Raw genomic sequence first — 114,472 nt, forward strand, 5'->3', positions numbered from 1 at the left:
CCGGCGCTGCAATGACCCCGCCGCGCGCCCGCCGGCTCGCCGCTGATCGAGCCGCCCTGCCCGCTCCCGCCCGGCCGCGCGCCCGAGGGTTCTGCACGCGAGCTCCCCTCCCCCATGCGCCCGACCGAGCCGACGAGCCGTCCCCGCAGCCCGACGCCACCGCATCCTCACGACACCGTCGATGACAGGAAGGTTCCCTTCCTCGCACCCGTGACAGAAAGGTTCCCTTCCTCGCACCCGTGACAGAAAGGTTCCCTTGCTCGCGCGGTTGGTCCGGTGGTTCGGGTGATGACGGGGATGGGCGGCCTACGCTGGGGACATGGCTTCCTACGGTGAACTGTTCCCGGGGCGCAAGCTTCGGCACGAGGGCGATCAGGGCACACCTGGGCGTGAGCACGATCCGGGCGGTCCGCTCGACCTCGATCGCGGCGTGGTGTTCCTCGCGCCCCCGGCCGAGCAGGAACCGGCCGAACCGGCCGAGCACGAGACCGACGAGGACTGAGCCGCACCTCCCCGGGCGGCCGTGCTCACCTCGCACCGCCGCGGACCGGCGGAGCGCCGTCTCCCCCGGGGCCTGTGGTGGATGTCAGGGGTATCTCGTTGAATGTGCGCATGCGGAGATGGGTGCTGCACATGGACATGGACGCGTTCTTCGCGTCCGTCGAGCAGCTCACCCGCCCCACCGTCTCCGACCGAGCCGTCCTGGTGGGCGGCTTGGGTCCGCGCGGCACCGTCGCCGGCGCCAGCTACCAGGCCCGCGCTTACGGCGCCCGCTCGGCGATGCCGATGGCCGAGGCCCGCCGCCGCTGCCCGGTGGCGGTGGTGCTGCCTCCCCGCGGTGGCGTCTACCAGGCGGTCAGCCGCAGGGTCTTCGAGATCGTCCGCGAGATCTCCGACGTGGTCGGTCAGGTCTCGATCGACGAGGCCTTCCTGGAACCGGTCGAGCTGATCGGCGGCTCGACCGACGACGTGGAGCGGTTCGCGGCGCGGCTGCGGGAACGGGTCCGCACCGAGGTCGGGGTACCGGCGTCGGTGGGAGCGGGGTCCGGGAAGCAGATCGCGAAGATCGCCTCCGGGCTCGCGAAGCCGGACGGCGCGCTCGTGGTACCGCCCGATCAGGAGCTTGAGCTGCTCACGGGGCTGCCGGTGCGCAAGTTGTGGGGCGTCGGGCCCGTCACCGAGTCGAAGCTGCACCGCATCGGCGTCTACAGCATCGGGGAGCTCGCGGCCTTGCATCCCGGCGACGTCACGTCGCTGCTCGGGCAGGCGCACGGCGCGGAGCTGCACCGGTTGGCGCACGGCATCGACGACCACCCCGTCGCGGAACGCGCCGAGGCCAAGCAGGTCAGCGCGGAGACCACGTTCGACGTGGACATCACCGAGCCGGTGCGGCTGTCCACCGAAGTGGGCGGCATGGCCGAGCACGCGCACCGCAGGCTCGTCTCGTCCGGCCGGGCCGCACGCACCGTGACGGTGAAGGTCCGCGACGCGGACTTCACGACGATCAGCCGCGCGGAGACCTTCGCCACGGCCACCTCGGACCTGGGGTCGCTCGGCGCGGCGGCCCGGCGGCTGATCTCGGTCGCGGTGCCGCCGGGAACGCCGATCCGGCTGGTCGGGGTCTCCTACTCGGGGCTCGCGACCTCCGAGCAGGAGGCGTTGTTCGACAGTCCCGCGCACGAATCCGAGTCCGAGCCCGTTCCGGACGGCGAGTCGACACCGGAACCGGCTCCGCGGCTCGGGCACCGGCCGTGGCGCGCCGGGGACGACGTGTTCCACCCGGAGAACGGGCACGGCTGGGTGCAGGGCGCCGGGCTCGGCCGGGTAACGGTGCGCTTCGAGACCGCGGCGACCGGCCGTGGTCGCGCGCGCACCTTCCAGGACGATGATCCGGCGCTCAAGCCCGCGGAGCCGCTGAACAGCCTCGGCTGGTGACGATCAGAGCTTGGTGGAGTCCGGCATGCTCACCGGCGGCAGGTGCCTGCGGTAGTGACCGACCCACTTGCGCGGGGCGACGGTCTGCACGGCGCGTTCCACCGCTCGCGGCAGCCGCGTGAACGGCGGCAGGTGGAAGCGGTAGCGCACCGACGACGTGCCCGGCAGCGATGGCTGCTCCTCGACCCGCCAGCGGTCCAGCTCCGGGTGGCGACCGCCGAAACCGGGGTCGGCCGGGTAGAACTCCAGCGCGACGCGGCGCTCCGGGTGGACCGGCCGCTTCTGCTCGATCCACGGCAGGCTGCCGATGCCGATGGCGGAGATCTCGTTCCAGGACACCCCGTACACCTCGCCGAGGGTGCGTGCGTAGAAGCCGCTGCGGTCCAGCAGGAAACCGCGGCTGTTGAGCATGCCCCGCGAGGACAGCACGAATCCGAGGAAGATGATGCCGAGCACCAGCTGCCAGATCCACACGCCGGCGCTGCTGCCGTTGTTGGCCAGCGTCGCGGCGCACAGCACGGTGCCGAAGCCGCTGAGCCCGCCGCCGATCAGCAGCATCCGGAAGCTGCCCGCGGACACGTCCACGTCCTGCGCTTCCGGGCCGAGCCCGATCGGTGCCGCCGGCTCCGCCGGCCGGTCGTGCTTGTCGTAGACCCGGGTGCCGGGCCCGCCGCGTTCCGCCCCGAACCGCGCGGTGGCGTCGCTCTTACCGGTGACGCGGCCGGGCACGGTGGCCCATTCCCGTTCCGACCGATCCGCACGTTGCCATCCACCTGGAAGCCACTTCATACCCACCAGGGTAGCGGCGGGCACGCACAGTGATCACGGTCGGTCGTGGAAAACCAGGGCGGCATCAGGGTGATTTCCGGGTACCCCGACGCCGCCCCGATTCACCGGGTTGTGCAGGTCAGCTCTGCGGCACGCGCAGGATCAGCGCGTCGCCCTGACCGCCGCCGCCGCAGAGCGCGGCCACGCCGGTGCCGCCGCCGCGACGCCGCAGCTCCAGGGCCAGGTGCAGCGCGAGCCGCGCACCGGACATGCCGAGCGGGTGGCCGAGCGCGATGGCTCCGCCGTTGACGTTGACGATCTCGTCGGAGAGCCCCAGTGCCCTGCTGGACACGATGCCGACCGCGGCGAACGCTTCGTTGATCTCCACGAGGTCGAGTTCGGCGGCGTCCACCTGCTCCTTCGCGCAGGCCGCCTTGATCGCGTTCGACGGCTGCTCGTGCAGGCTCGCGTCCGGTCCGGACACGACGCCGTGCGCGCCGATCTCGGCCAGCCAGGTCAGACCGAGCTCCTCGGCCTTGGCCTTGCTCATCACCACGACCGCGGCGGCACCGTCGGAGATCTGCGACGCGGAGCCCGGCGTGATCGTGCCGTCGGGGGCGAACGCCGGGCGCAGCTTGCCGAGGCCTTCGGCCGTCGTGTCCGGCCGGACGCCCTCGTCGGTGTCGACGGTGATCGGGTCGCCCTTGCGCTGCGGCACCGTCACCGGGGCGATCTCCTCGGCGAACACGCCGCGCGCCGCCGCGGCACCGGCGCGCTGGTGCGACCGGGCGGCGAACTCATCCTGCTCCTGCCTGGTCAGCCCGTGCCTGCCGTTGTGCTTCTCCGTCGAAGCGCCCATCGCGATCTCATCGAAAGCGCAGGTCAAGCCGTCGAGGGCCATGTGGTCGACCAGCTGCGCGTCGCCGAACTTGACACCCTCGCGGGAGCTCGCCAGCAGGTGCGGGGCCTGCGTCATCGACTCCTGGCCGCCCGCGACGACCACGTCGAACTCGCCGGCGCGGATGAGCTGGTCGGCGAGCGCGATCGCGTCGAGGCCGGACAGGCACACCTTGTTGATCGTCAACGCCGGGACGTCCATCGGGATGCCCGCGTTGACGGCCGCCTGCCGGGCGGGGATCTGCCCCGCTCCGGCGGTCAGCACCTGGCCCATGATCGTGTACTGCACCTGCTCGGGGGCGACTCCGCCTCGCTCCAGCGCGGCCTTGATGGCCACGCCGCCGAGCTGCGCGCCCGAGAAGTCCTTCAACGAGCCCAGCAGGCGCCCCATCGGAGTGCGTGCCCCCGAAACGATCACAGAAGTGCTCACAGTCGCCTCCCGGCCATCCTCATCGACTACCGCTGCGCGCCGTCCGAGCGGCGCCGCGCACCGCCTTCATGATGCGCCCACCCGGCTCGACCGGACCACACCCATCGTGGCACGCAGTGCCATCTGCGCACCTTCGCATAAGTCCGCCCTCGGCCGGAAGGGAACGTTCCCGACACCACCCCCACGCCGCCCCCGGACCGCGAGCAAGGGAACCTTCCTGTCACCGGTGACAGGAAGGTTCCCTTGCTCGCAGCGGTTCAGCAGTCGCCGCGGGTGGCCGTGGTGTCGCAGAGGCCGGAGTCGGCTGCCCAGTGCAGCGCGGTGCGCGCGTCGACGCCAAGCTCCCGGGACGCGGACACGTCGGTTCCCGCGCCGGAGTCGGCATCGAGCCAGTAGCGGACCTCGTAGTCGGTGCCGCCGCTGGTGTAGGTGAAGACGTAGAACGGGTCGGGCACCGGCGCGGGCCCGAAGTCCGGCGATGTCCAGGCGTCCTCGCCTTCGACGGCGTCGGGGTCGACGTAGAGGCAGTCGTAGGAAGCGCCCTCGTAGGTGCACTGGCGCGGTTGCGCGCCGCCGTACCGGGACACGGTGGAATCCTTGGTGACCCCTTCTTCGGTGAGCCGCTGGTAGACGTCCTCGCAGGCTCCTTCGTCGCAGGCGTGCCAGGCCTTCCACGCCGTGGCGCGCGCGGACGAGCTGGACGCACCGGAGCCCACCGAGTCGCAGTACTTCCCCACCAGGTACGGCGCGACCTTCGACGCGGCGGCGGCCGAGTCGATGGCGGTGGCCGCCGTCTCGTCCGCGCCGAGACCGGCGGAGTCGAGCTGCCAGATCCCGATCCCGGGGTTGAAGAACAGCCCGTCGCCGCGCTGCTCGGGGTCGGCCAGCGCGGTCTGGTCGTCGTAGCGGGACAGGGTCATGGGCGACGGCGCTTCGCCGGATCCTGCGACTTCGGGCCAGGTCGTCGCCAAGGTCAGGTAGGTGGCGGCGTCCGCGCTCACCGAGCAGTCGGCGCTTCCCGCGGCGTCCGCCGCAGCGGTTCGCACGGATTCGTAGGATTCGGCCCCGAACTTCAGCGGGGTCGCGGCGACGCGGGCTCGTTCGTGCTTGAGCCGGATCTCATCGGGGTCGGGGCCACCGCCACCGGAGACGATCCCGCCGCCGCCGGCCGCAACGGCGAACGAGGGCGCGCCCACGGTGATGATCGCGGCGACCGCCGCGATCAGGAGCGGCCGAGGTCTCAGCCGGTTTGGTTTCTTCGCAACCATCACTCGCCTTTCGACGTGAACCGGCAACATGTTCACGCCGATCACTGCAACCCCGACTCCGCTGATCAGCCCAATCCCAGCAGCGCACAACCCCTTTTTCTTGCCACATTTCGCACACTTCCACCGGGTTCACGGCGCGTTAGGCTGCCCGCCATGCACAGCGAACTGAGCGGACTGGTCACCGCCATCGATCACGTCGGCATCGCGGTGGCCGACCTCGACGCCGCGATCGAGTTCCAGCGCTCGACCTTCGGCCTCGAAGTCACCCACAGCGAGATCAACGAGGAACAAGGGGTCCACGAGGCGATGCTGCGGGCACCGGGCGACGCCGCGGGGGCCACCCAGATCCAGTTGCTCGCTCCGCTGCGGCCGGATTCCGCCATCGCGAAGTTCCTCGAACGCAACAACCCCGGCCTGCAGCAACTCGCGTTCCGGGTGACCGACGTCGAGGCCGCCAGCGCGGCACTGCGTGCCAAAGGACTGCGGTTGCTCTACGACTCCCCGCGTCGCGGCACCGCCGACAGCCGCATCAACTTCGTGCATCCGAAGGACGCGGGCGGCGTGCTCGTGGAGCTCGTCGAACCCGCGGCCTGAACGGCCCGTCAGCCGAGATCGGCGCCTCCGGCGGTGCGCACCCGAGCGCCGCGCGGGACGTGCGGTTGCAGCGCGCGGGCGATGAAGTCGATCTCGCGGTCGGCCGCGGCGTCGCGGTCGACCCGCCCGGTCACCGCGTGCCGGTGGTCGACCGCCCTGGCCAGCAGGACCGCGGCCGTGTCCAGCTCGCCGTCGTCGGCCCGCTCCGGCAGGGCGCGCACCACGACCTGGCGGACCTGCTCCACCGCGCCCCGGAACCGCTCCCGCAGCGCCCGCCGCACCGCGCTGTGCGTATCGGCCTCCCGCCACAGCAGGTGGTTGAGCGCCGGCGCGGACGCGCACTCGCGGTCCAGCTCGTCGACCAGCCTGCCGAGGCTGCCCGCCAAGTCCCCGGCGATCACGACCCGGTCGGCGTCGACCTGCTCGGCGGGCAACCGCTCCACGAGCGCGACCAGCAGGTCGGGTTTCCGGCGGAAGTAGTAGTGGATCAGCCCCTTGGGCACCTGAGCCCGCTCCGCGATCCGCGAGGTGGGGGTCGCGGCGAATCCCGACTCGGCGAACAACTCCCCCGCCGCCGAGAGGATCCGATCCCGCGCCGAAGCCGGACTCCCGCCGAGCGGCCCCGCCCCGGTGCCACCGGGCAGCCGAGCGCCGTGGCCCGCGCCGGTGTCCCCGGCTGAGGGGGTCGTTCGCCTACTCGATGTTCCTTCCATCGGCACGCCTCTCCTCGGGCGAACAGCGCCGCGCCGACTTTCCGACGCCGAATGCGAGGAAGGGAACCTTCCTGTCACGGACCCGGGCGGCCCGGCCTAGTGCTGCCCGGCGGCCATGCCCCTGCCGTGCGCCACGTTCGCCTCGGGCAGCGCGGCGGCACCGACGACGACGGCCAGCACCCCCACCACCCAGGACGTCCACGCCGCCCCGGTCAGCGCCGTGTAGCCGAGCACCCAAGGGGCGAGGAACAGCAGCACGCCCAGCAGCATGTGGGCGTACTCACTGGTCATCGACCCGGGCATGGCGAGCGACCACACCGCGGCGAGCACCAGCAGCGCACCGAGGACGACCATCGCCGAGATCGCGCCGCCGCTGGTCCGCGTCCACATCGTCGCGAGGATCACGTACACCCCGAGCACCAGCGCGGCCCAGTCCTGCCACCGGGTCCACGGCTTGATCTTCGACGGTTCGTTCGCCATGGTGGCCATGTCGATCACCTCCAGCGCTGCCGACGACTTCACCGTTCGCCCTGGCTGGCCGGCCGGTCAAGGGACTTTCGCCCCGATACGGGGCGCCGCGCCACCGACCAGGTGGTCCACGTCGGCGAATTCTCCCGTCATCCCGCCCACACCTCCCACAACGCTGTTGCCTTCCAGGTAGCGTTGCACCATGGGCCTCGCCGACGACCGTGATCTTCTCCCGCTGGGATCGGGCTTCGACCTCGTTCGCAAGAACGGATACGACCGCGCCCAGGTCGACGAGCATCTCGAACGGGTCGACGCAGATCTGCGCATCATCACCTCCGACCGCGACGCGGCCGTTTCGCAGGCACGCGACCTGTCGAAGCAGCTCGAATCGTCCCGCTCGGAGATCGAGAACCTGCGCGGGCAGGTGGAACGGCTGTCGAAGCCGCCGACGACGCTGGAAGGGCTCAGCGAGCGGTTGCAGCGGATGCTGCGGCTGGCGCAGGACGAGGCCAACGACATCCGCTCGCGCGCGGAGAAGGACGCCGCCGAGACGCGCTCCCGCTCCGAAGCGGAGGCCGGCGCGCTGCGGACCCGCTACGAGAAGCTCATCGCCGAGGTCGACACCCGCCGCTCCGAAATGGAGCAGGAGCACCGTTCGGTGCTCGACAAGGCCAAGGCCGAGGCCGAGCGGATCACCAGCGAGGCCGAGGAGAACCGCAAGCGCGCCGATGACGAGTCCGAGGCCCGCCGCGTGCAGGTCGAAGAGGACTTCGAGATCGCGATGGCCGCGCGGCGGACCGAGTCGATGAAGACCCTCACCGAGCAGGAGACCACCAGCAAGGCCGACGCCCAGCGCCGCGTCCGCGAAGCCACCGAGGAAGCCAACCGCAGGCTGCGGGAGGGCACCAACGAGGCGCACCGGCGGGTCCGCGAAGCCACCGACGAGGCCACCAGGCTCACCACCGAGTCCACCCAGGCCGCCGAGAAGCTGGAGCGGGAGAGCACCGAAGCCGCGCAGCGCCTCGAACGGGAGAGCACGGAGGCCGCGCAGCGCCGCGAGCAGGAGAGCACCGCGGCGGCCCAGCAGCGGGAGAAGGACAGCGTCGAAGCCGCGCAGAAGCGCGAGCGCGAAAGCACCCAGGAAGCCGAGCGGCTGGTCAGCGAGGCCACCGAGCGTTCCGAGCGGATGATCCGGGAGACGACGGACGAGGCGACCCGGCTCGTCGAGGAAGGCACCCGGGAAAGCGAGCGCCTCGTCCGGGAGGCTCGCCTCGACGCGGAGAAGCGGCTGGGCGCCACCACCGAGGAGTGCCAGCGCAGGCTCACCAAGGCCGATCAGCAGGTGCATTCGCTGACCGAGCTGCGCGACACCGTCGCCGGCAAGCTGCGGGACGCCGCCGAGCTGCTCGGGCAGACGACTCCGCTGCTGTCCCGGCTCGCGCAGGAGGACGACGAGGAAGCCGCGCTGCGGGAAGCCGCCGCCGAGGCACGCGAGCAGGCGCGCAAGTCCGCCGAGACCGCGGTCGCCGAGGAGCGGCCGCCGCAGCCGCGGGAGCAGCGCACGGAGTCGCCCGCCGCGGGTGACGGTCCGACGGAGAAGATCCAGCGCAAGAACCTGCCCGGCAACGCCCCCGCGCAGCAGCAGAACCCGCACGATCCGCCGACCCGGCGGATCCAGCTGCCCATCCCCGGCACCGAGCAGCAGCGTCCCGGCAACCAAGGCGGAGCTCCCCAGGCCGAACCGGCCGAGCAGGGTTCCCGCCCGCGCCGCTGACCCGGAGCGCGACCACACCCTGCGCGGACCCGTTCCGCCACCGCACGCATCGACACGGATCCCATCCGGTCAGGGGCACAGCCCCTGACCGGATTTTTCGTGCGCCCGCACACCTCGCATCCCCGCACCGCTCCGCGGCCTGATGCGAGGAAGGGAACCTTTCTGTCACATGTGGCAGAAAGGTTCCCTTCCTCGCAGCCATCACGGCGTGCGGGGAGAGGGAGGCGTCGACGGGGCCCGGCATTCGGGCAGCCGGTGGTGGGAGTGCAGGTCCTCGCGACCTGGACCGGAGGGGTGACCGGGGGTCAGAGCTCGGGGGCGGCTCGGTGGGCGGTGGCGAACCGGGGGCGCCCCGCCAGATCGGCGTGGTCCTCGACGTCGGCGAGCACGCGCCGCGCCTTGAGCAGCGCGGGCACGGAGCCGCCGTGGGTGTCGTCGTGCTCGATGGCCAGGCCGCCGCCCGGCCGGAGCAGTCGAGCCGCGCACCCGACGACCTGCCGGACCACGTCGAGCCCGTCGCGCCCGCCGAAAACCGCGCCGTGCGGGTCGTGATCGCGCACCTCGGGCGGAACCGGTGTTCCCTCCGGCACGTACGGCGGATTGCACAGCACCAGGTCGACGAGGCCCTCCAGTTCCATCAGCAGCGTCTGGTCGAACACGTCGCCCGCGTAGAGCCGCACCGGGGTGTCCCCGGCCGCCGCCTGCTGGTCGATGTTGTGCCGAGCCCAGGCCAGCGCCTGCGAGTCGACTTCCACGGCGTGCACCTGCGCGTCGGGGCGGGCGTGGGCCGTGGCCAGCGCGAGCGCCCCCGTTCCCGTGCACAGGTCGACCACGACGGGGCGGTCGACGCCTTCGAGCGTCGCGAGCCCCCACGCCAGCAGCAGTTCGGTCTCCGGTCGGGGGACGAACACACCGGGTCCGACGCTGAGCGTCACGTTGCCGAGGTGCGCGGTTCCCACCAGGTGCTGCAGGGGAATCCGGTCCGCGCGTCGCCGGACCAGCGCCTGCAGCGCCTCCACCACCGGCGGGTCGACCAGCGGCACCATCATCAATTTCGTCCGCTCCACGCCGAGCAGGTGCGCGGCCAGCAGTTCGGCGTCGGTGCGGGGGCTCGCCACGCCTGCCGCGGACAACACGCGTTCCGCTTCGAGGATGGCCAGGCGCAGTGGCTGTCGAGTCACGGGGCAAGCTTAGAGCGCGTGATCCGCCGCCTCGTTCAGGCGACACCCCGCACGGTTGGGAACCTTCCTGTCACGACGGACACACCGGTCGGCTCGGACTTCACGAGCTGGAGGCGAGCCGCTCTTCCCGATCAGCGGCGACCAGCGCACCGAGCACTCCGTCGAGTTCGCCGTCGAGCACGTGGTCCAGGTTGTAGGCCTTGTAGTTCACCCGGTGATCGGAGATGCGGTTCTCCGCGAAGTTGTAGGTGCGGACGCGTTCGGACCGGTCCACGGTGCGCACCTGGCTGCGCCGCGTCTCGGCCGCCTCCTTCTGCGCTTCCTCTTCGGCGAGCGCCTGCAACCGGGCGCGCAGCACCTGGATGGCGCGCAGCTTGTTCTGCAACTGCGACTTCTCGTTCTGGCAGGACACGACGGTGCCCGTGGGCAGGTGCGTGATGCGCACGGCGGAGTCGGTGGTGTTGACGCTCTGCCCGCCGGGACCTGAGGACCGGTACACGTCGATGCGGAGGTCTTTCTCGTCGACTTCGACTTCGACCTCTTCGGTCTCCGGGTACACCAGCACCCCGGCCGCCGAGGTGTGCACCCGGCCTTGGGACTCGGTCACCGGCACCCGCTGCACGCGGTGCACGCCGCCTTCGAACTTCAGCTTCGCCCAGACGCCGTCGGGTCCGGTGTCGCCGGCCTTGGTCTTCACGGCGACCGTCACGTCCTTGTAGCCGCCCAGGTCGGATTCGGTGGCGTCGAGCACGTCGGCCCGCCAGCCCTGCCGCTCCGCGTAGCGCAGGTACATCCGCAGCAGATCGCCCGCGAACAGCGCCGATTCCTCGCCGCCCTCACCGGATTTGACCTCGAGCACGACATCGGAGGAGTCGTGCGGGTCCCGCGGCAGCAGCAGTTCGGTGAGCTTCGTCTCCAGCGCGGGCAGCGCCTCGGCGAGCGAGTCGGCTTCGGCGGCGAACCCGTCGTCCTCGGCGGCCAGCTCTCGGGCCGTGGCCAGGTCGGAGCGGGTCTGCTCCCATTCGGCGGCCGCTTTGGCCAGCGGGGTCAGTTCCGCGTAGCGGCGTCCGAGCTTGCGCGCGGTGGCCTGGTCGGCGTGCACGTCCGGTTCGGCCAGTCGCCGCTCCAGTTCCGCGTGCTCGGCGAGCAACTCTTCGAGCTTCGACGTTTCCACGGGAACCCTCTTCACTCCTGGACCGGCAACGGGACCGGCTGAACGCCAACGGTGCGGGCCGACCCCGGCCGGGGTTCGACGCGAAAACGGCGCCCGCCCCGCGCAGTGCGCGAGAGCGGGCGCCGTCGGCTCAGCTACTTCTTGGCGCCGTCCTTCTGACGACGGCCGTAGCGGGCCTCGAAACGAGCCACCCGGCCACCGGTGTCCAGAATCTTCTGCTTGCCCGTGTAGAACGGGTGGCAGTTCGAGCAGACCTCGACCGTGATGCTGCCGGCCTTGGTGGTGCTCCGGGTGGTGAAGCTGTTCCCGCAGCCGCAGTTCACCTGGGTGGTGACGTACTCGGGGTGAATGTCCGCCTTCAAAGCGTGTCCTCCTGTTCGGGGCCGCCGGGTCCTCGTCGACCGTCATCGCGAGGTGAACCGGAGCCGACTCGACCTGTCATTCTGCCAGACCGAATGGGTTGACCTGGAACGCAGGCGGGCCGAACGTTATTCCTCGTGGCGGCGCCGCACGACCGCCCGGCGCGGCAGGACGACCGTCCGCCGAGTGGCCGCCGTCGACCAGTGCGAGCGGAGCAGCGCGCGATCATCCTTTACCCGTGCTGCTCTGCCCTGTCCTGCGCAACCTCACCGTCCGGTTGTGGATCGCGCTGCCGCCGTTGTTCCTCGGTGCCGCCACCGGGGTCGCGGCATTGCTGGCCTGGCCGTTCGACGACGGCGCGCCGGGCTTCGAACTGTCGGTCCCGGTGCTGCTCGGGTTCGCCGCGGGCCTCGCGCTGCTCACCGGCGGCCGGGTGCGCTGGTCGAACGGGTGGCAGCGCTTCGGCCTCCGCTTCGGATACCCGGTGACGATGTTCGGGGGCGCGCTCACCATCGACCGGATCCAGGTACCGCTGGTGCCGATGCTCGCGCTTGGCGGTACGGCGCTCGCACTGCTGGCGATCTTCCTCATGCGCAACGCCACGACCGATCCGCACTGCGGCTGACGGATGCGAGCAAGGGAACCTTTCTGTCACGGGTGACAGGAAGGTTCCCTTGCTCGCGGCACCGCGCGCGGAGTCCACGTGCATCGTGCGGGGGGGGGGGCGGGCCGGGATCAGTCCGCGGGCAGCGGCGGGACGCGGCGGTCGGCCAGCATGCCGCGCATGAGTTCGCTCTCGCTGTTCTGCGAACCGAGCATGTTCGCGGCGAGCCCGCGCACCGGTGCGAGCCCGGCGTGCTCGGCGCCGTAGCGGGCCATCGGCGCCCCGCCTTCGTGGTGGCGCAGCATGAGCTGCAAGAAGTACGTGTCGAACGCGGGCCCGTTGAGCGAGCGCAGCCGATCCAGCTCGGCGGTGTCGGCCATGCCGGGCATGGTGGCTCCGCCGACCATGGCGTGGTGATCCGCGCCGTGCTGGTGCCCGCCGCCCTGCATCCACTGCATCGGCGCCCCGGTGGCGTTCACCGGCTCGCCCCACAGGTTCAGCCAGCCCTGCATGCGCCCGATCTGGTCGCGCTGGTTCGTCTCGATGTCGAACGCCAGCTGGCGCACCGCCACGTCCGCCCCGTGCTCGCGGGCGAGCGTGGCCATGGTGACGGCCTGCTGGTGGTGCGTGGACATGTCCTGCGCGAACCCGATGTCGACGCCGCTGGCCGCGGGCTCGGAGTCCTTCGCCGGGGTGGCCAGCAGCAGGCCGAGCGCGCCGCCGAGCAGCAGCAGCGCCACGGCGGCGCCGACGGCGACGGCGATGCGCGCGGGCAGCGGCGAACCCGCCGCCGCCCGGTCGTCACCGCTCACTGTCCGCCCATCTCGCCGGGCGCGGACTGGGTGCCTTCTCCGCTCATGGGGATGGCGTCCGCGGGCGGCGGCGTCGGGTCGAACGGCGGCGGGTTCTGGGTGTCGAACGCACCGGGGTAGGCCTGGCAGGAGCCGCCGACCTCGGGGTAGACGTTGTTCGGGTTCTGCTTGAGCGCCGCGATGAACTGGTCGATGCGCGGGTCGTCGGGGCTGTCGAGCTTGACCTGGTGGCCCCAGGACTGCACCGAGATCGGGCTGTCGAGCTCGGGGTACGGCGACATCATCGTGTAGGGCTTGTTCTCGACCCGCTGGCTGAGCTTCGCCCTGCCCGCCTCGTCGACCTTCGCCGGGTCGTAGGCGATCCACACGGCGCCGTGCTCCAGGGAGTGCACCATGTTCTCGGTCCGCACCGCCTGCGGGTAGACGACACCGGTGCAGTCGGCCCAGATGCCGTCGTGCGGGCCGCCGAAGGGCGGGGTCTTGTCGTAGGCGACGCGCTGGGTGCTGGTGACGTGCTGCTGGCCCGCGTAGTCGGCGGTCTCGACGCCCGGGATGTTCTTCGACGGGTCCGGGTTCTGCGGGGTGGGCTTGAACGGCGCCGCGGCGGCCTCGGCCTTCGCCTGCGCCTCCCGCGACTCGGCCTGGTCGGCGTAGCGCACGTAGGCGTACCCGAACACGACGACGGCGACGAGGAGGACGACCCCGACCCCGGACAACGTCATCCACGGGATCGAGCGCTGCTGCACCACGGAACCGCGTGCTTTGCGCATCGCTTTGTTCTTCTTACCGCTCGCCATGCTGTTCGGACCTCGTCTCGCCATCGGTCGCCAGGTGACCCGGCTCGCCAGTCTAGAGATCCCGCGGCCACCGGTGGGCGTACGTCGAACACGTCGTGCGTCACGCTCTCACATCCGGGTCACCGTGCGATTACCCGCAGTGCAGCGCACTCGACTGCTGCTCGCACCCGTTCGCTGAACAGCGACGACACATCCTTAGACTTTGTCGGGTGACTCCTGCCGCGCTCGCTGATCTCGTCCGCAACACCGCCGTCGACGTGCTGTCCGCACGCGAACTGGATGTGTCCGTGCTGCCTGAGACGGTCACCGTGGAGCGCCCTCGCAACCCGGAGCACGGCGACTACGCGACGAACGTGGCCATGCAGGTCGCGAAGAAGGCGGGCGTGCCGCCGCGCGATCTGGCGACGTGGCTGGCAGAGGCGCTGACCGGGCAGGACGGCATCACCGAGGTGACGGTTGCCGGTCCGGGGTTCCTCAACCTCCGGCTCGCCACCGACGCGCAGGCGGGCATCGTGCGCGACGTGGTGTCCGCGGGTGCGGAGTTCGGTCGCGGTGACCGATACCAGGGGCTCCGGGTGAACCTGGAGTTCGTGTCGGCGAACCCCACCGGCCCGATCCACCTGGGCGGCACCCGCTGGGCCGCGGTCGGCGACGCGCTGGGCCGCGCGCTGTCCGCGCAGGGCGCCGAGGTGGTCCGCGAGTACTACTTCAACGACGCGGGCGCGCAGATCGACCGCTTCGTGCTGTCGCTGCTCGCCGCGGCGAAGGGCGAGCCCGCGCCGGAGGACGGCTACGGCGGCGACTACATCGCCGACATCGCCCGGCAGGTGCTGGAAGCCGAGCCGGGTGCGCTGGAGCAGCCGGAGGCCGAGCGGCACGAGACCTTCCGCCGGGTCGGCGTGGGCCTGATGTTCGACGAGATCAAGCGCAGCCTGCACGAGTTCGGCACCGACTTCGACGTGTTCTTCCACGAGGACTCGCTGCACTCGTCCGGTGCCGTGAGCGAGTCGGTGGAGCAGCTCAAGGCCTCCGGGCACCTGTACTTCGCCGACGGCGCCTGGTGGCTGCGCTCCACCGAGTTCGGCGACGACAAGGACCGCGTCGTGATCAAGAGCGACGGCGCCACGGCCTACATCGCCGGTGACGTCGCCTACCTGCGGGACAAGCGGGGCCGCGGCTTCGACCTGTGCCTGTACATGCTGGGCGCCGACCACCACGGCTACGTGAGCAGGCTCAAGGCCGCCGCCGCCGCGTTCGACGACGACCCGGACGCCGTCGAGGTGCTCATCGGGCAGATGGTGAACCTGGTGCGCGAGGGCAAACCGGTCCGGATGAGCAAGCGCGCCGGCACCGTGGTGACCTTGGAGGACCTGGTCGAGGCGGTCGGCGTGGACGCCGCCCGCTACTCGCTGACCCGGTCCTCGGTGGACTCCGCGGTGGACATCGACCTGGACCTGATCAGCAAGCGCAGCAACGAGAACCCGGTCTTCTACGTGCAGTACGCGCACGCTCGGCTGGCGTCGTTGCAGCGCAACGCCGAGTCCCTGGGCATCGACCGGGGACCGGTCGAGGAAGCGGACCTGTCGCTGCTCGCCCACGAACGCGAGGGCGACCTGATCCGCACCCTGGGCGAGTACCCGCGAGTGGTGCTCTCGGCCGCCGAATTGCGGGAACCGCACCGCATCGCGCGGTACCTGGAGGAAGTGGCCAGCGCCTACCACAAGTTCTACGACGCGTGCCGCGTGTTGCAGCCGGGCGACGACCAGGCGAATCCGCTGACGGTCGCGCGGCTGCAGTTGTGCGAGGCGACCCGCCAGGTGCTGGCCAACGGCCTGGGCCTGCTCGGGGTCACCGCGCCCGACCAGATGTGATCCACAACGTCCACGCCCGGCTTCGGGCGGCTGCGCCGGGGGGCCGGGTACGGCTCCCCCGGTTCGGCACGATTTCGCAGAGGAGCCGCGATCATGCGCGCCCACCCCGCCGGACCTCGGCACGCCGAGGTCCTGTTGCCGGGCAGCACCGCCGGGCCGGTCCCGGCTGACGAGGCCGAGCTCGATGAGTTGCACGCGGCGGTGTGGCCACGTGGCGCGCACCGCGACGCCGACGGTGCGGTCAGCTTCGCCGGAACCGACGTGCGCGAGCTCGCCCGCGAGTACGGCACCCCGCTGTTCGTCCTGGACGAAGCCGACTTCCGCGCCCGGTGCGCGGAGTACGCGACGGCGTTCGGCGACCCGACCTCGGTGCACTACGCGTCGAAGGCGTTCCTGTGCACCGAAGTGGCCCGCTGGGTCGCCGAGGAGGGCCTGAGCCTCGACGTGTGCAGCGGCGGTGAGCTGCGCGTCGCGCTGCGCGCCGAGTTCCCGCCGGAGCGCATCACGTTCCACGGCAACAACAAGTCCGTCGCCGAACTGGCCACCGCGGTCGACGCCGGTGTCGGTTCGATCGTGCTGGACTCGTTCCACGAGATCGCTCGCCTCGACCACCTCGCCCGCGAACGCGGCGTGACGCAGCCGGTGATGATCCGGGTGACCGTAGGGGTCGAGGCCCACACGCACGAGTTCATCGCGACCGCGCACGAGGACCAGAAGTTCGGCTTCTCGCTGGCGTCCGGGCAGGCCGCCGAAGCCGCCCGCCGCGTGATCAAGGCGGAGGCGCTCGACCTGGTGGGCCTGCACAGCCACATCGGGTCGCAGATCTTCGACGACGACGGTTTCGGGCTGTCCGCGCACCGCGTGGTGGCGCTGCTGGCCGACCTGCGCGCCGAGCACGGCGCGGCGGCGCTGGAGAAGCTGACGACGGTCGACCTCGGCGGCGGTCTCGGCATCGCCTACACCGCGGACGACGATCCGCTGCCGGTCGACGAGCTGGCCACCCGGCTGCACGACGTGGTCCGCAAGGAATGCGACCTCGCCGGTTTCGAACCGCCGAAGGTCGCCGTCGAACCGGGTCGCGCCATCGCCGGCCCGGGCACGGTGACCGTCTACGAAGTGGGCACGATCAAGGACGTCGAGCTCGACGGCGGTGTGTCGCGGCGCTACGTCAGCGTCGACGGCGGCATGAGCGACAACATCCGCACCTCGCTCTACGACGCGGTGTACGACTGCAGGCTCGTCTCCCGATCCGCTGAAGCGGACCCGGTGCTGTCCCGCATCGTGGGCAAGCATTGTGAGTCCGGTGACGTTGTGGTGCGAGACTGCTGGTTGCCGGAGGACATTGCTCCGGGCGACCTGCTGGCCGTCGCCGCGACCGGTGCCTACTGCTATGTCATGGCGAGCAACTACAACCGTCTGCCCAAACCGCCGGTGGTAGCCGTGCGGGACGGGCGGACGCGACTGCTGCTGCGCAGGGAGACCGAGGACGACCTGCTCCGGCTGGAGGTGTGAGTGATCGAGGACCGTGAGCCGATCCGCGTCGCGCTGCTGGGCTGCGGCACGGTCGGCACCGAGGTACTGCGCCTGCTTCAGGGCCGCCCCGAGGAGTTCGCGGCGCGGACCGGGGCTCCCGTGCAGGTCACCGGGGTCGCCGTGCGGCGCCCCCACAAGCATCCGAACGTTCCCGAGCACCTGCTCACCACGGACGCCGCGGCACTGGTCGACGGCGACGTGGACGTGGTCGTGGAGCTCATCGGCGGCATCGAGCCCGCCCGGTCGCTGCTGCTGCGCGCGCTGCGCGGCGGCAAGTCCGTGGTGACGGGCAACAAAGCGCTGCTGGCCGAGCACGGCTCCGAGCTGTACTCGGCGGCCGACGAGGCCGGAGTGGACATCTACTTCGAGGCCGCCGTCGCCGGTGCCATCCCGCTGCTGCGCCCGCTGCGCGAATCGCTCGCCGGGGACCGCATCAACCGGGTGATGGGCATCGTCAACGGCACGACGAACTACATCCTGTCCGCGATGGACTCGACCGGCGCCGGCTACTCGGAGACGCTCGACGAGGCCGGTCGGCTCGGTTACGCGGAAGCGGACCCGACCGCCGACGTGGACGGGTTCGACGCGGCGGCGAAGGCCACCATCCTGGCCGCGCTCGCGTTCCACACCCGGGTCGCGGCCACCGACGTCTACCGCGAGGGCATTTCGGCGGTGCGCCCCGGCGACATCGCGGCGGCGAAGTCACTGGACCGCACGGTGAAGCTGCTCGCGATCTGCGAGCGCGTCGTCGCCGAGGACGGCACCGAGTCGGTCTCGGCGCGGGTGCACCCCGCGATGATCCCCCGCGACCACCCGCTGGCCAGCGTGGGCGGCGCGTTCAACGCGGTGTTCGTGGAGGCCGAAGCCGCCGGGAGCCTGATGTTCTACGGCCAGGGCGCGGGCGGCGCGCCGAGCGCGAGCGCCGTGCTGGGCGACCTGGTGGCGGTCGCGCGGAACCTGGTCGTGGCGGGCAAGGGCCCCCGCGAATCCGCGCACGCGAAGCTGCCGGTGCAACCGATGGGGGCCACCCCGACCCGCTACCACATCAGCCTCGATGTGGACGACAAACCGGGCGTGCTCTCCCAAGTGGCGGCCACGTTCAACGACAACGATGTGAGCATTTCGGTGGTGCGCCAGGCGGGCCGCGGCGAAGAGGCCAGCCTGGTCGTGGTCACCCACACCGCGACGGACGCCGCGCTCAAGTCCACCGTGGACAAGATCGCGCAGCTGGCGTCGGTGCGGGAGGTCGTCAGCGTGATGCGCGTGGAAGGTGAATCGTCGTGACTTCGAACATCCAGAGCGCGCCCACCGGGGCGAGGGCGGGCTGGCCCGGCCTCATCGAGGCGTACCGGGACCGCGTGGAGATCCCCGAGGGCGCCCGCGTGGTGACCCTGCAGGAGGGCAACACGCCGCTGGTCGCCGCGCACCACCTCTCCGAGCTCACCGGGTGCGAGGTGTACCTGAAGGTCGAGGGCGCGAACCCGACCGGCTCGTTCAAGGACCGCGGCATGACGGTGGCCATGACGCACGCGCTCGCCGCGGGCAGCAAGGCCGTCATCTGCGCCTCCACCGGCAACACCTCCGCCTCCGCGGCGGCCTACGCCTCGCGCGCCGGGCTCACCTCGGCCGTGCTGGTGCCGCAGGGCAAGATCGCGATGGGCAAGCTGGCGCAGGCCGTCGCGCACGGCGCGAAGATCCTGCAGGTGCAGGGCAATTTCGACGACTGCCTGGAGCTGGCCCGCAAGACCTCCGCCGAACACCCGGTGACCTTGGTCAACTCGGTGAACCCGGTGCGGCTGGAAGGCCAGAAGACCGCGGCCTTCGAGATCTGCGACGTGCTCGGCTCCGCGCCGGACGTGCACTGCCTGCCGGTGGGCAACGCGGGCAACATCACCGCCTACTGGAAGGGCTACGCGGAGTACTCCGCGGACGACGTCATCGCGGCCACTCCGCGCATGTTCGGCTTCCAGGCGGCCGGTGCCGCGCCGCTCGTGCACGGCGCGCCCGTGACGAACCCGGAGACGATCGCCACCGCGATCCGGGTCGGCAGCCCCGCGTCCTGGCAGCACGCGGAGGCCGCGAAGAGCGCCTCGAACGGGTTGTTCTCCGCGGTCACCGACGAGGAGATCCTGCACGCCTACCGGCTGCTGTCGTCCCGGGAGGGCGTGTTCGTCGAACCCGCGTCCGCCTCCAGCGTGGCCGGTCTGCTGGCCACCGCCGAGGACGGGCGGCTGCCGCGCGGGTCGAAGGTCGTCTGCACGGTGACCGGGCACGGGCTCAAGGACCCCGACACGGCCCTGTCCGGCATGGTCGAGGTCGAGCCGCTGCCGGTGGACCCGCGTGCCGTGGCCACCGCGCTGGAACTGGTGTGAGCCTGCGAGCGGGCGGCGGAGTGCGGGTCGTGGTGCCCGCCTCCACCGCCAACCTCGGTTCCGGTTTCGACGCGCTCGGCATGGCGCTCGCGCTGTACGACACGGTGCACGTCGCGGTCACCGACGGCCCGGCGGGCAGCGCGCAGGTGGTGGCCGAGGGCGAAGGCGCGGGTTCCGTGCCCACCGACCACGAGCACCTCATCGTGCGCATCCTGCACCGCACGTGGGCGGAGCTCGGCGTCCCGGCCCCGGCCGTCCGGTTGCGCTGCCACAACACCATTCCGCACTCGCGCGGCCTGGGCTCCTCCGCGGCGGCCATCGTCGCGGGCATCGCCGCGGCCCACGAGCTCGCCGGTTTCCCGCTGCGGGAGAACAAGAACCTCGAACAGGCGCTGCACCTGGCGGCCGAGTGCGAGGGCCACGGCGACAACGTCGCGGCGAGCCTGCTGGGCGGCGTGGTCATCGCCTGGCGCGACACCGACCGGTTCCGGGCCGCGTCCCTGCCCGCGCACCCCGGCCTGCACCCGATCGCGCTCGTCACCGCCTCCGAGTCCACCACGCACACCACTCGCGGCCTGCTGCCCGAGCAGGTCCCGCACGCCGACGCGGCGTTCGCCGCGGGCCGCGCCGCCCTCGCCGTGCACGCCCTGACCAGCGATCCTTCGCTGCTGCTGGCCGCCACGGCGGACCGGCTGCACCAGGACTACCGGGAATCGGCCTGGCCGGGAACGGTCGAGCTGGTGCGGCGGCTGCGCGCGGCCGGCGTGCCCGCGGCGGTCTCCGGTGCCGGGCCGACGGTGCTCGCGCTACCCGCGGGCGGCGAGCTCCCCGACACCGTCGACATCACCGGATTCACCGCGCTGCGCCTTCCGGTGGATCGGCATGGCGTTCAGGTGATATCGGAGCCCACTTCGCCGGAATGACCGCCCGGCCCGACCATTCCCGCCGGTGTGGTGGTACAAAGGACATGTCGGCAGAACGTCAGTGCTGTTCGGCAGGTGTTTCGACTCGGTGAGTGCTGTGGCGCGGCCGGTGTTTGAAGACACTGTGATCAAATGAGAGCATGCCGCGCTGCTGGAGGTTGTTGCACCTCGGTGGTGGGGCGTCTACCCTCAAGGTCAATCAGTCACCGCGCGCAGGGCGCCGGTGCCGTAACCGGGGCATCGTTCTCCGGGGCACATCTCTCGCTAGTGAATTGGGCTCCGCTCCACGTGGGTGAAGATCAGGATCGGCGAGTATCCGGTCGCGGTGACAGAGGCAGGAGTTGTCAACTCAATGGGGTTCGCGCGGGGCTTCCGACCTGTGAGTCCCGGCCGACGCAGCGTGGGGGCCTGACCGTGACGGTCACGTTCCTGGAGCGATCGACGCCGGTTCGGCGCACCCCGGTGCCTGTCGTCCCGATTCTGCGCAGCGGTATATCGGGCCGGACCGGAAATCACAGCGCTCCCCATGAACGACAACACCTGAGTGAGGCGGCAGCAAGGCGTGCATCGGCGAGTGTGGATCGGAGTGGATGCGTCGCACGTGCACCGTGGTTCTGACACGCAGAAGCGTGAAAACCGCACCGCGTAACGGCATTCGGACGAGCACATGACCCGGGTACCTCCCACCGCCCGGTGCTGCTGGTTCCGCCTGGTCGCCGACGTCGATCGAGCCGCGCGTGCGTGTTGAACTCGACCGGCATCAGGCTGGTAGCACAAAAAGGCCGTCCGTTGACAAGAGCGGGCGGGCAATCCGCTGGGTCGCGTAGGAGGCGCGGTCCGGTCAGGAAGGACATTCGTGAGCAACACCGAACTGTTGAGCAGCGAGACGACCAACGGCGTCTCCCAGGCTGGCCAGCAGGAGTCTGAGCAGCCGGCCGCGGGCGCCGAGACCAATGGCGCCCCGCGTCGCCGCGGAGGACTGTCCGGCATGGTTCTCGCCGAGCTGCGACAACTTGCCGGGGAACTGGGGATCGACACCAGCGGTCTGCGCAAAGGCGACCTGATCGCGGCCATCAAGGAACGGCAAGGCGGCGCGCCGGCCCGTTCCCGCCCGGCCAAGCAGCCCGCGCAGGAAAGCGATGCGGCGCAGGAAAGCGCGCCGAGCCGCGGCAAGGCCCACCAGCCCTCGCTCGACGAGTCCGATTCCGCGCCCCAGCAGCAGGAGGCGGCCGCGACCCCGGATTCCGGCACGAACGGCTCCGCGCCGACCCGCGGACGTTCCCGTCGGCAGCAAGGCGCCGAGCAGGGCGGCGAGGACGAAGGACGCCGCGGCGGCAATCGGCGCCGTCGCTCCAACAACCGCGGCGGCAACCAGGACCAGGACGGCGAGCGCGGCCAGGACCGGGGCGACCGGCAGGACAACCGGGGAGACCGGCAGGACCGGGGCGACCGGCAGGACCGCAACGACCGCGGCGGCCAGGACAACCGGGAGCGCCAGGACAACCGGGGCGGCCAAGACCGCAACGACCGGCAGAACTCCCGGCAGCAGCAGGACAAGCAGGACAACCGCCCGCAGGACGACTCCGATGAGGACGGCGGCCGCAGGCGCGGACGCCGGTTCCGGGACCGCCGGCGCAACCGGGGCCGCGCCGAAGGCGGCGGCAACGAGCCGGAGGTGCGCGAGGACGACGTCCTGCTGCCCGTCGCCGGCATCCTCGACGTGCTGGAGAACTACGCGTTCGTCCGCACGTCCGGCTACCTCGCCGGGCCGAACGACGTGTACGTCTCGCTGTCGCTGGTCCGCAAGTACGGCCTGCGCCGCGGCGACGCGATCAAGGGCGTCATCCGCCAGCCCCGCGACAACGAGCAGCAGCGGCAGAAGTTCAACCCGCTGGTCCGCGTCGACGCCATCAACGGCCTCGAGCCGGACGCCGCGAAGGGGCGGTCGGAGTTCCACAAGATGACTCCGCTGTACCCGAACGAGCGGCTGCGGCTGGAGACCGAACCGCAGAACCTCACCGGGCGGATCATCGACCTCGTCATGCCCGTCGGCAAGGGTCAGCGCGCGCTGATCGTCTCGCCGCCGAAGGCCGGTAAGACGATGGTGCTGCAGGCGATCGCCAACGCGATCACCACGAACAACCCGGAATGCCACCTCATGGTGGTGCTCGCCGACGAGCGCCCCGAAGAGGTCACCGACATGCAGCGCTCGGTCAAGGGCGAGGTCATCGCCTCCACCTTCGACCGTCCGCCGTCGGACCACACCACGGTGGCCGAGCTGTCCATCGAGCGGGCCAAGCGCCTCGTCGAGATGGGACACGACGTGGTCGTGCTGCTCGACTCGATCACCCGCCTCGGCCGCGCCTACAACCTGGCGGCCCCGGCGTCCGGCCGGATCCTCTCCGGTGGTGTCGACTCGACGGCGCTGTACCCGCCGAAGCGCTTCCTCGGCGCTGCTCGCAACATCGAGAACGGTGGCTCGCTGACCATCTTCGCCACGGCGCTGGTGGAAACCGGGTCCACGATGGACACGGTGATCTTCGAGGAGTTCAAGGGCACCGGCAACGCCGAGCTCAAGCTGGACCGCAAGCTCGCCGACAAGCGGTTGTTCCCCGCCGTCGACGTCGACGCCTCCAGCACCCGCAAGGACGAGATCCTGCTCTCGCCCGACGAGCTCGCCGTGACCCACAAGCTGCGCCGGGTGCTCGCCGCGCTCGACGCCCAGCAGTCGCTGGAACTCCTGCAGGACCGGTTGCGCAAGTCGCGCACCAACATCGAGTTCCTGATGCAGGTCGCCAAGAACACCCCCGGCGGCAAGGACGACGACTGACCGTCGCCCACCCGCCGAAAACCGGCCCGCACCCCACAGGTGCGGGCCGGTTTTTTCGCGCCCCGGTGCGAGCAAGGGAACCTTTCTGTCACCGGTGCGAGCAAGGGAACCTTTCTGTCACCAGGTCAGCCCCTGGCATCGGCGGGCGCACTCGGCGGGCTCGACCTGCAAGGTGGCGTGCTCGATGCGGTAGCGCTCGGCCAGCAACCGCTGCGCGGACACGAGCACGTCGCCGTGGTCGGCTTCGGCCGGAGTGGTGAGGTGCGCCGACGCGACTTCCATGCCGGAGGTCAACGTCCACACGTGCAGGTCGTGCACTTCGTTCACGGCGGGCAGTGCGGCGAGGTCATCGCGCATGGCGTGCACGTCGACGCCTTCCGGCGCCTGCTGCACCAGGATCCGCAGGGCCTGCCGCGCCAGCTTCCAGGTGCGGGGCAGCACGAACAGGCCCACGGCGACGGCGACGATCGGGTCGACCAGGTACCACCCGAAGGCCCAGGCGAGCGCTCCCCCGATCAGCACACCGACCGATCCGATGGTGTCGGCCAGCACCTCCAGGTACGCACCGCGCAGGTTGAGGCTCTCCTCCGCGCCTTCCCGCAGCAGCAGGAACGCCACCACGTTCGCCGCGAGCCCGGCCGCGGCGGTGAGCATCATCGGCAACCCGGCCACTTCGGGCGGCTGCTGGAAGCGGCCGATGGCTTCGATCAGGATGTACCCGGCGACGCCGAACAACAGCACGGCGTTGGCGAGCGCGGCGAGCACTTCGATGCGGTACCAGCCGAAAGTCCGCTTGGCCGAAGCGGGACGGCCCGCCGCGGTGATCGCGGCGAGCGCCATCCCGACGCCGAGGACGTCGGTGAGCATGTGCCCCGCGTCCGACAGCAGCGCCAGCGATGAGGTGAGGTACCCGACGGTCGCTTCGAGGACGAAGAACGCCAGCAGCACGCCGAACGCCATCGCCAGGCGCCGCGAGTAGCGCCCGGAGGCGCTGGCTGGTCCTGCTGCCGTCCCGTGGCCGTGGCCATGCCCCATCACGAGCCTCCCATCCGCACGACACCATGATATATAGCGAGATGCGCATGAATGCAACCATGCATCCACTTGCTGGACGCGCCGATCACCGCGCGAACCGTCACCCCCTTCCGGTGCGCACCTGCGCGTGCGCTAGGCTGAATCACGTCAACAACAGAAAGCCCTCGTAGCTCAGCGGATAGAGCACTGCCCTCCGGAGGCAGGTGTCGCAGGTTCGAGTCCTGCCGAGGGCACCCAGGTCACAGCGTTATAGAGCCTCTGCAAAATCACTCGCGGGGCACATTCGGGGCACTCACCGCCGCATCCATTCGATCAGCCACGTCGTTGAGCCGATCGGGAAACAGGTGCCCGTAAAGATCTAGCGTCATCGTCGCGGTCTTGTGCCCCAGCATCTGCTGCACCAGCTTCACATCCGCGCCCGAGGCGATCGCCAGCGACGCCGCAGTGTGCCGAAGCTCGTGTGGATGGAACCCGGCCGGTCCCACGTCCCGGACCGCAGGATCGAAGACGTTCCGCCGGAAGTTCCGCACGCGGAGCACGCCGCCTTGCGGAGCCATGAACACCAAGGCGTCATCCGCCCGCCCCTCGATCCGAGGCCGCAGCTCCTCGACGAGGAATCGAGGCAGCGGAACCGAGCGCCGCTCATGCGTCTTGGGTGAGCCCCACACGAGCGCCCCGTTGACCTCCGTCACCGACTCGGCCACGAGGAAGCGTCGGCGGACTAGGTCCACGCGCCCGACCTTCAGGCCCGCCAGCTCACCCCATCGCAAGCCGGTGTAGGCCAAGAACCGGATGACCACGCCATAGGAACCGCACCGTTCCGCCAGCTTCGCGACCTCGGCATGATCAAGGTAGCGGTGATCCGGCAGGCTCGGCCGAGGCAATCGAATCCCCTCGGCGGGATTTCGCGCGAGGCGTCCGTCTCGCACGGCCCACGCGAGCACCTGCGAAAACACGCGGTGCACCTTCACCACCGACGCGGGCGACCACTCCCCCGCCAGCCCGGACACCCAGGCTTGAACATCAGCGTGTTTCACTGCCGAGAGCCGCACCCGGCCCCACTTCAAGACGATGTGCCGGTTGATCGCGATCTCGTACCGGGCGAACGTGGAGCGCGCGAGGTGCCCCTGAGCTTGGAGCCAGCGGGCCGCCCACTCCCCCACGGTGATCTTCCCCGCATCCGGCGAGACGTAGGTACCGGACATCATGCCGTGCTCAACCGTTGTCGCGTACTGCTCGGCGTCGGCCTTGCGCTGGAAGGACTTCTTGCGCTGGGTGCCGTCCGCCTCGCGCCAGCGAAGTAGCCAGCGGGCGCCCACCCCGTACCGGTCGGTCCGCTGCTGCTTGCCATCCGGACCTTTGCGGTGCCAGCGATCATCGATGTCGGCCATCAGATGACCCCCTCGGGTTGTGCGTCGAACCAGGCTTCGACGTCTTCCGGCCGGTAGCGAACGTGTTTGCCGACGCGCTTTCCAGTGGGGCCGGTGCCTCGGGTGCGCCACTGGTAGACGGTGCCCACGGGCACACCGAAGAACTCGGCCACGTCGTTGGGTCCCCACAGCTTTTGCATGATCAGTCCTTTCGTTCGGTGGAGTGCCGGTGTTTGCGGGTGTCGCGTCGTCGTTGGGCGATGCCTTCGGCGATGTCGCGTTCCTCTGGGGTGCGGTGCCCGACGCTGGTCATGTCCCAGTGGTTGACCACCGTCACCGACTCTTCGGTGACGCCGAGTTCGTCGAGGGCGGCTTCGAGTCGGAAGCGCTGCCGGTCGCCACGGATTTGCTTGAATGTCGTGGAGAACGCCTTGGACTTGCTGAGGAAGTGGCCGCGGAAGGCGAGCATGTGGCACCAGCGCCGCAGGTTGAGGTGATCCAGCTCCTCTAGGACGCCGAGGGTCCAGGTGGTGCGCATGAGCTGCTTGTAGTGCTCGTTGATCCGGAGCTGTTCGATGTGGGCGTCGGAGCGGATCGGCCGGTCCGCCGCCTCGGATTTCCCGGTGCCCTTGGTCGCGTACTTGGCCACGTAGGACGAGAGGCGGTCGTCGGTGATCTCGCCGTCGCCGTCCTCGAAGTCCGGGGCGTTCGCTGGCTTGATGGTGCGGACGTCGATCTGACGGCCCCAGGCCAGTTCGCGCGCCTGGCCGTCGACCTCCGGTGTGGTGATCTTGACCTGTGCGTGCGCGGCGTGAATGGCGTCGGCGAGCAGTTCGGGCGTAGCCCACGCCGGGGCCTTGTCTGAAGCGCCGCCGGGTCCGTCGAGGCGGATCACGGCGTGGAAGTGGATGGCGCCGCGTCGCTGGTATTCGGCGACTTTCGCGTAGGACAGCCGGGCGTGGTCGGCGAAGTCCCGGACCCGGATTCCGGCGGCTTTGGCGAGGTGGCGGCGTAGGGCGATGACGAATCGGTGCCAGAGCTGTCCGGCGTGTGCGTTGAACAGGACGTGCCCGGTGTAGTCGTACCGAGTCGGGAACCGGGGCTGTCCGTCGTCACGGACCGGACCGAACGAGGGGGCCGTGAGGGTGAGGAAGACCCTCGGCCGTTCGGTCACGTGCTCGGGGACGCCCTTGGTTCCGCCGGACAGGCCCGCGCGGAGGAGGTGGTAGGCGTCGGCGGCGTAGCGGTCGGAGCAGGCGGCACAGACCGATTCGCGGCGGTTTCCGCAGGGCACCATGACGTGTCCGCCCTTGTGTGCGAGGACCTGGCTGGTGGTGTTGTCGGTGACGGTCCAGGCGCCGGTCATGCGGACGGGGTGGGTGCATCCGCCGGTGGCTTCGACCTGTTCACGCCAGCGGCCGTAGTCGTTGCTGTGGAGTCGTCGTTGGTAGCGGTCCACGACCGCCCGGTCAGTACGCACCATCGGGGGTGGTCCTTTCGAACATGACGAAGGCGGAGCACCACCGGTCGCAATCGGTGGTAGTGCTCCGCCTTCGAGGGGTTGTGCTTATTCAGTTGTGCCGACGGTTTCCGGCCGTCGCGGCCGGTTTATGCGGTGATCAAGTCGGCGTGGATGGCTGTTGCCATCGCGTCCGGGACCTTCACCACCTGTTGCACGTCTGCCGGGGCGAACCTGCGGCCTTCTTCTGCGGCCTGGTCGCGGGCACGCTTGAGCGCGTCGATGACGTGCGTCGGAAGACGCGGACCGCGTTTCATGGGCTCGGCCGGAATCGCCGGAGGCGTCGGCGTGGGTGCTTCGGTCGTGGCCGGAGTCGGGGCCGGCTGCGGGACGACTTCCCTGGTTTCCGCAGGTGAGTCATGCTCTGCTGCGTCGGCGTAGCCCTGCATCACGACTTGCCGTGACCGTGCCTGAATCACCGGGATCACTTCGGCGAGCCCGTAGACGACCACGGGAATGATCAGGTGCACCGCCAGCGAGCCGAGCTGGAACCGGGCCGGGTCGAGTTGCGGGATCACGTTCATGAACAGCGTCGTGCTCAGCAAGACGCGCTTGATCCGTGTCCACCAGTGGTGACCAGGCTCGACACCGTGGGACAAGATGACGGCTTCGAAGTTGAGCAGCAGGATCAGCAGCCCGGCGAACATCGGTTCCACCGTCCAGGCCGCCCACCACACCGGATCACCCGTGCCTGCGTCCCCGGCGAGGAAAGCTTGAACCCCGGTGGTGGTGAACGAGAGCCCGAGGGCGAGGAAGAACCAGAGCCCGGCCACGGTGCGCCGCCGGGTGCGTTCCATCGCCACGGCGATCAAGTCCGGATCGAGGGACAGGGGGCGGAGTCGTTTGGACTCGGCGATGCGTGCCCCCAGCCGCTCCACCCGCCGAGTCCGCCCCGACCCGCGATCAGCGTTCTTGCGGAACGGCCACATCACGCGCCCCTTTCCTATTCTTCGGTTGTGGTGGTGATCAGGGACTTCACGCCCTGCACGATCAGTGCGAGCACGAGCAGCACCAGGAGCCCGGCCGCCGGACCGGCCAGCACCCACACCAGCGCCACCGCCCCGAGCGCGAGCAGGCCGGACAGGACGAGGACGCCTAACGAGGCCAGCGTCAGATGAACTTGGAACATGGCGAATCTCCTTTGACAGAAGGGGAAACTGCACTTCGAACTCAGGCGGCGTCGTGGTCTTCGTCGTCGCCGTCGAAGGTGTCGATGTGTTCGATGTCGGCTTCGGTGATCTCCGCGATCGCGGTGCGCCGGGGCGCCGGGCGGCGCTCGGTGCGGCGCAGAGGCGTGACCGTGCAGTAGGCGACGAGTGCGGCGATGTCGTCGTCGCTGGTGAACGCGGCCCTCACGCGGAGGGGTTCGCGGCGGCCGTCGTGTTTGACGTAGCCGACGCCCGGCATGATCTCCGGAATCTGATCCGCCAGTGCCCCGCGGTCGCGGACACCTTCGCCCAAGGTCATGTCGACGTAGGAGGCTTCGTCGAGGCGTAGGGCGATCTTGGTGGGGAACAGGCCCCGCATCGGCACGTTGTCCTTATGCGGCTCCTGCACCGCCCCCACAACCCGGCCCAACACGGCCCGGTACTGGGTCAGTGCTTTACCCAGCAGGGGTTCGAATTCGCGGGCAATGTCGCGGGAGCAGTACTGCGTCATCGCGGCCAACTCGTCGACGATCAGCACATCCATCGGCGTCTCAGCCGAGGCCGTCGCGGTCCGGATTCCCCTGCGGCCGAGGTCTTCCTTCCGTGCGTCCAAGGTCTCGACGTACTCGCGCATGAGTTCCAGGCCGGTGACGTCGCTGTCGGCGAACCGGTGGAACATCTCCCGGCCCGCGCCGAACTCCATGCCGCCCTTGGGGTCGATCACCCACAACCGCACCGACCCCGCCCGGATCAACGGCGCGAGCTGCCGGATCAAGCCCCACAACCACGAGCCCTTCCCCGAACCGGTGGCCCCGGCCAACAGGATGTGCAGGCCGCCCAGGAGGTCGAGGGCGAAGTCTCGGCCGTACTCGGTCCGCCCGATCACCAGGCGGCCCAGATCCACCGACTCCACCGACTCCGGCAGCGCAGGCAGCGGGATGGGCATCTCGTCGAACGGTTCGCGGCGCTGGAAATCCAGGCTGATCACACCCGGCTTCAGCGTCCGCACCGTCGCCCGCCGAGCCCGATAGGCGTTGGCGAGGCGTTCCAGGACGGCTTCGAAGTCGCCGGGTTCCTGGGTCTTGACCATGCGGATGCGCACGTGGTCCCAGCACCACGACGACGACACCCGCAACACCTTCGGCGCCCACGACCGCCCCCGGTGATCAGTCACCACCAGGCCCGCCCGGTAGGCGAGGTCGAACCACTGACGCTGGTAGACCGCCCACCGTCTCCACCACGCCCGCAACAACCGGCCCGCGAACCGATCGAACGTCGGACGGTCCAGCAAGCACCACGAGGCACCGGCCACCACAGCGACACCGGCAGCACTGAGCACCACCAGGTAACCCAGCCACACCACCGACGCACCCAAAACGACCGTGCTCGTCATCGAGCGCGGATGCCGCGCCACCCACTTCCCTGCTGCCCGTGCTGGAGTCGTTCCTACTGCTGCCCGTGTGTCCGTCATGTTTTCTCCCCGGAAAAGAAAATGGGGTGCCGGACTCGGTGAGGAGCCCGGCACCCCGATGCCGATGTGTTCTGGTTTTTAGCTGCGTCGTTCGGCCATCTCCAGCTGTGCGATCACCTCACCCACAGCCGTTTTCACCGCGCGCAATTCGGAAGCGACTTCCTTCGGTGTCCCGAATTTGCGCAGGACTCGGTTCATCGCGGCCATCGAGGAATCGATCCGCCGCACCGTCCCGTACACGCTCTCGCCCCGTGTCATCACTTGTATCCCTTCGCCACCACGGCCCCGCCGTGCTCGGCCAGCGCGTCCCGCAACCTGCTCAACGCCACCTGCGCCTGTTGCGCCTGGTCCTCGATATCGGCGAACCGGCGTGCGTCGACGATGTCGTCTTCCAGGAACGCCACCCGGCCCAAGTCCTGGTCCAGCTCATCCACGAACCGCGCCAACACCTCCAGACGTGTCACCGCCGCCGACGCCGGACCCACCCGCTTCAACGCCTGCTCCATCGCCACGATCGATCACCCCTTCCTTTCTTGTCACTCGCCGTTGTCGGCGAGATACCACCGGCCACCCACGCAGCCGGAACCGTGAAACCAGAAATCCCGATCAGAACGAACCCGCATCATCTGGTCCTCTCAACATGGACAAGGCCATGAAGACCCCCGAGCCACCAGCAACACCCGGCGACTCGGGGACCAACAAAGCCCCACCGGCACACACATTCGTGCCGGAAAAAGGCATAGATCGGCCCACTATGGAATTCACCAAAGAACAAGCAGCCCACGAAAACGGCTTGAAAAAGAGAGTTCTACGAAAAGGTATTCACGCCGGAACTGGCGGAGATCAGACCAGCGGAGTCACGCCCGCCGCCCGGTAGGCGAGCCCGGAGGCGTAGCGGCCGTTGCGCTCGGTCTGCCACGGCGACACCGTCGCGTCGATCAACTGCACGTACGTGCCCTCTTCGAACCCGTCACCGGGGTCGGCGGTCAGGGTCACCTTGATCTCCTCGCCCTTCTCCGCGAACTGCCCTTCCTGCGGGCGCTTCTTCGCGAACAGCGACACCACGAAGTGCTGAACCCCAGACCGGTCCGTCACCACCTCTTCGACGCCGTTGTCGTTCTCCCGCATCTTCAACGCCGGGGACTCCGTCACCATCAGCTTGTAGCCCTGCAAGTTCACCGGGATGTTCCGCACCACTGCCTCCAAGAGCTTCGATCGTTTACCCCCCTAAACCCTCCGGCGAGCAAGGCCGCCGACGTGTTGAGGGGGTCTAAACACAAGCTAGGCGCTTCCGCGAGACCTGTCAAGGGGGTCTAAACTTGGGGTATGACGACGCGGGACGAGTTCGAGGCGGTCCGCCGGGAGGCCGACCCCATCCGACGCGGCCTGCGCGCCACAGAGCTGATCACCACGTACCAGCAACGCGCCGCCGAGTTGGCTCGCCTACGCAAAGCTGCGATCGAGGAAGCTCACCGTGATCTGGACATGAGCTACACCGAGATCGCGACCGCTCTCGGGATCACCAAGGGCCGCGTCAGCCAGGTGAAGAAGGACGCCGCCGGTCCCGAACGGGTGATCTTCGGCGTCGGACCGGTCAGCATCGGTATCCCCTACCGCTACCAGGTCACCGACCGCGAGCGCCCGCTGATCGCCGCCGAGGACTCCGCAACCCAAGCCCAGTTCGAGGACCTGTTGGGCGCAATGCGGTTCGCGGTGGACAAGTTCCACGTCGGCCCGGAGACCGAGGAGCTTCCTGCCGGTGATGCCCTGGTGGTCTGCGGCCCGAAGTCCGCACCGGTCGCAGGCGCACTGCTGGCCGAGGACGAACGCGCAGGACTGGTCAAGGACGGCGGCCGTTGGTGGTTCGAGCACCGTCCCACCGGCGAGCGCTACGGCTCCCCCGCCGACGATGACGAACCGAAGTCCGCGGACATCGCCTACGTGGCCCGGCACCGCTACGACGACCGCGTGATCGTCCACGTCGCCGGAATCCACGCGATCGGATCCCTCGGAGCGGCCCACTACCTGACCGCGAACCTCGCTGAGCTGTTCCGCCAGGTTGGCGACGTCTCGTTCAGCCTGGCGGTCCGCTGCACCTACGACGGCCTGAACATCACCGGTAGCGAACTCGCCGCCGGCCCTTTCGCGTGGTGACCCGATGCGCATCGAAACGGCCCAGCTGCCCGACTACGCCGACAGCGACGACAAGATCCTGACCACCGAGAACGCGGTGATCGTGCTCGACGGAGCCTCGGCGTTCCGCCCGGTCCCCGTCCCGGCAAGCCTGTACGCGGCCACCCTTGGCGAAGCCCTCCAACTCCGGTTGAGGCGAGAGCCTTCCGCGGATCTGCGCGCAGTCCTCTCCGAGTCGATCCAGGCAACGACCGACGTGCTGGAACTGACACCGGGCGACTCGCCGTCGAGCACGGTCGCGATCGTGCGCCGCAGTGGCGACCAGGTCGATGAGCTCGTTCTCGGCGACAGCCCGATCATCACGGCCGCAGGGGTGTTCGAGGACCCCAGGCTCGATGAACTTGAACTCCCCGAGCGACGTGCTTACCGAAATCGACTCGCGTCCGGAGCGGGCTACGACGAGCACCACCGCGCCATGCTGCGAGAGCTGCAAGACGCCCAAGCCGAACGGCGAAACCGTGAGGGCGGGTACTGGATCGCCGAGGCCGCGCCAACGGCGGCTGCTCACGCGTTGGTGCGGTCGTGGAACGTCCACGAAGCACCGTGGGCCGTGCTGGCCACCGATGGCGCGTTCAACACGATGACCCACATCGAGACCGACGACTGGCCCCGCGTGGCCGGGATGAGCTCTGCGGAATTGTTCGCCGAGCTAGAGCGCTGCCAAGCGTGGGAAGCCCACGTGGACCCGGACGGGACGGACCTTCCACGGTCGAAGCGCCACGACGACAAGGCCATCGCCGCCGTCCGCTGGGACGTCTGAGCCCTCAGCTTTCGTCGGGGCCGGCGCGACGCTTCCGGATCTGCTGCCGGACGTCGTCTATGTCCCACCGGTAGTGACCGCCAAGCGTGACCTCGGTCGGGACCAGCAGACCTTCGCGCACATAACGAGCGACGGTGCGCGTGCTGATACCCAGCTCACGCGCAAGGTCACCGGTCGGGACCAGACGAGGTTGCGCCACCCACGAACTGTCGCATTTGGCGCGTTTAGATGCCTATTCCTAGGCTCGTTTGAGTCCTTATGGTTGAATGTCTCGATTGAGTCGTATTGACCTGCGCGATTGGAGGATGGGATGTCCGACGAGTCCCGATCGCTAGCGGTGCTACTGCGCCAGGCTCAGTGGGCGCTCGATGATGCCGCCTTCGACATCGGAGCCGGGCGCGCAACAACCGGCCAGCGCGAGCAGCTGGCAGCCGCCTTAGTCCGGCTCGCCCAAGCGCTCCACGGCGACGAGCAGCCGCTGATTATCGACAGCCGCGGCTGAAGTTCATGACCACCACTCCGCCGCCTGCCGAAGACGCCATCAACGAATCTGCGACAGCGCCGCTAGTTCCGGAACAGGCGACGCCCCAGAGCAGCGAAACCACCACCTGGGAAGACATCGAAGAGGTACGTCGGGAGCACGATCCCGTTCGCCAGGCCACCCGAGCCACCGAGCTGATCAACGAGTGCCGCCGCCGGGTCACAGAACTGGCAGCGCTCCGCCGCAACGCGATCGAACGCGCCCACCGCGTGAACGGCATGACCTACGCCGACGTCGCCGACTCCCTCGGCATCACCAAAGGGCGCATCGCCCAGATCCGGAACGGCCGCACCGAGCAGAACTGACCTACGAAGCAGGGGGCATCGTGGGCAAGCACCGCACCAGAACGGAACCTGCCGGGTACATCACCGCATGGCATGGAGAGCTCTTCCCCGAGACGCCGCCGGAGATCCCCGTCCTGCGTGACACGACTGAGGCATCGCGAAGCCGAAGATGGCCAATGCCAACCGTTCCACTGCTACGACACATCCTGGACAGGCTTTACGAGCTCTAGCAGCACACAAGCGCAAAGCGACTACGTGATCGCTAGGCGCCGCGAGCATCTGAAGTCCGCGGGAGCTTCGTCGGCGACCTGACGGCCAAGTGACCATAGCTTCCGAGGTCACTGGTTCCTGCGACGAGCGTTTTGCCGGTTGATGTCCCGTTGCATCAGCCATTCGTCTTCTGGTGGCTTAAGCCCGCGGAACACCAACGAGTCGAGCCAAAGCCCCTGATACCCATCGGAGAACAACGCAGCTGCGGAAGGCAGCAGCAGCATGCCCACGAGGAACCCACCGCCGGCCGGGATGATGTCGATCCATCCTGCCGCCGCAGCCACGAGCGGACCAAACGTGATCAAGCCTAGGACCGCCATAGAGATGCGCAGTGGCACCAGACGTGGCTCGATGGGAGGTGTCTCGCGTGCCAGTCGCCGCATCGCAATCAGGCGTGCGGGTCCATAGCCGACAGACGCGGCCACAAAGAAGGCCACCAGAGGGCCGAACTCAGTCTTGAGGTTGCCTGCGAGGAGCCACCCGAGGCCGACGAGCGTCAGGATGATCCAGAGAGTGGCTACCACTCGGCGCTTGGTCATCAGCCACCATCCTCGGTGATCCCGTCGTAAAGCTTCTCAGCGCCCCAACTGCCGAGGCCAGAACCTATCGCCGCCACGCCTACGCCAACAACGGCACCAACCGGGCCGCCGACACAAGCGCCGGCCACAGCCCCGGCCAAGATGCCACCAGCAGCACCGCCAGCGAGGTTGAAACCGGCCTTGCCTACCGGTTTGCCGTCGTTGACAACCGCTTCGACTTGGACTCCGGCGGCGATGGCCGTCCCGACCACCGGTACGCCTTTGGCGGTCTTGCCCAGGACACGTGCGCCTTTCGCGTCCAATCCGGTTCGGCCGTACAAGCGGTCGGCCGTCTTCTGGGACTTGACCGCCTCGCCCTGGTGGCGAGTGGACCGCTGTAGCAACTTGTCACGTTGGGAAGCTTTGGCGGCTTGTCCCGCTGGTGTCACCCCGGCAGCGTCGATGGCGCTGTTCGCTTTAGCGGCGCGTTCGTACAGCATGTCGGCGCGTTTGCTGAACGTATCGGCCATGCCCTGCGGTGTGGTGAGTGATCCGCGGGCAATGCCCTCGATGTTCCAGATGGCACCGTTGATCATGTACTGGAGGAACCCGGTTTCATACTTCATCGACGCTTCGAGGGCCTTGTGCGCGTCCTGCTCTTTGCTGCGTGCGTCGGCGACGGTGGCTTTGGCCTCCTCGAACCCTCGAACTTTGCGTTCGTGGTCCGCTTTGGCTTTCGCAGCTGCCTCGAAATCGTGCAACGGCCGCTCGTTCAGGCTAGGGCCGTCGGTTTTGAGGCCAGGCTCGGGCGGCGGAGGCCGTGGCGGTTCGATCGTCGTCGGCGTCAACGTCAGGCCATGCTCGCTGGCGACCTCACGCGCTTGCTTCATCCTCGCGATCACCGATTGCAACTCGTCAGCAAACGTCTCCAGTGCGGCCTTTGCCCGGCTGGTCGCCTCGTCGAGGTCATCGGCGGCCGCACCCTTCTCCTGCATGGCCCGGCGGAAGTTCTCGCCGGCCTCACCAGTCCAGCAGCTTTCCGACTCGCCCCGAACCTGACGAAGACCTGTTCCGACGTCGTGGACCCCGTCGCCAAGTTTGCCGAGTTCGGTCGCGGTCGTCCGACACGACTCAGGCGTACCTTCCACCAGCGTCACCAGCGGCGCGGTCATGTCAGCGGCCCCCAGGAGTGTCGTTCGGCGACAACGGCAATGGCGGCAGCTGAGAAACCGCTTGGTCGTCGGAGCGGATGTACACGCCACCGGCGTTGCTCACTTCGCCCGCCTGGTGCTCAGTGTCGGCAGCCATTCGCGCAATCGACTTGTAGAAGGTGGCCATCGCCTCGGTGACCGGACCGGTCGACACGCCAGCATCCACCTCGCCCGTCGCCGCACCCACGTTGTCACTGAGCCCACTCAACGAAGAGGTGAGCGTGCTAGCCAGCCGGTCTAGTTCCTCCGGCGTGACATTGACCTGCTCTCCCACTCTTACGACCCCCCTGCGCTGAGCTGGCGAAGATCGACGTCCTGAGCAATACCGTCCGCGCCGGTGGCAGCCAGCAAATCCGGCAGGGACTCGGCGGAGAAGGCCACCCACGGCTGACCTTCCCCGCAGCAAGTCACCAGCATTTCCACACTCGTGAACACCGGCAAAGCCAACTCGTCTTCGTCGGTTCGCCGTAGCTGGATCTCGGCGTGCCCATCCTCGTCAGGCTCGGACCCGGTAGGGACGAACACCGGAACGTTCGAACGCACGGGCTGCCCGCCGGGCTCCTCCGACCCACCTGGTTCGTTGACGTTCTCAGCGCCCCAAACCGGCGGGGACACGTACGAACGTCCGTCGGCGCCGAACGCGCTCGACATGTGGCCACACTCCTCACCGGACATCAACGACGCATGCCGCGGCGACCCTAACGACCACACGGACGCCGGAGGTTTATAACCCTAGACATCACCCCAATATCACCCGTGCAGAGCAGTCTTCGATCACCTGCGACCGCTAGCCCCCGCCTGGTCAACGTGCAGCGCTCGATGCTTCGTCAGATGCCGACCAAGCTGCACACACCGAGTCGCAGCGCTCGTGTTCAGAGTTTCTTTTCTTCATCAAGGGCGGCCCCTGCGGGGCCGCCTGCCTGCTGTATGCGAGCCCGGCCAAGCCGGCCGCCGGGCGTGCGGCTGGCGCCGGTCCCGGCGGCCGGCGTCCGGGCGCAATGCGGAAGGCAGGCGGCCGGGAACCACGCAGGGGCCGTATAGAGTTGCGGATCGTCCCGCCAGATTCAATGAACAAGTGTGGCTGGTCTGCGGGAGTGGTCACCTCGGCCACTCCCGCAGACCAGCGTCTCTCTATTGTCGATGTGCTCGCCTCGCTATGGTTTCGTTGCGCGAAAATGCAAGAGAGTCCATCACAAGTAGCCCACGATAGGCGCTATTACAGCACGAAAATGAGTGGGCCTCGCTCTTGACGAGGCCCACTCGCAACTAAAAACAGCATACTGCTTTTAGTGTTAGATGACATTTCGTTGGAGTCATCTAAAACTTAATCAGCCCAAGCGGTTCTCGTGTCATCCCCCAGTGGAATTGAGCACAAAAACCTCTACAAATGGAAGTTTCCCGACTCTCCAAATGTGCGTGAACGCGTTGCTTAAAATCCAAGATTATCCTAGACGGCCCCCTTAGGACTTAGCAAAGATCACTCGCCGCATGGGTACATGGCTTAATCTAAACATATTTAGCATCACAGAATGACGACCTCTCGAGTTGTTCCATCCTTTTCAATTAGAACCTTGGCGCCATCATCCTTTATTGCACTGTAGACGAAGTCGCCGTAACCGACTAGCCGCCGAAGGGCCTCAGTCAAGCTGACGTCTTCATTTTCGATCAGCTTATTTAGTGAATTAGCCATTTCTGTGGATATGGAAACATTGATTCGCTTTGCGCGAGCATGTCCCTTGGTTTCTTGGTTTGAGTATTGCTCTTGCGTGCCAGCGCTCACTGCGATCCCCAATCTGAGCCCTGAGGTGTCCCTTCTTCTGTCTCCGGACACCGCTGAAGTCCCCGGACTTCGGCGGCATCCCCTCCTCTACTGTACCGGAGCGCCCCTATGATGCACTACTATGGTGGCGGTTGCCACCCTAAAAGCTGTGCATCATGCAGCTGGGTGACAGCTAGGTTGGGACACTAGGCGTGGTCGAGGCGTGTACGCTGTGTATCATCGGGTCTGGGTGAAGCTGGCAGCCCGCACGGCGGGGGTGCGGTCGGCGAGCCTGCACCCCGAGAAGTAGCCGGAGAGACGTCCCGGCGTACGCCAGAAAGGATCAAGGTAGATGGGCGATTCGCGGACCCCGCGCCGTCGCACCGACAGTGTTGTCGGTGAAACCTGGAAAGACGAGACTGGTGACAGCGAGCTGAGTAACAAGAAGATCATCGACACGCTGCCGGACCTGCGGTCGCCCCTCTCGGTCCGAGAGGAGGTCGGCCAGCACGCGACCCGGCGGCCGCAAGGGAATGAGTGAGAGTGGTCGAGACGGTTCGGAGGAAAGGGAGGAGGACTCAGAAGAAACTTGGGTCGAGTACGAGACGCCCGACGATGGAGATGTAATCGATCTCGGCACGGAGCGACGTGAGCAACGCCGCCATGTGGCCTCTATGCAGTCTAAGGTTCTTGTCGGAGTGGGCTTTCTGTTCTGCTTTACCCTTCTGACTGTAGTTCTCGGGCGGGCGTTCGGGGCCTTATCGGAGGCCCTTGCCGAGTACTTGATTCATACGATTATGCCGGTTGTGCTGGGGTCTGGGGCTACGATCGTCGGAGCACTGTTTCAATCCGGTAAAAATCTCGATTGAGCCGACCAGAAAGGTGCCAGAGTGCGCGTTCGCTGGCACCTTTCTGGGGCTCGCGCGGCTTGCCTGCTGGCGCCGCTGTGCCTCGATAGGTAATCTCGATTCCCGCATCGCAACTGCACAAAACAATGTTGCGAAGCGTCGATGCTAATCCTGGTTACCGGGTATCGGTCAGGTATACAGCGTTCCCGGGCAGGCCAGCTGATCCGGTGACGCCCGGGGATTGCCGAAGAAGTGCCAATAATCAACGGTCAGCGACGTCATGCGACGTCAAATGATCACGCCCCTGATGGAGAGATCTGCGCAGGTGACCGGCTGTATCGTCAAGTGACGGTAGACGTCGGCCATCATGGATGCCAGAACCGTGGGTTCTGGGTTGGCCACGCGCCAACGGATGGGGCACGTCCGGGGCACACGCGGACCGCAGGTGACCGAGAATGACGACAACTGACCGATGCTCCCAGGCTGGCCGCCGAGTAGGTGGCCAGCCGCGCCCCAGGTAGTTGGCACGGCTGGAACGCCCTCCGGAGGCAGGTGTCGCAGGTTCGAGTCCTGCCGAGGGCACATCGAATAGACGCACAAAACCGCCCCTGGCCAGCAAGAATTCGACCAGGGGCGGTTTTGTGCGTCAGCCACTTCCGGTACGTGTCTGCCGATCTCAGCCGATGGTTACGTGCAATGCGCGTGCACGGCCCTACTGGGCCCGGTATCCGAAGAAGTCCTCCACCTGCTTGCAGGCGATCACGTCTTGCCCGTGCAGGGTCCGAATCTTCGTTCGGGTCAAAGAAGATCACGGAATCAGCGCTGATCGCCTGACAACGTCTAGGGGACTGCGCGGAGCTCGAGCGGGCTGGGACGCCGACCCGGACGGGCACCTCGTCCCCGGCCGGCCGACGCAAGCCACGGGGTGAGGTGAGTCCGCGAACCGCCGGGGCGGCCCGACGCGCCCGAGCACCCGGGCGCGTCGGTTCACACCGGGGTCTGGTCTCCCAGCTGCTCGCCCGCGAGATGGTGCCCTGCTTATGCGGCCGTGTGTCCACCGTCGACGACGACCGTGGACCCGGTCATGTAGCTCGAGCGCGGCGAGGCCAGAAACAGGATCGCCTCGGCAATCTCGCCCGCCTGCCCGACTCGTCCGATCGGGTTGGCGGCCCCCGAGTCCGCGAGGGTGCTCTCTCCTACCTCGTCGAGCAGCGACGCCGTCTGAGTCGCGCCCGGCGCGACGGCGTTGACGCGGACGCCCCGTGAGCCGAACTCGACCGCCCAGCTCCGCGTCAGCGCCGAGAGGGCACCCTTTGTGGCCGCGTACGCGGCATTGCCGGCTTGTCCGGTCATCCCAGCGGTGCTGGTGACGAGGACGATGTTGCCGTGGCCACGCGCCAACATCGCAGGCGCGAGGGCCGCGGTAAGGAAGAAAGGGCCGCGCACGTTCGTATCCATCATCGCCCCGAACAGTGACGGGTCCTGATCGACGGTAGGGGAGAACGGGAAGATTCCCGCGTTGTGGATGAGGACGTCAACAGGCTCGACCTGGCGGGCGAGATCGCGCACGGAGGTCATGTCGCTCATGTCGGCCGCAACGAAGGACGCCTTACGGCCCGTCTGTCGCGCAAGAGCCGATGTCGCTTCGTGGCCGCGTTCGCGGTCTCGTCCCGTGATGGTGAGCTCAGCACCCTCGGCCAGTAGGCGTTCAGCGGTGGCGAAGCCGATGCCGCTGGTCCCACCGGTGAGCAGAATTGTGGTGCCGTCGAATTCCATGGTCGCCCGCTCCTTGTGTGGTGGTGGTGTGGATGAACGTGGCCTGGTTCGCCGAGTGTGCCAAGGCCCGGTGACAACTAGCGCGACCAGAGCCGGTGCTGCGACGACGAGGCTTGTGCCGACTGCACTGATGTCGCAGGTTCGAGTCCAGCCGAGGGCACCCGAAATAACGAGAATGGACAAGGCGCTGATCAGCGTTCTTGTCCAACTTGGTTTTCAAGGGATGTCGATTCGCTCTCTCCCTGAAGACCACATACCGCGCTTCCCCGGTCGAACAGCGCACAAGTCGCCTCAGGCCACGATCGCAGCGAACGCCTCTGACCGGTCAGCGCCCCGCAAGCGTCACTCTCCTTCTGAAGCAGCGCGGAGGACGTTCCGCGCCATTCCCCCGAAGATCAATCCGTGGAACGGGACGAGGCACCACCAGTAGACGTGCCCGGCCAATCCGCGCGGAACGAACACCGCGCGCTGGCGGTAGTGCGATCCGCCCGCCTCACCCGGCGCGACGACGAACTCGAGCCACGCGCGCCCCGGCAACCGCATTTCCGCCCGGAGCCGTAGGAGCCGTCCCTCGTCGAGCGCTTCCACGCGCCACCAGTCGAGCGCCTCTCCCACGCGCAGGCGCTGCGCATGGCGACGCCCCCGCCGCAATCCAACCCCGCCGGAGATCTTGTCGAGAGCTCCCCGCACCGCCCACAGCAGCCACGGGGAGTACCACCCGTGCTCGCCGCCGACGCCCTCGACGACGCGCCACAAGCGATCCGGGGCGACCGGACTCCACTTCTCCCGCACATCCGCGTAGACGGTGCCGCCCGACCAAGCCGGGTCCGACGGCAGCGGTTCGGAAGGAGCGTCCGCCGGGGCCGCGTCCGACCATCGGGTCTCGGTCTCCGCGTTCCGGATCTTGCTCAAGGCCAGCTCGACGGATCTGTCGTAGCCGGTCACACCCCCCGCCGGCCGGGGCACCACCTCGTCGATGTCGCTCTCCGAGCAGACCGCCTCGTGGATGAGGGACTCGATCAGCGGCGCCCCCACCTTCTTCGGCACCGGAGTCACGACGTTGATCCACTGGGCGCTCAGCCAGGGAGTGAGCACACCGACCGGCAACATCCGCCTCGGCGGCAGACCGGCGACGACCGCGTAGCGGCGCATCATCTCGCCGTAGGTCAGGACGTCCGGGCCGCCCACGTCGAAGGAGCGGTTGATCGATCGCGGTACGCGCGACGCCGCGACCAGGTAGTGCACCACGTCCCGCACCGCGATCGGCTGCACCCGGTTGTGCACCCAACGCGGGGTCACCATCACTGGAAGCCGCTCGGTCAGGTGCCGCAGCATCTCGAAGCTGGCCGACCCGGAACCGATGATCACCGCGGCCTGCAGCACGACCGTCGGAACACCGCTTCGCAAGAGGATCTCGCCGACCTCAGCCCGCGAGGCCATGTGCTCCGACAGCTCCTCCACCGGCGGATGCACGCCTCCGAGGTACACGATGCGCTGAACCGACGCCTCCCGGGCCACCTGCCCCATGATCAGCGCCGCTTTCCGGTCCCGAACGGCGAAACCGGACTCGGCCATCGAATGGACCAGGTAGTAGACGACCTCGACCCCCTCGCACGCCGCGGCCACGTCCTCCTCCCGCAACAGGTCCCCGCGAACCACGTCCACCCGATCTCGCCACGGCACGTCCCGCAGCTTCTCCGGATCCCGCACCAGGCACCTGACCTGCCGACCGTCCGCCAGCAACTGCGGCACCAACCGCCCACCGACGTAACCACTCGCCCCGGTAACCAGACACACCATTCCTGCAGCCTGCGCCCACCCACGAGCCCCCGCAGCCCACGGCGAGGAAGGGAACCTTCCTGTCACGGGTGACAGGAAGGTTCCCTTCCTCGCACCACCACGCCGTCCCCGACCGGCGACTTATTGAAAACGAGAGTCATTGTATTGTGGGCTCGGCGCACCGGAAGTCGCGTTCCTCGGCGACTCAGGCGCGAGAGCCCGATGGAGAGCACATGGATCATCAGGAAGAGCATCGAATCGGCGAGTACGTCGTGCGGCGAGCCCGCATCGACGACGTCGAAGGCGCCCGGCGGGTCATGCTCGACACCTTCTACAAGGAGTTCGGCCACGGCTACCACGCCCGCTGGCACTCGGATGTCGTGGACATCGAAGGCGCGTACCTGAACAACCCCCGCCACGCGCTGTTCGTGGCGGTGCGGGACGAGCAGGTCGCGGCGACGACGGCCATCCGCTCCGGCGGCCCCCGCTGCCCACCGCACCCGGAGTGGCTGGCGGCCCGCTACGGGGATGGCCGGACGGCCCAGTTGTTCCGCGTCTACGTGGACCGGGAGCACCGCCGCCACGGCCTGGCGAGCGCACTGGTGTCGATGGCCTGCGACTTCGTGTCGGAGACACCGGAGTACTCGACGATCTACCTGCACACGAACCCCGCGATCGAGGGCGCCGCACCGTTCTGGCAGAGCGCGGCGACGGAGATCTACGACGCCCGCCAGGACCCTCGCTACAGCCCCAGCGTCCATTTCGAGATCGCGATCCCGGGCCGATCGGGAGCGCTTCGCTCGAATCCGGCCGCCCTCTCCGACATCGACTACGCCGGGTGACCTAGTCGGCAAGATCGGGCGACGCGAGCTCCACCCGCTTCAGCGATGACGAACGCACGTTCGACGGCGAACCATGGAGGCATGTTCACCTCCGCGCACCGCACGCCGCCGGGTCGTCCGGGAATCTCCGCCGCACGCTCAGGTTCGAGCGATTCGGCTCGTCGCCGCCTCGATCAGCGCGCACGTCATCGAATGCTGTGGAGCACGCAGCACTTCCGAGGCCGGTCCCCGTTCGACGATGTGGCCCTCATCGACGATCACGACCTGCTCGGCCAGGTCGGCCACCACGCCCAGGTCGTGCGTGATCACCACCAACGCGCACTGCGCAGCGGTCTGGAGCTCCTTCAGCACGCCGAGCAGTTCGGCTTGAGTGACCGTGTCCAGCCCGGACGTGATCTCATCGCAGATCAGGACCCGCGGTTCGGCGAGCAGCGCCCGAACGAGCGCAGCTCGTTGCAGCTCGCCACCGGACAACGACTCGGGCAGCCGTGCCGTGATCTCCGGGCCGAGTCCGATGCGCCGGAACCACCCGTCGGCCTGACTGCGAGCCTCTCGTCGATCAACGCCGCGAAGCCGTTCGGCGGTTCTGGCGACCTGGTCGATGACGGGCGCGAACTCGTTGAACGATGCGCGGGCGTCCTGGAAGACGTATTGGATGTCGGCCAGTTGTGCTCGGGTTCGCCCGCGCAATCGAGCGGCGAGCGGCGTTCCGTCGAGCAGCACTGCCCCGCGCCGGGGCGGGTGCAGACCGGCGAGGCATCGGGCCAGCGTCGTCTTACCGCTGCCGGAACGGCCCACAACCGCGATGCGCTCGCCCGCTGGAATTTCGAGCGACACCGAGTGCAGCGTCTCGGTGAACCTTCCCCGTTCACGGTGGCCGGCGATCAGTTCACGCGCGGAGACCACCGCGGGTGGCGGGTCGGCCTCGCTCGTACCGAGCGGCGCCCGGCTGTCGGGCTGCGACTCGACCAGCAGCCTCGTGTAGGCGTGCGTCGGCGAGCTCAGAACCTCGGTGGCGGGGCCGGATTCGACCACCGCCCCGGCTCGCATGACCAACACGTGGTGCGCCAGCTGCCGCACCACGTCGAGGTCATGGGTCAGCAGCAGCACGGCGATCCCCAGCTCGGCCAGGCTCCGCAGTTCCTCCACGATCTGCCCGCGCGTAAGAGCGTCCTGCCCGGTCGTGGGCTCGTCAGCGATCACCACGACCGGGTCGCACACCAGCGCTTGAGCGAGGAGGATGCGCTGCTGCTGCCCACCGGAGAGCTGGTGCGGGTAGCGGTTGAGCAGGGTGTCCCCATCCGGCAGCTGAGCTCGGCGCAGCGCTGTCGAGACCTTGGTGCGCACCAGTTCCTTGCGCTGCGCGCGCGGAACCGTGCCGATGTGTCGGCGCGCGATCTCGCGCAGCACCGAGCCGACACGGCGGACCGGGTTGAGCGCCGCCGAAGGGTGCTGCGGGATGTATCCGATCCGCCCGGGCGCAGGTGGCCGGTCCGCAGCTACGCGATCGCCGGCCACGACTACATCGCCGTCGACGTCGGCACCGGGCGGGCGTTCACCGAGCAGCGCGAGTCCGGTGGTGGTCTTGCCACTACCGGACTCCCCCACCAACGCGGTGACCTCGCCGGCCGCCATGGCGAACGACACTCCGGCGACCACGGGCCGGGTGTCCAGCGAGACCGTCAGCTCGCCGACATCGACGACGTTCACGCGCGCACCTCTCGCCGCTTCCTGCGCAACAGCTGGTCGAATGCCAGGTTGACCCCCACCGACAATGCCACGATCAGCAGTGCGGGCAGCACGACCGCCCAGGGCTGGAGGAACAAGCCGGTGCGGTTGCGATCCACCATCGCCGCCCAATCGCTGGTCTGCGGGGACACCCCGACACCGAGGAAGCTCGCCGACGCGACGAGGTAGACGGCGCCAGTGAACCTGGTCCCCAAATCCGCGGCCAATGTTCGCACCATCGCCCGCACGACATAGCCGAGGCCGATGCGGACGTGGCTCTCCCCTTGGAGTCGCATCGCCTCGACCGCGGGTCTCGCTGAGATCGCGAGCGCCGAGGCACGCGCGATCCTGATGACATCCGGAAGGTTGATCACCGTGACGATCACGACCAACGCCCACATGACGTTCGGTGCCGTGGAAGCCAGCAGCAGCAACAGGAGCATCGACGGCACCGCCAGGACGATGTCCAACGGTCGCATCACCGCTTCGCCCAGGAACCTGGACCGGCTCATCCCCACCGCCACCCCGATCGGTACCGCTACGAGGTACGTGCACAAGGTCGCAGCCACGGCGATCAGCACCACCGAGCGGCCGCCCAGGAGCACCTCGTTCCACACGTCCCGGCCGACGAAGTCGGTGCCGAACAGGTGCCCGGGCCCGCTGCTGAACGCGATGTCCTTGTCCGAGTTGGCGGACGCGAAGACCGGACCGACCGCCGCGAGCACGATCGGCAGGGCGATCAACGCCGCTGGGATCACGAAGCGCCTCATCCGTCAACCTCCGCGGCCGGCGCCAGAAGGCGAGCAACGATGTCGGCGGCGAGGTTCACCAGCACGGTCACGCTCGCCAGCACCAGGGACAAGCCCTGCACCACCGGGAGATCACGTGCGGAGACCGCCTCGATCAGCGTCGTGCCCAGCCCTGGGATCACGAAGATCGCTTCCACGACGATGACGCCGCCGATCAGCCAGTCGGTGGTCCGCGCGAGTTGTTGCACGGCGGGAACGGCGGCGTTGGGCAAGGCGTGGGCGAGCTGGACGCGCAGGGGTGGCAGCCCGCAACGCCGCGCCTGCTGCACGAAGCCCGAGTGCAGCGCTTCGATCATCCCTGCGCGGATCAGCCTGCTCAGGGAGCAGATAGGACGGAGCAACAGCACCAGCACCGGCAGCACCAGCACCTCCGGACGGCTCAGCAGGGCGCTCCCTCCGACCGCCGTCGGCGGGAACCAGCCGAGCTGCACGGCGAACACCGTGACCAGCAGAATTCCCATCGCGAACTCGGGAACCGAGTACAGGCCGAGGGTCGTGGAGGTGATGACGCGATCGACGAGGCGACCTTCCCTGTTCGCGGCGAGGATTCCGAGGCCCAGCGACACCGGCACGACCAGGGCCAACGTCAGCATCGCCAGCAGAAGCGTGGGGCCGACGGACGAACCGATGATGTCCACGACGGAGCGAGGCCCCACCAGCGACCGGCCGAAGTCGCCTTGGACCGCCCCGAACATCCATTCACCGAGACGGTGCCACCACGGCGCGTTCAGCCCGAGCTGCTCACGCATCAGCTCGATGATCGCCGGATCCGGGTTGTCCCCGGCGGCGGTGACCGCCGCATCCCCCGGCAACGCCTCGGTCAGGAGGAACACCAGCACCATGGCGAGGAAGACCTGAACGACGCCCAGCAGTGCTCGTCGAAAGACGTAGCGCGGAAGGTTCACCCCATCCACACCTTGTCGAACCGTGCCCAGTCCAAGGTGTTCGCCGGCGCGCGGTCATCGATGCCGCCCACCCTGTTCGCCGACGCCACGATCCAGTCCGACACGCCCCACCACAGGAAGCCGCCTTCTTCGAACAGTTCGCGCTGCATCTCCATGTAGAGCTCGGTGCGAGCACGTTCGTCCGATGTGGCCTGCGCCTGGTGGTAGAGCTCGTCGAACTCGCGGCGCTGCCATTTGGTGTTGTTGGTCGTCGAACCGGACAGCAACCGCTGCGAGATGTGCGACTCGATCGGCATCGCTCCGGATCGGTAGCTCACCACGGACCCCCGATCGGCGATGTCCGACCAGTAGGTGTCCTTGTTCCCCAAGGTCACCTTGACGGTCACACCTGCCTGCTTGGCCTGGTCCGCGATGGCCAGCGCGGCTTCGCGTAAACCGGGCGACGCTTCGGAGGTGAGCAGTTCGACCGTCAGGTTCTCCGCGCCCGCCTGCCGCAACAGCGCCCTGGCCTGGTCCAGATCCTGCCGCCGCTGCGGCAACGCGTCGTTGTAGTACTGGTAGTTCTTGCCGAAGAGGTCGTTGGCGACTTCCCCGGATCCCTGCAGCACCGAGCGGACGAGTTCCTCGCGGTCGATCAGGTGGAAGAACGCCTGTCGCACCTCGCGCCGGTCGAACGGCGGGCGGTCCACCTTCATCGCCAACGCGTGGAAGTTGCTCAACGGCAGCCGGTGGATCTGGATCTGACCGGCTTCCTCGTGGCTGCGGGCGGTGGTGGCGGTCAAGTCGTGCGCGTAGTCCGCCTGGTCGCCGAGCAGCGCGTTGACCCTGGCGGATTCGTCATTGCTGACCAGGATTTCCAGCTCGTCGAGGTGTGGTGCGCCGTCCCAGTAGTCCGGGTTCCGCGCCGCGAGGAAACTGCGGCCCGGCTCGAACGAGGTGAACCGGAACGGACCTGAGCCGATGGGCCGGTCGAAGTGCTGCGCGCCCTCCGGAACGATGTAGGCGCCCAGGGTGGCGAGCGCGTTGGGGAACTCCGCATAGGGGCGCTTCAGCCGGAACTCGACGGTGCGATCGTCGATCGCGCGGCTGTTGGCGAGGTCGATCACCGAGAGGCTGGCCTTGGCACGGCGAGTGCTGTCGGGTCGCAGGATGCGCGCGTAGCTAGATAACACGTCGTCGGCGCGCAACGGCTTTCCATCGTGGAACGCGGCCTGCCGGAGCGGGACCCGCCAGGTCAGCAGGTCCGCGCTCGATTCCCACCGTTCGGCCAGCCGCGGCTGCGGCGACATGTCGGATCCGTAGTCCGCGAGCTTGTCGAACAACGCCTTCGCCCTGGCGACCTCGGCGTACAGATCCGTGGTGTGCGGGTCCAGCACCTCATCGGCGCCGCCGCCCGGGAACACCGCGCGCAACCGGCCCCCGGGCCGCGGCGCCCCGGCACTCGAGCCGGAGTTACCCGTCGCACATCCCGACACCCCCGCCGCCAGCGCGGCCGCAGCAGTGAGCCCCAGGAACCCCCGCCTCGTCACCGGGCTCCGATCAGACGAGTACACGGCCGACCTCTCGGACTCCATGCGCAGCCCTCCATTCCGGTTCCGATGCCTTCACCGCCGGCCACCCGACCAGCCACACCAAAAGAAAACGATAATACTTTTCAACAACCCCCGAAAGGGGATCTACCTCACGCCGCGACACCGCGAGGAAGGGAACCTTCCTGTCACGGGTGACAGGAAGGTTCCCTTCCTCGCACCACGAACTCAGGTGGTGCGCTGGGCGATGAGGTGGAGGCGGTCGCCGGACAGGGCGGTGCTGAGGTCCGCGCTGGGGTGCCAGGTCGGGTCGGTGCGCGGGCCGGGGTGGTCGAACATGGCGAGCACGTCAAAACCCGCTTGGGCGAGGATTCGGCGGAGTTCTTGTGGGAAGAGCAGGCGCCAGGCGGATCTTTGGGTGAGTTCTCGGCCGCAACCCGGCCAGTCCCATACCCGTTCCCGTCGCAGCAATTGCTCGGCGTGGTCGATCCACAGCCGGGTCCGGGACCGGTACGCCGCCCCTTTCCACTGCACGGACCGTTCCCGGATTCCGTCGAGCAGCTCGGAGTTGCCGAGGAAGAAAGCCCCGTTGCGCATTTCGGCGATGAGCAGCCCACCAGGTCGCAGGTGTGCGCGACACCGGTCGAGGAAGTCGTCGAGATCGGAATTCGTGTGGCAGTACAGGAATGCGCTGTCGAGGCACGTGACGGCATCGAATGCGGTATCGAGCCGAAAGGTGCGCATGTCGGCGAGCGCGAAGGTTCCGTCGGGGCATTGCCGTTGCGCGTGCTCGATCATCCGCGGCGACGTGTCGATTCCGGTCACGGAATACCCGTTGCGCGACCAGTGCGCGGCATCGCGACCGCTGCCGCAGCCGACGTCGAGGATGTCCTCCCCGCCGCCGTACCGGCCGATCAGGTCGAGGACGAATCGCGCGGCGAGGTGTTCCGGGTCGGGGAATTGCTCCTCGTAGAGCTCGGGGTTGTCGGTCAGGAAGTTGGCATCGTTGTGCACGCGGAGGCTCCTGGTTGCGAAGTCGGTTCCGGACCTACGAGTCCGTTGCGGTGCAGCACGAACACCGCGGCGGCCGAGGCGAGGCCGAGGCCGAGGCACAGCGCCGACGGCGCCCACGGGTGCGCGGCGAGGTCGCTCACCCGGCCGATCACCGCGTTGCCCGCTGCCGCGGTGACACCGGCGGCCAGGTAGAAGACCCCGAAGTAGGTGCCGGAGAGGGCGTTCGGCCCGAAGGAGGGGATGAGGTCGTTGACGAACGGCTGCGCCATCAGCAGCCCGAGGGTGAGCACGAGCGTCGCCACCAGCACCGGGCTGAGCCGGAGCAGCTGTTCGGGCAGGCCGAGCGCGGCGGGCGCATCGGGGATGGCGATCCCGCCGAGCACCGTGGCGAGGAAGGCCAGCCCCATCAGGCCCATGCCCGCCGCGATGGCACCGCCCCGGGACCACTTCCGCTGGCAGCCCCTGGTGATGCGGACTTGGAGCAGCAGTCCGGTCACCGTGGAGACGATGAACACGGCGGCGACGGTGCCGCTGGATCCGGTGAGCCGGGCCGCTTCCATCGGCAGGACCAGGTAGAGCTGGTTCTGCAGGGCGAACATCCCGGTCAGTGCGAGCGTGAACACGAGGAACCTCTTGTTGGCGAGCACGCCGCGCCAGTCCCGCAGGACCGTGTTGCGCGCCGGCGGTACTGCTCTGGGCGGCAGCACCGCGATCTGGGCGGCGGTGAGCAGCGCGAAGATCAGCGCGGCGACGAGCGCGGAGGTGGCGAAGCCGATGACGACGAGCGCACTGCCGAGCAGCGGCCCGATCAGCGCACCGGTGTTCGCGAACACGGTGAACAACGCGAACGCCTCCGCTCGCCGCTCCCCGGTTTCCTGCGCGAGGTAGGAGCGCACGGCGGGGTTGAACAGCGCCCCGGCGAGCCCGCTGAGGATCGAGGCGGCCAGCAGGATCGGCAGCGAGGTGCCGAGCGCGAACAGCCCGAACCCGACGGTGCGCAGCGCGCATCCCGCGATGATCACCCCGCGCGCACCGAGGCGATCGGCCGCGGTGCCGCCGATGAGGAACAGGCCTTGCTGGCTCAGGTTGCGCACCCCGAGCACCACTCCGACCAGGGCGGCGGACATGCCCAGGTCGTGCCCCAGGTAGCCGGCGAGGTACGGGATGAGCAGGTAGAAGCCGATGTTGACGCCGAGCTGGTTGACCAGCAGCACCTGCACCGCGACCGGGAAGCTCCGGACGAGTCGCCACGTCGTCATGTCGCCGACCTCGGTCGCACTCCCAGCCCGGGACGTCCGCTGAGCCGCAGTGTTCCGTCGATCCCTCCGATCCCGTCCCAGGGGTCGTCGGCGAGCAGCAGGTGCCCGTCGAGGTCGGTCCAGCGGGCGAATCCTGCGAGGTGCACGGCGGGGGCGATGCCGAGCGAGCTCGCGACGAGGCATCCGAGCATCACGTCGACACCGGCGGAGCGGGCCGTTTCGATGATCTCGACGGCGGCCTGGATCCCACCGCACTTGGCCAGTTTCACGTTCACCCCGTGCACGGAGGAGCCGAGTTCGCGGACGTCGTCGATCGTGTGCGCGTCTTCGTCCGCGATCACGGGGATGGGGCTGCGTTGCGCGACCCACCCGAGGTCTGCGGGCGTGCCGGGGCGAATGGGTTGTTCGACGGCGGAAATCCCGTGCGGTTCCAGGGTTTCGAGGATGCGCAGCGCCTGTCCGGGCTCCCACGCCCCGTTGGGGTCGAGCAGCAGCCGGGCGTCGGGTGCGGCCGCGCGGATCGCCGCCACCCTGGCCGCGTCGTCGGTACCGTCCCCGAGCTTGACCTTGAGAACGCCGAATCCCTTGGCGACGAGGTCGGTGGCGGTTCGCACCGCTTGAGCCACGTCGACGATGCCGATGGTGCACGCCGTGCGCGCGGACTCGAATTCCGGCGCGCCGACCAGTTCTCGCACGGTGATGCCGCGGCACTTCGCGGCCAGGTCGTGCACCGCGGCTTCCACGGCACACCGCAGCCCGGGGTCGAGCACGACCCACCGCCGCGCCTCGATGAGGAGTGCACCGGGGTCGTCGCTGCTGTCGATGACCGGTCGCAGCGCTTCGAGCTGAGTGACGATCCGCGGCACGTCGAGGTCGTAGTACACGCTGGTGACGGCTTCGCCGTGTCCGATGTGCCCGTCGTGCGACACGTCGATCCACACGGCGTCCCGTTCGTGCATGACGGAGCGGGAGATGCGGAACGGCTCCCGCAACCGCAGCGTGCCGGTGTGCCAGGTGAGCTTCACGCGGGCACCTCCGCGGACCGCGCGGGGTCGTGCACGGCACCGCACCGCGCCCAGCCGTGCACTTCGACGGCCGCGGCGTCGGCGATCTCCACCGGCCGGGTCGCCGGTCGGCCGCCGAGCAGGCCGTGTTCGTGGCAGAAGTCGTCGTCGAAGATCGAGTCGAGGTAGCGGTGCGGGCCGTCGGGGAACACGGTGACGACTTGCGAACCGGATTCGCGCCGGGCTTCCCAGCCCGCCACCAAGGCGACCGCGCCGGTGCTCCACCCTCCGCTGACGAAGGAGTGCGCGGCGAGCCTGCGGCAGGCGTCGACGGCTTCGGCCGGACCCACCCAGTGCACCTCGTCGAACTCGGCGTAGGCGACGTTGCGCGGGAAGATGCTGCTGCCGAGCCCCCGCATGAGGCGGCGTCGCGCGGGCTGCCCGAAAATCGTCGAGCCGACGGTGTCGACCCCGATCAGGCGCAGCCGTGGCCAGTGCCGCCGCAACGTGCGGATGATGCCCGCGCTGTGCCCGCCCGAGCCGACGCTGCAGACCAGGGTGTCGGCCGAACCGAGCTGGGCGACGAGTTCTTCCGCCAACTTCACGTACCCGGCCGGGTTGTCCGGGTTGTTGTACTGGTCCGGCCAGTAGGCGTCGGGCAGTTCCGCGCACAGCTGCTGCACCCGATCCAGCCGGGCCTGCTGCCAGCCTCCCGCGGGATGCGGGCGGTCGACGACCTCGGTCCGGACGCCGTGCGCGCGCAGCAGCGACCGCATGCTTCGCTCCAGCTCCCGGTCGACGACGAGGACGACGGGATGCCCGAGCGCTTGCCCGGCGAAGGCGAGCCCGATCCCGAGGGTGCCGCTGGTGGACTCCACGACGGGCGCCCCGGGCCGGAGTTCACCGCGAGAGCGGGCTCCGCGCAGCATCGCGATCGCGGCGCGCGCTTTCATGCCGCCGGCGCCGAGGCATTCGAGCTTCGCCCAGAACCCCGGCTGGTGATCCGGCAGCGGCGTGCTGATCCGGGTGACCGGTGTGTCCCGCATCAGCGACAGCAGGTCCGGGTTGGCCGCTCGGGCCGGGCTGGTGCTGAGGTCGATCAACGAATGTCCTTCCCTGGCTCCGGATTCCGCGGAGCGGAGTAGCGGTAGATCGAGCTGGCGCCGCCGTCGAGCCAGAAGAACGGGTAGGGCTCGGCGGAGATCGCGGTGACACCGGAGCCGAGGAACCACGGCAGCGCCGCGCTCGCGGTCTGCGCGAACATGACCAGCGGTGTTCCGGTGGCGCGCACGTGCGCCAGCAGCGGTTCGAAGGTCTCTCCGCCCGCGACCATCCCGGAGGCCAGCACGGCATCGCAGCCGCCGACCTCGGCCATGGCGTCCCGCACGATCGGTTCGCCCCACTCGGTCACGCCGCCTTTGAAATCGCAGGCGACGTAGTCGATATCGCGGCGGCGGAGCTGGTGCAGCAGCGAGTTCACCACCCCGATCACCAGGACCCGGCGAGCGCCGTCCGGCACCAGTTCGACCACGGCTTCGGCCCGCTGCAACGACTTCTGCAGAGAACTGCCGCGGTGGAGCCGGACCTCCTCCGCGTGCTCGTGGTGCGGGCGCCGCCACATCAAGTACGCGTCCGCGGCCGCGATGCGCACCGCGGGCTCCGGGTGCCGCAGCAACCGGCCGACCGGAGCGCCGACGCAGTCGACGACCAGCTCGTCGGTGAGCGCTCCCGGCTCCACGGCGCACGATCCGACGGCGTCCTCTACCCGCAGGCTCAGCACGTGGTTGCGGTAGGAACTCCCGCGGCCGGAGTGCCGCACGCCCTGCTGGGTGAGGAAGCCGACGCTCACCTCCGCTTCGTCGACCTCGTCGCCCGCCATCCCCGCTCCGACGGCCGCGGTGAACCTGTCCCATGACAGGAAGGCGTCCTTCATGCGCCGACCAGGCCCGCCGCGTAGACGACCTCCACGGAGCCGATCGCCGCTTCGGCACGAGCTCGCGCCGCGCCGGGCGCCGGATCGGTCGTCATGACGTGGCCGAGGTAGTTGTTGTTGCTGTTCGCCGGGCCCGCCACGTGCCCTGCCGCTTTGAAAGCGCTGTCGACGACACCGTCGATCCCGTGAATCCCCTCCGCGCCGTCGATCCGATCGATCGGCCCGGTCCGCGGCGGGAGCAGGAAGGAGATCGCCGCGCTGCCCGCACCGGTCGGTTCGGCCGCCAACCGCGGGGATTCGCCCAGCGCGAGCTGCGCGTGCACCGCGGGCAGGTCGATCCCGGTCACCCTGCGGATGAGCTCGGTGATCTGGTTGCCCGCCGGGCGCGGGTTGACCTCGACGATGCGGGGGCCAGTCGGGGTCAACTTGAGCTCGGTGTGCGTGACGGTGTTGTCCAGGCCGAGCGCCGCGATGGCGGCGACGGCGACCGAGGTGACGGCCCGCTCCGTGTCCGCGTCGAGAGCGGCGGGGAACATGTGCCCCGTTTCGACGAAGCACGATTCACCCGCGACGCTCTTGTCCGTCACGCCGACGACGGTCGTTCGACCGTGCGCGGTCACGGCTTCCACGCTCACTTCGGGTCCGGTCAGCAGCTCTTCGAGCAGCACGGTGCCGCTGCGCCGCTGCCCGCGGGCGTTGACGGGGAAGCCCTCCAGCTCGCGCACCGCTTCGCTGAGTTCCGCCTCGTTCGACACCTTGCGCACGAACATTCCCGCGCACAGGTCGACCGGCTTGATCACCAACGGGAATCCGAGGGCAAGGGCCGCTTCGCGCAGCCCGGAGGCGCCGTCGGCGAGCGCGAACGCCGGCCCCGGCACCCCCGCCTCGCGCAGGGCTAATCGGGTTTGGTCCTTGTTGCAGGCGCGCGCCACCGCTTCCGGCGGAGATCCGGGCAGGCCGAGGCGCTGAGCGAGATGCGCGGTGGCGCCGAGGTAGTAGTCGCACGAGGTGAGCACGCCGTCGAATCCCAGCGCCGGCTGGAGCTTCGCCACGTGTTCGACCAGCGAGGCCACGTCGTTGGTCTCGGCGTGGAGCACGTTCTCCGCGCCGAGCAGGGGATGGGAGCCAGGACGGTTCCACGCGCGCAAGTAGTGCTGCACGTCCCGGGTGAGGAAGCTGAACCGGTGGCCCCCGTCCCGGATTCCTCGGGGCAGCAACGTGCTCATCGCCCCGACCCAGCTTTCCACCATCAGCAGGTGACCCACTCCGACTCCTCCGCACCGTTGCCCACTAGCGGACGGTAACGATAATCATGTTCAATACAGTTGGCAAACCCCATTCAGGTAACACTGGAGTAACTCAGCGTGTTCACTTTGCGACGAAGTCGCGCCACCCTGCTCGCACCTCTGCTCGCGACCCTCCTGCCCCTTCCCGCCGCCACCGCCGAACCGACCGGAGAAATCCACTTCGGACCGTGCCCGACCGACGTGACCGACAACCCTGAAGTCCAATGTGGACATTTACGGGTTCCGCTGGACTACGCGCAGGAAAACGGCCCGGCGATCGATGTCGCCGTGTCCCGCATCCGCGCTTCCGGGACGGCCGCCCAACATCGCGGAGCGCTCCTGGTCAATCCCGGCGGACCCGGCGGCACCGGACTCGACTACGCCGAGAGCAAACGGGCCAAAATGCCCGCCGAAGTGCGGCAGAGCTACGACATCATCGGATTCGACCCGCGCGGCGTCGGCCGCAGCGCACCCGTCGACTGCGGTCCCGCAGGCGGGCTGTTCGACCACCCCCGCCCCGACCCCGTCCCCACCGGAGCCGAACAGGAAAGCGCCTACCTGGACGGGCTGCACCGGCTCGCCGACGACTGCGCCCGCGCCATCGGACCGGCACTACCGCACATCAACACCACGAACACCGCACGCGACATGGACCGGATCAGGCAAGCGCTCGGCGAGCCGCGGTTGAACTACGTGGGCGTGTCCTACGGCACCTACCTCGGCGCCGCCTACGCCGCCGAATTTCCCCAGCGCACCGGACGCATGGTGCTCGACAGCGTCGTCAGCCCCGACGCCTGGCACGACTTCGACGTCCGCCAAGGCTTCGCCATGCTCGACCAGCGCGACGCCCTGTTCGACTGGATCGCCGCGCGCCCCGAAATCAGACTCGGCAACGACCGGAACACCGTTCGCGAGCACTACCTGGACGCGCGCAGCAAGCTCCCCACCGGTCAATTCGGGCCGGACGAATTCGACCGGGTCGTCTACCGCGCCCTGTCGCGCACCGAGCGGTGGGAACCGTTCGCCCACGCCCTCAGCCGATACGTGCACACCGGCGACAACACCGCGCTGCGCCCCACCGAGCCCGACGACCACAACTACGAAGCGGCGCTGCGCACCGTCAAATGCGCCGACAGCCCGCGCCCGGCCGTCCACGACGTCCTAAGCGCGGTCCGCGCCCTGCGCGCCGCCGACCCGCAGCCCGTGCTCACCGGCGTGGAAGCCGACACCTGCGCCTTCTGGCCCGAGCCGCGCGAAACCACCCGGCTCGGACATCCCCGCATGCCACCAGTCCTGCTCACCCAGGCCGAACACGACCCCACCACTCCCCTCGACGGCGCCCGCCGGATGCAGGCCCGACTCCCCCGCTCCCGGCTGATCACCCTCGACGGCAGCCGCTCCCACGGAGCCTTCGCCAGCCAACGCAGCACCTGCCTCGACACCGCAGCAGCCCACTACCTCCTAACCAAATCCCTCCCACCCCCCAACACCCACTGCACCGACCTCCCGCGGCCTTGAGAGCAAGGGAACCTTCCTGTCATCAGTGACAGAAAGGTTCCCTTGCTCGCTTCGCCACACGTGCGCCACGGCGCGGCCGACACACCGACGAATGTTGTGCACTGGCGAAAACCAGCTGTGACCGATAGTGATTGCATGTCATCGACCGTAATCAATCGAAGCATCGTCCAGAACTCCCCGCGTCGCGTGTTCCACGTCCGCGAACTGGAGAAACTCGGCGTCTCACAGTCGACCAGCTACCGCCGCGCTCGAGCAGATGGACCGTGGACCCGACTGCTGCCAGGCATCGTTCTAGTCGCCCCAGGACCGCCCACCACTCATGATCTGATCACGGCCGCACTGTTGCGGGCCGGCCCCACAGCCATGATCACCGGAATGCACGGGGCGCGAATCCACGGCTTGACGGCCCCCGATGAAAACGCCCCAGTTCACGTCCTGATCCCGCACGGCAAGAAGATTCAAGGAAGCGATCAGATCAAGTTCGAACGCACTACCCGACTGCCGCACCCGGTCGTCAAGAACGAGATCCCGTTGGCACCGGCGACACGAGCCGTGATGGACGCGGCACGCACATGGCAACCTCGGGAATCGACGGAGTCACTGCTGATCGAAGCGATCCAGCGAGCTCCCCAATGCTCACCTCGCGCGCTGAAGCAGGAGATGGACCGAGGAAGCAGGCGCGGGACCGGACTTCCCAGGGACATCTTGCACGCCATGACAGCCGACCTCCGCTCACCTGCCGAGCTACACGCATTCAAGCTGATCAAATCATCCGACCTCCCCCAACCGTCATGGAACGTCTCCCTGTTCAGCGCCCACGGCCACTACATCGGGATTCCGGACGCATGGTTCGACGATGTAGCGCTAGCCGTCGAAATCGATTCCTTCGCCTACCACTTCTCCAAATCCGACTATGCGGCGACCACAAAACGCAACACCCGCTACGCGACTCATGGCATCGCGGTGGTTCAAATCCTCCCCACCGATTTGACGAACAACCCCGAGGAAGTCGTCGAGAACATTCGCCGGGCATACCAAGCAGCGGCCCTCAGAACGCGCCCCGAAGTTGAGACTCGAACCATCCCCACCGACCGATGAAGTGAAGGCCCACCTGCTCAACTAGCACGCCCGCACGGCACCGGAGGAACGGCCATCGCCGACCTCCGGGCATTCGCATGTCCAGATTCAGCCGTCACCCATCTCCACTGGGCTCTCGAGCAAGGGAACCTTTCTGTCACAGGTGACAGGAAGGTTCCCTTGCTTCGCGCCTTCAGCTGTAGGTGGCGAGGGGTGGTTGGGTTTGTTCTGGGTTGCCGCTGCTGTCGACTGGACCTGCGGCGAGCGGGCGGGCTCGGGGGTACCAGGCTTCGGCGATGCGCCACGAGGCGTCGATGAGCGCGGCAGAGTGCGAGAACGAGTACTGGGACAGTCCAGCCGTGGACGGCGCCGGGAGAACGTAAAGATCGCAACGGGTCGAGTTCAGCTGCAAATCGAGCCGTGCCGACGCGAGCATCGCAGCACCGAGTGCCGCGCCGTTGACCCCGCTGACCGTTCGAGGAGGCGTGAGCGGCGCCGGCACCGTCGCAACGGAGCCGACGCCGCGCCTGCGGGGTTGCTGCCAGCTGAACGGCTCATCGCCTCCGCATGGCAGTACGAAAACCCGCTCCGCCCCGAGCTCCACGGCTTTGCTGATCGGCATGAACGCTGCGGCTCCCCCGTCCACGAGCCAACGATCGTTCACCTTGAGTGGCGGGAACAGGCCAGGGATGGAGCAGGACGCGACGAGCGCCGGAAGCAGCGGCCCCTGATCGAAGTACACCGCCGCGCCCGTATCGACGTCCGTAGCGGTCACGGTGAGCGGAATCTCCGCTTGCTCGAACGTCCGGTACGGAAGCGTGCGGTGCACCCAGCGCGCGAGCCCGCTGCTCGCCATCAGGTGGTTCGTGATTCCGAGCTTCCCGGCGATGATGCGGCTCGGCTGGATGGGGAAGATGTCGGAACGACGCATCGTGCGCCACAGTTCCCGCAGCTCGCTCGCCCCTCGGCGGGACGGGTCGCGAGCGAGCCAAGCGGCGTTCAACGAACCCGCTGACGTGCCGATCAGCAGATCAGGTTCGACACCAGCTTCGAACAGCGCGGTGGCGAGTCCGGCCTGGACGGCCCCGAACGTTGATCCACCAGGCATCACCCAAGCCGTCCGCATGAGTCCGGTCCTCTCTGGTCGTTCCCGCGATCGAGGCTAACCGGACGGGCGACACGTTCGCCTCAGCCGTCGCCCGGATCTCCGCGCCGTCGCCACTGTTTCACCTGGCCACGGCGTTTCTTACCGTCCAGGCGGCGCCGCCGCGAACCGGCGGTCGGTTTCGTCCGGCGCCGAGGTGGCGGTTCAGGGGCGATCGCTTCGGCCAGCAACGCCGCCAACCGTTCCCGTGCCGCGGTCCGGTTGAGCAGCTGGCTGCGGTGTTCAGAGGCGACGACGGTGAGGACGCCGTTGACCAGGCGAGACTCCAAGCGGCTGAGCGCACGGTCCCGCGTCGGTTCGGGGATCTTCGAGTTCGCCAGGTCGAAGACGAGCTCCACCCGGGAGTCCGTTGTGTTGACGTGCTGCCCGCCAGGCCCCGAGGAACGCGAAAACCGTTCGAATAATTCAGCTGCCGGGACGGTCAGCTTGGAGGTGATGCGCAGGTCTTCGGGCACGCCTCCCAGCATGAGCGTCACGCGCCTTCGACGCTGCTCCTCATGCCAGCTGCAACCAGTTCGCTGAATCACACGTACGCCTGGACGCCCGCACCGATGCGGCCAGGTCCCGCAGCACGGTGGCGGTGTCTTCCCAGCCCAGGCAGGCATCGGTGATGCTCTGCCCGTGGACGGGAGCCGCCGCGTCGATGTCCTGGCGTCCCCCGACGAGGAAGCTTTCCATCATGACGCCGCGGATGGCGTCGACCCCGCTGGCGAGCTGGGCTCCGACTGCCGAGACCACCTTCGGCTGCTTGGTGTGGTCCTTTCCGCTGTTCCCGTGGCTCGCGTCGATGACCACCGCGGGCGGTAAGCCAGCGGCCCGCAACATGGCAGCCGCACGCCGCACCGAGGTGATCCCGTAGTTGGGTCCGCTCTTCCCGCCTCGCAGGATCACGTGCGCGGCTCCGTTCCCCGAGCTGCGCACCCAGTTCACCGCCCCGTCGGGGCCGGACGCGAGGAAGCGGTGCGGGTGCCTCGCGGTGATCACCGCGTCGACCGCGGCCTGGAGCGATCCGCTGGTGCCGTTCTTCATGCCGATCGGCATCGGCAGTGCGCTGGCGAGCTGGCGGTGGACCTGGCTCTCCACTGTTCGAGCACCGATGGCGCCGTAGCTGACGAGGTCTCCGAGGTAGTCCGCCGCGAAGGGACTGACCCATTCCGTGGCGACAGGGAGATCGAGTTCGACCAGGTCGAGCAGCAACCGGCGAGACAGACGGAGCCCGGTTTCGATGTCCGAGGTGTCGTCCAGCGCCGGGTCGGCGAGCAGACCCGTCCAACCGACGGTGGTGCGCGGCTTCTCGAAATAGGCGCGCATGACGATGAGGAGCTCGTCATCGAGTTCAGCGGCCAGTTCGCGCAGGTGGTTCGCGTAGTGCCTCGTCGCCGCCACGTCGTGCACCGAGCACGGCCCCGCGACCACGAGGACGCGGTCGTCTCGGCCGGCGAGGACGCCTTCGATCGACCGGCGCCATGTCGCGACTCTGGTTGCGACCTCGTCGCCGGCGGGGAACTCCGCCAACAGCCGGGCAGGCGAGGTGACCTCGACGACGGACTTCCCACTCACAGGCACGACTCCGATCGACGGCTGCGCGATCAACCCACCCAACAGAGGGCAGCCTAACCTAACCATCGCCCACTGGGTGCGAGGAAGGGAACCTTTCTGCCACTGGTGGCAGAAAGGTTCCCTTCCTCGCATCGAACAACGGGGTCAGGGGGTGGGGGTCCAGGGGGTTGCGCCGCCGGGGATGGGGGCGTTCGGGTCGTACGGGGTTCGGGTGAAGATGAAGGTGTTCAGGTTCAGGTGGGTCGCGGTTCCGTCGGAGGAACGGCCCACGTGGAGTCGCTCGCCCGAGTAGTAGCCGTCCAGGCCGGTCCAGGTGCCGTCCTCGTTCCGGCGGAAACGAGATGCTCGGCCGCGCCCCTGCCACGGCACCAGATCCAGCAGGCCGTCCGGAAGAATCCGCAGCACGTAAGGAGACGGCCCCCAGTACCACTGACCGGTGAGTTCGAGCAGATCAGGCTCGACCCGCGTGCTCGGAGCCCACGCCTCCGGAATCCGCGGTTCGTGCTCGTCGAGCAGGCCGAGCAAGTCCGTGATGAGCGCCGACGACACTCCCGCAGTCGTGTTGGCCATGAAGATGACACCGGTCCGATCCGCGGGATCGGCCATCACGGTCGCCAGGAAGCCGGGCATCGAGCCGGTGTGCCCGGCGAGGCGCCGCCCCTGGTTCCTGATCAGCTGAAATCCGAGTCCGTACCCGGCACGCCAGACGTCTCCGTCGTCCACCGCACCGGCAGCCCGCATCTCCGCGACCGTGTCCGGATGCAGCACCTCGGCCGTCTCACCGGCGATGAACCGCGCCCACCGCAGCATGTCGTCCAAGGTCGACCACAGCTGTCCCGCAGGGGCCATGGCCCCGCCGTCTTCCGCCGGCTCCGGCAACAACACGTCGGCCCACGGGTGGACCGCCCAGCCTTGCGCATGAGGACTTTCCGGGCCGAAGGTGGTCCGGTTCATGCCCAGCGGCAGGAGGATCTCCTCCCGCACCGACTCGTACCAAGAGCGTCCCCGCAGCCGGGCGACGAGCTCCCCCAGAACCCCGAATCCGGTGTTGGAGTAGTGGAAGCCGTGCCGGGGGCTCGGGCGGACGGCGTCTTCGTCGACACCGGCGATCAGTTCTTCGACCGGGCCGCCTTCGGTGCGTTCCCACCACTGGCCCGCCGGTTCCGCGCTCATCCCGCTGGTGTGCGTCAGCAGGCGGGTGATGCTGCGGTCTCCGATGGCGGTACCTGGGACGTGCTGGTCCAGCCTGTCTTCGAGGTTGAGAAGGCCTTCGTCGCGCAGCCGCAGCACCAGGACCGCGATGAACGATTTGGTGATCGAGCCGATTCGGTACTGGGTGTTCGAGGTCGGGGCTTCACCCGACACGAGTCCTCTGCTGCCGGTCCAGAGCGTTTCCCCGTCGCGGACCAGCCCGGCTATCAGCGAGGGGACGCGGTTCTGGCTCTGCTCAACGGCCAGCCGTCTGAGCAGCGCGCGATCAGTGGAAGGCAGCAAGGTCGTCATGGGCTCATGCTGTCACGCCTTTTCCGCGAGGAAGGGAACCTTCCTGTCACTGGTGACAGGAAGGTTCCCTTCCTCGCCGGGTGGGCGGGAGGGGCGGGGGCGTTGGCAGGATGGGGGTGTGGGTGATCGAGTTGATGTTCGGGGTGTGGTGAGCTTCGTCGGGCTGAGCTACCTGGGTACGTGGGTGCTGAGCATTCCGTTGTGGCTGACGGGCGCCGGTTTGACGTGGACGTGGGCGCCACTGCTGCTGGTGGTGATGATGTTCGTGCCCGCGGCGTCCGCGTTCGCGGTCACGAAGTGGATCAGCCCGCGGGACGCGCCGGTGCGCGACCTCGGCGTCACCAATGCCGGTGGCGTCCGGGAGTGGTGGGGCCGGGCGTTGATCTCGTGGTTCGGCCCACCGGTTCTGATGCTGGTCGCGCTGGGTCTCGGCGCGCTGCTCGGGGTTTATCACGCGGACTGGACCGGTTTCTCCGGCCTTTCGGAGCAGTTCGGTCTTGAGGCGGGCGGGGTGGGCGCGCCGTCGCTGTCGTCGTTGGCGCTGATGCAGCTCGTGCAGGTGATGCTGCTCGGCTGGTTGAACGTCATCCCTGCGTTCGGGGAGGAAGTCGGCTGGCGCGGTTACCTGACCACCGCTTTGCTGCCGTTGGGGCAGCCGGCCGCGTTCCTGGTGACGGGCGTCCTGTGGGGCCTGTGGCACGCTCCGCTGCTCGTCCTCGGATACAACTACCCCAATGCCCCGATCGTCGTCGCGTTCATCATGATGGTGTGCTTCTGCGCTCTGCTGAGCGCGCTGCTCGGGTGGTTGAGGTTGGCGACCGGCAGCGTGTGGCCCGCCGCGATCGGGCACGGTTTCGTCAACGCCGCGGCCGGTTTCGGCATTCTGTTCAGCGCCGCGGGGCACCCGGTGGACAACGTCACGTCGGGCCTGCTCGGCTGGTCCGGATGGATCGTGCTGGCGCTGGCGATTCTGCTGCTGGTGCTGCTCGGCAAGCTCCCGGTGGTGCTGGTTCGGGAGGCGTCGGGATTGACGCGCGGAGTTCGCCGGCTCAGCCGCCGCTGAACGCGAAGAGGGGCCGTCCGCAGCTCAGCGGACGGCCCCTCTTCGCGTTCGAGCTCGCTTACGGGGCGGGCGGGCCACCCGGCAGCGGCGCGGCCGGAAGGCCTTCGTGGATTCTCGTCATGGCGTCGAACCAGGTCCGGGCAGGCACCTTGCCACCGAAGATGTTGCCTTCACCGCAGAGGAACGGCGGCGACTCGCCACCGCCGTCGCAGATCCCGCGGGGACGCGAGCCGTCGGCGTAGGTCAGCACCGCACCGGCCATCTGCGGGGTCGCCGCCAGGAAGGCCGCGGACTTGCTCTCCTGCGTGGTTCCGGTCTTGCCGATCATGGGCCGGGTCCAGCCCGCCGCGCTCGCCGCGACCTTGGAGGTGCCTTCGGTGTCGTCCTTGCTCATGCCTTGCGCGAGCTGACCGGCGACCTCCGGCGAGATGACCTGCTCGCACGGAGCTTCCTTGATCGGGACCTCGTTGCCGTTGCGGTCGCGGATCTCTTCCAGCGGAGTCGGCGGGCAGTAGGTGCCGCCGCTCATGATGGTGGCGGCCACGTTCGACAGCTCCAGCACGCTGGTGGGCGTGTAGCCGAGGGTGAAGGCACCGCGCTTGTTCTTCTTGACCGCCTCGGCCTGGGACGGCCCGTTGGAACCGTCGTCGTCGAGGGTGGAGCCGCTGCTGTTCACGCCGTTCATGCCTTGGCGCAGACCGAGCTTGGAGGCCATGTCGACGGTGGCGTTGAGGCCGACCTTCTCCTGCAGTGCGACGAAGCCGGTGTTGGGCGAGGTCGCGAGCGCCATCTGCAGGGTGCGGTCCCCTGGCTGGACGCCCTCGGCGTTGCCGACCGTGTACGGGTTCGTCCCGTTCTTGTACACGCTGGAGGTGTAGGTCGCGGGCACGGGGACGTTGTCGTGGATCGTCATGCCCTGCTCGAGCGCGGCGGCGGCGGTGAAGACCTTGTAGATCGACCCCGCACCGAAGGGCTGCACCCGGCTGACGATGTCGTAGGCCGTCTGCCCCGCGTTGGGGTCGTTGCCGAAGTCGCGGTTGGCGACCAGCGCGCGAACCTTGTGCTTGTCCGTTCCCGGTTCGACGACGGACATGGCGTTGGCGATGCCGTCGGTCTGCGTGGGGACCTGCTTCTTCGCGGCTTCCTTCGCCGCGTCGCTGGACTTGCGGTCCAGCGTGGTGCGGATCGTGTAGCCGCCGGTTTCCAGCTTCTCGTCGTCGATGCCGGAACGTTCCAGGTAGTGGCGCACGTACTCGCAGAAGAACCCGTCGGTGGTGCCGTCGCCGATGCCGACGCAACCGTTCGGCGGGCGGCCCAGCTGCGGCGTCAACCCGAGCGGCTCGTTCTTCGCGATCTGAGCGTCTTCCTCGCTGATCCGGAGGCTGTTGTGCGGATCCGTCATCAGGTCGATCACCAGGTTGCGGCGTTCCAGCGCCTCATCCGGGTTGGACCGCGGGTTCAGCGAACCGGGCTGGTTGACGACCGCGGCGAGCAGCGCCGATTGGGAGACCGTCAGCTTGTCCGGGGTGGTGCCGAAGTAGGTCTGCGCGCCGGCGCCCACGCCGAAGGTCTGGTTCCCGACCGGCACCACGTTCAGGTAGCCGGTGAGGATCTCCTCCTTGGTCATGGTGCGTTCGAGCTCAACGGCGATCTTCGCTTCGCGCAGCTTCCGCGCGATCGTCGTCTCCTTGGCCTTCTCCGCGTCGACCTCGTTCTGGGCGACGACGTGCACCAGGTAGTTCTTCACGTACTGCTGCGTGATCGTCGACGCGCCCTGCGCCGTGCCACCGGTGCTGACGTTCTTCGCGAGCGCACGCATCGTGCCCTGCCAGTCGACGCCGTCGTGGTTCCAGAAGCGCTTGTCCTCCACCGCGGTGATCGCGGCCTTCATGTAGCCGGAGATCTGCTCGGGCTTCGTCTCGACCCGGTAGTCCTCGAAGAAGTGCGCGATCGGCTCGCCGTCCTTGTCGGTCACCACCGACACCTGAGGCATGTCCCGCTTGGCCAGTGAACTGGACATGCTCGACATCGCGTCGGTGGCCTGGTTCACCACCGCCCCGGCGCCGGTCGCCATCGGCATCATCAGGAACGCCACCAGCACACCGGCCAGTACGCACAGCCCGAACATCTTCAACAGCACGCCGCTGCGCACGCCTGCCCCAATCACCGCATGTCTTTGACGACCTGGTCTCGACCGCTAGCCGCGGGCCCGGCGCATGCGCCAAGGCGGCGGTTCCGAGCGTTCCGGGAAGGCGCGGCAACTCTGCCGTGAGGTCGCCGAACCTGCTCCGTCGGTCCCTCCGTTGATATCACACCGGCCTGTCAAGGCCGACCTCCGGCCGACCTTCCGAAAACGGCATTCGCCCTGGCACCGCGCAGAAAATCGACCGTGCGGCGCAACCGTCGCATTCTTCCGCCGCGACGCGCGGCCACCCGGGCGACGGTCGCGGCGGATAGACCGAAGTCACGGCGAACTCCGTGATCGAGCGCCTACACTTGGTCACAACGAACCGTGCGGAGGAACCAATGATCGACCCGTTCTTCGATTCCCTCGCCACCGCGCTCGGCGGTCAGATCGCCGTCGCACTGGGCAGCGCCGCGCAGGGCGCGCTGGACAAGGTGCGCGGCCTGCTGCGCCGCCGGGACGACCCGACGACGCTGGCCGCGCTCGAGGCCGCGGAGAGCGGTGCGGGACGACCGCAGATCGAGGCGTTGGCCGAACGGCTGGACCAGGTCGCTCAGGACGATCCGGAGTTCGGCGCGGAGCTGCGCGAGGCGGGCGCGGAAGTGCACCACGAGCTGTCCGCGACGCAGAACCGGGTGGTCAACCAGAACTCCGGCACCGTGCGCACCTTGATCCAAGGCGAGCAGATCAACGGCGACATCACCTTCAACTGACGCCGGATCCGGCCCGGTCAGCCCGCCCGCTGGTCGGCGTCGTTGAGTTCCGCGAGGTAGCGGTTGTACTCGGCCAGCTGCGGGTCCTCGCCCACCTCTACGGGAGGTGCGGGCGGCGGCACGAGCGGACGCCTGCGGCGCGCGGCGCCGTCGTCCTCCGGTTCCGCCGGCTCCGCGGGTTCCGAAGTGTCCGACGCGGCCTGCGGCGGGTCGTGCTGCTGCAGCTCCATGCGGATCAACCACACCCACATGCAGAGCGTGAACACCCCGAACAGCGGCCACTGCAGCGCGTAACCCAGGTTCTGGAAGCTGCCGCCCGCTTCGTGCGCACGATCCCACTGCCACCACGCCAGGAAGGCCGTTGCGATCACCGCGGCGATGAACACCGCGTGCAGCAGCAACCAGCGTGGAGTCAGCATCCGAGTCACGCCCTCGATTCTAGGCGTTGCTCCCGGCGACCTTGAGCTGGTGAGCGCACAGCACCGCCATCGACGGCACGTCCGGCCACCACCAGGCCCGGCCCCGGAACTCGAGGCGCCGCCGCAGCACGAGCCGATGACTGCGAGCAAGGGAACCTTTCTGTCACCGACGCGAGGAAGGGAACCTTTCTGTCACCGACGCGAGCAAGGGAACCTTCCTGTCACGTCTCGCGTGCGCTCGGTGCCAGTGGGGTCACTCGGTGAGTTCGTGGAGCATGCGCTGGGCGTCGGCGAGCTGCTGCTCGAGCTGCTCGACGCGTTCGCGCTGCTGTTCCCGCGCGGCCTCCAGCAGCGGTTCGACGGCGGCGGCGACCTCTTCGTGCAACGACTTGGCCGCCTGGGCCACGGCCGAGGTCGACACGGGCGTGGGGCGCAGGACCCGCTTCTTCCCGGTGCTGACCTCGACGTTCCACTGGCCCGCCTGGTCGGCCGTCAAGATCACGGTGGCGCCCGCCGGCGGCTTCGGCTTACGCCGGTTCGCCGCCGCGGCCGGTTTCGGAGCGGATTCGGCGCCGGCGTTCGGCGCGGAACGCGCGGGCTCCGGAGGGCGAGCGGGGGCGGCAGCAGGCTTCGGCTCCGGTGCCTTCGCCGCCGCCTGGGGGGCTTCGGCGACGGGGGCGACCGGCTCCGGCTCCTTGCGCTTGCGCGGCGGCTTGACCGTCGTGACCTCCGCCGCCGAGAAGGACAGGACGTCCTTGGATCCGGCCGGGCGGATCTGGATGAAGTCGCCCTCGGCCGGTTCGTCCAGCGCGATGACCTTGCCGGACCGCCCCTCCGGCACACCGACCGCTGCTGAGGTGAACCACAGCGTCGGTGTACCGCCGGAGGACAGTTCTTCGCGGAGTCCCCGGATCTCGTCGGACGACAACGTGCGGGCCTGTGGCATCGGAGCCCCTAGCTCAAGATGCGCCCCGCCCTCCGGCCCAACACCGGTGAACTCAGCCGGGGCTGTTCCAACAACGACGCCCGGAACTATATCGAACGCCCGTGCGAAGCATCAATGGCGCCCGGTCGCCGCTTTGATCTCGAAGTCCGCCGGGTCGGCCTTGCGCGTCCGAAGCCAGTAGTTCCAGGTGAAACCGGGCCAGACCGTGCGGTTGACGCCGTTGACGTCCAGGTACCAGCTCTGGCATCCGCCCGAGGACCACACCGCGTCGGAGAGCTGGTGCTGGATCTTGCCGTTGAACTCGTCCTGCACGGATTGCCGCACATCGATCTGATCGACCTCACCGCGGTGAATCGGCCGCAGGCAGCTCAGCACGTAGTTGATCTGCGACTCGATCATGAACACGACGGAGTTGTGCCCGAGGCCGGTGTTCGGGCCGAGCAGGAAGAACAGATTGGGGAAACCGGACACGGTCATGCCCAGGTGGGCGTGCATCCCGTCCTTCCAGGTGTCCCGCAACTTCCGCCCGTTCCGCCCGATGATGTCGAGGTGGTCGAAGGCGTCGGTCACGTGGAACCCGGTGCCGAAGATGATGGCGTCGACCGGGTACTCCTCGCCGTCGCCGGTGACGACCGAATTCTCCTTGATCTCTGCGACACCGCTCGTGCGGAGGTCGACGTTCGGCCTGTTGAGCGCCGGGTAGTAATCGCTGGAGAGCAGAATCCGCTTGCACCCCATGGAGTACTTGGGCACGACGGCCTCGCGCGTGTCGGGGTCCTGCACGACCCGGCGGATGTAGCGCTTGGCGAGGTGCTCGGAGATCTTGCCGAGCACCTTGCTGCGCAGCACCGCGACCGAGCGGAACTCGAGGGTCCAGTAGACCGCGGTGCGCGCGACGCGCTGCAGGAACGGGACCCGGCGGAACCACTTCCGCACCTTCTCCGGGATCTCCCGGTCGGGCTTGGGCTGCACCCATGGGGGCGTCCGCTGGAACAGGTGCAGCCTGGACGCCTGCGCCGCCACCTTCGGCACGAACTGGATGGCGCTGGCGCCCGTTCCGACGACGGCGACCCGCTTGCCCTCCAGGTCGTAGTCGTGGTTCCACTTCGCCGAGTGGAAGACCTCGCCTTGGAAGCGCTCCAGCCCGTTCAGCTCCGGGTAGCTGGGAATGTGCAGCGCACCGACGCCGGAGACCAGTGCGCGACCGACGTAGGAGTCGCCGGAGGCCGTGGACACGCGCCAGGTGTGGGTGTCCTCGTCGTAGTCCGCGCCGGTGAACTCGACGCCGTAGCGGATGTGCTCGCGGATGCCGTACTTGTCGGCGCAGCGCTGGAGGTAGTCGGAGATCTCCTGCTGCTCGGCGAACAACCGGGACCAGTCCGGGTTCTGCTCGAACGAGAAGGAGTACATCAGCGACGGCACGTCGCACGCGCATCCGGGATAGGTGTTGTCGCGCCAGGTGCCGCCGAGGTCGTCGCTCTTCTCCAGCACGACGAAATCGTGGATGCCCGCTTCCTTGAGCTTGATCGCCGTGCCGAGTCCGGCGAATCCGGTGCCCACGATGACGACGGACGTGTCGTGCCGCTGCGGTGGCGCCTGTGCCATTCGAGCCCTCCCTGATGGACCACACCTTCCTACCTCAAAGTAGCCTACTATGAGTAAGTTACCTCCGGTAGGGTTCGTCGCGGCCATTCTCGGTAGGGTTGGATCGTGAATGTTGAGCAGGCCGCCGGGAACTCCGCGACGAACGGGCGACGCAAGCGTCTCCCCAGGGCAGAGCGGGAACAGCAGATACTGGCCGTCGCCGAGCAGGTGTTCGCAACCAACAGCTACCAGGCCACCTCGATGGACGACATCGCCCACCGCGTCGGCCTGTCCAAGCCGATGCTCTACGAGTACTTCGGTTCGAAGGAAGGCCTCCTGGTCGCCTGCGTCGAACGCGCACGGCGGGAACTGCTCGACGCCACCACCGAGGCGGCGGCCGGCGCGGCCGGGGACTCCGCCCAGCTGCTGCACGACTGCCTGCTCGCGTTCTTCCGCTTCAGCGATGACCACGCCCAGTCCTGGGCGCTGCTGCGCAACGAGGCAGCCATCCCCGTCGCGACCGTGAACACCGAACTCGAAGCGACCCGGGAGCAGCAGACGGAGCTCACCGCCCGGCTGCTCGAGGCCAGCCGTCCCGAACTGGACCAGGTCCGCCTGGAGGCGTTCGCCGAATCGATCATCGGGGCGTGCGAGCGGCTGGCGATGTGGCGCGAGAAGCGGCCCGAGATCACCGCCGAGCACGCGACCCAGCACCTCATGGCCCTGATCAGCCCGAGCCTCATGCCGCAGGCCTGAACAGGCCCCGCCTCCTCCGCCGCCCGCAGCACGAGCGGCCGAATACCACTCGATCGAGGGGCATCTCCACCCAAGGGATCAAGAGCGGTGTTCGGAGTGCCGATGTGGAGCGCGTTGATCGTCTGGCGTGGCACGTGGCTCCGCGCGACCCCGTCGGGTCGTCGACACCCGCACCGGACGGCCTCACCAGGTTCCCGTCCCGGCACCGCACCCCGGCGCCGGGCCGGGAACCGAGCCCCACTCGCGACACCAAGGAGAACTGATCTTGCGCCCCTGGACCACGCGCACGTTGCAAGCAGCCGTCGTGGCCGCGGGATTCGCCGCAGTCGGGGCCGGCACCGCCTCGGCAGCGCCAGGACCCGAACTCGTCAAGCCTGACCTTTCCTCGGTGCCCGACGACATCGGCGTCACCGTGCCGGTGGACGCCTGCCGCATGCAGGACGCTCCTGGTTTCAACAGCACCAAAGCCCCCTGCCTGGACGCACAGCTGCGCGCGGGCGTTCCGAACGTGGTCAAGCAGGTCGGCGCGAACATCGTCACCACCACGCACGGCATCGCCGGCGAGCTGCGCGACGGCGAACCGCTGCTGAGCGAAGGCAAGCCCGCCCGCATCACCAGGCACATCGGCCAGGCGCGGCTGGACGTCGAAGACCTCACCAAGACCCGGCCGACCATCGGCGTCGCGGCGAACCCGCAGCACACCGGCATCGTCGACAGGCACGCCCCCGACGGCAAGTTCCTCGACGCCGAGATCGGGCCGCGCCAGCCCGACCACCAAGGCGTCTCCGCCGGAGACACCTCCTTCGCCCTCGACGCCGCGCACGGCTACACCGTGGGCCCCGTCGCCCGGCCCGAAGCGGTGCTCCAACACGACCTGCGCGGCGGGAACCTGCCGAAGGTCGGCGATGTCGTGCCCGCCGCCGGCAAGGTGGCCGACATGACCAAGGCGGACGAGCTCACCGCCGTACCCGGTCAGATCGTGCACAACGTCGCCACCGGGCTGCCGCAGATCCCCGCGCAGCGGTGATCCCTCCAGCGGAGGCTCGATAAGCGCACCGCCCAGAAGGGGCGCCGGACCACGTGGTCCGGCGCCCCTTCTTCATGCCCGGGTCGGTGCGAGGAAGGGAACCTTTCTGTCACCGGTGACAGGAAAGCGACCTTCCTGTCATGCCGCGGTGGAGTTGACGATTTCGTCGTCGGGCTCGCCGAGTGCGAACGGCTCGCCGGCCTCGGCGCGGCGCACCAGGGATTCCGGCGGGGTGAAGCGCTGCCCGTAGTTGTCGGCGAGCTCCTTCGCCCGCTCGACGAAACCGGCGAGGCCACCGGCGTAGCCGTTCATGTACTGCACCACTCCCCCGCTCCACGCCGGGAAGCCGATGCCGAAGATCGACCCGATGTTGGCGTCCGGAACGGACCGCAGCACGCCTTCGTCCAAGCACCGCACGGTCTCGATGGCCTGGATGAACAGCAACCGCTCGGTGAGGTCGACGAGCGCGACCTTCGTCGGGTCGACGCTGCCCGCTCCCAGCCGATCGACCAGTCCGGACCACAGCCCGCCGCGCACACCGTCGGTGTACTCGTAGAACCCGGCACCGCCCGAGCGTCCGGGCCGCTCGAACTCCTCGACCATGCGGTCGAGGATCTCGTCGGCGGGATGCGGGGTCCAGGTCCCACCGGCTTCCTCGATGGCCCGCTTCGTCTCCTCCCGGATCTTGCGCGGGAGGGTCAGGGTGAGCTCGTCGAACAGCTGCAGGACCGGCGCGGGGAACCCGGCCTGGTTCGACGCCTGCTCGATCGTCGCGGGGTGGATGCCCTCGCCGAGCATCGACACGCCCTCGTGCAGGAAGGTCCCGATGACGCGGCTGGTGAAGAACCCGCGGCTGTCGTTGACGACGATCGGCGTCTTCTTGATCTGTTGCACCACGTCGAACGCCCTGGCCAGCGCGCGCTCGTTGGTCTGCTCGCCGCAGATGATCTCCACGAGCGGCATCTTGTCGACCGGGGAGAAGAAGTGCAGCCCGATGAAGTCCTCGCGGCGCCGCACGCCCTCGGCGAGCGAGGTGATCGGCAGCGTCGAGGTGTTCGAGGCGATCAGCGCGTCGCCGTCGATGACGTCCTCGATCTCGCTGTACACCTGGTGCTTGAGCCTGGTGTCCTCGAAGACGGCTTCGATGACCAGGTCGCAGCCGCTGAGCTGGTCGTTCTGGTCGGTCGCGGTGATGCGGGCGAGCACCTCGTCCCGCTCGGCCGCGGTGCTGCGGCCCTTGTCCACGGCCTTGCCGAGGATCTTCTCCGAGTAGGCCTTGCCCTTCTCGGCGGCGGCGAGGGAGATGTCCTTGAGCACCACCTGCATGCCGGCCTTCGCGCAGACGTAGGCGATGCCCGCGCCCATCATGCCGCCACCGAGCACGGCGACCTTGCTCGCCTTCCACCGCTCGATGCCGTCGGGTCGGCTGCCGCCGGAGTTGATGTGCTGGAGGTCGAAGAAGAAGGCCTTGCTCATGTTCTTCGCCGTCTGGCCGCTGGCCAGGTCCACGAAGTAGCGGCCTTCGATCTCGAGCGCGGTGTCGAAGTCGACCTGGGCGCCTTCGACCGCCGCGGCGAGGATGTTCTTCGGCGCGGGCATCGGCGCGCCCTTGAGCTGCTTGCGCAGGTTCGCCGGGAACGCCGGCAGGTTCGCGGCGAACTTCGGGTTCGACGGGGTGCCGCCGGGGATCTTGTAGCCCTTCTGATCCCAGGGCTGCACGGCCTGCGGGTTGGCCTTGATCCACTCCTTCGCGCGGTTCAGCAGCGCGTCGGCGTCCTCCACGACCTCGTCGATCAGGCCGAGCTCGCGTGCCTTCTCCGGGCGCAGCCGCTGGCCCTGGGTGAGGACCTTGAGCAGTGCGTCGGCGATGCCGAGCATGCGGACGGTGCGGACGACGCCGCCCGCGCCGGGCAGCAGCCCCAGGGTCACTTCGGGCAGGCCGAAGCGGGTCTTCGCGCCGTTGAGCGCGATGCGGTGGTGGCAGGCCAGCGCGATTTCGAGCCCGCCGCCGAGCGCGGTGCCGTTGAGCGCGGCGACGACCGGCACGCCGAGCGTCTCCAGGGCGCGCAGTTGCCGCTTGGTCGTGGCGCTGACCTCGGCGAACTCTTCGACGTTCTCCGGGCGCACCCGCACCAGGTCACGCAGGTCGCCGCCGGCGAAGAAGGTGCTCTTCGCCGAGGTGAGCACCACGCCGGTGATCTTGTCGCGTTCGTCCTGGAGGCGCTGCAGCGTCTCTTCCATCGACCGCACGTAGCGGTCGTTCATCGTGTTCGCCTGCTGCTGGGGGTCGTCGAGGGTCAGCACGACGATGCCGTCGGCGTCCTGGTCCCAGCGAATGGTGCTCTGATCGCTCATCGCGGAAATGTCCTTCGTGGTTCACGAGCGCCCGGCACGAGCTGCGGCGGTGGTGCGAGCAAGGGAACCTTTCTGTCACCGGTGACAGGATGGTTCCCTTCCTCGCGGCGCAGCGGCCGGTGCGGCTTCGATCCGGGGTGGGGTCAGCTGAGCCGTTCGATGACGGTGGCGATGCCCATGCCGCCGCCGACGCAGAGGGTGGCGACGCCGTAGCGCTGCTCACGGCGTTCGAGCTCATCGATGAGGGTGCCGAGGATCATGGCGCCCGTCGCGCCGAGCGGATGCCCCATCGCGATGGCGCCGCCGTTGACGTTGACCTTGTCGTGCGGCACGCCGAATTCCTTCATGAACCGCAGCGGCACGGCGGCGAACGCCTCGTTGATCTCGATCAGATCCATCTGATCGATGGTCATCTCCGCCTTGGCCAGCGCCTTGCGCACGGCCGGGCCGGGGCCCGTCAGCATGATCGTCGGGTCGGCTCCGCTCAGCGCAGTGGACACGATGCGGGCGCGCGGGCGCAGGCCGGTGCGTTCGCCGAGGCTCTCGCTGCCGATGAGGGTGAGCGCGGCGCCGTCGACGATCCCGGAGGAGTTGCCGGGGGTGTGCACGTGGTCGATCTGCTCGACCCAGTGGTACTTCTGCAGCGCCACGGAGTCGAATCCGCCCATGTCACCGATGGCGGCGAAGGACGGGTTGAGCCCACCGAGGCTGTCCGCGGTGGTGTTGGCGCGGATGTGCTCGTCGCGATCCAGGATGGTGCGGCCGTTTCGGTCGACGACGGGCACCACGCTGCGGGAGAAGCGTCCGTCGGCCCACGCCTTGGCGGCTCGGGTCTGGGACTCGGCGGCGTAGGTGTCGACGGTGGCGCGGTCGAAGCCTTCGAGGGTGGCGATCAGGTCGGCCCCGATGCCCTGCGGCACGAAGGACGTCTCGAAGTTCGTCTCCGGGTCCATCGCCCAGGCGCCGCCGTCGGATCCCATCGGCACGCGGGACATGGATTCGACACCGCCGGCGAGGACGGCGTCCTCCCAGCCGGAGCGGACCTTCTGCGCGGCGACGTTCACGGCTTCGAGGCCGGACGCGCAGAACCGGTTGAGCTGGACGCCGCTGACGGTGTCGGGCAGGCCGGATGCCAGCGCGGCGGTCTTGGCGATGTCGCCGCCCTGGTCGCCCATCGGCGATACGACGCCGAGCACGAGGTCGTCGATCAGGTCGGGGTCGAGCCCCGGATGGCGCCTGCGGAGTTCGTCGACCAGCCCGACGACCAGGCTGATCGGTTTGGTCCCGTGCAGCGATCCGGTTTTCTTGCCGCGACCGCGCGGGGTGCGGATCGCGTCGTAGACGAGCGCCTCGGACATGGGCGACGTGCCTCCTCGTTGCGGCCTAGTACTCCACCCAGAGTGTGACACCAACACTGTCACAGTCAATGCCCGTCGGTGCGAGGAAGGGAACTTTCCTGCCACCGGTGACAGAAAGGTTCCCTTCCTCGCAGCCGGAAGGGCGTGCAACGTGCGCCTCGGTGACCGGAAGGTTCCCTTCCTCGCCTCGGTGACAGAAAGGTTCCCTTGCTCACATCACGGTCATCCAGGACAGGACCGGGGTCGCTTGCAGGGCGATGAGGGCGCACATCAGCAGGAGGAAGCCGAGGCTGAACGGGAGGACTCGACGGAAGAGGTCGCCCTCGCGCCCGGCCATGCCGACGGCTCCGGCGGCGATCGCCAGGTTCTGCGGCGAGATCATCTTGCCGAGCACCCCGCCCGAGCCGTTGGCGGCGGCGGCCAGCATCGGATCGATCCCCGCCTGTTCGGCCGCGGTGACCTGCAGCGCGCCGAACAGCGAGTTGGACGAGGTGTCCGAGCCGGTGACGGCGACGCCCAGCCACCCGAGGATCGGCGAGAGGAAGGCGAACAACCCACCGGTGGCCGCCATCCAGGTGCCGAGCGTCGCGGTCTGTCCGGAGGTGTTCATGACGTAGGCGATGGCGAGCACGGTCATCACCGTCACGATCGCCCAGGCGAGCTGCCGGTAGGTCGCGGCGTAGCGGCCGAGGGCGGCGCGCGCGCTGATGCCGATCACGGGGATGGTGAGCAGTCCCGCGATCAGCAGCAGCGAGCCCGCTCCGGACAGCCAGTTGAACTTGAACTCGGTGAGCGAGAGCGCTTCACCGCCGGCATCGCGGATGTCGAGTCCGGGCCAGTTGAACTTGAGCGTGACGGCGTCGAGCAGGTCGGCGATCGGTCCCAGCTGGGCGACGACGAACACCGCGATGATGATCAGGTAGGGCGCGTAGGCGCGCAGCACCTCCGCTCGGCTGCCCGCGGGTTCGGAGGTGGGCGGTTCGGCGCCGCGCGGGGTCCACACCCGCATCAGCAGCACCGTCGCTCCCGCCGCCAGGAGCGCGGCGATGATGTCGGTCAGCGGGACGGAGACGTAGTTGGACGCCGCGAACTGGGCGACGGCGAAGGTGATCCCGCAGGTGAGGGTCGCCGGCAGGGTCTCCCGGACGCCGCGCACGCCGTCGATGATGCCGACGAGGACCATCGGCACGAACAGCGCGAGCAGCGGGGTCTGCCTCCCGGTCATGGCGCCGAGGTCGGCCAGCGGCAGCTCGGTGACGCTCGCCAGCGTCACCAGCGGCGAAGCGAGAGCTCCGTAGGCGACGGGCGCGGTGTTGGCGACCAACGCGACGACGGCCGACGTCATCGGGCTGATGCCGAGCGCCAGCAGCATCACCGTGGTGATCGCGACCGGTGTGCCGAAGCCGGCGAGGGCTTCGAGCAGCGCGCCGAAGCAGAACGCGATGATCATGGCTTGGATCCGGCGGTCGCCGCTGATCCTGGAGAAGCTGCGTTGCAGCACGTCGAAATGCCCGGTCGTAACGGTCATCTGGTAGATCCAGATGGCGTTGATGACGATCCACAGGATCGGGAAGAAGCCGAACGCCGCCCCGAGCGTCGCCGACAGCAGCGCCTGGTCCACGGGCATCGGGTAGACGAACATCGCGATCGCGAGCGCGACGGCCAGCGCGATGAGCGAGGCCTTCCACGCCGTCATGCGCACGAGGCCCAGCAGGGCGAACAGCACGAGCAACGGCAGTGCCGCCGCTACCGCGCTCCAGCCGAGCGAACCGAACAACGGGGCCAGGATCTGTTGGTACACGACCACTCCTTTGTGGCGGAGACCCGACGTGTCGAGACGGCGACGATAACCGCGCGTGGGCACGTCCGGTAGTGCTGACCAGACGCCGCGGAGGGGTTCACCCGGCGCCTTGACCGGCTTCGTCCCCACTGGACTCGCGACCGCTGCCGGCCCGCTTGGAGAAGCCCGTCGAGCGGGCCCACGCGTTCGCCCACTGGTGCGAGGAAGGGAACCTTCCTGTCACCAGTGCGAGCAAGGGAACCTTTCTGTCACCGATGCATAAGAGGGACCCTCGCTCGGCCGGGGCTCATCGGACTCGGCGAGGAAGGGAACCTTCCTGTCACGCGGTCAGGTGTGCAGGAGGGTGTCGACTGCTTCGCCGCGGATCGAGGCGTCGAGCACTTGCACGGTGTGGGCCATCGGGAGCGCTTCGCCGCGTCGTTCGAGCGCGGCGCGGATCTGCATGGAGCAGCCGGGGTTGGCGGTGACGAGCAGGTCGGCCCGGGTGTCCTGGACGTGGGCGGCTTTGCGGTCGCCGAGTTCCTGGGCGGCTTCGGGCTGCAGCAGGTTGTAGATCCCGGCCGAGCCGCAGCACAGTTCGCCGCGGTTGATCTCGCGGAGTTCGAGGCCGGGGATGCCGCGGAGCAGGTCGCGCGGCTGGGAGCGGATGCCTTGGCCGTGGCTGAGGTGGCAGGCGTCGTGGTAGGCGATGGCGGCGGGCAGGGGGTGGCGGGTGGCGGTGGGGCCGAGTTCGGTGAGCAGTTCGGCGATGTCGCGCACCTTGGCGGCGAACCGTTCGGCTTTGGCGGCGTAGTGCGGGTCGTCGCGCAGCAGCTGCGGGTATTCCTTGAGGGTGGATCCGCAGCCCGCCGAGTTGATCACGATGTGGTCCACGCGGGACTCGTCGAAGGTGTCGAGCAGGGTCCGTGCGAACGCCACGGCTTCCTCTTCGCGGCCGGAGTGTTCGCTGAGCGCTCCGCAGCATCCTTGCGCGGGCGGGATGACTACGTCGCAGCCTTCGGCGGCGAGCACGCGGGCGGTGGCGGCGTTGACGTCGGGGAAGAAGGCGCTCTGCACGCAGCCGGTGATCATGCCGACGGTGGCGCGGCGGGCTCCTCGCGCGGGCACCCGGTGGCCGAGCCGGGGGGCCCGGTTGATCGGCGGCGCGAGCGATTCCATGGTGCGCAGGTGCGGCGGCAGCGCGGCGGTGATGCCGGTGCGCCGCAGCAGTGCGCCGAGGCGGAGGCGTTGGTAGAGGGCGAGGGGGCCGCGCATCGCGCGGAGCCTGCGCGGGTAGGGGAACACCGTGAAGATCGCGGTGCGCAGCAGCTTCTCCCACCGGCTCCGGGTGTGGTTGCGTTCGATCTGGGCGCGGGTCTCGTTGATGAGGGTGCCGTAGCGCACCCCGGAGGGGCAGGCGCTGACGCAGGCCATGCAGCCGAGGCAGGCGTCCATGTGACCGACCATGGTGTCGGTCATGGGTTCGCCTTCGAGCCCTTCCTTCATGAGGTAGATCCGCCCGCGCGGCGAGTCCATCTCCTCGCCCCACAGGTCGTAGGTGGGGCAGCTGGGCAGGCAGAATCCGCAGTGGACGCAGTCATCGATGAGTTCGCGCTGCGGCGGGTGCTGCGCGTCGAACGCGCCGCTGCGCAGCAGGTCGTGCGGTGGGGTGTCGCTCATCAGATTCCTCCCGCGAAACGGCCGGGGGCGAGTCGGTGTCCGGGGTCGAAGTGGTCTTTGATCCGCCTCGTCAGGCTGCGGATCCCGGCGGGTTGCGGTCCCCACGGGTCGAGGGCGTCGCGCACGGCGGCGGTTCCGCGTTCCAGCACGGCGTAGTCGAGCCGGTCGCGCAGTGCGGCGACGAGGTCGGCGACGGCGCGGGGGTCGGCGTCGGCGGGCAGTCCGGCGTGGAGCACGCCGAGTCCGGCGGCTCCGCGCAGCGCGGGCGACAGGCCGGTGTCGGCGGCGGCGCGGTCGGTGGCGGTGAGCAGCGCGGTCAGCGCGGCGGGTTCGGCGCCGAGCCGCAGCGCGTTGTCCGCGGGCCCGAACGGGTGCTGCCCCCACCAGTCGGGCGTGCGGTCGGTGACGGTGCCGCCGACGTCGCGGGCGAGCGCTTCGGCGCGGTCGTGGGTGGCGTCGGGGCGTCCTTCGAGCTGCGCGCTCACGGTGATGGCGCCGCCGGGTTCGGGGCGGTCGAGTTCGATGGCGGTGGGCATCGCCTGGCAGTGCCGGTAGGTGTCGACGATGGCGGCCGCGTCGGCGGCGCCTTCGACGGTGCTGCTGATCCAGCGGTGTTCGGCGGCGAGGGGGTGCAGCCGGAACACCACTTCGGTGATCACTCCGAGGGTGCCGAACGATCCGGTGTAGAGCTTGCCGAGGTCGTAGCCCGCGACGTTCTTGACGACTTTGCCGCCGGAGGTCGTGACGGTGCCGTCGGCGCGCACCACGGTGATGCCGATGAGCAGGTCGCGCACGCCGCCGAAGAAGTACCGGCCGGGACCGGAGGTCGCGGTGGCCACGACGCCGCCCGCGGTGGCGGTGCGGGCCGGCGGGTCGATGGGCAGTTGCTGGCCGGCTTCGGCGGCGGTGGCGTGCAGGGTGGCCAGCGGGGTGCCGGCTCGGGCGCTGAGCACCAGGTCACCGGCGGCGTGTTCGACGATCCCGCTGTCGGTGGACAGGTCCAGCAGAAGGTCCGCGGAGCGCGGCGCGGCGCCCCAGTCGAGTTTGCTGCCGGATCCGCGCGGCACGACGGTGAGTTCGTGTTCGGCGGCGGCGCGCAGGATCGCCGAGACGTCTTCGGTGCCCGCGGCCGCGGCGACCCACGTGGGCCGGACGCCGGCGACCTCGTCGGCGGCCGTCGCGTCGCGGATCTTGCCGGTGCCCGCCGCGGATTCCAGCGCGGCGCGGGCGGCGGGGGTGGTGGTGTTCGCGGGCATCAGAACTGGTCCGCCAATCCTGCTTCGGTGAGCGGGTGCACTCCGCGGCGCGGGCCGGGCACTTCGCCGCACAGCCGCGGTGTCGGGAACACCTTGCCGGGGTTGCAGATCCCGGCGGGGTCGAACGCGCACCGCACGAGTTGCATGGTGTCGAGGTCGTCGTCGGTGAACATCCGGCCCATGTACTTGACCTTGTCGGTGCCGACGCCGTGTTCTCCGGTGATGGAGCCGCCGTGTTCGATGCACAGGTCGAGGATCGCTCCCGAGACCGCTTCGGCGCGTTCCGCCGCGCCCCGCTCGGCGTCGTCGAACAGCACCAGGGGGTGCAGGTTGCCGTCTCCGGCGTGGAAGACGTTGGCGACGCGGACCCCGGAGTCGGCGGAGAGCCGGGCGATGCGGCCGAGGACTTCGGGCAGCGCGGTCCGCGGGATCACCCCGTCCTGCACGATGTAGTCGGGGCTGATGCGGCCGACGGCGGCGAACGCGGATTTGCGGCCCTTCCAGATCATGGCGCGTTCGTGGTCGTCGGCGGCGACGCGGATCTCGAAGGCGCCGTGCTCGTCGCAGTGCCGCCGCACTTCGGCGAAGGTGTGCTCGACTTCGGCGGCGGGGCCGTCGAGTTCGACGACGAGGACGGCGCCCGCGCCGTCGGGGTATCCGCAGTGGACGGCTTGTTCGGCGGCTTCGATGGCGAGCGCGTCCATCATTTCGATGGCGGCGGGCGTGACGCCGGCGCTGATGATGGCGGAGACGGCGGCGCCCGCGTCGTCGGTGGAGGCGAATCCGGCGAGCAGGGTCTGCACGACTTCCGGTTTTCGCAGCAACCGCACGGTGATCCGGGTGACGACGCCGAGCGTGCCTTCGCTGCCGATGAACGCGCCGAGCAGGTCGTAGCCGGGTGCTTCCCGCGCGGTGCCGCCGAGTTCGACGAGTTCGCCGTCGGGTGTCACGACCTGCAGTCCGAGGATGTGGTGGGTGGTGAACCCGTACTTGAGGCAGTGCGCGCCACCGGAGTTCTCGGCGACGTTGCCGCCGACGGAGCACACCTGCTGGCTCGACGGGTCGGGCGCGAAGTAGTAGCCGTGCGGGGCGGCGGCGCCGGTGACGTCGAGGTTGATCACGCCGGGTTCGACGACGGCGCGCTGGTTGGCGACGTCGACCTCCAGGATGCGGCGCATCTTCGAGGTCACGATGAGCACGCCTTCGGAGTGCGGCAGCGCCCCGCCGGACAGGCCGGTGCCGGAGCCGCGCGCGACGAAGGGCACCTGCTGTTCGGCGCAGGCCGCGACGACGTGCTGGACCTGCTCGGTGTTCTCCGGCAGGACGACCAGGGCGGGCACCACCCGGTAGCTGGCCAGGCCGTCGCATTCGTAGGTGCGGCGCCGTTGCGGGTCGGTGATCACCGCGTTCTCCGGGAGCACGTCGCGGATGCGCCGCACCAACCGGTCGAGGTCGGCGCCGGGGACCGCGGTGATGCCGGTCGAGGACATGGGCACGCCTCCTCAGCATCGAGGATTTCGCTATGCGGAATTGCCATTCCGAACATCGGGAACTTTAGGCGGATCTGCGCATAGATACAAGAGGTCGACAAGGCCTCCCGCTCCCCCTATTGTGCCTCGCACCACTGTGATCGACACCGCGCGCGACGGCCGAATCGGTGGAACCCACCCGGTGATCGGACCGCACTGGCTACGCTCCCTGAAAACGTTCGGATCTGGGGAGATTTTTCATGTCCAGTGCTCAGCAGCGCATCCAGGAGATGCTGGCCCGCTTCGAGGAGCAGGCGACCGCCGCGGCACAGCTCAAGGACAAGATGGGCGCGATCCGCGGTGAGGCGCGCAGCCAGGACGGCGCGGTCACGGTCGCCGTCGCCCCCTCCGGAGCCGTCCTCGACCTGCGCCTGAGCCAGCAGGCGATGCGCCAGTCCCACACCGCCCTGCAGCAAGCGATCATGCAGACCATCCGGCAGGCCACCCAGCAGGCCGCGGAGACGATGAACGCCACCGTGGAACCGGTGCTGGGCGACCGCGCCGAGCAGTTCCGCGAGGCCTACAACGCCCACGGCGCCCAGCCCCCGGCCGGTCTCGACGACCAGCCCGCGGCTCGCCCGGAACCGCCCGCCGCACCGCCGCGCGCGGAAACCCCGCCCGCCGCGCCGAACCGCCCCGCCCCGAACGCGCCGAGCACCCCGCCGACCCGCCGCGGCCAGGACTGGGACGACGAGGACTTCTCCCGGGACTCGTTCCTGCGCTGAACCCGCCTACGCCGCTCCCAGCGCCGCGACGGCGCGGGCCGACGGGTACGCGGGTTCGCCGAGGCGTTCCACGGCGCGCAGCACGTGATCGGCGGGGAAGCGCCAGCGGATCGCCCCCGGCACCGCGAGACCCGTCGCTCTGGCGGCCCGCAGCCCCGCCGTCACCGCGGCGCGCGGGAACGCGGGCCGGCCGTAGATCCGCCGCGCCCACCCGGGCAGCAGCGAGTAGGCGAGGTGCCCTACAGGCCGGTAGGCCAGGTTCACCCCGGACCGCCACCACTCGGGGAACGGCCGGTGCAGGAAGCGGTAGATCAGCTCGGCGTCCTCGGTCCGCGCGAGCAGCGGCCGCATCCGGGCGAAGTAGGCCGCCATCTCCCGCCGGGAACCGGGCACGGTCGCCGGGTCGAGGCCGACGAGCCCCGCGCCGCGGCGCTGCTCGTCGAAGTACCGGTCGAGCAGCGCACCGGTGAGCGGGAATCCGCCGCGCCGCACCACCGACGCGAACGAGGCGACCTCGGCGCAGTGCACCCACCGCAGCAGTTCCGGCTCGTCGAGCCGGATCGGTGAGCCGTCGCGGGGGTCGGTGGCGGTGAGGATCGAATGCACGTGCCGCACCCGCGCCGCGGCGCGGTCCACTTCGGCGCGGCCACCGTAGGTGGCGAGTCCGACGAACGCGCTGGTGCGCCGCAGCCTGCCGAGCGGGTCGCGCTGGAAATCGGAGTTCTGCACGACGCCCGCGACCGCGCGCGGGTGCAGCGCCTGCAGGTACAGGCTGCAGATCCCGGCCGCCCACATGGCCGGGTCGCCGTGCAGGTGCCAGCTCACCGCATCCGGGCCGAAGTAGCCCCGGCCCGGGGTGTCGAACGCGTCCTCGCCGGTCATCGTCGACCTCCGTCGCCGTCACGCCACCGCGATCACCCTTGCGCCACGAGCAAGGGGACGAACTGCTCGGCCGCGGTGAGCGAACCGTGGTGCCCGCGCAGCGAGGACTCCCCCGGTTCCACCGCGGAGCGAATCACCGCCGTATCGCGCAGCACCGCCAGCACGTCGCCGATGCGCGGGCGCACCGAGTCGGCCACGACGGGGCCGAACCAGCCTTCGTCGACGGCCTGCTCACCGGTCACCACCGCGCCGCGCTCCCCCAGCACCCCGCGCCACGCATGCAGCACGTCGTCGCGCGCACCGGGTTCGGAGTAGACGTGGCGGGCTCGGGCGTCGCCGCCGAGCAGCCGGACACCGGCGCTCAACGCGGGATCGGTGTCGGCGTCGACCGTGTCCGCCGGGTCGACGGTGACCATGCCGTGGTCGGCGACGACGAGCAGCTGGGAGCCGCCGGGCAGTCGCTGCGCGATCGAGGACACCAGCGTGTCGACCTGCGCGAGCTGGATCCGCCAGGGCAGCGAGCCGGGCCCGTGCCCGTGCCCGACGAGGTCGAGGTGGCCGTGGTAGGCGTAGCACAGCGCGGGGCCGGGTTCGGCGAGCGCGGCGAGCACTTCCGCGCCGAGGTCGCCGAGCGCGTGCACCCCGCGGAAGTCGCCGCCGCGCAGCGCGGCCCTGGTCAGCCCGGTGCCGCCGAACTCGGCGGGAGCCACCGAGCGCACCTGGACGCCCGCGTCGGCGGCGCGTTGCAGCATCGTCGGCTCGGGCTGCGCGGTCTCCGGCGGCCACGCGTCGAGCAGGCTGCGCCGCTTCCCGCGCGCGTCGCGGGCGGTGCCGTGGGTGGCCCAGGCCAGCGGGTGCAGCAGGCCGCCGGACGGTTCGGCGAAGGTGTAGCCGACGATGCCGTGCGCCCCGGCTGCCAAGCCGGTGCCGAGCGAGGTGATGCTGGTGGCCGTCGTGGTGGGGAACCCGGCCAGCAGCGGCTCGCGGGTCGCCAGCGCGGCCAGGAACGGGGCGTCGGCGGCGTGCTCGTGCAGCAGGGACCAGCCGAGCCCGTCGACGAGCAGCACCGCCGCCGCCCGGCATCGCGGAATCCCGAGGGTGTCGGTGAATCCCGCGACGCCGAGGGCGGCGAGCGTCGAGGGCAGCACGTCGGACAGCGCACGATCCGCGCCGGGAGTGACCATCCAGTCCATGCCGCACCTCTCCGGTGGTCGACCTGCTCAAGCCGGTCACTGCTCAGCGGCTCCGCCGCTGGCAGGACGCGGACGAACAATGCCCGCCCGGACAGGTTCTCAGATTCCCAGCGAGCGCCCCACGATCTCCTTCATGATCTCGGTGGTGCCGCCGTAGATCGTCTGCACCCGCGAGTCCAGGAAGGCCTTCGCGACCGGGTACTCCATCATGTAGCCGTACCCGCCGTGCAGCTGCAGGCAGCGGTCCACGACGCGCTTGTTCATCTCGGTGAGCCACCACTTGGCCATGGCGGCGTGCTCCACGCTCAGTTCACCGCGAACGTGGTCGGCGACGCAACGGTCGGTGAACACGCGGCCGATCTGCACTTCGGTGGCCATCTCCGCCAGCTCGAAGCGGGTGTTCTGGAACTTGCCGATGGGGCGGCCGAACGCGGTGCGGTCCCGGCAGTACTGCTTGGTGATCTCCAGGACCTTCTCGGCGCTGGCGATCGCGGCGACGGCGATGGACAGCCGCTCCTGCGGCAGGTTCTGCATCAGGTAGATGAAGCCCTGGCCCTCTTCGCCGAGCAGGTTCGTCGCGGGCACCCGCACGTCGTTGAAGTACAACTCCGCGGTGTCCTGCGACTTCTGGCCGATCTTGTCCAGGTTCCGGCCGCGCTCGAAGCCCTCCATGCCGCGTTCCACCACCAGTAGGCTGATGCCCTGGGCGCCCGCGTCCGGGTCGGTGCGGGCCGCGACGATCACCAGGTCGGCGTTGATGCCGTTGGAGATGAACGTCTTCTGCCCGTTGAGGACGTAGTGGTCGCCGTCGCGGACCGCCGTGGTGCGCATGCCCTGCAGGTCGCTGCCCGCGCCCGGCTCGGTCATGGCGATCGCGGTGATCGTCTCGCCGGAGCAGAAACCGGGCAGCCACCGCCGCTTCTGCTCCTCGGTGCCCAGCCGCGTCAGGTACGGGAGGTTGATGTCGGTGTGCACCGGCGAGCCGAATCCGTTGATCCCGGCGTTGACCAGCTCTTCGTCGAGCACGACGTTGAACCGGAAGTCGTCGACGCCGCCACCGCCGTACTCCTCGTCGACGGCCATGCCCAGCAGGCCCTGCTTGCCTGCGGCCAGCCACGCTTCGCGACTGACCACGCCCGCCGCTTCCCACTCCTCCTGGTGGGGCAGCAGTTCCTTGGCGATGAACGCCTTGGCGGCCTCGCGGAACGCTTCGTGCTCCGCCTCGAACAGATCCCTGCGCATCTGAGGTTCACGCTTCCTTTCAACAGCCCGTGCAGAACGTGTCGTCGTGGTCTTGGCAGCGGCGGAGCCCGAACTCGCTCACGCCTCGTGGATCGCTCCGGAGGCCAGCAGGTCGGCGGCGCCGGACACCTGCCAGTCCGCCAGCACCGCGGTGTCCGGCACGGCGACCGGGCGCGGCGGTGAACTCGGGGTGTGGGAGAAGCGCGGCGCGGGAGCGGGTTGCAGCACGCCGTCGGGGCTCGGCAACGTGCCGCGGGCGCGGATGTGCGGGTGGTTCTGGGCTTCGGTCATCGACAGCACCGGTGCGACGCAGGCGTCCGATCCGTCGAACACCTCCGTCCACTCCGCGCGGGTGCGCCGGGCGAAGACCTCCGCGAGCCGCTCGCGCAGCTCGGGCCAGTTCGCCGGGTCGTCGCGGTCCGGGGCCTGCTCGGTCAGGTCGAGGCGGGCGAGCAGTTCCGCGTAGAACTGCGGTTCCAGCGCGCCGACCGCCATGTACTCGCCGTCGGAGGTCTCGTACACGTCGTAGTACGGGGCGCCGGTGTCGAGCATGTTCGTGCCGCGCTCGGTGTTCCACACGCCCGCAGCGTGGAAGCCGAACAGCATCGACCCCAGGTGCGCCGCACCGTCCACGATGGACGCGTCGACGACCTGGCCCTGCCCGCTGGTGCGCGCCTGCAGCACCGCCGCCAGCACGCCGACCGCCAGGTACATCGCACCGCCGCCGAAGTCGCCGAGCAGGTTCGCCGGGACCTGCGGGGGTCCGCCCTTGCGGCCGATGGCGTGCAGCATGCCGCTCAGCGCGATGTAGCCGACGTCGTGTCCCGCGGTCAACGCCAGCGGCCCGTCCTGGCCCCAGCCGGTCATCCGGCCGAACACGAGCTTCGGGTTGACCTCCCAGCACTGCTCCGGGCCCACTCCGAGCCGTTCGGCGACGCCCGGGCGGAAACCCTCGATCAGCACGTCGGCCTGCTCCACCAGCGCCAGCACCGCCGCCGGGCCCTGCTCGTGCTTGAGGTTCACCGACACCGCGCGCTTGCCGCGGTCCAGCAGGTCGTGCTGGTTCGGCCCGCCACCGGGCCGCCCCACGCGCACCACGTCCGCGCCCAGGTCGGCCAGCAGCATGCCGCAGAACGGAGCAGGCCCGATGCCCGCCAGCTCCACCACTCGCACGCCCGCCAACGGACCGCCGTTGCCTTCTGCCGTCACGCCTGCACCTCTCCGCCGGCGGCTGCCCGCCACGCACGACACCGTGTCGCGACGCAATTAGTGTTACATCGTTGGTGTCACAGCGGTCAAGGAGTAAGCTCCTCGACCATGCTCCGAACCGCGGACGAAGAGCTCACCATCGACGAATTGGCCGCCCGCGCCGGCGTCACCGTGCGCACCGTTCGCTTCTACGCGTCCCGAGGCCTGCTCCCCCCGCCGCGGCTGCGCGGCCGGCTCGGCCTCTACGGCGGCGACCACCTCGCGCGGCTCGACCTCATCCGAGAACTGCAAGCGCTCGGGTTCACCCTCTCCGCCATCGAGCGCCACCTCGAGCGAATCCCCGACGACGCCACCCCCGAAGACCTCGCCCTGCAACGCGCCCTGCTCGCGCCGTGGACCAGCGACCAGAGCGAGGACCTCACCCGGCACGAGCTCAGCCAGCGCGCCGGCCGCCAGCTCGACGACGAACTGGTCCAGCAGCTCGTCGCCCTCGGCATCCTGCACGGCCTCGACGACGAACTCACCAGGGTGCGGCTGCCCAACACCGCGATGCTCGGCGTCGGCCTGCAGATACTCGACCTGGGACTGCCCCTCGAAATGCTGTTGCAGGCCAAGGGGATCGTCGAGCAGCACACCACGCAGATCGCCGTCGAGCTGCGCGAACTGTTCGCCGCCAACGTGCTGCGCCCCTACGTCGAACGCGGCCGCCCCGACGACGAGCGGGAACACGTCCGCGTCGCCACCGACCAGCTCCGGCCGCTGACCATCCAAGTGCTCGTCAACGGATTCCAGAACGCCGTCAACGACGTCATCCGCGACCACGTCTGACCCCTCCGCGAGGAAGGGAACCTTTCTGTCACCGGCGTGAGCACGGGAACCTTTCTGCCACGGTCGACCGCGGCGGCTCACGCGCCGAAGCGAGCAAGGGAACCTTTCTGCCACCAGTGCGAGCAAGGGGACTTTTCTGTCACCGGTTCGAACAAGGGAACCTTTCTGTCACCGGCGCGAGGAAGGGAACCTTCCTGTCACGGTCGTGAGATCCATCCGGACGTGACGGGCGCGCGGCGCGCGGCATCTCCGGACGTCGCGACGCCGTCGTCACCCGAAGCGAGTGCGGCAGGACCCGAACGAGCGAAGCGGCTCCCCTGACAGCCGAACGCGGCCGCCGGATCACGAACCCAGGGCGAACCGGGGACGAGCGCACCGCACCCGTCCGCCTACTGGCCAAGTCGGCCCTTCGTGCGGTTTCATCGGCGAGGTCACCGTGACTCATGTCACGAAGGTGGCCGCCTCGTGAGTGGAGGAGCCACATGAGCACACCCGCGGAGACTGCGGTGCAGGCACCGACCGCGACCATTCCGCACCTGTTCCGCCGCAACGCCGTCGAGCACCGCGACCACCCGGCGCTGACCGCCGACGGTCGCACCTGGACCTGGCACGAAGCCGCCGAAGCCGTGCACGACCTCGCAGCCGGGTTCGCCGAACTCGGCCTGCAAGCCGGCCAGACCGTGGTGCTGATGATGTCCAACAGCGCCGAGCAGTGGCTGGCCGACGTGGCCGTCACCCACCTCGGAGCGGTGCCGATCGCGGTGCACCCCGCGCTGAACTCCGGGGAAGTGCGCGACGTCACCAAGCACAGCCGCGCGCACATCGCCGTGCTGAGCAACGCCCACCACGTGCGGCGCTGGTCGGCGGCGCTGCGCGAACCGGACTCGCTCAGCCACGTCATCGTCGTCGACCACGACGCGATCCCCGAGGAGGACGACCGCTTCCTCACCTGGCGGACCTTGCGCGACCGCGGCGCGCACCACCTGCGCCGCGATCCGTCGATCGTGGACCGGCACGCCGCGAACGTCACCCCCGACGCCGCGGCCACGGTGCTCTACTCCCCCGACGCGATCGGCGTGCAGCGCGCCGTCGTGCTCACCCACCGCAACGTGCTCGCCGCCGCCTCCGCCCGGCAGCGGGTCACCTGCGTTCCGCCGCACACCAGCACCCTCTGCTACCTGCCGATGGCGCACATCTCCGAACGCGCGGGCAACCTCTACAGCGCGATCCACGACGTCACCCACGTCCACTTCTGCAACGGCATCACGCAGGCCATCCGGCAACTGCCCGCGGTGCGCCCGCACACCTTCTTCGGGGTGCCGAGGATGTGGGAGAAGCTCGCCGCGATCGCTCGCGCGCTCCCCGCCGCGCACAACGCTGCGGAGAAGCAGGACGTCCTCAGCGGACTCGGGCTGGACGGCACCGCGTGGGGCGCCAGCGGGGCCGCCCCGATCGGCCGCGACGTCCTCGACCTGTTCGCCGGGCTCGGCTTCCACATCTTCGAGACCTGGGGATCGACGGAGACGAGCGGCTGGGCAGCCACCAACCGGCCCGGCGCCGTCCGCTTCGGCACCGTCGGCAAGTCGCTGCCCGACGTCGAGATCCGCACCGACGAGGACGGCGAAGTGCTGGTCCGCGGCCCCCTCGTCTGCGCAGGGCACCTGCAGGAGGACGGCCTGATCCGGGTGGCCACCGACGCCGACGGCTGGCTGCGCACCGGGGACGTCGGCAGCGTCGAGGACGGCTACCTCACCGTCACCGACCGCAAGAGCGAGCTCATCGTCAGCTCCCACGGGGAGAGCGTCGCGCCCAGCGTCGTGGAGCACGCCTTGCGCGCGCATCCGCTGATCGGCCACGCGCTGGCCTTCGGCGAAGGGCGACCGCACGTCGTCGCGCTGCTCGTGCTCGACGAGGACGCCGCGCCCGAGTGGGCCCGCGCGCACGGGATCTCCGAGACCGGCCTGGCAGAGCTGGCCCGGCATCCCGACGTCGTGGCCGAAGTGGACCGCGCGGTGGAATCGGCCAACGCCGCGCTGGGCCAGTCCGGCCAGGTGCTCGCCCACCGCCTGCTCGACCGGCAGTGGGGCGCCGAGGGCGGCGAGCTCAGCCCGGCGCTGAAGTTGCGCCGCCGCGTCATCCACGACAAGTACGCCCACACCCTCGAAGCCCTCTACGACTGACCCACCGACTCCGCGAGCAAGGGAACCCTCCTGTCACCGGTGCGAGCAAGGGAACCTTCCTGTCACCGGTGCGAGCAAGGGAACCTTCCTGTCACCGGTGCGAGCAAGGGAACCTTCCTGTCACCGGTGCGAGCAAGGGAACCTTCCTGTCACCGGTGCGAGCAAGGGAACCTTCCTGTCACCGGTGCGAGCAAGGGAACCTTCCTGTCATCGGTCGCTGTGCGCCCCGGTGCGGCTTCCTCGTCGGGGCGCTCATCAACCCAGGCACAACACTCACTTTGGGGTGACTTGAAGCAACCAGAAAGCCCTGGATAGATCACCCGAGGGTCACCGCGATCCACGACCGAGAACCACGATCTGGTGATCTTCGGTCTCGGGTGCGGAAATCGTCGGGGCACTGCCGATAAATCTGTGCGGAACCTTCCCCAACCCCTTGGAGCGCACAGACATGTCCGGCACCCGGTTCGTTCGTGGCTTTCTGCTCGCGGCGATGGCCGCTCTCCTGCTCACCCCGGCGATGGCGAACGCCACCGCGACGACGAGCCACCTGACGCTCACGATCGCGAGCAAGAACCGCGCCGAGGAGCCGCGCACCGTGCAGCTGCGGTGCGAGCCGACGGGCGGCACGCACCCGAAGGCCGCCGAGGCCTGCAAGACCCTGCTCGCCGCGGGGGGCAACTTCGATCAGATCGGCCAGTCCCAGACCGGTGCGCAGTGCACGATGGTGCTCCGGCCGGTGATCGCCAGCGCGCACGGAACCTGGCAGGGCAAGCCGGTGCACTTCGACAAGGAATTCGGCAACAGCTGCCAGGCGACGTCGAACTTGGGCACCGTCTTCGACTTCTGAGGCTCGCCGCCGGACACCGGCTCTCGCACGGCGCGGGCGCCGGTGTCCGCGTGGAGCAGCGGGTGCGCGCACTCTGCAGCGGCTCGTTGCGCCGGTCGCACTACGGTGGCCGCATGGCTTCCGAGAACGACGACCCCGCTTGTAGGCGCTGGCCACATCGGCTCTACGGGGTAGGTGACGAACCCGATCCCCGGTTCACGCTCGCCAACGAACGAACGTTCCTGGCGTGGATCCGGACCGCGCTGGCCCTGATGGCCGCGGGAGTCGGCGTCGAGGCCCTGAACGCCGCGGCGGGCACCGGCTCGGATCCGCTGCGCACCTCGTTGGCGGTGCTCCTGCTGCTGGCGGGCGTCGTGTGCAGCGTGGCGGCGTTCGGCCGGTGGATGACCATGGAGCGGGCGCTGCGCACGAACTCCCCGCTGCCACCGCCGAAGCTGGCGCCGATCCTCGGGTTCGGCCTGGGCTTGATCGGGCTCGGCGCGCTCGCGCTGCTGCTGATCAGCGGGTTCTGAGGATGCCGGACGAACGGCGGGGTCCGTGGGATCCCGGTTTGCAGATCGAACGCACGACGCTCGCCTGGTTGCGCACCGGGCTGACGTTCGTCGTGGGCCTGATGGTGCTGCTGCGGTTGCTGGTGCACCGCAGCGCGGTGGCCGCCGCCGTGTGCGCCGCGGTGGCGATCCCGCTCGCGGTCGCGATCACCGTGCTGTCGTGGAGCAGGCATCGGCAGGCGGAGCGCAGGTTGCGCGCCGAGGACCCGTTGCCGGACGGCGCGCTGCACGCTTCGCTCACCGCGCTGGCGGTGCTGGCCGGGCTGATCGGAACGGTGTACGTGCTGCTGATGTGACCGTGCCGCGCCGGGGCCGTCGAGGCCCGGCGCGGCACGACCGGTTCACGTCGTCAGGCCACCGCGAGTTCGATCTCGACGTTGCCGCGGATGGCGTTCGAGTACGGGCACACCGAGTCGGCCTGCTCGGTCAGCTGCTGCGCCTGCTCGCGGTCGATGCCGGGCAGGCTCACCGACAGCGAGACGTTCAGGCCGTAACCGCCCGCACCGTTGCTGCCGATGCCGACCTGGGCGGTCACCGAGGAATCGGTGATGTCGGCCTTCGCCTTGCGCGCCACCAGCTGCAGCGCGCTGTGGAAGCACGCGGCGTAGCCGGCGGCGAACAGCTGCTCGGGGTTCGTGGAGTCCCCGCCGGGGCCACCCATCTCGCGCGGCACCGCGAGGTCCAGGTCGAGCACGCCGTCGGACGAGCGGGTGCGTCCGCCCCTGCCCTCGCCGGTCGCGGTCGCCTCGGCCGTGTACAGCGCTGCCATCTCAGTCTCCTTCTGTCGTGGTCCCGCGCAGGAGCTCGTCGGTGATGGGAACGCCCGCCGCCACCGCGGCCCGAGCCCGCTCCGCGGCCTCGTCCACGTTCGCCGTGAGCCGTTCGAGCGTCGAGCGCAGTTCGCGCACTTCGTCGAGTCCCATGCCGATCGCGGCGAGGACTCGATGCGGCACGACCGCCGCCCGTTCCCGGAGTTCGCGCCCCTCATCGGTCAGCCCGACCTCGACGGAACGCTCGTCCCGAGCGCTGCGCCGCCGCGCGACCAGGCCACCGGCTTCGAGCCGCTTCACCAACGGCGACAACGTCCCGGAATCGAGCCGGAGCGTCGCCCCGAGATCCTTGACCGCCAGCGAATCGCGTTCCCAGAGCACCAGCATCACGAGGTACTGCGGGTAGGTCAGCCCCAGCTCGTCGAGGAACGGCCGATACAGGTTGGTGAACGAGCGCGACGCGCTGTAGAGCGCGAAGCACACCTGCCGATCCAGCGACAGCACCGAGTCCGAACTCATCCCGCCTCCTGCACGAGATCGACACTAGCCCCAATTTGAGTTGCCCGCAACTGAGTTGTGCGCAACTCAATGCGAGGAAGGGAACCTTCCTGTCACCCGGTGCCGCCACGCTCCACCGACCCGGGCACGCGACGATCGGAATCGGCACCTCACCACACCGGCTCACCGCGACGAGCGCGGACGAGCAGACCGTGACAGGAAGGTTCCCTTCCTCACGTGGATGACAGGAAGGTTCCCTTGCTCGCCCTGCCCGCCCGGAGCGGGCCTGCGTTCGGGCAGGGCGGCGGGATCAGCACTCGATGACGTTGACGGCGAGGCCGCCGCGAGCCGTCTCCTTGTACTTGGCCTTCATGTCGCGGCCGGTGTCGCGCATGGTCTTGATGACCTTGTCGAGCGAGACGACGTGGCTGCCGTTCCCGCGCAGGGCCATCCGCGCGGCGGTGACCGCCTTGACCGAGGCGACGGCGTTGCGCTCGATGCACGGAATCTGCACCAGGCCACCGATCGGATCGCAGGTGAGCCCGAGGTTGTGCTCCATCGCGATCTCGGCGGCGTTCTCCACCTGCCACGGCGTCGCACCGAGCGCCTCGGCGAGCCCGGCCGCCGCCATCGAGCACGCCGAGCCGACCTCGCCCTGGCACCCGACCTCGGCACCGGAGATCGAGGCGTTCTCCTTGAACAGCACGCCGATCGCCCCCGCCGCCAGCAGGAAGCGGATCACGCCGTCCTCGCTGGCGCCGGGAACGAAGCGCACGTAGTAGTGCAGCACCGCGGGAACGATGCCCGCGGCCCCGTTCGTGGGCGCGGTGACGACCCGGCCGCCCGCCGCGTTCTCCTCGTTGACCGCGAGGGCGAACAAGGTGAGCCACTCCATCGGATCGTCCTGCTCGGTGAGGCTCGCCCGCAGCGCCGCCGCGCGCCGGTTCACCTTCAGCCCGCCGGGCAGCACTCCATCGTTGCTGCACCCGTTGTCGACGCATTCGCGCATCACGCCCCAGATGTGCAGCAGCTGCGCGCGGATGTCCGCCGCGGAACGCCACGACAGCTCGTTGTCGAACATGACGTCGCTGATCCGCGATCCCGAATCGGCCGCCCTCGCGAGCAGTTCCTGCCCGGTGCGGAACGGGTGCCGGACCGCGGTCTCGTCCGGTTTGATCCGGTCGGTCCCGGTGGCGCCGTCGTCGACCACGAACCCGCCGCCGACGGAGTAGAACACCGCGGCGCGCAGTTCACCCGAGGTACCGAACGCGGTGAACCGCATGCCGTTGGGATGCAGCGGCAGCGATTTCCGCCGGTGCATCACGAGGTCGCGATCGACGGAGAAGGCGATGTCGTGCTCGCCCGCCAGCGACAGCCGGCCACCGGTGCGGACGGCGTCCACTCGGTGTTCGACCGCGGCCGGATCCACCGTCTCCGGATCGTGCCCTTCGAGCCCGAGCAGCACCGCTTTCGGACTCCCATGACCATGCCCGGTCGCTCCGAGCGACCCGAACAGCTCGGCTTTCACCCTGGTGACCTCGCCGAGCAGACCCTCGGTGCGCAGGCGTGCCGTGAACATCCCGGCGGCCCGCATCGGGCCGACGGTGTGCGAACTGGACGGCCCGATGCCCACTGAGAAGAGGTCGAAGACGCTGATCGTCACAGATCCGTCCCCCTCAGCCCGGCTTACTCACCACCGGTCAACTGGGCGTATTCCTGCGCCGTGAGCACAGCACCGGTCTGCTCGGCACGCACGTCGAGCAGCCAGCCCTCACCGAACGGGTCCCCGTTGACCACCGCGGGGTCGTCCGCCGCCGCCTCGTTGATCGCCACGACCTCGCCGGTCACGGGCGCGTACAGGTCGCTGACCGACTTCGTCGATTCCAGCTCGCCGCAGGTCTGGCCCGATTCGATCCGCTCGCCCACCTCGGGGAGCTGCACGTACACGATGTCGCCGAGCGCTTCGGCCGCGAAGGGCGTGATGCCGATGCGGACCAGGTCACCGCGGTCCTCGATCCACTCGTGTTCCTCGGTGTAGCGCAGCTGCTCGGGCAGGGACATGGAGGCTCCTCACCATCGTGGGCACAGGTGTGCCCGGGTTCGTGGGCCTCCCCCTCTGTTGCGGAACCTGAGAGCTTCACCGCGTCGTGCGCGGTTTGCACCGTGGGTGCGGCGCCGGAGCGCGCGCTTTCCAGAGTCGCCTCGCCCGAGCGGTCATGGGTGCCTGAGAGTTTGCAGGGAGTGTTTGCTCCTTCGGCGCCCCGTCGGCGCGGGGTCTCTCCCGCCCGGGATCTGCGGCATATGCGGTTGTGGACGTGCCCAGCAACGATAAACGGGCACCCGTCGGTGTCAATGCCCCCTCGCTCCGGATCACACGGATCGAGAGAGGAAGGGAACCTTCCTGTCACCGGTGACAGGAAGGTTCCCTTCCTCGCCTCGCGGAGCGCGGGGTTGCGACCGAATGGAGCTACCCGGGCAGGATTGGTCAGACCACCCTGGGCAGATGGATCACAAGACACGAGGCGGGGTCGCGGCGCCTCGCGCCGGGCGGGCCGCCGCGCTGGTGCTCTCCGCGATCACGCTCAGCACCGGTCTGGTGCTCGCTCCACCTGCGCACGCGGCCCCGGCGGTGGGGGTCTGGTTGACCACGAAGGACGGCCAGAGCAAGCTCGCGCGCCAGCCCGACGCGGAGTTCGGGGCGGGCGGCGGGAACGAGACGATCACGGTCGACCCCGGGACGACGTACCAGGCCGTCGACGGGTTCGGGGCGGCGCTGACCGACTCGTCGGCTTGGCTGGTGAACAACTCCCCGCGGCGCGACGAGATCATGTCCCGGCTGTTCGACGCGGACACCGGAATCGGCCTGACCGCGTTGCGGCAGGTCGTCGGCGCCTCGGACTTCGCGCGCTCGACCTACAGCTACGACGACGTGCCCGCCGGGGAGAGCGACTACGAGCTGGCGGAGTTCTCGATCGCTCACGACGAGGCCGACATCCTGCCGCTGCTACGACGGGCCGGGGAACTGGCTCCGGAGCTGAACGTGGTGGCGACGCCGTGGAGCGCGCCCGCGTGGATGAAGTCCAACGGCTCCATGGTCGGCGGGGAACTGCCGGCGCAGAACTACCAGGTCTTCGCCGACTACCTGGTCCGCTTCGTGCAGGCATACGAGCAGGCCGGGGTCCCGATCGACTCGCTGACCCCGCAGAACGAACCGTTGAACGATCCGCCGTCGTACCCGGGCAGCCCGATGTCCCCGGAAGCCCAGGCGGCGTTCATCGGCAACGACCTCGGTCCGAAGCTCGACGCCGCGGGCCTGGACACGAAGATCCTGGCCTACGACCACAACTGGGACGACACCGAATACCCGAACCACGTGCTCGGCGACGCCAACGCGGCGCGGTACGTCGACGGGGCCGCCTTCCACTGCTACGGCGGGACGCCGGACGCGCAGAGCGCCGTGCACGACGCGCATCCGGACGCCGAGATCCACCTCACCGAATGCTCCGGCACCGAGTCGGAGGATCCGGCGGCGACCTTCGGCGACACGCTGACCTGGCAGGCGAGCAACCTGATCATCGGCGGCACCCGCAACTGGGCCCGCAGCGTCGTGCTGTGGAACCTGGCGCTGGACCCGGCGCACGGCCCGGTCATGGACGGCGCGTGCGACGACTGCACCGGAGTGACCACCATCGACAACGCCACCGGCGAGGTGGACTACAACGCCGAGTACTACGCGCTCGGGCACGCCAGCAAGTTCGTGCGGCCCGGAGCGGTCCGGATCGGATCGAACGAGCTCGACGGGGTGCAGAACGTCGCGTTCCGCAACCCGGACGGTTCCACCGCGCTGATCGCGCTCAACCCCGGCGGTGCCGAACGGCCGATCACCGTGTCCTGGCAGGGCCAGGAGTTCGACTACGCGCTCCCCGCAGGCGGTCTCGCCACCTTCACCTGGCCCCCGGCCTGACCCCGGATCGGGTGCGAGGAAGGGAACCTTCCTGTCACCGGTGACAGGAAGGTTCCCTTCCTCGCACCCTCGGCAGGCGTGCAGGGGCGCGGGGAGCGGGGTGTGGGCGGATGATGCGGGAGGGGCTCCGGGCGACGGGGAGGTGTACCGGGTGAAGGTCGCAGTGCCGAGGGAGATCAAGAACCACGAGTACCGGGTGGCCTGCACCCCGGCGGGGGTGCACGAGTTGCGGGTGCACGGGCACGAGGTGTTCGTGGAGGCGAGCGCCGGGGTCGGCTCGTCGATCCCCGACGAGGAGTACGTCGCGGCGGGCGCGACGATCGTCGGCACCGCCGAGGACGTGTGGGCGGCGGGCGATCTCGTGTTGAAGGTGAAGGAGCCGATCCGGGAGGAGTTCCCGCGCCTGCGGCCGGGCCAGGTCCTGTTCACCTACCTGCACCTGGCGGCCTCGGCGGAGCTGACGAACGAGCTGCTGCGCGCCGAGGTCACGGGGCTCGCCTACGAAACGGTGCAGACCGCGACCGGCGGGCTGCCGCTGCTGGCACCGATGAGCGAGGTCGCCGGGCGGCTGGCTCCGCAGGTGGGCGCGTACGCGCTGCTGCGCCCGCACGGGGGCCGCGGGGTGCTTCCCGGTGGTGTTCCGGGGGTGCCGCCGGCGCGCGTGGTGGTCATCGGCGGTGGTGTGGCGGGGTTGAACGCGGCGAGCGTCGCGCTGGGCATGGGCTCGGACGTGGAACTGCTGGACACCAACGTGGACAAGCTGCGGGAGATCGACCGCGATTACCGCGGCACCATCCGCACGGTGACCTCGAACCGGTACGCGGTGGAGACGGCGGTGCGTTCGGCGGACCTGGTGATCGGCGCGGTCCTGATCCCCGGTGCGAAAGCGCCGAAGCTGGTGTCGAACGAGTTGGTGGCGCAGCTGAAACCGGGCAGCGTGCTGGTGGACATCGCGATCGATCAGGGCGGGTGCTTCGCCGATTCGCGCCCCACGACGCACGACGATCCGACGTACCGGGTGCACGAGTCGGTGTTCTACTGCGTGGCGAACATGCCCGGGGCGGTGCCGAACACCTCGACGCACGCCTTGACGAACGTGACCTTGCCGTACGTGCTGCGCATCGCCGATCACGGTTGGCGGGAGGCGTGCCGGTCGGATCCGGCGCTCGCGGCGGGGTTGAACACGCACGGCGGCCTGCTGGTGAGCGATGCGGTGGCGCGGGCGCACGGCGTGCCGAGCACGAGCCCGGGCGCGGTGCTGGTCTAGATCCGGATCGCTGCACCGAACGAGCGACCGCGCGAGCACACCCGGCGAAATTCACTCGGCGAGGGGAACCGGACCCGATCGAACGTAGGGCAGCCCGCTCGACCGGCCTGGGGGTCACCGGGAGCGGGCTGCCGATTTCCAGTGTAGGACACGAAGGCCTGATTCCCGACGTGCGCAGCGTGACCGGTCTCGGCCGCTACTTCGGCCCCGGCACCCACTCGACCAGGTGAGTTCGGTGCAGTTCGTCCGGCGGGCTGCCGATGGGTATGCGCGAAGCCGCGAAGATCGGTGGCGGTCCTCGTCGCGGGCCTCGATCCGCCGCCCGCGTTCCCGCACCGGTCCTGGCGCGGTCCCCGAACGACGTTGGGAGACCCGTTGGACGACGCGAGGATGCGGGAAGCGGTGCTGGATCGGCTGGCCCGCCTGGAGCGGGTGGCGACCGACGGCGGCACCGAAGCGCTGTTACCCGTGGCCAGATCCGAACTGCACCGCCTCACCGACGGGTTGCGCGCGCTGCTCAACGCGCACCACCCGGACTCCGACGGCGCGTGCCCGGCCTGTTCCGGCGCGGTGCGCAGCCGCAGCTGGCCCTGCGAGTCGTGGCTGCTGGTGCACCGCAGGCTCATCGGCGACCGCGGCGCTCCCCCGCCGACAGGACGCGACGACGAACCGGCGACACGGGCTCCGCATCCGGCCCACGACGGGCCCGTCGCGCCTGCCCGCCGCCACCACCGCTTCGACGAGCGGGCGGAACCCGATCACGCACCTTCCCCGGCACCGGTGCCGGAACGGCCGATCGCGTGGCCGCAGCACGGTCTCGGCTGAGATTTCCGCACTCCTCCTCACCGGCGCGAGCCGGTCAGGCAGGATGGGACGGCCCCGCGCCGCAGCGTGATCGTCCGTGGTCGCCGTAGCGGACCCCGGCGGGGCCGAGCGACGATGGAGGAGCGTGTGCACGACGGCAGTGGCCGGATCCTGGTGCAGAACCTGAGCAAGAACTTCGGGCCGGTCAGCGCGGTCCGCGATCTCAGCTTCGCCGTGCATCCCGGTGTGGTCACCGGGTTCCTCGGCCCGAACGGATCCGGCAAGACGACCACGTTGCGCATGGTGCTGGGACTGGTGAACCCGACGTCGGGAGCGGCCACCGTCAACGGCGTCCCCTTCCACCGGCTGCGCAACCCCGCCACGGTGGTGGGCGCGGTGCTGGAGGCGCAGAGCTTCCACCCGTCCCGCACCGCCCGCAACCACCTGCGCTGCTACTCGGCGGCGATGAACGTGCCCGACCAGCAGGTCGACCACGCGCTGGACCTCGTCGGGCTGAGCAACGCCGCCGACCGCGGAGCCGGTGGGTTCTCGCTGGGCATGCGGCAGCGCCTGGCGCTGGCGACGGCGCTGCTCGGCGACCCGCAGGTGCTGATCCTCGACGAACCGGCCAACGGGCTCGACCCCGAAGGCATCGCGTGGCTGCGCGGCTTCCTCAAGTCCTTCGCAGCGTCCGGGCGCACCGTGCTGGTCTCCAGCCACCTGCTGCGCGAGATGGAGCACACCGTCGACCACGTGGTGATCGTCAGCCGCGGCCAGTGCGTCTACAACGGCGACCTCGACCAGTTGCGCGCGCAGCAGCGCTCCCGGGTGCTCGTGCAGGCCGGTGACCCCACCGCCCTGGTGAACGGGTTGCAGGCCGCGGGGCTCGCGGTGGAGCTCGTGCCGGACGGCCGGATCGCCGTGACCGGATCCGACTCGCGGTCGGTCGCCGAGCTGGCCTTGCAGGCCGGGGTCGCGGTCTACGGCATGCAGGAGGAGCAGGTCGACTTGGAGCGGCTGTTCTTCCAGCTCACCAGCGGCCAGTACGTCGGCGGCCGGTTCCCGCCCTCGGGTGGGCCGCAGCCTCCCGGCCCTGGCGGTTGGGGGCCTCCCGGTGGCGGGGCCAACCCGTACGAGCAGCACGGCGGATTCGGAGGTGGAGCCTGATGGACGGCCTGGTCAAATCCGAGTTCCGGAAGATCTTCACCACCAACCTGTGGTGGGCGCTGCTCATTCCGGTGGTCGTGCTCAGCTTCGGCGCGAGCTGGCTGGGCAGCGGTTTCGGCGCCATCTCGTCGATCGAGCAGGAACTCGGGCGGCCGTTGCCGCTGGGCCTGCTGACGATGTCGATGTCGACGAACTTCAGCACGATCTTCGCGGGCCTGATGGGTGCGCTGGCGTTCGCCGGCGAGTACCGGAACAAGAGCATCACCACGACGTACCTCACCGGCAATCCGCGCGGCGCGGTCCTCGGCGCGAAGCTGATCACCTACACGAACCTCGGGCTGCTCTACGGGCTGGCCAACGTGCTGTTCGCGAGCCTCGGGGCCTTGGCGGGCGCCGGGCTCGACGGTTTCGGCGAGGGCGCCGACTGGCTCATCGTGTGCGCGGCCGGGTTGCTGGCGATGGTGCTGTGGACACTGCTCGGCGTCGGCTTCGGCGCCGTCGTGGCCAATCCGGTCATCGTGATCATCGTGCTGCTGGTCTACAAGTTCGTGTTCGAGTTCGTCGTGGACCTGTTCCTGATCGGCTCCGACGCCTCGAGCGTCAGCTCGTACCTGCCGGGCGCGGCGGGCAGCGGGATCGTCGGCAACCTCGCCGTGCCGATCTTCATCAGCGCGACCGCCGGCGCCAACGAGCAGTACGTGCCGCAGGAGTTGTTCGAGCTGCTGCACTTCGTGTTCGGCGGGTCCTACGGGCACCCGTGGTGGCTGAGCCTGCTGACCTTCGCCGGGTACGCGGCGGTGTTCATCCTCGGCGGCTGGTACTTCAGCAAGCGCCGCGACATCACCTAAGGCGCCTCGCAGCGCCCGCAGCGGAAGGGGACCTTCCTGCCACCGGTGGCAGGAAGGTCCCCTTCTTCGCGTTCGGGGCCGTGGAGCCGCGCCGCTCGCGCTCGATGACAGGAAGGTTCCCTTCCTCGCACCCGTGACAGAAAGGTTCCCTTCCTCGCACCCGTGACAGAAAGGTTCCCTTCCTCGCACCCGTGACAGAAAGGTTCCCTTCCTCGCACCCGTGACAGGAAGGTTCCCTTCCTCGCTCGGTCGGGCGGGGTGGTGCACGTCGCTGATCGGCTCGGAGCGTCGGGGGTGGGACCTAATCTGGATCGGTGAGCGACTCCGACAGCGAATGTTCCCGGCCCGGTTGGATCCGCCGCTTGGCCGCCGCCTGCTGGCGGCATCCGATCGCCGTGCTGCTGGCGTTGGGCGCGTCGGTGGCGGCGGTGGGGTTGGAGGCGCTGGTCCCGCTGATCACGAAGACGGCGGTGGACGACGCGCTGGGAGGCGACACGAGCCGCCTGTGGTGGCTGGCCGCGGCGTTGGCGGGGCTGGGGGTGTTCCGGTTCGGCGCTGCGTTCGTGCGCCGCTACTCGGCGGGCCGGTTGGCGCTGGACGTGCAGCACGACCTGCGGCGCGCGGTGTTCGGTTCGGTGCAGCGGCTCGACGGCGGCAAGCAGGACGCGCTGCGCACCGGCCAGGTGGCGTCGCGTGCGATCAGCGATCTGCAGCTGGTGAACGCGTTGCTGTCGATGGTGCCGCTGGCGGCGGGCACGGTGGTGCTGATGGTGTTCGCGCTGGCCGCGATGCTGTGGCTGTCGCCGATGTTGACGTTGGTCATCCTGGTGGTGGTGCCGCTGATCGGGATGGTGTCGGCGCGCAGCAAGAAGCGGTTGTTCCCGGCGACGTGGTCGGCTCAGCAGCGGGCGGCGGACATCGCGCAGCAGGTCGAGGAGACGGTGGCCGGGGTCCGGGTGGTGAAGGGCTTCGGGCAGGAGGCCCGTGAGGTCTCCCGGCTGGAGTCGGGTGCTCGCCGGTTGTTCGCGGAGCGGCTGCGCACGGCTCGGATGACCTCGTTCCCGCAGGCGAGCTTGTCGGTGCTGCCCGCGGCGGGGCAGGTCGGGGTGCTGGGGCTCGGCGGCTGGATGGCGATGCAGGGCCAGGTCGGCTTGGGCACGTTCGTGGCGTTCGCCGCGTACGTGGCGATGCTGGGCGGCCCGGCTCGGATGATGGCGAGCGTGCTGGTGCAGGGCCAGTTGACCCGCGCGGGCATGGAGCGGATCACGGATCTGATCGATTCGCGTCCGGACGTGCGCGACCGGCCGGGTGCGGTGGACCTGCCGGAGGCTCCGCTGCGGGTGCGGCTGGACGGGGCGGGGTTCGGCTACACGCGCGACCAGCAGGTGCTGCGGGACGTGTCGTTGCGGGTGGAGCCGGGCGAGACGGTGGCGCTGGTGGGTCCGGCGGGTTCGGGCAAGTCGACGGTGTCGTTGCTGCTGCCGCGCTTCTACGACGTGCAGCAGGGTTCGGTGCGGATCGGGCCCGCCGACGCCGAGCCGGATCACGACGTGCGCGATGTGCGGCTGGAGTCGCTGCGCTCGGCGGTGGGGGTGGTGTTCGAGGAGGCGTTCCTGTTCTCGGACACGATCCGCGGCAACATCGCCTACGGGCGGCCGGACGCGTCGGAGGCGGAGGTGGTCGCGGCGGCGCGGGCGGCGGAGGCGCACGGCTTCATCTCGGCGTTGCCCGACGGGTACGAGACGGCGGTCGGCGAGCGCGGTTTGACGTTGTCCGGCGGGCAGCGGCAGCGGGTGGCGTTGGCGCGGGCGTTGCTGTCGGATCCGCGGATCCTGGTGCTCGACGATGCGACGTCGGCGGTGGATCCGGCCACGGAGGCCGCCATCCACGACACGTTGCGGTCGGTGACGGCGCAGCGCACGACGTTGTTGATCGCGCACCGCCGTTCGACGCTGGCGTTGGCGGACCGGATCGCGGTGCTCGACGCGGGCCGGGTCGTCGACGTGGGCACGCAGGACGAGCTGGAGCGGCGGTGCGGGTTGTTCCGCTCGTTGCTGGCGGGGCCGGGCGAGTCGATCGACACGGCGAGCGCGGGCGAACCGGACGCGGCCGAGTCCGCGCCGACTCCGGCGTGGTGGCCGGAGGACGTGCCGGAACGGGAACCGCAGGCGGTGGTGACGCCGGGCGGCGTGCGCGGCACGCGCGGGGACGGCGGGGGCACCGCCACTCCGCTGACCCCGGAGCTGGCGGCGGGCCTGCGCCGGTTGCCCGCGGCCGGGGACGCGCCCCGGTTGCCGGGGGTGGATGCGACGGCACCCGATCCGGGGTTCCGGCTGGCCCGGTTGCTGCGGCCGATCCGCTGGGGGCTGGCGCTGACGGTGCTGCTGGTGGCGGCGGACGCGCTGGGCTCGGTCGCGTTGCCCTCGCTGGTGCGCCACGGCGTGGACGGCGGTGTCGACGCGGGCCACGCCGGGACGTTGTGGCTGGTCACGGCGATCGCCGGGGTGATCGTGCTGGTCAGCTGGCTGGTGATCAAGGTGCAGACGGTGGTGACGGCCCGCACGGGTGAGACGTTGCTGTACTTGCTGCGGGTGCGCAGCTACGCGCACCTGCAGCGGCTCGGGCTGGACTACTACGAGCGCGAGCTCGCGGGCCGGATCATGACGCGGATGACCACCGACGTGGACGCGTTGTCCTCGTTCTTGCAGACGGGCCTGGCCACGGCGGTGGTGAGCCTGTTCACGATCGTCGGCATCGCGGTCGCGCTGCTGGTCACGGACCTGTCGCTGGCACTGGTGGCGTTGTCGGTGCTGCCGCCGCTGATCGTCGCCACGGTGATCTTCCGCCGGGTGTCGTCGACCGCGTACGCGGAGGCCCGCGAACGGGTCAGCACGGTGAACGCGGACCTGCAGGAGAACGTGTCGGGGCTGCGGGTGGCGCAGGCGCACCGCCGCGAGCGGTACTCGGCGAAGTTGTTCGCGCAGCGCAGCGACGCGTACCGGCGGTCGCGGCTGCGCGCGCAGCGCTACATCGCCACGTACTTCCCGTTCACGGCGCTGCTCTCGGAGCTGGCGCAGGCGGTGGTGCTGGGCGTGGGCGCGACGCGGGTGGCGGCCGGTGAGATGTCGGCCGGGGTGCTGGTGGCGTTCTTGCTGTACCTGGGCATGTTCTTCTCCCCGGTGCAGCAGTTGTCGGGCGTGTTCGACGCCTACCAGCAGGCTCGGGTCGGGTTGCGCCGCATCGGTGACCTGCTGCGCACTCCCACGTCGGTGCCGCAGGCGGCGGAGCCGGTGGTGGTGCCGGACCGGTTCGCCGGTGAGGTCGAGCTGCGTTCGGTGTCGTTCCGCTATCCGGGCACCGAGCGGCCCGCGTTGCGCGACGTGTCGTTGAAGGTCGATCCGGGCACCACGGTGGCGCTGGTGGGGCCGACGGGTGCGGGCAAGTCGACGCTGGTGAAGCTGCTGGCCCGGTTCTACGACGCCACCGGCGGCGCGGTGCTGGTCGACGGGGTGGACGTGCGGGACTACGAGCTCACCGGCTACCACCACCGCTTGGCGGTGGTGCCGCAGGAGGGTTACCTGTTCGCCGGGGATGTCGCGTCGAACATCTCCTACGGCAGGCCGTCGGCGACGGACGCCGACGTGGAGCGGGCGGCGCGCGACGTGGGCGCCCTGCCGGGCATCGCGATGTTGCACCGCGGTTTCCGCCAGCAGGTCGGTGAGCGCGGGCGGGAGCTCTCGGCGGGTCAGCGCCAGCTGGTGGCGCTGGCTCGCGCGGAGCTGGTCCGGCCGGATCTGCTGCTGCTGGACGAGGCGACGGCGGCGCTGGATCCGGCCACGGAGTCACTGGTGGTCTCGGCGAGTGACCGGGCGGCTTCCCGGCGGACCACGTTCGTGGTGGCGCACCGGCTGGGCACGGCGGCCCGGGCGGACCGGATCGTCGTGATCGACGGCGGCCGGATCGTGGAGGACGGCACGCATTCGGAGCTGATCGGGCTCGACGGCCACTACGCGCGGCTGTGGCGGGCTGGTGATCACTACACCGAGGAGGACGTGGTGGGTGGTGACGCAGCGCACGATCCGGTCCACACCTCCCCCTGATCGGCACCTCACCGAACAGGTCATTGCGGACACGCGGTGTCACCGGTTCCCGACCTGCGGACTCGGCCGTCCCGCAAGGCGGGAACACGGCTTGTCACCGAAACGTTGTAGTGCTCGTGCGCGACAGACAGGCCGGAGAGCCACCGGGCACACCGGTGGGCAGTCGGCGCATAGTACGGGGTACCGGTGATCGTCAACGACACCCGAACGGGTCAGGTTTGCCTGGTGGGGAACCTTCCTGATCGATCCTGTGACCGAGCTCCTCACCACCAGGTCCGCACTGTGTGCCAATCGCACTAATCGGACCGCTAGCCTGGTACTTGAGTGTGTACATCACGAGCAGATGGATCGAGGCGAACGCCAGCCGTGTCCAGCAGCAGCCCTGCGTCACAGTTCGGCCCCAACGAGTGGTTGATCGAGGAGATGTACGAGCAGTACCTCCAAGATCCCGCGTCGGTGGACTCCGCGTGGCACGAGTTCTTCGCCGACTACAAGCCGGGGCAGGCGACCTCGGTTTCGGTAGCCGCTGACAACTCCGCAGCCGCGTCCGGAGCCGGGTCGACCGCGACGACGACGGTGTCGGGAACTACGACTGCGACGGCCACGCGCAGCGAGGGCAACGGGCAGGCTCGCCCGGCCGCCGCCGCGCAGGCCGCGCCGAAGCCGGCCAAGGCGGCCGAGCCGAAGCCCTCCCCGCAGCAGGCCGCGAAGGCCGCTCCGGTGAAGAGCTCGGGCACCGGCGAGGAGGCTAAGCCGCTGCGCGGCGCGTCCGCGGCGATCGCCAAGAACATGGAGCAGTCGCTGACGGTGCCGACCGCCACGAGCGTGCGCGCGGTGCCGGCGAAGCTGCTGTTCGACAACCGCATCGTGATCAACAATCACCTGAAGCGGAACAAGGGCGGCAAGGTCTCGTTCACCCACCTCATCGGCTACGCGCTGGTGCGGGCGATGCGGGACTTCCCGAACATGAACCGCCACTACGGGGAGGACGCCAAGGGCAAGCCCGCGGCGATCACCCCGGAGCACGTGAACCTCGGTCTCGCGATCGACCAGCCCGGCAAGGACGGGTCGCGCAACCTCGTCGTGGCCTCCATCAAGGGCTGCGAAGAGATGACCTTCCAGCAGTTCTGGCAGGCCTACGAGGAGATCATCCGCAAGGCCCGCACCGGTGGGCTGACCGCGGACGACTTCTCCGGCACCACGTTCTCGCTGACCAACCCGGGCCCGTCGGGCACGAACCACTCGGTGCCGCGGCTGACCAAGGGCCAGTCCGCGATCATCGGCGTCGGGGCGATGGACTACCCGGCGGAGTTCCAGGGCGCCTCCGAGCGGGCCCTGGTCGAGATGGGCATCAGCAAGATCGTCACGCTGACCTCCACCTACGACCACCGGGTCATCCAGGGCGCGGAGTCCGGCGACTTCCTGCGCAAGGTGCACCAGCTGCTGCTGGGCGAGGACGGGTTCTTCGACGACATCTTCTCGTCGCTGCGCATCCCGTACGAGCCGATCCGCTGGACCCAGGACATCCCGGAAGGCGCCGTCGACAAGACCGCGCGCGTCCTGGAGCTGATCGACGCCTACCGCACCCGCGGTCACCTGATGGCCGACATCGACCCGCTGAACTACCGGCAGCGCAGGCACGAGGACCTCGACGTCCTCTCGCACAGCCTCACGCTGTGGGACCTGGACCGGGAGTTCGCCGTCGGCGGCTTCGCGGGCAAGGAGCGCATGACGCTGCGCGACGTGCTCGGCGTGCTGCGCGACTCGTACTGCCGCACCGTCGGCGTCGAGTACATGCACATCCTCGAACCCGACGAGCGCGACTGGCTGCAGAACCGGGTCGAGAAGCCGCACGAGAAGCCGGAGCAGTCCGAGCAGAAGTACATCCTCTCGAAGCTCAACGCCGCCGAGGCGTTCGAGACGTTCCTGCAGACCAAGTACGTCGGGCAGAAGCGCTTCTCGCTGGAGGGCGCCGAGACGGTCGTGCCGCTGCTGGACGCGGTGCTCGACTCGTCGGCCGCGGCCGACCTCGACGAGGTCGTCATCGGCATGCCGCACCGCGGTCGCCTCAACGTGCTGGCCAACATCGTCGGCAAGCCGATCTCGCAGATCTTCCGCGAGTTCGAGGGCAACCTGGACCCGGGCCAGGCGCACGGGTCCGGTGACGTCAAGTACCACTTGGGCGCGGAGGGCAAGTACTTCCGCATGTTCGGCGACGGCGAGACCAAGGTGTCGCTGACCTCGAACCCCTCCCACCTGGAGGCCGTGGACCCGGTGCTGGAAGGCATCGTCCGCGCCAAGCAGGACATCCTGGACAAGGGCCAGGAAGGCTTCACGGTGCTGCCGGTGCTGATGCACGGCGACGCCGCGTTCGCCGGGCAGGGCGTGGTCGCCGAGACGCTGAACCTGTCGCTGCTGCGCGGTTACCGCACCGGCGGCACCGTGCACGTGATCGTGAACAACCAGGTCGGCTACACCACCGCCCCGGAGCACTCGCGGTCGAGCAAGTACTCCACCGACGTGGCGAAGATGATCGGTTCGCCGGTCTTCCACGTCAACGGCGACGACCCCGAGGCGTGCGTCTGGGTCGCGAAGCTGGCCGTGGAGTACCGCCAGCGGTTCGGCAAGGACGTCGTGATCGACATGGTGTGCTACCGCCGCCGCGGGCACAACGAGGGCGACGACCCGTCGATGACGCAGCCCGCGATGTACGACGCCATCGACAAGATGCGCAGCGTCCGCAAGACCTACACCGAGTCCCTGATCGGCCGCGGTGACATCACCGTCGAAGAGGCCGAGAAGGCGCTCAAGGACTACGCCAGCCAGCTCGAGCACGTCTTCAACGAGGTCCGCGAGCTGGAGAAGCACCCGCCGGAGCCGAGCCCGTCGGTGGAGTCCGAGCAGGTCGTGCCGACGAAGCTGATCACCGCGATCTCCCCGGAGACGCTGGAGCACATCGCCGACGCGCACGTGAACCTGCCCGAGGGCTTCACCCCGCACTCGCGGGTCAAGCCGGTGCTGGAACGCCGCGCGAAGATGGCCCGCGAAGGCGAGATCGACTGGGGCTTCGGCGAACTGCTCGCGTTCGGCTCGCTCGCCATGGAAGGCCGACCGGTGCGGCTGACCGGGCAGGACAGCCGGCGCGGCACGTTCGGCCAGCGGCACTCCGTGCTCATCGACCGCAAGACCGGGTCGGAGTACACCCCGCTGCTGAACCTCGCCGAGGACCAGGCGAAGTTCCTCGCCTACGACTCGGCGCTGTCCGAGTTCGCCGCGATGGGCTTCGAGTACGGCTACTCCGTCGCCAACCCCGACGCCCTCGTGGCGTGGGAGGCGCAGTTCGGCGACTTCTTCAACGGCGCCCAGTCGATCATCGACGAGTTCATCTCGTCCGGTGAGGCCAAGTGGGGCCAGCGCTCCGACGTGGTGCTGCTGCTGCCGCACGGCCACGAGGGCCAGGGCCCGGACCACAGCTCGGCGCGCATCGAGCGTTGGCTGCAGCTGTGCGCCGAGGGCTCCATGACGGTGGCGCTGCCGTCGACCCCGGCGAACCACTTCCACCTGCTGCGCAGGCACTCGCTCGACGGCATCCACCGTCCGCTGATCGTCTTCACACCGAAGTCGATGCTGCGGATGAAGGCCGCGACGAGCTCGGTCGCCGACTTCACCGAGGGCAAGTTCACCTCGGTCATCGACGACCCGTCGCAGCCGGACCCGTCGGCGGTGCGCCGGATCGTGTTCTGCTCCGGCAAGCTCTACTACGAGCTGGCCGCCGAGAAGGAGAAGCAGGGCCACACCGACACGGCCGTGGTGCGGCTGGAGCAGCTGTACCCGCTGCCGCACCGCAAGCTCGGCGCGGTGCTGGAGCGCTACCCCAACGCCACCGACGTCCGGTGGGCGCAGGAGGAGCCGGCGAACCAGGGTCCGTGGCCGTTCCTCGGCCTGGCGCTGCCGGAGCTGTTCCCAGAGCGGCTGCAGGGCCTCAAGCGCGTGTCGCGGCGCCCGATGGCCGCCCCGGCCACCGGCCTGAAGGCCGTCCACGACGTCGAGCAGGCCGAGGTCGTGCAGAACGCCTTCAACTGATCTCGTCGTAGATCGCGGGCCGTCGGTTCCTCCGGGAACCGGCGGCCCGCTTTCGCGTTCAGGGGTGGTGGGAGGAAGGGAACCTTCCTGTCATCGGTGACAGTAAAGTTCCCTTGCTGTCAGGGTCCGGCGGCGTGGGCCGTCGGCGAACGCATGGAGGAGGAAGCGGTGTACTTCACCGACCGTGGCATCGAAGAGCTCGAGGAGCGTCGCGGTGATGACGAGGTGACCTTGGCTTGGCTCGCCGACCGGATGCGGGTCTTCGTCGACCTCAACCCGGCTTTCGAGGACGCCACGGAGCGCCTCGCGACCTTCCTGGCCCGCGACGACACCGACGAGGACTGACCACTCCCCCGCCGCACCGACCCCAGCGACTCCCTCGATCCTCGATGCGAGGAAGGGAACCTTCCTGTCACGGGTGGCAGAAAGGTTCCCTTCCTCGCCTCCGCGCGACGGCGAGACACCGTGCGGGTTTTCCGAGGAGGCGATCTTCTCTCCCCGGTGACAGGAAGGTTCCCTTCGCCGCAGCATGACAGAAAGGCGACCTTCCTCGCGCCGGTGACAGAAAGGTTCCCTTCCTCGCCTCCGTGACAGAAAGGTTCCCTTCCTCGCCTCCGTGACAGGAAGGTTCCCTTCCTCGCCTCCGTGACAGGAAGGTTCCCTTCCTCGCCGTGCCCCGGGGGTCACCGCGTGCGGGTGCCTGCTCGCCACACGGCGTGGGTGAGGGGGACGCCCGGCCGGTAGGCCAGCCAGGAGGTGCTCGGCGCGTCGAGCACGTGCACGTCGGCGCGCGCGCCGGGGCGCAGCACGCCGACGGCCCCGTCGCCGGTGTCGCGCCGCAGCGCCCGCGCGCCGCCGAGGGTGGCGGCGCGGATCGCTTCGGGCACGGTCATCCGCATCTGCAGCACGGCGGTCGTGACGCAGAACGCCATGGACGACGTGTAGGAGGAGCCGGGGTTGCAGTTGGAGGCGAGCGCCACGGTGGCGCCGGCGTCGAGCAGTTCCCGGGCGGGCGGCAGCGGTTGCCGGGTGGAGAGGTCGCACGCGGGCAGCAGGGTGGCGACGGTGCCGGATCCGGCGAGGGCGGCGATGTCGTCGGGTTCGAGGTGCGTGCAGTGGTCGACGCTGGCGGCGCCGAGTTCCACCGCGAGCCGCACTCCGGGGCCGGGTCCGAGCTGGTTGCCGTGCACGCGCAGGCCGAGTCCGCGGTCGGCCGCGGCGCGCAGCACCCGCCGGGATTGCTCGGCGTCGAACGCGCCGCGTTCGCAGAACACGTCGCACCAGCCGACGTGGTCGGCGACGGCGTCGAGCATGTCGCCGCTGACCAGGTCGACGTAGTCGTCGGCGTCTTGGCCGGGTGGCACGAGGTGCGCGCCGAGGAAGGTGACCTCGTCGACTTCGGCGGCGGCGATCCGGGCTGCGCGGAGTTCGTCGGCGACGGTGAGCCCGTAGCCGGTTTTCGTCTCCAGGCAGGTGGTGCCGTGCGCGGTGGCTTCGGCGACGTGGCGGCGAAGGGTCGCGGTGAGCTCGTCGTCGGCGGCGGCGCGGGTGGCGTCGACGGTGACGGCGATGCCGCCGGCGGCGTAGGGCTCGCCGTTCATGCGGGCGGTGAATTCTGCGGTGCGGTCGCCTGCGAACAGCAGGTGGGTGTGGCTGTCGACCCAGCCGGGCAGCACGGCCCGTCCTGCGACGTCGATGGCGTGGTCTGCGGCGGGCGCCGCCGCGGCCGGCCCGGCCCAGACGATCCGATCGCCGTCGAGGACGAGTGCGGCGTCGGTGAGGTCGCCGAGTTCGTCGTCGTTCGTCGTCAGCTCACCGATCCCGGTGATAGCAGTGGATGTCATCGCTCACCCGTCCTCAACGCTTGATCTTGCTTGGTGCACGCGATCGTCGGTGCCGTCACAGGAGTTCGTCGACGAGCCGCCGGAGTCGTCGTCCGGGGTCGGGGACGTGTTCGTGCTCGCCGTCGCGCACGATGCCGCGGCCGTTCGCGATGACGTGCCGGACGTCGTCGGCGCGGGCCACCGCGGGCACCGCTTCGAGGGGCACGGCCGCGAGCCGCGGGCCGTCGAGCGCGACGGCGACGAGGTCCGCGCGGTGTCCGGGGGCGATGCGTCCGGCGTCGAGCCAGCCGAGTGCGCGGTGCCCGGTGGTGGTCGCCATCTCCAGCAGCCGTTCGGCGCCGAAGTGCCCGCGCCGTTCGGTGTTCAGCCGCTGCCCGGCTTCGACGGCGTGGGCTTCGGCGAGCACGTCGATGGTGGAGTGCCCGTCGCTGCCGAGCGACAGCGGGCTGCCCGCGGCGTCCAGTTGGAGGGCGGGGCCGATGCCGTCGCCGAGGTCGGCTTCGGTCGTGGGGCACAGGCAGGTTCCGGTGCCGCTGCCGCCGAGCAGCCGGAGGTCGTCGTCGGTGAGGTGGGTGGCGTGCACGGCGGTGGTGTTCGCGCCGAGCGCTCCCGCGTCGGCGAGCAGTCGAGCCGGGGTGCGGCCGTGCGCGGCGAGGCACGCCTCGTTCTCCTTGCGCTGTTCGGAGAGGTGGACGTGCAGCGGCGTGCCGTAGCGGTGCGCCCAGGCGGCGACGTCGGCGATCTGCTCGGCGGGCACCGCGCGCACCGAGTGCACCGCGGCGCCGAGCCGCACTCGCGCGCAGTCGACGGTGAACCGGTCGGCCCGGTCGGCCCAGGCCCGCGCGTCCCCGTCGGAGAACCGCTGCTGCACTCCTTCGACCGGGGTGTCGAATCCGCTGGTCAGGTAGCACGTGTCGAGCAGGGTGAGGCGGATTCCGGCGTCGTGGGCGGCTTGGGCGAGCGCCGCGCTCATCTCGTTCGGGTCGTCGTAGCGTCCGCCGCCCGGCGGGTGGTGCAGGTAGTGGAACTCGCCGACGCAGGTGATGCCGGCCAGCGCCATCTCGGTGTAGACGGCGGTGGCGAGCCGCCGGTAGGTGTCGGGGTCGAGCGCGCCCGCGACGGCGTACATCTGCTCGCGCCAGGTCCAGAAGGTGCCGCCGCCGGTGGCCCTGCCGCGCAGCGCGCGGTGGAAGGCGTGGGAGTGCGCGTTGGCGAGGCCGGGCAGCACGAGTCCGGGCAGCCGGGTCGCGCCGGGTGGCGGCGTCTCCGCGGTGGTCACGGCGGTGATGGCGGTGCCGTCGGTCTCCACGAGCACCCCGGTTCGGGGGCCGTCGTCCAGCCAGGCGTGTTCGCACCAGTACTTCATGCGGCCCACCTCCGGAGCACGTCGGCCAGCGCGGAGCCGCCCGCGTCGCAGTCGCCGGGTTCGGCGTGTTCGTCGGGCGCGTGGCTGATTCCGGTGGGATTGCGGACGAACAGCATCGAGGCGGGCACCTGCGCGGAGAGCACGCCCGCGTCGTGCCCGGCTCCGGTGGCCAGCGCGGGCGCATCGCCGAGCGAGGCGCACAGCTCGTCGCGCAACGCCGGGTCGAAGTGCACGGTGCCGCTGTAGGACTCCTCGGTCACCTCTAGTTCGCACCCTTCGTCGTGGGCGAATTCCGCGGCCCGCTCGGACAGTTCCGCGACGAGCGACCGGGTGGCGTCGGCCGCGGGCGCCCGCGCGTCCAGCCACATGTCCACTGTGGACGCGATGACGTTGGTGCCGCCCGGGTTGGGCACGAGCCTGCCCACGGTGGCGCGGGCCTGGTCGTGCGCGGCGGCGGTCTCCCTGGCGGCGAGCACCGCGCGGGCCGCGGGCAGCATCGGGTCGCGGCGGTCGGCGAGCAACGTGGCTCCGGCGTGGTTTCCCTGGCCGCGGAAGCGGAATCGCCACCGGCCGTGGGCGAGGATCGAGGAGGCGACGGCCACCGGCCGGTCCAGGTCCACCAGGCCCCGGCCCTGTTCCACGTGCAGTTCCACGAAGCGCCCGATGCGCCGCAGCGCCGCCTCGTCCGCGCCCGCGTGCTCCGGGTCGCCGCCCGCTCCGCGCAGCGCTTCGGCGAAGGTGACGCCGTCCGGGTCGCGCAGCGCGTTCGCCGCGTCCCGCGTGATCGTCCCGCTGAGCAGCCGCGATCCGAGGCACGGCACCCCGAACCGGCCGCCTTCCTCCTCGGCGAACACCACGATCGCGATGGGGCGCCGGGGCTGGAATCCGGTGGCGCGCAACGATTCCACGGCGCTGAGCGCGGCGGCGACACCGAGCGGGCCGTCGAACGCGCCACCACCCGGCACCGAGTCGAGGTGGCTGCCGGTCACGATGGCCTGATCGCCCGGTTCACCCCACCACGCCCACAGGTTCGCGTTGCGGTCGGTGTGCACGTCGAGTCCGCGCGCCCGCGCCTGCTCGGTGAACCACTCGCGCAGTTCCCGCTCACCGCCGTCGAACACGTGCCGCGAGTAGCCGCCGCGTCGCCGGTCCCGCCCCACTTGGTCGATCTGCGCCAGCAGCGCACTGGTGCTCATCGGTTCTCCTCCCGCACGACTAAGAAGTCCTTTCAGAATGACCTGCGTAGCTGGTCGCTCAGCGGAACCTCAGCGGCTTCCTCGCTGCCCTCTGCCAGCGTGATCGCGATTTCTCATGCATGTCCGTACACAGCGAAATCGCTGTCCTCGCGAGGAAGCCGCTGAGAACCCGCCGGTGGTCACCTTGCTCAAGCCGGTCACTGCTCAGCGGCTCCGCAGCTGACAAGGCACCGATCGAAAGATCATTCTGAAAGGCCCCCTACCGTCGACCGCCTGCTGTTGTCGCCCTGCTCGGGGCAGGTGCCCCGCCCGGTGGCCGCGACCGCCGGGCTTCGCGGCGAACCGGCCGTTCCCTCGCGCGGGCGGCGATCCCGTCGTGAGCCGGGAAGAACGTCCCCACAACGAGGGGGTTCCGCCCGTCAGGTCGGAATGCGCAGGCCGCGCTCCGCGGCGACGGTGCGGGCCCGGTCGTAGCCGGCGTCGGCGTGGCGCAGCACCCCGGTGCCGGGGTCGTTGGTGAGCACCCGCTCCAGCTTGGCCGCGGCCAGTTCGGTGCCGTCGGCGACCGTGACCTGCCCGGCGTGCAGCGACCGCCCCATGCCGACTCCCCCGCCCTGGTGCACCGACACCCAGGTGGCCCCGGAGGAGGTGTTGACCAGCGCGTTGAGCAGCGGCCAGTCCGCCACCGCGTCGGAACCGTCGGCCATCCCCTCGGTCTCCCGGTACGGCGAGGCGACCGAGCCGCTGTCGAGGTGGTCGCGCCCCAGCACCAGCGGCGCCGACACCTCGCCGGAGGCGACGAGCTCGTTGAACCGCAGGCCCGCGCGGTGCCGTTCGCCGTAGCCGAGCCAGCAGATCCGCGACGGCAGCCCTTGGAAGGACACCTTCTCCCCTGCCATCCGGATCCAGCGGGCCAAGTGCTCGTCCTCGCCGAACTCCTCGAGGATCGCCCGGTCGGTCACCGCGATGTCCTTCGGGTCGCCCGACAGCGCCGCCCACCGGAACGGTCCTTTGCCCTCGCAGAACAGCGGGCGCAGGTAGGCGGGCACGAAGCCCGGGTAGTCGAAGGCCCGCGCGTAGCCCGCTTCGGCGGCCTCGCCGCGCAGCGAGTTGCCGTAGTCGAAGACTTCGGCGCCGGCGTCGAGGAATCCGACCATGGCTTCGACGTGCTCGGCGATGGAGTCGCGGGCGCGGGCGGTGAACTCGTCGGGCTTCTTGTCCGCGTAGTCCGCCCAGTCCTCGACGTCCACGCCGCGCGGCAGGTACGACAGCGGGTCGTGCGCGGAGGTCTGGTCGGTGACGATGTCGGCGGGCAGGCCGCGGCGCAGCAGTTCGGGCAGCACTTCGCAGGCGTTGCCGATGACGCCGATCGACACGGCCCGCCGCTGCTGCTTCGCCGCGACGGCCTGTTCGATCGCCTCGTCGAGGTTCTCGGCGAGCACGTCGAGGTAGCCGTGGCGCACGCGCCGCCGCGCCCGCTCCGGGTCGCACTCGACGACGAGCGCGGCACCTTCGTTCATGGTCACCGCCAGCGGCTGGGCGCCGCCCATGCCGCCGAGCCCGGCGGTCAGCGTCAGGGTGCCCGCGAGGGTCCCGCCGAAGCGCTTCGCGGCGACGGCGCCGAACGTCTCGTAGGTGCCCTGCAGGATGCCCTGGGTGCCGATGTAGATCCACGATCCGGCGGTCATCTGCCCGTACATCATGAGTCCGAGCGCGTCGAGCTTGCGGTATTCGGGCCAGCTCGCCCAGTTGCCCACCAGGTTCGAGTTCGCCAGCAGCACTCGCGGCGCCCACTCGTGGGTGCGCAGCACGCCGACGGGTTTGCCGGACTGCACCAGCAACGTCTCGTCCTCGGCGAGGGCGGTCAGTTCGGCGACGATGGCGTCGTAGCTGGCCCAGTTGCGGGCGGCGCGGCCGGTGCCGCCGTAGACGACGAGGTCTTCGGGCCGCTCGGCGACCTCCGGGTCGAGGTTGTTCTGCAGCATCCGCAGCGGGGCCTCGGTGCTCCAGGAACGTGCGGTCAACGTGGTGCCGCGCGCGGCGCGCACGGGACGGGCTCCGGCACTCATGACTGGCCTCCCAGGTGGTCTTGCACGGTGGAGTTCACGGCACCGGAGCGCAGCAGCGCCTCGGTTTCGGCGATCTGCGGCGCCAGGTGGGCGTCGGGGCCCGGTCCGGCGACGCGGGTGCGCAGCAGGTCCCGCACCGCGCCGGTGGCGGGCGCGGGCGTGAGCGGGGCGCGCAGGTCGAGGGCGCGGGCCGCGGTGAGCAGTTCCACCGCGAGCACGGTGCGCAGCCCGTCCACGGCGCGGCGCAGCTTGCGGGCCGCCGCCCAGCCCATCGACACGTGGTCCTCCTGCATCGCGCTGGTGGGGATGGAGTCCACGGAGGCGGGCGCGGCGAGGCGCTTGAGCTCGGCGACGACCCCGGCCTGGGTGTAGTGCGCGATCATGTGCCCGGAGTCCACGCCGGGGTCGTCGGCGAGGAACGCGGGCAGCCCGTGCGAGCGCGCCACGTCGAGCATCCGGTCGGTGCGGCGCTCGGCCATGCTCGCCACGTCGGCCAGCGGGATCGCCAGGTAGTCCAGGGCGTGCGCCAGCGGTGCGCCGTGGAAGTTGCCGTTGGATTCGACGCGGCCGTCGTCGAGCACCACGGGGTTGTCGATGGCCGCGGCGAGTTCCCGTTCGGCCACCATCTCGGCGAACGCGACCGTGTCGCCCGCCGATCCGTGCACCTGCGGGGCGCAGCGCAGCGAGTACGCGTCCTGCACCCGGGTGCAGTCGGGGCCGCGGTGGCTGGCGACGATGCCGGATCCGGCCAGCAGCCGGTGGATCCGGGCCGCCGACCGTGCCTGGCCGGGGTGCGGGCGCAGCGCCTGCAGGTCTGCGGCGAAGACGCGGTCGGTGCCCAGCAGCGCTTCCACGCTCATCGCCGCGGTGAGGTCGGCGATCTCCAGCAGGCCGGTCAGGTCGTGCAGGGCCAGCACCAGCATGCCGAGCATGCCGTCGGTGCCGTTGGTCAGCGACAGCCCTTCCTTCTCGGCGAGCACGATCGGTTCGATACCCGCCTCGGCGAGGGCTTGCGCGGCGGGGCGCGTCGAACCCGCCGGGTCGAGGACGTCGCCTTCACCGGTGAGGGCGAGCGCGACGGCGGCCAGCGGTGCCAGGTCGCCGGAGCAGCCCAGCGATCCGTATTCGTGCACGACGGGCACGATCCCGGCGTTGAGCATCGCGGCGAGCGCGCGGGCGGTGTCGAGGCGGGCGCCGGTGCGCCCGGTGGAGATCGTGCGCAGCCGCAGCAGCATCAGGGCGCGCACCACTTCGGGTTCGACGGCGGAGC

102 protein-coding genes, 1 tRNA gene and 2 riboswitches (1 of these 105 running past the window's edge) are annotated in these 114,472 nt (G+C 69.5%); of the genes, 38 read left to right on the forward strand and 65 right to left on the reverse strand.

From position 1 onward, the window contains the following. The first annotated feature begins 319 nt into the window (after window positions 1-319). Window positions 320-502 (forward strand): hypothetical protein, encoded by a 183-nt coding sequence (locus tag BJ969_RS23235; RefSeq protein WP_184482056.1) that lies wholly within the window; start codon window positions 320-322, stop codon window positions 500-502. A 110-nt stretch (window positions 503-612) separates the two neighbouring features. After that, window positions 613-1,935, forward strand: coding sequence for a DNA polymerase IV (locus tag BJ969_RS23240; protein WP_184482058.1), 1,323 nt, complete (start codon window positions 613-615; stop codon window positions 1,933-1,935). Between the two features lie 3 nt (window positions 1,936-1,938). Here the strand turns inward: BJ969_RS23240 and BJ969_RS23245 are convergent, their stop codons facing one another. The 3 genes from BJ969_RS23245 to BJ969_RS23255 form a co-directional block, all read right to left on the reverse strand. Further along, the gene (locus BJ969_RS23245) at window positions 1,939-2,724 is read right to left on the reverse strand and encodes a hypothetical protein (RefSeq protein ID WP_184482060.1); all 786 of its coding nucleotides are present in this window, start codon (window positions 2,722-2,724) and stop codon (window positions 1,939-1,941) included. Window positions 2,725-2,842: 118 nt separating this feature from the next. Beyond that, window positions 2,843-4,030 (reverse strand): acetyl-CoA C-acyltransferase, encoded by a 1,188-nt coding sequence (locus BJ969_RS23250; protein ID WP_184482062.1) that lies wholly within the window; start codon window positions 4,028-4,030, stop codon window positions 2,843-2,845. 257 nt (window positions 4,031-4,287) lie between these two features. After that, window positions 4,288-5,226, reverse strand: a complete 939-nt coding sequence (locus BJ969_RS23255; RefSeq protein WP_343071560.1) for a hypothetical protein — start codon at window positions 5,224-5,226, stop codon at window positions 4,288-4,290. 225 nt (window positions 5,227-5,451) lie between these two features. On the opposite strand from BJ969_RS23255, the gene mce reads away from it, so the two are divergent. Further along, a complete protein-coding gene (gene mce / locus BJ969_RS23260) occupies window positions 5,452-5,892 on the forward strand; it encodes a methylmalonyl-CoA epimerase (protein WP_184482065.1) in 441 nt (146 codons plus the stop codon). 8 nt (window positions 5,893-5,900) lie between these two features. Here the strand turns inward: mce and BJ969_RS23265 are convergent, their stop codons facing one another. Both BJ969_RS23265 and BJ969_RS23270 read right to left on the reverse strand, forming a co-directional pair. After that, window positions 5,901-6,605, reverse strand: coding sequence for a TetR/AcrR family transcriptional regulator (locus tag BJ969_RS23265; protein WP_184482067.1), 705 nt, complete (start codon window positions 6,603-6,605; stop codon window positions 5,901-5,903). A 96-nt stretch (window positions 6,606-6,701) separates the two neighbouring features. Next, window positions 6,702-7,094: an SPW repeat domain-containing protein gene (locus tag BJ969_RS23270; RefSeq protein ID WP_246457072.1), complete on the reverse strand. Its 393-nt coding sequence runs from the start codon at window positions 7,092-7,094 to the stop codon at window positions 6,702-6,704. Between the two features lie 181 nt (window positions 7,095-7,275). On the opposite strand from BJ969_RS23270, the gene BJ969_RS23275 reads away from it, so the two are divergent. Continuing rightward, window positions 7,276-8,847 carry a proline-rich domain-containing protein gene (locus BJ969_RS23275; RefSeq protein ID WP_246457074.1) on the forward strand — a complete coding sequence of 524 codons (1,572 nt, stop codon included), beginning with the start codon at window positions 7,276-7,278 and terminating at the stop codon, window positions 8,845-8,847. Between the two features lie 305 nt (window positions 8,848-9,152). Here BJ969_RS23275 and prmC read toward each other — a convergent pair whose 3' ends face one another. From prmC to rpmE, 3 genes are all read right to left on the reverse strand, one after another. Beyond that, window positions 9,153-10,028, reverse strand: coding sequence for a peptide chain release factor N(5)-glutamine methyltransferase (gene prmC, locus BJ969_RS23280; RefSeq protein ID WP_184482069.1), 876 nt, complete (start codon window positions 10,026-10,028; stop codon window positions 9,153-9,155). Between the two features lie 100 nt (window positions 10,029-10,128). Next, window positions 10,129-11,202 (reverse strand): peptide chain release factor 1, encoded by a 1,074-nt coding sequence (prfA, locus tag BJ969_RS23285; RefSeq protein ID WP_184482071.1) that lies wholly within the window; start codon window positions 11,200-11,202, stop codon window positions 10,129-10,131. A 134-nt stretch (window positions 11,203-11,336) separates the two neighbouring features. Next, entirely contained in the window at window positions 11,337-11,564 is a 228-nt protein-coding gene (rpmE, locus tag BJ969_RS23290; protein WP_184482073.1) for a 50S ribosomal protein L31, read from the reverse strand. 236 nt (window positions 11,565-11,800) lie between these two features. On the opposite strand from rpmE, the gene BJ969_RS23295 reads away from it, so the two are divergent. Next, the gene (locus tag BJ969_RS23295; protein ID WP_184482075.1) at window positions 11,801-12,187 is read left to right on the forward strand and encodes a hypothetical protein; all 387 of its coding nucleotides are present in this window, start codon (window positions 11,801-11,803) and stop codon (window positions 12,185-12,187) included. Window positions 12,188-12,297: 110 nt separating this feature from the next. On the opposite strand, the gene BJ969_RS23300 is transcribed toward BJ969_RS23295, so the two are convergent. Both BJ969_RS23300 and BJ969_RS23305 read right to left on the reverse strand, forming a co-directional pair. Next, complete coding sequence (locus tag BJ969_RS23300; protein WP_184482077.1) at window positions 12,298-12,978, reverse strand: DUF305 domain-containing protein; 681 nt, start codon at window positions 12,976-12,978, stop codon at window positions 12,298-12,300. Then, the gene (locus tag BJ969_RS23305) at window positions 12,975-13,775 is read right to left on the reverse strand and encodes a thioredoxin-like domain-containing protein (RefSeq protein WP_184482079.1); all 801 of its coding nucleotides are present in this window, start codon (window positions 13,773-13,775) and stop codon (window positions 12,975-12,977) included. Before BJ969_RS23305 ends, BJ969_RS23300 begins: the two co-directional genes overlap by 4 nt. A gap of 209 nt (window positions 13,776-13,984) precedes the next feature. Between BJ969_RS23305 and argS the strand changes: the two genes are divergently transcribed. The 6 genes from argS (at window position 13,985) to rho (ending at window position 23,304) form a co-directional block, all read left to right on the forward strand. Next, window positions 13,985-15,646: an arginine--tRNA ligase gene (argS, locus tag BJ969_RS23310; RefSeq protein WP_184482081.1), complete on the forward strand. Its 1,662-nt coding sequence runs from the start codon at window positions 13,985-13,987 to the stop codon at window positions 15,644-15,646. Window positions 15,647-15,739: 93 nt separating this feature from the next. After that, on the forward strand, window positions 15,740-17,158 hold the full coding sequence (lysA, locus tag BJ969_RS23315; protein WP_184482083.1) for a diaminopimelate decarboxylase: 1,419 nt from the start codon (window positions 15,740-15,742) through the stop codon (window positions 17,156-17,158). Next, window positions 17,159-18,463 (forward strand): homoserine dehydrogenase, encoded by a 1,305-nt coding sequence (locus BJ969_RS23320; RefSeq protein WP_184482085.1) that lies wholly within the window; start codon window positions 17,159-17,161, stop codon window positions 18,461-18,463. It begins immediately after the preceding gene. Then, window positions 18,460-19,551, forward strand: a complete 1,092-nt coding sequence (gene thrC / locus BJ969_RS23325; RefSeq protein WP_184482087.1) for a threonine synthase — start codon at window positions 18,460-18,462, stop codon at window positions 19,549-19,551. Before BJ969_RS23320 ends, thrC begins: the two co-directional genes overlap by 4 nt. Window positions 19,552-19,553: 2 nt before the next feature. Beyond that, on the forward strand, window positions 19,554-20,474 hold the full coding sequence (thrB, locus tag BJ969_RS23330) for a homoserine kinase (RefSeq protein WP_246458420.1): 921 nt from the start codon (window positions 19,554-19,556) through the stop codon (window positions 20,472-20,474). An 856-nt stretch (window positions 20,475-21,330) separates the two neighbouring features. Beyond that, the gene (gene rho, locus BJ969_RS23335) at window positions 21,331-23,304 is read left to right on the forward strand and encodes a transcription termination factor Rho (protein ID WP_184482089.1); all 1,974 of its coding nucleotides are present in this window, start codon (window positions 21,331-21,333) and stop codon (window positions 23,302-23,304) included. A gap of 117 nt (window positions 23,305-23,421) precedes the next feature. Here rho and BJ969_RS23340 read toward each other — a convergent pair whose 3' ends face one another. Next, window positions 23,422-24,339: a cation diffusion facilitator family transporter gene (locus BJ969_RS23340; RefSeq protein WP_184482091.1), complete on the reverse strand. Its 918-nt coding sequence runs from the start codon at window positions 24,337-24,339 to the stop codon at window positions 23,422-23,424. A gap of 160 nt (window positions 24,340-24,499) precedes the next feature. Here BJ969_RS23340 and BJ969_RS23345 point away from each other — a divergent pair. Then, a tRNA-Arg gene (locus BJ969_RS23345) sits at window positions 24,500-24,572 on the forward strand. A gap of 33 nt (window positions 24,573-24,605) precedes the next feature. Here the strand turns inward: BJ969_RS23345 and BJ969_RS23350 are convergent. From BJ969_RS23350 to BJ969_RS23390, 9 genes are all read right to left on the reverse strand, one after another. Further along, window positions 24,606-25,730 (reverse strand): tyrosine-type recombinase/integrase, encoded by a 1,125-nt coding sequence (locus tag BJ969_RS23350; RefSeq protein WP_184482093.1) that lies wholly within the window; start codon window positions 25,728-25,730, stop codon window positions 24,606-24,608. Continuing rightward, complete coding sequence (locus BJ969_RS23355; protein WP_184482095.1) at window positions 25,730-25,909, reverse strand: helix-turn-helix transcriptional regulator; 180 nt, start codon at window positions 25,907-25,909, stop codon at window positions 25,730-25,732. The genes BJ969_RS23350 and BJ969_RS23355 overlap by 1 nt, the downstream gene beginning before the upstream one ends. A 2-nt stretch (window positions 25,910-25,911) precedes the next feature. Next, window positions 25,912-27,192 carry a replication initiator gene (locus BJ969_RS23360; protein ID WP_184482097.1) on the reverse strand — a complete coding sequence of 427 codons (1,281 nt, stop codon included), beginning with the start codon at window positions 27,190-27,192 and terminating at the stop codon, window positions 25,912-25,914. Between the two features lie 125 nt (window positions 27,193-27,317). After that, window positions 27,318-28,031, reverse strand: coding sequence for a hypothetical protein (locus BJ969_RS23365; protein ID WP_343071725.1), 714 nt, complete (start codon window positions 28,029-28,031; stop codon window positions 27,318-27,320). Window positions 28,032-28,171: 140 nt separating this feature from the next. Further along, on the reverse strand, window positions 28,172-28,357 hold the full coding sequence (locus BJ969_RS23370) for a hypothetical protein (protein ID WP_184482099.1): 186 nt from the start codon (window positions 28,355-28,357) through the stop codon (window positions 28,172-28,174). Window positions 28,358-28,398: 41 nt separating this feature from the next. Next, window positions 28,399-29,769, reverse strand: a complete 1,371-nt coding sequence (locus BJ969_RS23375; protein WP_246457079.1) for an FtsK/SpoIIIE domain-containing protein — start codon at window positions 29,767-29,769, stop codon at window positions 28,399-28,401. A gap of 156 nt (window positions 29,770-29,925) precedes the next feature. Next, complete coding sequence (locus tag BJ969_RS23380) at window positions 29,926-30,105, reverse strand: hypothetical protein (protein WP_184482103.1); 180 nt, start codon at window positions 30,103-30,105, stop codon at window positions 29,926-29,928. After that, window positions 30,105-30,359 carry a hypothetical protein gene (locus tag BJ969_RS23385; protein ID WP_184482105.1) on the reverse strand — a complete coding sequence of 85 codons (255 nt, stop codon included), beginning with the start codon at window positions 30,357-30,359 and terminating at the stop codon, window positions 30,105-30,107. The genes BJ969_RS23380 and BJ969_RS23385 overlap by 1 nt, the downstream gene beginning before the upstream one ends. A 331-nt stretch (window positions 30,360-30,690) precedes the next feature. Next, window positions 30,691-31,044 carry a hypothetical protein gene (locus BJ969_RS23390; RefSeq protein ID WP_343071726.1) on the reverse strand — a complete coding sequence of 118 codons (354 nt, stop codon included), beginning with the start codon at window positions 31,042-31,044 and terminating at the stop codon, window positions 30,691-30,693. Window positions 31,045-31,173: 129 nt separating this feature from the next. On the opposite strand from BJ969_RS23390, the gene BJ969_RS23395 reads away from it, so the two are divergent. Both BJ969_RS23395 and BJ969_RS23400 read left to right on the forward strand, forming a co-directional pair. Continuing rightward, window positions 31,174-32,001, forward strand: a complete 828-nt coding sequence (locus tag BJ969_RS23395; protein ID WP_184482109.1) for a sigma-70 family RNA polymerase sigma factor — start codon at window positions 31,174-31,176, stop codon at window positions 31,999-32,001. 4 nt (window positions 32,002-32,005) lie between these two features. Next, a complete protein-coding gene (locus BJ969_RS23400; protein ID WP_221315923.1) occupies window positions 32,006-32,800 on the forward strand; it encodes a protein phosphatase 2C domain-containing protein in 795 nt (264 codons plus the stop codon). Between the two features lie 4 nt (window positions 32,801-32,804). Here BJ969_RS23400 and BJ969_RS23405 read toward each other — a convergent pair whose 3' ends face one another. Then, window positions 32,805-32,999 carry a MerR family DNA-binding transcriptional regulator gene (locus tag BJ969_RS23405; RefSeq protein ID WP_184482111.1) on the reverse strand — a complete coding sequence of 65 codons (195 nt, stop codon included), beginning with the start codon at window positions 32,997-32,999 and terminating at the stop codon, window positions 32,805-32,807. 111 nt (window positions 33,000-33,110) lie between these two features. Between BJ969_RS23405 and BJ969_RS23410 the strand changes: the two genes are divergently transcribed. Together BJ969_RS23410 and BJ969_RS23415 are read left to right on the forward strand one after the other, a co-directional pair. After that, window positions 33,111-33,302, forward strand: coding sequence for a hypothetical protein (locus BJ969_RS23410; RefSeq protein ID WP_184482113.1), 192 nt, complete (start codon window positions 33,111-33,113; stop codon window positions 33,300-33,302). Between the two features lie 5 nt (window positions 33,303-33,307). After that, window positions 33,308-33,646, forward strand: a complete 339-nt coding sequence (locus tag BJ969_RS23415) for a sigma-70 family RNA polymerase sigma factor (protein WP_184482115.1) — start codon at window positions 33,308-33,310, stop codon at window positions 33,644-33,646. Window positions 33,647-33,963: 317 nt separating this feature from the next. Here the strand turns inward: BJ969_RS23415 and BJ969_RS23420 are convergent, their stop codons facing one another. The 5 genes from BJ969_RS23420 to BJ969_RS23440 all read right to left on the reverse strand — a co-directional run bounded on the left by BJ969_RS23420 (window position 33,964) and on the right by BJ969_RS23440 (window position 37,404). Beyond that, a complete protein-coding gene (locus tag BJ969_RS23420) occupies window positions 33,964-34,434 on the reverse strand; it encodes a hypothetical protein (RefSeq protein ID WP_184482117.1) in 471 nt (156 codons plus the stop codon). After that, a complete protein-coding gene (locus tag BJ969_RS23425) occupies window positions 34,434-35,585 on the reverse strand; it encodes a WXG100 family type VII secretion target (RefSeq protein ID WP_184482119.1) in 1,152 nt (383 codons plus the stop codon). The genes BJ969_RS23420 and BJ969_RS23425 overlap by 1 nt, the downstream gene beginning before the upstream one ends. A gap of 1 nt (window position 35,586) precedes the next feature. Continuing rightward, complete coding sequence (locus BJ969_RS23430) at window positions 35,587-35,898, reverse strand: hypothetical protein (RefSeq protein ID WP_184482121.1); 312 nt, start codon at window positions 35,896-35,898, stop codon at window positions 35,587-35,589. 2 nt (window positions 35,899-35,900) lie between these two features. Continuing rightward, window positions 35,901-36,275: an SAV_915 family protein gene (locus tag BJ969_RS23435; RefSeq protein ID WP_184482123.1), complete on the reverse strand. Its 375-nt coding sequence runs from the start codon at window positions 36,273-36,275 to the stop codon at window positions 35,901-35,903. Between the two features lie 871 nt (window positions 36,276-37,146). After that, a complete protein-coding gene (locus tag BJ969_RS23440; RefSeq protein WP_184482125.1) occupies window positions 37,147-37,404 on the reverse strand; it encodes a hypothetical protein in 258 nt (85 codons plus the stop codon). A gap of 331 nt (window positions 37,405-37,735) precedes the next feature. On the opposite strand from BJ969_RS23440, the gene BJ969_RS23445 reads away from it, so the two are divergent. Then, on the forward strand, window positions 37,736-37,924 hold the full coding sequence (locus tag BJ969_RS23445) for a hypothetical protein (RefSeq protein ID WP_184482127.1): 189 nt from the start codon (window positions 37,736-37,738) through the stop codon (window positions 37,922-37,924). 1,345 nt (window positions 37,925-39,269) lie between these two features. Here the strand turns inward: BJ969_RS23445 and BJ969_RS23450 are convergent. Together BJ969_RS23450 and BJ969_RS23455 are read right to left on the reverse strand one after the other, a co-directional pair. Next, complete coding sequence (locus BJ969_RS23450) at window positions 39,270-40,007, reverse strand: SDR family NAD(P)-dependent oxidoreductase (protein WP_184482129.1); 738 nt, start codon at window positions 40,005-40,007, stop codon at window positions 39,270-39,272. A gap of 342 nt (window positions 40,008-40,349) precedes the next feature. Continuing rightward, window positions 40,350-41,807, reverse strand: coding sequence for an SDR family oxidoreductase (locus tag BJ969_RS23455; protein ID WP_184482131.1), 1,458 nt, complete (start codon window positions 41,805-41,807; stop codon window positions 40,350-40,352). 212 nt (window positions 41,808-42,019) lie between these two features. Between BJ969_RS23455 and BJ969_RS23460 the strand changes: the two genes are divergently transcribed. Beyond that, window positions 42,020-42,628, forward strand: coding sequence for a GNAT family N-acetyltransferase (locus BJ969_RS23460; RefSeq protein WP_184482133.1), 609 nt, complete (start codon window positions 42,020-42,022; stop codon window positions 42,626-42,628). Window positions 42,629-42,766: 138 nt separating this feature from the next. Here the strand turns inward: BJ969_RS23460 and BJ969_RS23465 are convergent, their stop codons facing one another. From BJ969_RS23465 to BJ969_RS23505, 10 genes are all read right to left on the reverse strand, one after another. After that, window positions 42,767-44,338 (reverse strand): ABC transporter ATP-binding protein, encoded by a 1,572-nt coding sequence (locus BJ969_RS23465; protein ID WP_343071561.1) that lies wholly within the window; start codon window positions 44,336-44,338, stop codon window positions 42,767-42,769. Beyond that, window positions 44,335-45,099, reverse strand: coding sequence for an ABC transporter permease (locus tag BJ969_RS23470; protein ID WP_221315924.1), 765 nt, complete (start codon window positions 45,097-45,099; stop codon window positions 44,335-44,337). Before BJ969_RS23470 ends, BJ969_RS23465 begins: the two co-directional genes overlap by 4 nt. A 23-nt stretch (window positions 45,100-45,122) precedes the next feature. Then, window positions 45,123-46,070, reverse strand: coding sequence for an ABC transporter permease (locus BJ969_RS23475; protein ID WP_343071562.1), 948 nt, complete (start codon window positions 46,068-46,070; stop codon window positions 45,123-45,125). Further along, window positions 46,067-47,644 (reverse strand): ABC transporter substrate-binding protein, encoded by a 1,578-nt coding sequence (locus BJ969_RS23480; protein ID WP_184482137.1) that lies wholly within the window; start codon window positions 47,642-47,644, stop codon window positions 46,067-46,069. The genes BJ969_RS23475 and BJ969_RS23480 overlap by 4 nt, the downstream gene beginning before the upstream one ends. A gap of 183 nt (window positions 47,645-47,827) precedes the next feature. After that, a complete protein-coding gene (locus BJ969_RS23485; RefSeq protein ID WP_343071563.1) occupies window positions 47,828-48,613 on the reverse strand; it encodes a class I SAM-dependent methyltransferase in 786 nt (261 codons plus the stop codon). Continuing rightward, window positions 48,589-49,872 carry an MFS transporter gene (locus BJ969_RS23490; RefSeq protein ID WP_184482139.1) on the reverse strand — a complete coding sequence of 428 codons (1,284 nt, stop codon included), beginning with the start codon at window positions 49,870-49,872 and terminating at the stop codon, window positions 48,589-48,591. Before BJ969_RS23490 ends, BJ969_RS23485 begins: the two co-directional genes overlap by 25 nt. Next, window positions 49,869-50,897, reverse strand: coding sequence for a dipeptide epimerase (locus BJ969_RS23495; protein ID WP_343071564.1), 1,029 nt, complete (start codon window positions 50,895-50,897; stop codon window positions 49,869-49,871). Before BJ969_RS23495 ends, BJ969_RS23490 begins: the two co-directional genes overlap by 4 nt. Continuing rightward, entirely contained in the window at window positions 50,894-51,922 is a 1,029-nt protein-coding gene (locus BJ969_RS29845; protein ID WP_221316761.1) for a PLP-dependent cysteine synthase family protein, read from the reverse strand. The genes BJ969_RS23495 and BJ969_RS29845 overlap by 4 nt, the downstream gene beginning before the upstream one ends. 53 nt (window positions 51,923-51,975) lie before the next feature. Continuing rightward, entirely contained in the window at window positions 51,976-52,809 is an 834-nt protein-coding gene (locus tag BJ969_RS29850) for a hypothetical protein (RefSeq protein WP_246457082.1), read from the reverse strand. Next, the gene (locus tag BJ969_RS23505) at window positions 52,806-54,074 is read right to left on the reverse strand and encodes an ATP-grasp domain-containing protein (RefSeq protein ID WP_184482142.1); all 1,269 of its coding nucleotides are present in this window, start codon (window positions 54,072-54,074) and stop codon (window positions 52,806-52,808) included. Before BJ969_RS23505 ends, BJ969_RS29850 begins: the two co-directional genes overlap by 4 nt. A gap of 222 nt (window positions 54,075-54,296) precedes the next feature. On the opposite strand from BJ969_RS23505, the gene BJ969_RS23510 reads away from it, so the two are divergent. Then, window positions 54,297-55,613, forward strand: coding sequence for an alpha/beta fold hydrolase (locus tag BJ969_RS23510; protein WP_343071565.1), 1,317 nt, complete (start codon window positions 54,297-54,299; stop codon window positions 55,611-55,613). 135 nt (window positions 55,614-55,748) lie between these two features. Next, window positions 55,749-56,711, forward strand: coding sequence for a hypothetical protein (locus tag BJ969_RS23515; RefSeq protein ID WP_184482144.1), 963 nt, complete (start codon window positions 55,749-55,751; stop codon window positions 56,709-56,711). A gap of 172 nt (window positions 56,712-56,883) precedes the next feature. Here the strand turns inward: BJ969_RS23515 and BJ969_RS23520 are convergent, their stop codons facing one another. The 4 genes from BJ969_RS23520 to BJ969_RS23535 form a co-directional block, all read right to left on the reverse strand. Continuing rightward, window positions 56,884-57,816, reverse strand: coding sequence for a patatin-like phospholipase family protein (locus BJ969_RS23520; protein ID WP_184482146.1), 933 nt, complete (start codon window positions 57,814-57,816; stop codon window positions 56,884-56,886). A gap of 62 nt (window positions 57,817-57,878) precedes the next feature. Beyond that, entirely contained in the window at window positions 57,879-58,310 is a 432-nt protein-coding gene (gene arfB / locus BJ969_RS23525; RefSeq protein ID WP_184482148.1) for an alternative ribosome rescue aminoacyl-tRNA hydrolase ArfB, read from the reverse strand. 40 nt (window positions 58,311-58,350) lie between these two features. Next, a complete protein-coding gene (locus tag BJ969_RS23530) occupies window positions 58,351-59,547 on the reverse strand; it encodes a 3-deoxy-7-phosphoheptulonate synthase (RefSeq protein WP_246457085.1) in 1,197 nt (398 codons plus the stop codon). Between the two features lie 12 nt (window positions 59,548-59,559). Next, entirely contained in the window at window positions 59,560-60,918 is a 1,359-nt protein-coding gene (locus BJ969_RS23535; protein ID WP_184482150.1) for a serine hydrolase domain-containing protein, read from the reverse strand. Between BJ969_RS23535 and BJ969_RS23540 the strand changes: the two genes are divergently transcribed. Continuing rightward, window positions 60,896-61,981, forward strand: a complete 1,086-nt coding sequence (locus BJ969_RS23540; RefSeq protein WP_343071566.1) for a CPBP family intramembrane glutamic endopeptidase — start codon at window positions 60,896-60,898, stop codon at window positions 61,979-61,981. The genes BJ969_RS23535 and BJ969_RS23540 overlap by 23 nt on opposite strands. A gap of 58 nt (window positions 61,982-62,039) precedes the next feature. Here the strand turns inward: BJ969_RS23540 and BJ969_RS23545 are convergent, their stop codons facing one another. Next, complete coding sequence (locus BJ969_RS23545) at window positions 62,040-64,109, reverse strand: transglycosylase domain-containing protein (RefSeq protein WP_221316765.1); 2,070 nt, start codon at window positions 64,107-64,109, stop codon at window positions 62,040-62,042. A gap of 398 nt (window positions 64,110-64,507) precedes the next feature. On the opposite strand from BJ969_RS23545, the gene BJ969_RS23550 reads away from it, so the two are divergent. Continuing rightward, on the forward strand, window positions 64,508-64,879 hold the full coding sequence (locus tag BJ969_RS23550) for a hypothetical protein (RefSeq protein ID WP_184482152.1): 372 nt from the start codon (window positions 64,508-64,510) through the stop codon (window positions 64,877-64,879). Window positions 64,880-64,896: 17 nt separating this feature from the next. Here BJ969_RS23550 and BJ969_RS23555 read toward each other — a convergent pair whose 3' ends face one another. The 3 genes from BJ969_RS23555 to BJ969_RS23565 form a co-directional block, all read right to left on the reverse strand. After that, window positions 64,897-65,298 (reverse strand): hypothetical protein, encoded by a 402-nt coding sequence (locus tag BJ969_RS23555; RefSeq protein ID WP_184485711.1) that lies wholly within the window; start codon window positions 65,296-65,298, stop codon window positions 64,897-64,899. Window positions 65,299-65,551: 253 nt separating this feature from the next. Beyond that, window positions 65,552-66,244 (reverse strand): DUF6319 family protein, encoded by a 693-nt coding sequence (locus tag BJ969_RS23560; protein WP_184482154.1) that lies wholly within the window; start codon window positions 66,242-66,244, stop codon window positions 65,552-65,554. A 111-nt stretch (window positions 66,245-66,355) separates the two neighbouring features. Continuing rightward, a complete protein-coding gene (locus tag BJ969_RS23565) occupies window positions 66,356-67,849 on the reverse strand; it encodes a flavin-containing monooxygenase (RefSeq protein WP_184482156.1) in 1,494 nt (497 codons plus the stop codon). 105 nt (window positions 67,850-67,954) lie between these two features. Between BJ969_RS23565 and BJ969_RS23570 the strand changes: the two genes are divergently transcribed. Both BJ969_RS23570 and BJ969_RS23575 read left to right on the forward strand, forming a co-directional pair. Beyond that, entirely contained in the window at window positions 67,955-68,584 is a 630-nt protein-coding gene (locus tag BJ969_RS23570) for a TetR family transcriptional regulator (protein ID WP_184482158.1), read from the forward strand. 388 nt (window positions 68,585-68,972) lie between these two features. Next, window positions 68,973-69,611 (forward strand): hypothetical protein, encoded by a 639-nt coding sequence (locus tag BJ969_RS23575; RefSeq protein WP_184482160.1) that lies wholly within the window; start codon window positions 68,973-68,975, stop codon window positions 69,609-69,611. A gap of 138 nt (window positions 69,612-69,749) precedes the next feature. Here the strand turns inward: BJ969_RS23575 and BJ969_RS23580 are convergent, their stop codons facing one another. From BJ969_RS23580 to BJ969_RS23605, 6 genes are all read right to left on the reverse strand, one after another. After that, on the reverse strand, window positions 69,750-71,966 hold the full coding sequence (locus tag BJ969_RS23580) for a 3-hydroxyacyl-CoA dehydrogenase NAD-binding domain-containing protein (protein ID WP_184482162.1): 2,217 nt from the start codon (window positions 71,964-71,966) through the stop codon (window positions 69,750-69,752). Window positions 71,967-72,109: 143 nt separating this feature from the next. Next, complete coding sequence (locus BJ969_RS23585) at window positions 72,110-73,324, reverse strand: acetyl-CoA C-acetyltransferase (RefSeq protein WP_184482164.1); 1,215 nt, start codon at window positions 73,322-73,324, stop codon at window positions 72,110-72,112. Window positions 73,325-73,535: 211 nt separating this feature from the next. After that, window positions 73,536-75,125, reverse strand: a complete 1,590-nt coding sequence (locus tag BJ969_RS23590) for a lactate permease LctP family transporter (RefSeq protein WP_184482166.1) — start codon at window positions 75,123-75,125, stop codon at window positions 73,536-73,538. Between the two features lie 327 nt (window positions 75,126-75,452). Then, complete coding sequence (glcF, locus tag BJ969_RS23595; RefSeq protein WP_184482168.1) at window positions 75,453-76,784, reverse strand: glycolate oxidase subunit GlcF; 1,332 nt, start codon at window positions 76,782-76,784, stop codon at window positions 75,453-75,455. Next, window positions 76,784-78,040 (reverse strand): FAD-binding oxidoreductase, encoded by a 1,257-nt coding sequence (locus BJ969_RS23600; RefSeq protein ID WP_184482170.1) that lies wholly within the window; start codon window positions 78,038-78,040, stop codon window positions 76,784-76,786. The genes glcF and BJ969_RS23600 overlap by 1 nt, the downstream gene beginning before the upstream one ends. Beyond that, window positions 78,040-79,530, reverse strand: coding sequence for an FAD-linked oxidase C-terminal domain-containing protein (locus tag BJ969_RS23605; protein WP_184482172.1), 1,491 nt, complete (start codon window positions 79,528-79,530; stop codon window positions 78,040-78,042). Before BJ969_RS23605 ends, BJ969_RS23600 begins: the two co-directional genes overlap by 1 nt. Before the next feature lie 239 nt (window positions 79,531-79,769). Between BJ969_RS23605 and BJ969_RS23610 the strand changes: the two genes are divergently transcribed. Further along, entirely contained in the window at window positions 79,770-80,294 is a 525-nt protein-coding gene (locus BJ969_RS23610) for a YbaB/EbfC family nucleoid-associated protein (RefSeq protein WP_184482174.1), read from the forward strand. A gap of 6 nt (window positions 80,295-80,300) precedes the next feature. On the opposite strand, the gene BJ969_RS23615 is transcribed toward BJ969_RS23610, so the two are convergent. The 4 genes from BJ969_RS23615 to BJ969_RS23630 form a co-directional block, all read right to left on the reverse strand. After that, the gene (locus tag BJ969_RS23615; RefSeq protein ID WP_184482177.1) at window positions 80,301-81,176 is read right to left on the reverse strand and encodes an oxygenase MpaB family protein; all 876 of its coding nucleotides are present in this window, start codon (window positions 81,174-81,176) and stop codon (window positions 80,301-80,303) included. Window positions 81,177-81,208: 32 nt separating this feature from the next. Further along, window positions 81,209-82,369, reverse strand: coding sequence for an alkaline phosphatase family protein (locus BJ969_RS23620; protein WP_184482179.1), 1,161 nt, complete (start codon window positions 82,367-82,369; stop codon window positions 81,209-81,211). Between the two features lie 99 nt (window positions 82,370-82,468). Further along, complete coding sequence (locus BJ969_RS23625) at window positions 82,469-83,611, reverse strand: acyl-CoA dehydrogenase family protein (protein WP_184482181.1); 1,143 nt, start codon at window positions 83,609-83,611, stop codon at window positions 82,469-82,471. A 78-nt stretch (window positions 83,612-83,689) separates the two neighbouring features. After that, entirely contained in the window at window positions 83,690-84,820 is a 1,131-nt protein-coding gene (locus BJ969_RS23630) for a CaiB/BaiF CoA transferase family protein (protein ID WP_343071567.1), read from the reverse strand. A gap of 108 nt (window positions 84,821-84,928) precedes the next feature. Between BJ969_RS23630 and BJ969_RS23635 the strand changes: the two genes are divergently transcribed. From BJ969_RS23635 to BJ969_RS23655, 5 genes are all read left to right on the forward strand, one after another. Further along, on the forward strand, window positions 84,929-85,648 hold the full coding sequence (locus BJ969_RS23635) for a MerR family transcriptional regulator (protein ID WP_184482183.1): 720 nt from the start codon (window positions 84,929-84,931) through the stop codon (window positions 85,646-85,648). 482 nt (window positions 85,649-86,130) lie between these two features. After that, on the forward strand, window positions 86,131-87,828 hold the full coding sequence (locus BJ969_RS23640) for an AMP-dependent synthetase/ligase (RefSeq protein WP_184482185.1): 1,698 nt from the start codon (window positions 86,131-86,133) through the stop codon (window positions 87,826-87,828). 490 nt (window positions 87,829-88,318) lie between these two features. Further along, entirely contained in the window at window positions 88,319-88,675 is a 357-nt protein-coding gene (locus BJ969_RS23645; RefSeq protein WP_184482187.1) for an SSI family serine proteinase inhibitor, read from the forward strand. Window positions 88,676-88,788: 113 nt separating this feature from the next. Then, window positions 88,789-89,187 carry a YidH family protein gene (locus tag BJ969_RS23650; protein ID WP_184482190.1) on the forward strand — a complete coding sequence of 133 codons (399 nt, stop codon included), beginning with the start codon at window positions 88,789-88,791 and terminating at the stop codon, window positions 89,185-89,187. 38 nt (window positions 89,188-89,225) lie between these two features. Further along, window positions 89,226-89,522, forward strand: a complete 297-nt coding sequence (locus tag BJ969_RS23655) for a DUF202 domain-containing protein (protein WP_246457086.1) — start codon at window positions 89,226-89,228, stop codon at window positions 89,520-89,522. Between the two features lie 53 nt (window positions 89,523-89,575). Here the strand turns inward: BJ969_RS23655 and BJ969_RS23660 are convergent, their stop codons facing one another. From BJ969_RS23660 to gcvH, 4 genes are all read right to left on the reverse strand, one after another. Then, window positions 89,576-89,995 carry an organic hydroperoxide resistance protein gene (locus BJ969_RS23660; protein WP_184482194.1) on the reverse strand — a complete coding sequence of 140 codons (420 nt, stop codon included), beginning with the start codon at window positions 89,993-89,995 and terminating at the stop codon, window positions 89,576-89,578. Window position 89,996: 1 nt separating this feature from the next. Further along, complete coding sequence (locus BJ969_RS23665; protein ID WP_184482196.1) at window positions 89,997-90,515, reverse strand: MarR family winged helix-turn-helix transcriptional regulator; 519 nt, start codon at window positions 90,513-90,515, stop codon at window positions 89,997-89,999. Window positions 90,516-90,804: 289 nt separating this feature from the next. Next, complete coding sequence (locus BJ969_RS23670; protein WP_184482198.1) at window positions 90,805-92,157, reverse strand: L-serine ammonia-lyase; 1,353 nt, start codon at window positions 92,155-92,157, stop codon at window positions 90,805-90,807. A 23-nt stretch (window positions 92,158-92,180) separates the two neighbouring features. Beyond that, window positions 92,181-92,555 (reverse strand): glycine cleavage system protein GcvH, encoded by a 375-nt coding sequence (gene gcvH, locus BJ969_RS23675; RefSeq protein WP_184482200.1) that lies wholly within the window; start codon window positions 92,553-92,555, stop codon window positions 92,181-92,183. Window positions 92,556-92,600: 45 nt separating this feature from the next. Then, window positions 92,601-92,695: riboswitch (glycine riboswitch) on the reverse strand. Further along, window positions 92,696-92,788: riboswitch (glycine riboswitch) on the reverse strand. A gap of 209 nt (window positions 92,789-92,997) precedes the next feature. Between gcvH and BJ969_RS23680 the strand changes: the two genes are divergently transcribed. The 8 genes from BJ969_RS23680 to BJ969_RS23715 all read left to right on the forward strand — a co-directional run bounded on the left by BJ969_RS23680 (window position 92,998) and on the right by BJ969_RS23715 (window position 107,072). Beyond that, window positions 92,998-94,458, forward strand: a complete 1,461-nt coding sequence (locus BJ969_RS23680; RefSeq protein WP_184482202.1) for a glycoside hydrolase family 30 protein — start codon at window positions 92,998-93,000, stop codon at window positions 94,456-94,458. A gap of 151 nt (window positions 94,459-94,609) precedes the next feature. Next, complete coding sequence (gene ald, locus BJ969_RS23685) at window positions 94,610-95,725, forward strand: alanine dehydrogenase (RefSeq protein ID WP_184482204.1); 1,116 nt, start codon at window positions 94,610-94,612, stop codon at window positions 95,723-95,725. A 375-nt stretch (window positions 95,726-96,100) separates the two neighbouring features. After that, entirely contained in the window at window positions 96,101-96,550 is a 450-nt protein-coding gene (locus BJ969_RS23690) for a hypothetical protein (protein WP_184482206.1), read from the forward strand. 126 nt (window positions 96,551-96,676) lie between these two features. Beyond that, a complete protein-coding gene (locus BJ969_RS23695) occupies window positions 96,677-97,696 on the forward strand; it encodes an ATP-binding cassette domain-containing protein (protein WP_184482208.1) in 1,020 nt (339 codons plus the stop codon). Further along, window positions 97,696-98,544 carry an ABC transporter permease gene (locus tag BJ969_RS23700; RefSeq protein ID WP_184482210.1) on the forward strand — a complete coding sequence of 283 codons (849 nt, stop codon included), beginning with the start codon at window positions 97,696-97,698 and terminating at the stop codon, window positions 98,542-98,544. The genes BJ969_RS23695 and BJ969_RS23700 overlap by 1 nt, the downstream gene beginning before the upstream one ends. Before the next feature lie 314 nt (window positions 98,545-98,858). After that, the gene (locus BJ969_RS23705) at window positions 98,859-102,644 is read left to right on the forward strand and encodes an ABC transporter transmembrane domain-containing protein (protein WP_184482212.1); all 3,786 of its coding nucleotides are present in this window, start codon (window positions 98,859-98,861) and stop codon (window positions 102,642-102,644) included. Window positions 102,645-103,010: 366 nt separating this feature from the next. Next, a complete protein-coding gene (locus BJ969_RS23710) occupies window positions 103,011-106,727 on the forward strand; it encodes a multifunctional oxoglutarate decarboxylase/oxoglutarate dehydrogenase thiamine pyrophosphate-binding subunit/dihydrolipoyllysine-residue succinyltransferase subunit (protein ID WP_184482214.1) in 3,717 nt (1,238 codons plus the stop codon). A 168-nt stretch (window positions 106,728-106,895) separates the two neighbouring features. Further along, window positions 106,896-107,072, forward strand: a complete 177-nt coding sequence (locus BJ969_RS23715; protein ID WP_184482216.1) for a DUF6104 family protein — start codon at window positions 106,896-106,898, stop codon at window positions 107,070-107,072. Between the two features lie 338 nt (window positions 107,073-107,410). Here the strand turns inward: BJ969_RS23715 and hutI are convergent, their stop codons facing one another. From hutI to hutH, 5 genes are all read right to left on the reverse strand, one after another. Beyond that, a complete protein-coding gene (gene hutI, locus BJ969_RS23720; protein ID WP_184482218.1) occupies window positions 107,411-108,571 on the reverse strand; it encodes an imidazolonepropionase in 1,161 nt (386 codons plus the stop codon). 55 nt (window positions 108,572-108,626) lie between these two features. Then, window positions 108,627-109,937, reverse strand: a complete 1,311-nt coding sequence (locus BJ969_RS23725) for a formimidoylglutamate deiminase (RefSeq protein WP_184482220.1) — start codon at window positions 109,935-109,937, stop codon at window positions 108,627-108,629. After that, window positions 109,934-111,133, reverse strand: coding sequence for an allantoate amidohydrolase (locus tag BJ969_RS23730; RefSeq protein ID WP_184482222.1), 1,200 nt, complete (start codon window positions 111,131-111,133; stop codon window positions 109,934-109,936). The genes BJ969_RS23725 and BJ969_RS23730 overlap by 4 nt, the downstream gene beginning before the upstream one ends. A 419-nt stretch (window positions 111,134-111,552) precedes the next feature. Beyond that, window positions 111,553-113,202: a urocanate hydratase gene (gene hutU / locus BJ969_RS23735; protein WP_184482224.1), complete on the reverse strand. Its 1,650-nt coding sequence runs from the start codon at window positions 113,200-113,202 to the stop codon at window positions 111,553-111,555. Beyond that, on the reverse strand, window positions 113,199-114,472 hold the 3' portion of the coding sequence (hutH, locus tag BJ969_RS23740; protein WP_184482226.1) for a histidine ammonia-lyase. It continues 274 nt past the right edge of the window; the window shows 1,274 of its 1,548 coding nt (coding positions 275-1,548); its start codon lies beyond the right edge, outside the window; it ends in the stop codon at window positions 113,199-113,201. The genes hutU and hutH overlap by 4 nt, the downstream gene beginning before the upstream one ends.

The sequence above is a fragment of the Saccharopolyspora gloriosae genome, from assembly GCF_014203325.1.
GTDB lineage: Bacteria > Actinomycetota > Actinomycetes > Mycobacteriales > Pseudonocardiaceae > Saccharopolyspora_C > Saccharopolyspora_C gloriosae.

What these genes read in the sequence shown, in the direction of transcription:
- BJ969_RS23235 (WP_184482056.1), top strand. Translation starts at nt 320, where the DNA reads ATGGCTTCCTACGGTGAACTGTTCCCGGGGCGCAAGCTTCGGCACGAG.
- BJ969_RS23240 (WP_184482058.1), top strand. Translation starts at nt 613, where the DNA reads ATGCGGAGATGGGTGCTGCACATGGACATGGACGCGTTCTTCGCGTCC.
- BJ969_RS23245 (WP_184482060.1), bottom strand. Translation starts at nt 2,724, where the DNA reads ATGAAGTGGCTTCCAGGTGGATGGCAACGTGCGGATCGGTCGGAACGG.
- mce (WP_184482065.1), top strand. Translation starts at nt 5,452, where the DNA reads ATGCACAGCGAACTGAGCGGACTGGTCACCGCCATCGATCACGTCGGC.
- BJ969_RS23265 (WP_184482067.1), bottom strand. Translation starts at nt 6,605, where the DNA reads ATGGAAGGAACATCGAGTAGGCGAACGACCCCCTCAGCCGGGGACACC.
- BJ969_RS23270 (WP_246457072.1), bottom strand. Translation starts at nt 7,094, where the DNA reads ATGGCCACCATGGCGAACGAACCGTCGAAGATCAAGCCGTGGACCCGG.
- BJ969_RS23275 (WP_246457074.1), top strand. Translation starts at nt 7,276, where the DNA reads ATGGGCCTCGCCGACGACCGTGATCTTCTCCCGCTGGGATCGGGCTTC.
- BJ969_RS23305 (WP_184482079.1), bottom strand. Translation starts at nt 13,775, where the DNA reads ATGGCGAGCGGTAAGAAGAACAAAGCGATGCGCAAAGCACGCGGTTCC.
- lysA (WP_184482083.1), top strand. Translation starts at nt 15,740, where the DNA reads ATGCGCGCCCACCCCGCCGGACCTCGGCACGCCGAGGTCCTGTTGCCG.
- BJ969_RS23340 (WP_184482091.1), bottom strand. Translation starts at nt 24,339, where the DNA reads ATGGGGCATGGCCACGGCCACGGGACGGCAGCAGGACCAGCCAGCGCC.
- BJ969_RS23350 (WP_184482093.1), bottom strand. Translation starts at nt 25,730, where the DNA reads ATGGCCGACATCGATGATCGCTGGCACCGCAAAGGTCCGGATGGCAAG.
- BJ969_RS23355 (WP_184482095.1), bottom strand. Translation starts at nt 25,909, where the DNA reads ATGCAAAAGCTGTGGGGACCCAACGACGTGGCCGAGTTCTTCGGTGTG.
- BJ969_RS23360 (WP_184482097.1), bottom strand. Translation starts at nt 27,192, where the DNA reads ATGGTGCGTACTGACCGGGCGGTCGTGGACCGCTACCAACGACGACTC.
- BJ969_RS23370 (WP_184482099.1), bottom strand. Translation starts at nt 28,357, where the DNA reads ATGTTCCAAGTTCATCTGACGCTGGCCTCGTTAGGCGTCCTCGTCCTG.
- BJ969_RS23375 (WP_246457079.1), bottom strand. Translation starts at nt 29,769, where the DNA reads ATGACGAGCACGGTCGTTTTGGGTGCGTCGGTGGTGTGGCTGGGTTAC.
- BJ969_RS23380 (WP_184482103.1), bottom strand. Translation starts at nt 30,105, where the DNA reads ATGACACGGGGCGAGAGCGTGTACGGGACGGTGCGGCGGATCGATTCC.
- BJ969_RS23395 (WP_184482109.1), top strand. Translation starts at nt 31,174, where the DNA reads ATGACGACGCGGGACGAGTTCGAGGCGGTCCGCCGGGAGGCCGACCCC.
- BJ969_RS23400 (WP_221315923.1), top strand. Translation starts at nt 32,006, where the DNA reads ATGCGCATCGAAACGGCCCAGCTGCCCGACTACGCCGACAGCGACGAC.
- BJ969_RS23410 (WP_184482113.1), top strand. Translation starts at nt 33,111, where the DNA reads ATGTCCGACGAGTCCCGATCGCTAGCGGTGCTACTGCGCCAGGCTCAG.
- BJ969_RS23415 (WP_184482115.1), top strand. Translation starts at nt 33,308, where the DNA reads ATGACCACCACTCCGCCGCCTGCCGAAGACGCCATCAACGAATCTGCG.
- BJ969_RS23420 (WP_184482117.1), bottom strand. Translation starts at nt 34,434, where the DNA reads ATGACCAAGCGCCGAGTGGTAGCCACTCTCTGGATCATCCTGACGCTC.
- BJ969_RS23425 (WP_184482119.1), bottom strand. Translation starts at nt 35,585, where the DNA reads ATGACCGCGCCGCTGGTGACGCTGGTGGAAGGTACGCCTGAGTCGTGT.
- BJ969_RS23435 (WP_184482123.1), bottom strand. Translation starts at nt 36,275, where the DNA reads ATGTCGAGCGCGTTCGGCGCCGACGGACGTTCGTACGTGTCCCCGCCG.
- BJ969_RS23445 (WP_184482127.1), top strand. Translation starts at nt 37,736, where the DNA reads ATGGGCGATTCGCGGACCCCGCGCCGTCGCACCGACAGTGTTGTCGGT.
- BJ969_RS23450 (WP_184482129.1), bottom strand. Translation starts at nt 40,007, where the DNA reads ATGGAATTCGACGGCACCACAATTCTGCTCACCGGTGGGACCAGCGGC.
- BJ969_RS23455 (WP_184482131.1), bottom strand. Translation starts at nt 41,807, where the DNA reads ATGGTGTGTCTGGTTACCGGGGCGAGTGGTTACGTCGGTGGGCGGTTG.
- BJ969_RS23460 (WP_184482133.1), top strand. Translation starts at nt 42,020, where the DNA reads ATGGATCATCAGGAAGAGCATCGAATCGGCGAGTACGTCGTGCGGCGA.
- BJ969_RS23480 (WP_184482137.1), bottom strand. Translation starts at nt 47,644, where the DNA reads ATGGAGTCCGAGAGGTCGGCCGTGTACTCGTCTGATCGGAGCCCGGTG.
- BJ969_RS23490 (WP_184482139.1), bottom strand. Translation starts at nt 49,872, where the DNA reads ATGACGACGTGGCGACTCGTCCGGAGCTTCCCGGTCGCGGTGCAGGTG.
- BJ969_RS29845 (WP_221316761.1), bottom strand. Translation starts at nt 51,922, where the DNA reads ATGCGGGACACACCGGTCACCCGGATCAGCACGCCGCTGCCGGATCAC.
- BJ969_RS29850 (WP_246457082.1), bottom strand. Translation starts at nt 52,809, where the DNA reads ATGAAGGACGCCTTCCTGTCATGGGACAGGTTCACCGCGGCCGTCGGA.
- BJ969_RS23515 (WP_184482144.1), top strand. Translation starts at nt 55,749, where the DNA reads ATGTCATCGACCGTAATCAATCGAAGCATCGTCCAGAACTCCCCGCGT.
- BJ969_RS23520 (WP_184482146.1), bottom strand. Translation starts at nt 57,816, where the DNA reads ATGCGGACGGCTTGGGTGATGCCTGGTGGATCAACGTTCGGGGCCGTC.
- BJ969_RS23530 (WP_246457085.1), bottom strand. Translation starts at nt 59,547, where the DNA reads ATGCGAGGAAGGGAACCTTTCTGCCACCAGTGGCAGAAAGGTTCCCTT.
- BJ969_RS23535 (WP_184482150.1), bottom strand. Translation starts at nt 60,918, where the DNA reads ATGACGACCTTGCTGCCTTCCACTGATCGCGCGCTGCTCAGACGGCTG.
- BJ969_RS23545 (WP_221316765.1), bottom strand. Translation starts at nt 64,109, where the DNA reads ATGTTCGGGCTGTGCGTACTGGCCGGTGTGCTGGTGGCGTTCCTGATG.
- BJ969_RS23550 (WP_184482152.1), top strand. Translation starts at nt 64,508, where the DNA reads ATGATCGACCCGTTCTTCGATTCCCTCGCCACCGCGCTCGGCGGTCAG.
- BJ969_RS23555 (WP_184485711.1), bottom strand. Translation starts at nt 65,298, where the DNA reads ATGCTGACTCCACGCTGGTTGCTGCTGCACGCGGTGTTCATCGCCGCG.
- BJ969_RS23560 (WP_184482154.1), bottom strand. Translation starts at nt 66,244, where the DNA reads ATGCCACAGGCCCGCACGTTGTCGTCCGACGAGATCCGGGGACTCCGC.
- BJ969_RS23565 (WP_184482156.1), bottom strand. Translation starts at nt 67,849, where the DNA reads ATGGCACAGGCGCCACCGCAGCGGCACGACACGTCCGTCGTCATCGTG.
- BJ969_RS23580 (WP_184482162.1), bottom strand. Translation starts at nt 71,966, where the DNA reads ATGAGCGATCAGAGCACCATTCGCTGGGACCAGGACGCCGACGGCATC.
- BJ969_RS23585 (WP_184482164.1), bottom strand. Translation starts at nt 73,324, where the DNA reads ATGTCCGAGGCGCTCGTCTACGACGCGATCCGCACCCCGCGCGGTCGC.
- glcF (WP_184482168.1), bottom strand. Translation starts at nt 76,784, where the DNA reads ATGAGCGACACCCCACCGCACGACCTGCTGCGCAGCGGCGCGTTCGAC.
- BJ969_RS23600 (WP_184482170.1), bottom strand. Translation starts at nt 78,040, where the DNA reads ATGCCCGCGAACACCACCACCCCCGCCGCCCGCGCCGCGCTGGAATCC.
- BJ969_RS23605 (WP_184482172.1), bottom strand. Translation starts at nt 79,530, where the DNA reads ATGTCCTCGACCGGCATCACCGCGGTCCCCGGCGCCGACCTCGACCGG.
- BJ969_RS23610 (WP_184482174.1), top strand. Translation starts at nt 79,770, where the DNA reads ATGTCCAGTGCTCAGCAGCGCATCCAGGAGATGCTGGCCCGCTTCGAG.
- BJ969_RS23615 (WP_184482177.1), bottom strand. Translation starts at nt 81,176, where the DNA reads ATGACCGGCGAGGACGCGTTCGACACCCCGGGCCGGGGCTACTTCGGC.
- BJ969_RS23620 (WP_184482179.1), bottom strand. Translation starts at nt 82,369, where the DNA reads ATGGACTGGATGGTCACTCCCGGCGCGGATCGTGCGCTGTCCGACGTG.
- BJ969_RS23625 (WP_184482181.1), bottom strand. Translation starts at nt 83,611, where the DNA reads ATGCGCAGGGATCTGTTCGAGGCGGAGCACGAAGCGTTCCGCGAGGCC.
- BJ969_RS23635 (WP_184482183.1), top strand. Translation starts at nt 84,929, where the DNA reads ATGCTCCGAACCGCGGACGAAGAGCTCACCATCGACGAATTGGCCGCC.
- BJ969_RS23640 (WP_184482185.1), top strand. Translation starts at nt 86,131, where the DNA reads ATGAGCACACCCGCGGAGACTGCGGTGCAGGCACCGACCGCGACCATT.
- BJ969_RS23645 (WP_184482187.1), top strand. Translation starts at nt 88,319, where the DNA reads ATGGCCGCTCTCCTGCTCACCCCGGCGATGGCGAACGCCACCGCGACG.
- BJ969_RS23650 (WP_184482190.1), top strand. Translation starts at nt 88,789, where the DNA reads ATGGCTTCCGAGAACGACGACCCCGCTTGTAGGCGCTGGCCACATCGG.
- BJ969_RS23660 (WP_184482194.1), bottom strand. Translation starts at nt 89,995, where the DNA reads ATGGCAGCGCTGTACACGGCCGAGGCGACCGCGACCGGCGAGGGCAGG.
- BJ969_RS23665 (WP_184482196.1), bottom strand. Translation starts at nt 90,515, where the DNA reads ATGAGTTCGGACTCGGTGCTGTCGCTGGATCGGCAGGTGTGCTTCGCG.
- gcvH (WP_184482200.1), bottom strand. Translation starts at nt 92,555, where the DNA reads ATGTCCCTGCCCGAGCAGCTGCGCTACACCGAGGAACACGAGTGGATC.
- BJ969_RS23680 (WP_184482202.1), top strand. Translation starts at nt 92,998, where the DNA reads ATGGATCACAAGACACGAGGCGGGGTCGCGGCGCCTCGCGCCGGGCGG.
- BJ969_RS23700 (WP_184482210.1), top strand. Translation starts at nt 97,696, where the DNA reads ATGGACGGCCTGGTCAAATCCGAGTTCCGGAAGATCTTCACCACCAAC.
- hutI (WP_184482218.1), bottom strand. Translation starts at nt 108,571, where the DNA reads ATGACATCCACTGCTATCACCGGGATCGGTGAGCTGACGACGAACGAC.
- BJ969_RS23725 (WP_184482220.1), bottom strand. Translation starts at nt 109,937, where the DNA reads ATGAAGTACTGGTGCGAACACGCCTGGCTGGACGACGGCCCCCGAACC.
- BJ969_RS23730 (WP_184482222.1), bottom strand. Translation starts at nt 111,133, where the DNA reads ATGAGCACCAGTGCGCTGCTGGCGCAGATCGACCAAGTGGGGCGGGAC.
- hutU (WP_184482224.1), bottom strand. Translation starts at nt 113,202, where the DNA reads ATGAGTGCCGGAGCCCGTCCCGTGCGCGCCGCGCGCGGCACCACGTTG.